The sequence below is a fragment of the Streptomyces sp. NPDC020299 genome (assembly GCF_044387825.1).
Taxonomy (GTDB): domain Bacteria; phylum Actinomycetota; class Actinomycetes; order Streptomycetales; family Streptomycetaceae; genus Streptomyces.
Genome location: NZ_JBIRWL010000019.1, coordinates 113,284 through 195,478 on the forward strand (window position 1 = coordinate 113,284; position 82,195 = coordinate 195,478).

Here is an 82,195-nt window from a genome sequence, read left to right on the forward strand (position 1 = left end):
CGGGCCGAGGGCATCGCCGACCAGGTGGTGTTCGTCGGCGCCCGGCGCGGCGACGGGCGGGAGGCGCTGCGCAACGCCGCCCGCCGCGGCCTGCCCGAGCTGGCCCGGCGCAGCGACTGGGCCCCGGACGCGGCCGTGCCGTCCTCCCGGGCGCTGCTGGTGTCGCTGCCGCCGCTCAGTCCCGACGACACCCTGCACATCGTCGGCGCGGTCTGCGACGAGCTCCCGGTGCCGCCCCAACTACCGCACGCCACCCACCGGTTGACCGGCGGCAACCCGCTGGGCATCGCCCTGCTCGCCGAGTCGGCCGCGCAGCACCTGCCCGGGGCCACGTCCCTCGGGGAGCTGCTCACCGCCGAGGTACGGCTGCACGAGGACCACGACGCAGCGCCCGCCTACCGCGAGCTCCTCGACCGGCTGGTGCCCGACGACCGCCTGGACGAACTGACCGTGCTGGCCGCCGCCCACGACCACGACTCGGCCTGCGCGCTGGCCGCCGCGCTGCTCCCGGACGACTTCGGCCCGGCGGACGTACGGGCCCTGCAGACCCGGCTCGCCCAGGAGGGACTGCCGGGCACCCCCGGGCACTTCGTCGGCGACCCCTTCGTACGGACCCTGCTGCTGCTCCGGCTGCATCTGCGGGACGCCGACCACAGCGGCTGGCGCACGGCCCACGAGACCCTGGTCGCGCACTACGCGCCGGACGGCGCGGCGGAGCCCGGCCGCGCCCGCTACCGGCTGCACCACGAACTCGCCCTGGGCGCGGCGGACTCGGCGGTCGCCCATCTGCGCGACACCTTCCCCACCGCCGGCACCCGCGCCTGGCTGCGCACCCTCCGTTTCGTCGCCGCCGCGCCCTACTTCCACGCGCACGACGCCGAGGGCCGCGACTTCACCGGCCGGGGCGACCGGCGGGCCGCCGTGGCGCTGGGCCGCACGGACACCGACCTGGCGGTGCCGGAGGGCGTGGACGGCGTACTGCACCTGCGGGTACGGCGGTTGCTGCACGCGGTGTGGCAGCTGGCCGATCCGCTGGTGCTGCCCGACCCCAGGGTCTGCGACCGGCTGCGGTTCGAGCTGGAGCAGCTGTCGAATCTGCGGCCGGCGGGCAACGCGCTGCTGTGGCGGGCCTCCCGGGACTGGCCGGCGGCCGCGCTCGCCGGGCGCCCGCCGGACACCTGGGACGACGAGGAAGACGGCGACGGCACAGGCGACCCGGACGACCCGAGCGGGGAGGCGTGATGGCGCGCACAGGCGTGGGCACGTGGGTGCGCGAGGGTGTCTGGGAGATCCCGCTGCGCCGCTATCTGGCGCTGCTGGTGACGGCGGCCCTGCTGACCGGCCTGGTCTTCGCGGTGCGGACGCTCGCGCACGACGACCGGTCCTGCGCGCCCGGGGTGGTGCGGCCGGAGGGCAGCGACGAGTGCGTGGGCGTGGCGACGGGTGCGTACGACTTCGGGCGGCCCCAGCTCCGGGACGCGGTGCGGGCCATCGACCGGGAGAACCGGCGGCTGAAGAGCGGCACGTACGTGACGGTGGCCCTGATGCTGCCGTACACCTCGACCGCTCCGGCGAACCTGGCCGACATCCAGCACCAGTTGCAGGGCGCCTATCTGGCTCAGTACCAGGCCAACCACAACTCCAACGGCGGGACCCCGGCGATCCGGCTGCTGCTCGCCAACTCCGGTGCGACCGGGGGCCACTGGCAGCACACGGTGGACCAGCTGGGCCGGATGACGAAGACCGCCGACCGGCTGCGGGCGGTCGCGGGGATCGGGCAGAGCACCGACAACAACAAGAAGGCCGTCGCGGAGCTGACCCGGCGCGGGATCCCGGTGGTCGGCTCGTCCATCACCGCCGACGACCTGGCCAACGGGCAGGGCGGCAAGAACCCCTTCCCCGGGCTGGCCCGCGTCTCGCCGACCAACACCGACGAGGCCCGGGCGCTGACCTCGTTCGCGAAGGTCGGCGCGGGCAAGGCGCTGCTGGTGTACGACAATCCCGGGGACCCGTACACACGGACGCTGCAGAGCGCGTTCACGACGCTGCTGAAGGGTTCGCGGTACGAGCCGCGGCCGTTCTACCCGCCCGCCGACCGCAGCAAGGAGGGCACCACCGCCAACACGTTCTGGGAGATCACGCAGATCCTGTGCTCCACGCCCAGGACGACGGACACGATCCTGTTCGCGGGCCGGCACACCCAGCTACGGCAGTTCATCAACGCGCTCGGCCAACGCGGCTGCGAGGACCGCAAGTTCACCCTGCTCACCGGGGACGAGGGCTCGTACCTGACCGGCGACAAGAAGCTGGACCACGGCGCCCTGGAGCACAACCTCTCCGTGCGGTACACCTCCCTCGCCCATCCGGACGCCTGGGCCGGGGTTCCGGCGACGGCCACCGGCGGGTCGGCCAAGGACGCGCGGGACCTGGCGGAGCTGGTGGTCGACGGCAAGCGGGGGCCGGTCGGGCCGATCGGCTCGGTGGCCCTGGACGACGGCCAGCTGATCATCGGCTACGACGCCGTACGGCTGGCCGTGCGCGGCGTCCGCATGGCCACGCACGGCGGTACGGCGACCCCGACGCTGGCTGCGGTGGGCCACGAGTGGACCCAGGTGCAGGGGGCGCTGCGGCTGGGCGGGGCGAGCGGCTGGATCTGTCTGGACGCGCACGGCAATCCGTACGACAAGGCGGTGCCGATCGTGGAGCTCGTGCCCGAGGGCGGTTCCCGTTTCGTGAAGACGGCCTGGCCGGAGGGGAAGCCGCCGGGGAAGGAGTGTCTGCCGCCGTCCTAGGAGGCCTCGGCGGTCTCCCCCATATGTTCGATCAAAAGTTCGAATCGAGCCCGCCAGTCCGGTCCCGTCTCCCCGTCGTCCTGGAACTCGTGGGTGAACCGCAGCGCGGTCCCGCCCTCCTCGTCCCGCTCCAGATGGAAGCGGACGCGTCCGCCGCCCTCCACGGTGTACTCGGCGACCCGGTCCACGTCCCACGCGGTGACCTCCCCGGCCCCCAGCCCGCGCAGCGCGACGGTCCCGCCGAGCCGCGGTTCCAGCACGTCGACGTCCCCGAACCAGCCGGCCAGCCCCTCCGGCGTGGCGAGCGCCGGCCAGACCTTCTCGACGGGCCGGGGAAGCCGTATCAGGAAGTGCACGATGTGCGTGTTCCCATGGGTCTGGCTGGTGCCCTGTTCGATGGAACCGGTCATGACACCAGCCTGACCCGTGGCCGAGGGTTGCGCACCCGGTTACGGGCGTCGCCGTCAGCGACTCACGCGCGAGTTAAGTCATGGACATGATCCGCGACGGATCAGTATCGTGCTCCCCGACCAGTCTGTCGGTCATCCACGACCGACGGCGCGCGGCCGGCCTGACCAGCCGGCCCGAACAGAGGGGGATCTTGTGTTCAACAGGAAGACGCTCGGCAAGAGGAAGCTCACCTCGGTCCTCTCGACGCCGCTGCTGCTCGGCGGCATCGCCGTGGCCGCGCCCATCGCCGTGGCCACCCCGGCCAGCGCCGCGGTGCACGGCTGCGGGTTCCACCAGATCAACACCTACTCGATCAGTCAGACCTGCCACTACGGCCCGGGAGAGCAGCGGCTCAAGATCCTCTGCACCGACGGCATCAACGGCGACACGTACACCGTCTGGGGTCCGTGGAAGCAGTGGTACCAGAAATCCGTGGCCGCGTGCGGCGCGCCCCAGCGGACCACCGCGAAGTTCCTCGACACGCAGGTCAGGGACTGACCCACAGGCCGGACAGGCTCTAGTCATATTGATCACGAGCGTTGTTGACACCGGCCGGACTTGATCACGGCGAAGACCTCCGTGTGGTGGAGCTGTCCAGGACTCCACCACACGGAGGTCTTCGTGTCCCGGCATCGCATCCTGGTCCGGGTGCTCAGACGCCCGCGTAGGAGTGCTTGCCGGTGACGAAGATGTTGACGCCGTAGTAGTTGAACAGCCAGCAGCCGAACGCGATCATCGCCAGGTAGGCGGCCTTGCGGCCCTTCCAGCCGGCCGTGGCGCGGGCGTGCAGGTAGCAGGCGTAGGCGACCCAGGTGATGAAGGACCAGGTCTCCTTGGGGTCCCAGTTCCAGTAGCGGCCCCAGGCGTCGCCCGCCCAGATCGCGCCCGCGATGATCGTGAACGTCCACAGCGGGAAGACGGCCGCGTTGACGCGGTAGGCGAACTTGTCGAGCGAGGCGGAGGCGGGCAGGCGCTCCAGCACCGAGGTCGCGAAGCTGCCGGGCTTGCCGCCGGTCTGGAGCTTGTTCTCGTACGAGTCCTTGAAGAGGTACAGGATCGTGGCGACCGCGCCGACGTAGAACACCGCGCCGCAGAAGATCGCGGTGGAGACGTGGATGTACAGCCAGTACGAGTGCAGGGCCGGGACCAGCTGGTCGCTCGCCGTGTAGAGGACGGTGACCGCGAGGCCCAGGTCGAGCAGGACCGTGGTGACGAGGAACAGGCCCATCCAGCGGACGTTCTTCTTCAGCGCCAGCAGCCCGAGGTACACGGCGACGGCGACCGTCGAGAACGTGATGTTGAACTCGTACATGTTGCCCCACGGCGCCCGCCCCACGGAGGCCGCGCGGGCGGCGACACCGGCCAGCTCCACGAGGAAGGCGAGCACGGTGAGGGAGACGGCGATCCGGCCGTACAGGTCGCCCTGCTCGTCACCGCCGTGGGCGCCGGGCCCGTCCGGCACGTCCCGGGCACCGGCCGCGGACCGGACGACGACCTTGGGCCGCTCCAGCACGGCGGTCCCGCCGGCCTGCTGCACGGTGACGGCGGGCCCCTTCGCGGCCTTGGTGTCCGCCGTGAGCGCGGCGGCCGTACGGGCCACCTTGCTGCGGCTGCCGAACAGCCACTCGGCGATGTAGGCGAAGAAGGCCAGGGTGTAGACGGCCATCGACGAGTAGATCAGCGTGTTGCTGACGCTCGCGAGATGTTCGTTGGTTGCGGCGGCGAGCGCGGTTGCGGCGGCGGAAGTCACGGCTTTTCAGCCCCTTCGGCAGGTACGACTTGGGGGTCGGGGGTCGGTGAAGGGTCGTCGTCGGGGTCGGGTGCCCCCGGCGCCTGGTCGTAGAGGATGCCGGCGAGGTCGCCCAGCTCCTCGGGAACCTTGGCGGACTCGCTGCGGCCGAGGCCGGCCATCTCGACGACCGTGACGCCGTCGGCGCCGCGGACGGCCCGCACCCAGACGCGGCGGCGCTGGATGAACAGGGACGCGGCGAGGCCGAAGATCGCGGCGAACGCGCCGCCGAGCGCCCAGCCGCTGCCCGGCTCCTGGACGATCTCGAAGCCGGCCCACTCCTTCACGTCCTTCTCGAACGTGATCGAGCCGGCGCCGTTGGGCAGCTGCATGGTCTGCCCCGGCTTGAGGTTGTCCCTCAGCTGCGCGCCCTTGGCGTCCTTGTAGGCCTTCATGTGGGTCTTGTCGAGCTGGTACACGCTCTGCGGCAGGCCCGCGTCCACGCCGAGGTCTCCGTGGTACGGCTCCAGGTTCAGCACCGGGTTCAGCAGCGCCGGGAACTGGGAGAGCACCGAGGTGCCACCGCCGTAGGTGGGCAGGAAGAAGGCCTTCACGCCCAGCTGCTCGCTGACGCCCTTGGCGTTCTTGTAGCCGTCCATCACCTTGATGACGCCCTGCGAGCTGACGTTCCCGTCGAGCGGCAGCAGCGGCACGGCGTCCTTGTAGACGACGGTGCCCTTGCCGTCACGGACGGTGATGACGGGCGCGTAGCCGTGGCTGACGAGGTAGACCTTGGCGTCGTCGATCTTCAGCGGCTGGTTGACCTTGATGGTCGTCGGCTGTGGCTTGCCGTACGCGCCCTTGCTGTAGTCGATCTTCGCCTGGAAGGTGCGCGGGGTGCCCTTGTTCGGGCCGCTCATCTCGTAGGTGCCCTGGAAATCCTTCAGGTCGAAGCTGAAGGGCACCAGGTCGTCGCTCTTGAAGAGGCTGCCGGACTTGAAGTCGTCGTACAGGATGATCGAGTTGGAGAACCCGGCGCCCTCGACGACCAGCTTGGTGCCGTCCGACTTGAACAGCTGGCCCGAGGCGAAGGCGACCAGCAGCACGATCAGCGCGATGTGGAAGACCAGGTTGCCCAGCTCACGCACGTAGCCCTTCTCGGCGGCGACGGCGTCACCGGAGGCGTGGGCGCGGAAGCGGCGCTTCTTCAGCAGGGCGAGCGCGGCCTCACGGACCTGCTCGGGGTCGGCCTCGGTGCGCCAGGTGGTGTAGGCGGGCAGCCGGTTCAGCCGCTTGGGCGCGGCGGGCGGCCGGCCGCGCAGCTGGCCGACGAACTGCCAGGTGCGCGGGACGATGCAGCCGATGAGGGAGACGAACAGCAGGATGTAGATCGCGGAGAACCACACCGAGCTGTAGACGTGGAAGAGGCCGAGCTTGTCGTAGATCGGCGCGAGCGTGCTGTGCGTCTTGCGGAAGTCGGCGACCTTGTTGATGTCGGCGCCGGTCTGCGGGATCAGCGAGCCGGGGATCGCGCCGAGCGACAGCAGCAGGAGCAGCAGCAGCGCGACCCGCATGGAGGTCAGCTGGCGCCAGAACCAGCGGACCCAGCCGATGACGCCGAGGGAGGGAAAGCTCACCAGCTCTTCCTGCGGGGCGGTGGACAGCTGGGAGCCGGCCGCCCCGAGGTCCTGGTCCTCGGCGCTGTTCGGGGAGTTGTCGGTGGTGGCCTTGCTCATCGGTCAGATCCCCACATTGAAGCCGTCGGACCAGGTCTGCATCTCCTGCACCAGACGGTCCCACGCGCCGGTCAGCAGCAGCACACCGGTCACGATCATCATCGTGCCGCCGATGCGCATCACCCAGACATAGTGGCGCTTGACCCAGCCGAACGCACCGAGGGCCTTGCGGAAGGCGACGGCGGTGAGGACGAAGGGGACGCCGAGGCCGAGGCAGTAGGCGACGGTGAGTATGGCGCCGCGGCCGGCGCTCGACTCGTGCCATGAGAGGGCGGTCACCGACGCGAGGGTGGGGCCGATGCAGGGTGTCCAGCCGATGCCGAACAGCGCGCCGAGTACGGGCGCGCCCGCCAGGCCGGTCGCCGGCCGCTTGTGGAAGCGGAACTCGCGCTGGGTGAGCCAGGGCATCAGCCCCATGAAGAAGACGCCCAGCAGGATCATGAGCACGCCGAGCACCTTGGTCAGGGTGCCCTTGTACTCCTGGAGCGTGGCCCCGAAGTAGCCGAACAGCGCCCCGCCGGAGACGAACACGGCGGTGAAGCCGAGTACGAACAGGGAGGCACCCGCCACCATCCGGCCCCGTCGGGCGTCCTCCAGGTCGGCGCCGGTGATGCCGGTCACATAGGAGAGGTAGCCGGGGACGAGCGGCAGTACGCACGGGGAGAAGAAGGAGACGAGGCCGGCCAGCAGGGCGACCGGCAGGGCGACCAGCAGGGCGCCGTTGAGGACGGTCTGGTTCGGGTCCGCCCCCGCGGCGAGGGTGAGAAGCGCGCTCACGTCACTTCTCCGCGAGGACCGGCTTGAGCATCTTCAGCAGGCTGGTGTCGCTGAGCGCCTCCAGCGCCCGCGCGGCGATCTTCCCGTCCCGGTCGAGGATCAGCGTGGTGGGGACCAGCTGCGGGTTGAGCGTGCCCTTCTTGAAGCGGAGCATCAGCCTGCCGGTCGGGTCGTAGAGGCTGGGGTACGTGATCCCCTGCTGCTTCTCGAAGGCGACCGCCGGGGTGGTGCTGCTGTCCCGGGTGTTGATGCCGACGAACTGGACGCCCTTGCCCTCGTACTCCTTGGAGACCTTGGCGAAGTACTTGCCCTCCGCGCGGCACGGCCCGCACCAGGAGCCCCAGATGTTGACGACGACGACCTTGCCCTTGTAGTCGGCGACGTCGATGGTCTTGCCGTCGATGGTCTTGCCGGACAGGTCCGGCGCCGGGTCCCGGTGGCCCTTGGCGACCGTGTCGATGCCGTTCTTGCCGGTGACGAAGTTGGTGTCGCCGCCCCCGCCCGAGATGCCGCCCGAGCTGCACGCGGACAGGGTCAGGGCCGCTGCGGCGGCCGTGGCGGCGAGCAGGAGGCGGCTGCGGGTAGTCATGTGAAAAGTTTCGCATGCCCGTTCTGGGGATGTTGCGCACCCCCCTTGCGGGCGGAAACCCGCATTTCAGGCGGCGTTTCGGGCAGCGGTCTCAGGCGGCGTTCGAGGAGGCCGACTTCGTGTCCGACAGGAAGCCCTTCCAGCCGCCCGCCGGCCGCTGTCCGACGTCCAGGGTACGCAGCTTGGCGAGCACCTCGGGCTTCTGTACGTCCAGCCAGTCCACGAACTGCTTGAAGGAGACCAGCCGCACGTCCGCGCCCTTCTCCTTCTCCCGGGCGATGTGCTTGAAGGCCTCCTCGACGGCGTCCATGTAGAGGCCGCCGTTCCAGTGCTCGAAGTGGTTGCCTATGAAGAAAGGTGCCCGGTTTGACTCGTATGCCCGCTGGAATCCGGATATGTACGCCTGGGCGGACTGTCGGCGCCAGCCCGGGTAGTTGTAGGCCGGGGCCTTGGTGGAGTTGACGGACTGGTTGGCGAGCATGTTGTAGTCCATGGAGAGCACTTCGAAGGAGTGCCCGGGGAAAGGTATCTGCTGCAACGGCAGGTCCCAGATCCCCAGCTTCTTCTGCGGCCACGTCTGACGGCCGCCCGGCGAGGACGCGTCGTAGCGCCAGCCGAGCTCGCGGGCGGTGGGCAGCAGGTTGTTCTGGCCGAGCAGACAGGGCGTACGGCCGCCGACGAGCTCCTTCTCGTAGTCGAACGGCAGGGACGGCATGTCCTTCCAGCCGGTGTTGGTGCGCCACTGCTTCACGAAGGACTTCGCCTGCGCGATCTCGCTCTTCCACTGCTGCGGGGTCCAGTTGCCGACCGTGCCGGTGCCGGAGCAGAAGTGCCCGTTGAAGTGGGTGCCGATCTCGTGGCCCTCGAGCCAGGCGCGGCGGACGTTGGTGAGCGTCGCCTTGATGTGCTCGTCGGTGAGGTAGCCGATGTCGGAGGCGCCGCGCGGGTTGTTCGGCGGGTCGTACAGCCGCTTCTTCGACTCGGGCAGCAGGTACAGCCCCGAGAGGAAGAAGGTCATGCTCGCCCCGTGCTCCTTGGCGAGGTCCAGGAAGCGCGGGAAGAGACCGTTGCCGACCTCGCCCGCCCCGTCCCAGGAGAAGATGACGAACTGCGGCGGCTCCTGACCGGGGTGCAGCGGCTCGGGCTTCGCGGGCTGGTGGGGCTGCTTGCCGGTGAAGGACGTGGAACCGTCGCCGAGGGGGCGGGCGGGGTGCGCGCTGCTGCCGCCCTTGGAACCTCCCTTGCCGGAACCCGAACCGTGGCCGGAACCGTCTGACCCGTTGAGCGTTCCGCAGCCGGCGAGTGAGGCGGCGGTGGCCGCGCCGACGCTGACGCCGAGCATTCCCCGGCGGGAGAAGGTGCGCATGAGAACCCCGATTCGTCACGTCCTGCTGGTGGTCACCCACTCAGAGGGCGTGACGAACCGGTAGGTTCCTCAGTTATTCAGTTAATCCGCAACAAACGTAACAAGCCTGTCCGTACGGAACCCTCAGGCCCCAAAGGCCTTCCCCTGTTGCCCCTTCGCCGGCTTCGCACCGGCCAGCAGATGAGCCGGGACGAGGTCGCGGGCGGGCTCGGAGTAGCCGACGGAAACGATTTTGTCGCCCTGGTAGGTGAAAGTCGTCAGGGAGGCGAGGGTGCACTGCCGCTTGCGCGGGTCGTGCCACAGCCGCCGACGCTCGACGTACGAGCGCACGATCCAGATCGGCAGCTGATGGCTCACCAGCACCGCCTCGTGCCCGCGCGCCCGGTCCTTCGCCGCGTCCAGCGCGCCCATCATCCGCACGACCTGGTCGACGTACGGCTCCCCCCAGGACGGCTTGAACGGGTTGACCAGGTGCTTCCAGTTCTCCGGCCGGCGCAGCGCCCCGTCCCCGACGCCGAAGGTCTTGCCCTGGAAGACGTTGTCGGCCTCGATGAGCCGCTCGTCGGTGTCCAGGTCCAGGCCGTGCGCCTTGGCGATCGGGGTCGCGGTCTCCTGCGCCCGCTCCAGCGGGGAGGCGACGACGTACGTCACATCGCGCGGGGCGAGGTGCTCGGCGACCCGCTCGGCCATCTGCCGGCCCAGCTCGGAGAGGCGGTAGCCCGGCAGCCGCCCGTAGAGGACGCCGGTCGGGTTCTCCACCTCGCCGTGCCGCATGAGGTGGACGACGGTGATGTCCTTGCTGTCACTCATGCTGCCGTGGCCTCCGCCGCAGCTCGGGCCGCCGCCGGAAGGGCGTCGGCGATCTTCTGGATGGCCCGCTCGTCGTGGGCCGTGGACACGAACCAGGACTCGAAGGACGACGGCGGCAGGTAGACGCCGTTCGCCAGCAGCGAGTGGAAGAACGCGGTGAAGCGGAAGGAGTCCTGCGCCTTGGCGTCCTCGTAGTTCCGCACGGACCGGTCCGTGAAGAAGACGGAGAACATGTTGGAGGCGCTCTGCAGCCGGTGCGCCACGCCCTCCTTGGTGAGCGCCTCGGTGACCAGGCCCCGGATCTGCTCCGACACGGCGTCGACCTTGTCGTACGCGGCGTCGTCGAGCAGCCGCAGCTGGGCGAGGCCCGCGGCGGTGGCGACCGGGTTCCCGGAGAGGGTGCCGGCCTGGTAGACGGGCCCGGCGGGCGCGAGGTGGGCCATGACGTCGGCCCTGCCACCGAAGGCCGCGGCCGGGAAGCCGCCGCCCATGACCTTGCCGAAGGTCATCAGGTCGGGCCTGACCCCGTCGACGCCGTACCACCCGGCACGGCTGGTACGGAAGCCCGTCATCACCTCGTCGGAGATGTACAGCGCCCCGTTCTGCGCGCAGGCGTCCTTCAGCCCCTGGTTGAAGCCTGGGAGCGGCGGTACGACGCCCATGTTGCCGGGCGAGGCCTCCGTGATCACGCAGGCGATCTCGCCGGGGTGGGCGTGGAAGGCGGCGTGCACGGCCTCGAGGTCGTTGTACGGCAGCACGATCGTGTCGGCGGCCTGGGCCCCGGTGACACCGGGGGTGTCGGGCAGCGCGAACGTGGCGACGCCGGAGCCGGCGGCGGCGAGCAGCGAGTCGACGTGCCCGTGGTAGCACCCGGCGAACTTGATCACCTTGGTCCGCCGGGTGAATCCGCGGGCGAGCCGGATGGCCGACATGGTGGCCTCGGTCCCGCTGGACACCAGCCGCACCTGCTCGACGGGCTCGACCCGGGCGACGATCTCCTCCGCGAGGGCGACCTCGCCCTCACCGGGCGTACCGAAGGACGTACCGCGCGCGACGGCCCGCTGCACGGCGGCGATCACCTCGGGGTGGGAGTGCCCGAGGATCATCGGCCCCCAGGAGCACACCAGATCGACGTACTCCCGGCCGTCGGCGTCGGTCAGATACGGACCGTCGCCGGACACCATGAACCGGGGCGTACCGCCCACGGCGCGGAAGGCGCGCACCGGGGAGTTCACGCCCCCCGGCGTGACGGCGGCCGCACGGTCGAACAGGGCCTGTGAGACGGGGGCCTCGTAGGGGTAGGGCGCTGCCGGCAGCGCTCCCGAGGAGTTGGCTTCACTCATGACCTGCGGCTTCTCCCACCTTCTCTGACAGGGTGACCTCATCAGGGTAGGCCGACGAGGGGACGGGTCCGGCAAAGCGGGGGCGGCTACGACAATCACGTGGTCGAACTTCTGCGATCTGCGAGACTGGAAAGACCTCCTGGGAAGGCCTGGGAAGAGCTGGGAAGAGCTGGGGCGTGATCCTGCGGACTGTTGTACCCCCGCACGTTTCGGCGGGCGGCCGTGGGGGAGGTCACTGACACGATGATCGGGTTGCGCGGCGGGGGCCACGCGTCCTAGAAAAGCAGTCGGGTGGAGATATGCATCGCGGTGGCGGACTGGGCGAGGGGACTGATGACCTGGGTCCTCGACGTGCCCGGCGGGGAAGGCACCGGCGCGAGGCGGAGGAAGCCGAAGCACGTCAGGCACAGGGCGTACCGAATGAGCCGGAAGGGCTCGACCGACGTATTGATCGTCGAGTGGACCGGTTGAGGGCGGAGAGCAGGAATGGTGGTCGGGTGGGGGTGACGTACAAATACTTCGGCGCGCCCGACGGCGCGACCGCGGCCCGCGTGCCGATCTCCATGCGCCCCGAAGAACTCGGCGGCGACGAGCTCGGCATGAACGGCATGTTCACCAAGATCAAGCCGGAGACGATGGCCGCGATGGTCCTCACCGGCATCGAGGGTGTCCCCCTGCACAAGGTGCCGCCCCTGGAACTGGTCGTCCTGCACCCCGACTACGCGGTCGTCAAACTCCCGATGACCGTCGTCGACCCCCTGCGCGGCATCGGCGAGGAGGCGGTCGGCGCGGCGGCCTTCATCTGGTCCACGGTCCCGGACCGGGGCGGGCCGCGGGACGCGTTCAACGTGTACCAGTTGCTGCACGAGTGGCAGGACTTCAGCCACCGGCTGCATGAGGCGGGGCATCAGCCGTACTGCCTGGTGTGGCCCTGATCGGCTCTGAGCTGGGGTTTCTTGCGGTTGGGCGGGGTCTTCGGGCCTCGCCCTTTTTGGTGCGGGGGAGGGGCCGTTGGATGGCCAGGGCACATTGCGGGCACATGGGCTCAGGCGGGGGCACTGATGCGCCCCCGCCGTGGGGTGTACGTCGCTGCCGGGTTCAGCCGCGCAGCGGCTCCGTCAGTCGTCCGAGGAGTCCGGCGACGAGTGCGGTCTGGGCGGGGACGGTGTCGGGGTAGCCCGCCGCGCGGAAGACGAGCGCCCCGATCAGGATGAGCGTGACGTACGCGGCGTCGCCGGCGACGTGGGCGACCATCGCCGTCATCGACAGCGCGAAGGTGAGGTACTTGCCCGGCACCCGCGCGACCATGCGGCGCAGCAGCGTCGTGAACAGACCGCTCGCCTGAGCGACGGCGATGCCGAAGCCCACGATGAGGATGGTGGCCAGCGGCGGGAAGGTCGCGAAGCGCAACCCCCGCGAGGATCCAGAACAGCCAGAACGGGTCGGGGAGTTTGTTGCCGACCTTCTCGATCGCGCTCGCGCCGCCGATCCCCTTCCCCCGCAGACGAGCCGACTCGTGCCCTTCCAGCGTCCGGTCGCGGATGTACTCGCGCTCCATGCCCGACATCGCGGCGAGCACGGTGAAGACGACGCCGCGCGGGTCATGGCTGCCCTGGAGGTCGCCGGTGAGGAACTGCAGGCCGATGCCGCCCGCGCGCGGGGGCTGGGGGATGCGTCAGCCGGCGAGGTTCTCCTTGACCCACTGGCGGAGGTCGGTCACGGGGATCGCGTGGCGTGCGTTGTAGGTGTCGTCCTTCGCCCACGCGACGCCGCGGCCCTGCGCGAAGACCGCCCGGTACTTCCGCGTCATGTTGTCCGGGTCGGCGGCCAGCTCGTCGAGCAGCGACGGAACCGTCCACACCGCACGGCGGAACGGACGCTCCAGCACGGTCTCGAGCGTCTCGGCCAGCTCGCCGTAGGTGATGGTGTCACCGGCGAGGTAGACGATCTCGTCGCGGATGCGAGGTTCGGCGAAGAGGATGTCCGCGGTCAGGACGCCGATGTCTTCGGGCGTCGTCACGGTGACCGCCGTCTCGAGACTTCCCAGCGCGTTGACGGTGTCGTTGGGCAGGTCCACCATGCCCGAGCCGGGCTCGAAGAGGTAGTTCATGAACATGCCGGTGGAGATGATGACCCACTCGGTCTGGTCCTGGGACCGGAGCAGGTCACGGACGTCCAGCTGGGAGTCGAAGATGTCCTGCGGGCTTCCTCGGCCGATGACGTCGAAGTCGACGCCGAACTGCCACGGGAAGTACCGCGGGACCCTTGCCTGGAGGGCGGCCTGGGCGACCTTCATGGGGGTCTCGAGGCCGGCGGTGATGCCCGTGCACCCGATGACCGTGTCGTAGTCGGCGAAGATGGAGGCGAGCTCGTCGACGGTGTTCTTCACGAGGTCCCCTTCGACGATCTTCACACCCAGGTTCTTGATCTCAGCGACGTCCCGCTGCTTGTCGGGTCCCGTGGACGCGATGGCGCTGGCCCGCAGGAGCACGCTGACGGACGAGCCCTCCACGTCCTTCGCTCGTCGGACGACGTTGCGGATGACGGGCATGCCGAGCTCCCCGGCTCCGATGATGAGGATGTCCCGGGAGGTGGGGATCGAGCTGTCGTTGCTCATCTGAAGGTCCCTCTCGTGTTCGTCTTTCCCCAGTGTGTTCTGGTCGCTGGGGTCTCGAGAGTCACCGTAAACTTTGACATCAGTGTCAAGGTCAAGTCGTCGGCTGACGAGGAGGAGCGAGTGATGAAGATCAGTGAGGCCGCCAAAAAGGTAGGAGCCCCGGCCCGGATGCTCCGCTACTACGAGCAGCAGGGGCTCATCGAGTCGTCGCGGTCGACCAACGGTTACCGCGACTACTCCGAGGACCAGGTCGAGCATGCACGTCACGTCCGGGCGCTCGTCGAGGCTGGTCTGTCGACGAGGATGATCAAGATCGTGCTGGACATCGAGGCCCCCTCGACCCAGGACGCAGCAGGCGCGTGCACCCAGATCCTGGCAGAGGAGCTCGCTCACGAGCTGCGCTTCGTCGAGAACAGGATCGTGTGCCTGGAGAAGAGCCGAGACGCGGTGATCGACTACCTCCGGCGAACGGGCCACGCAGACCTGCTGACCCCAGCGTGACTCGCAACCCCCGGCATGGCGGGTGCGGGCGGTGGTCGCAAGGCGGGCCGCGGCGGAGAACAGTCGCAGGCGCATCTTCCTGGGCTCCCAGCGGCGGGCTTCGCCGTCGAGGGCGAGCATCGGCAGCCATGCGAGGTCCAGGGCGAGGGAGACGATCTCCAGCCAGACCTGGTTCTGGGCGGTGCCGTGCAGGGGGAGGTTGCGCAGTCCGGTGGTGCGGGCGGCGCGGATGCGGTCCTCGGCGCCCGCCCTGCGGCAGTGGCGAAGTTCGAGGTCGGCGAGCTGGCCACCGGTGGTGTTCTTGGCCAGCGTGGACAGCCGGGGAAACAGGTTCGGTTGGTGGATCGCGCACAGCCCGTCCGACGCATCGGCGCGGGGCGGCTCAGGTGCTGATGAGGCGGCTGTCGAAGCCGGCGCCCAGGAGGCGCTCGTAAGCGTCATACACATCCCCCGGTACGTCCTGCTCGACGGCAAAGCCGAGCTTCGGGTACTCGATCACCCGTTGCAGGTCACCGACGAGCATGTCGACGACGAGCTTCTCGTCGCCGATGGACTTGATGTAGTCGTCCAACTCCAGCGGCTCGGAGGCGCACACGACCTCAGCCTCGGGCCACAACTTGCGGCAGGTCGCATACGAGCGGCGCTCCATGTACGGCTTGGAGATCAGCAGCAGCGACTGCACTTCCACCCCGGCCTCGGCCAGCAGCTCGCGGGAGAAGGTGATGTTCTGGCCGGTGTTTGCGGCCTTCGACTCCACGATGATCGCCTCGTCCGGCACCCCCAGGCTCGGCGCGTGCTCGCGGTAGTGGACGGCCTCGCCGCGCGGGAAGCGAGCGCGGGTGGTGGGGCTGTTGCCCCCGCTGAAGACCACGACCGGGAAAAGGCCGGCGCGATAAAGGTCGACCGCAGTAGTCGCGACCCCGAGGTCGTGGCTGCCCAGGCCGATCGCCGCCGAGCAGGGCCGCAGCTCGTGGCCCATCTGGTGGTAATTCCAGATCAGCGTCGCGTCGTGGAACTGCTCGTCGGTGATCTGGCGCTGCTGGTGCTCCGGCACTGGCACTCCCTGGCTCATCCTTGCTGGCCCTTTCGGATGCCCTCAATACTGCGCAGCTGGTGGCTCAGCCCGTACTGCCGGGCCACCTGTGCCGCCTGATCGAGGACGGACATCATTCCGGGTCGCATCGGGGAGTCGACCGTGCCGGTGGTGCGCGCGATGTCGATGTAGTGCAGTGCCTGCTTCAGGTCGCCGGCACCGCGATGGGCCAGGGCCAGCTTCTGGTGGGCGACCGACCAGTCCTCCGGCTCGCCCAGGTCCTCGAAGGCACGAGTGGCGGCCGTCATCGCGTTGGTGGCGTACTCGTTGTCGCCCTCCTTGCTCAGCGCCGTACCCACCCACAGCCGCGCCCTGGCACGGTCACGCGGGCTCAGGCGCTGGTCCCCGGCGAGGAGTTCGTAGTGGCGAGCGGAGGATTCCAACTCGCCCGACATCTCCTGAACGACGGCCAGGGACAGCTCGATCTGAGCCACCCGGCGTGGGATGTCGAGCTCGGTGAACATGCCGCGGGCGGTCAGGTAAGAATGGCGGGCGGAGAGTGGGCCGAGGATCGCACCCTGATCGCGCTGGAGGTCGCCCAGGAGCACGAGGGAACGGCCGTACAAATAGAGACCCTTGTCGTCCAGCTGCTGGGGTGCACGGCTGCCCAACCAGCGGTTCAACAGGGTTGAGGCGAACGGGAAGTCCTGACGGCTGATGCAGACAACAGCGCGCTCGATGTCCTCGGTCCAGGTCTCGTAGTCCGCTGGCCTCGCGCTCTTCCGCTCAGGGAACAGCATTGCCTCGAAGCGGGATTGGGCGGCGGAATCCGCCCGTGCGAGTGCGGTGTCGAGGATGGCCTGGGTGTCCGGTCGGGGCTGTGTCTCCGCGCCGAGGCTCTCCCACTTCGCAACCGTGCGCAGCGCGACACCGAGGTGCTCGGCGAAAGCGCGCAGGCTCATACGCAACGCGGCGCGCAGGGCGCTCGCCTCCCGACCTGTCCATTGCTGCACGCTGACCACGGATGACCTCCCTCCGTCACGTATGGAAGCACTGTCGGTGACGACGTGGGGTGGGAAGTGCAACGGAAGTACAACAGCAGGTCATTTCGAGGCCGTTCACGACGGCCGACGCTATGGGCATGGACGACGACCTCATCACCGAACGCCGCCCCGTCGCCTTCCCCCAGGTCTTCGGCTACCTACGCCACGTCACCGGCGGGCTGCCTCGCCACGCGGCGCTCGTCAACTGCCTCACCGAGTACTGCGAACGGCACGAACTGGCCCTGTGCGGTGTCTTCACCGAACGCGACTCCACGGTGATCATCCGCTCCCCCGCCTTCGTCGGTCTGCTCGACGCGCTCGAACTCCCCGATGCCTACGGTGCCGTGGTTCCCGCTCTCAGCCACCTCGGCCCGAAGGGCCTCGGCACCGAGCGCCAGCGGCAGATAACAAAAGCAGGCGCTCGTCTGATCGTGGTCCGCCACTTCACGCCGACCGCGGAATGCACTCGCGGCGTTCAGCTTGGCCACGGCGGCACTGTGGCGGGAGATCGCTGAAGTGGAGCAGACACCATGGAAGTTGAGGATGGCGAAGCGGGCGGCCGAGCTCGCGCGCGTCCGGGAGTGGACCCTGTAGACGCTAGGTACGGGTACCGGAGGGGGACGCGTTCGGACGGACTTGCCCGGCTCCCAGCGGTGCTCGCGCCGCCGCACAGCGGGAGTGCGCCCCACCCGCTGTGAGGGCTCCTACGCGGGCGGCGGATGTACGAGGCGGCCGTGGTAGATGAGTGAGGCGGCCTGTTTCAGGCGGCGGACGCGGATGCTGACCTCGTAGGCGTCGATGCCGTCGATGGCAGCGACCTGGGTGGTGAGGTAGCGGTAGAAGTCCTCGGCGTCGCGGCAGATGACGCTGACCATCAGGTTGTGCCGGCCGCTGATGGCGCCGGCGAAGGCGACCTGGGCGTGCCGGGCGAGTTCCTCGCCGGCCTGTTTGAGGCGGGCGGGGGCGACGCGCAGCCAGAGGGTGGCGTTGAGGGTGTGGCCCAGGCGCTCGGGCAATAGTTCCACGTCGTAGAAGAGCGTGCCGGACGTCTCCAGGGCTTCCAGGCGACGGGCGACGCGCGCGTTGGACCAGCCGGTGAGCTCGGCGAGGCGGGTGTGGGTGGTGCGGCCGTCCTCGGCGAGGGCGTCCAGCAGCGGGGTGTCCTCGTCCGTAGGGGGCCGCGGCGGCCCCGCGGGGGTGGGTGGCCGGTCACCGGTGAGCTGCCGTACCTGGTCGGGGGTGAGGCCGGCGCCGTAACCGGTCCATTCACTGGTGCCGGTCTCGCCGAAGGGGTGCAGGAGCAGGTCGATGCTGACGTCGAGGACGGAGGCCGCGCGGGGCAGCTGGCGCAGCAGGACGTCGTCGCGGTGGGCCTCGACGGGGGAGCGGATCATGCAGATGATCTCCGAGCCGCCGGAGGCGAGGTTGGCGTAGGCGATGTCCGGCCGCTTGGCCAGGGAGTCCGCCAGGGGGCCGACCCGGTCGGGGCGGGAACGGATGCGGGCCACCCAATGGGCCTGCCCGTACACCGCAGGGTTGACCTGGCCGATCACCCGCATCACCCCGCTGCGGCGCAGGGCGTGGTAGCGGCGGGCGGCGGTCTGCTCCGACACGCCCGTCACCTCGCCGATGCGCCGGAAGGGGGCGCGGGGCGCGCATTGGAGTGCGTGGAGGATTTTCATGTCCACATCGTCGTTCATGGGGAGAGTCTGGCATCCAGTGGGATCGTAGTGGAGGTTTTAGTTCGTCTCGGGCTGCAAAGTTCATGGTCGGAGGCGGCGAGGCGGATGCTGGGGCGTGTCCTAAGGAAAGGACGTGACTCCCATGAGCACGCGGTGGGTGCCGGCGGTGGTCTGCCTCGGCTCGTTCGTCCTGCTGATGCACCTGACCACGGCGGGTGTGGGGCGACCCCACCAGGTGGCGTCGCTTACCGGTGCCTCCCGCATCCAGCGGGTTGTCGGTGACGTGGCCCCGGTGCCGGCGGCGGTGCTTGTGGGCGTCTGCGGGTCGGCTGTCCGACGGGGTGTCGCTGCCGCTCCCTGACCGGCCCGGAGCGTCCTTTTCTCATCCCCCCGGGCGCTCCGGGCCATGAAGCGGCACGGTGCCGACGAGCCGCCCGCACCACGGCCCACGAGCAGCGCCTGATCCACCACGAGCACCGCCGATCCCCAGAGAGGCATCCGTCCCCGTGCACTTCACCGTCGACGCCTTCCGCTCGACACCCCCGTTCGACATCCTCGCCAAACTCTTCGGCCAGCCGGAGCACACCGACTGGCTCGACGAGAGCCTGTCGTGGAAGCAGACCTGCTACATCGGTGACTGGTCGTTCCTGCCGCAGACCCGCTTCCGCGGTCCCGGCGTGCTCGAGCTGTTCTCGGGGATCTCGGTCAACTCCTTCCGGAGGTTCCCGGTGGGCGGCTCCAAGCACATCGTGCAGACCAACACGCACGGCCATGTCATGAGCGAGGGCATCCTGACCCGGCTGGACGAGGAGGACTACGTCTTCCACGGGCCGGGCGGCGACTGGGCCCGGTACAACCTGGAGCACGGCGGCTTCAAGGCCACCGTCGAGGACGAGGACTGGTTCGTGTACCAGGTCTCCGGCCCCGCCTCGATCCCGCTGCTGCTGGATCTGACCGGCGACGATCGGCTGCTGGACACCCCGTACATGCACGCGGTGCCCACCACCCTCGCCGGGCACCGCGTCTGGGCGCTGCGCCAGGGCATGGCCGGCGAGGTCGGCTTCGAACTGCAGGGCCCGCGCGAGATCGGCGGCACCGTGTACGACGCGGTCGTTCAGGCCGGGCAGAAGTACGGCATCCGCCGCCTGGGCAACCGGGCTGCGCCCCTCAACCACCTGGAAAACGCGGTTCCCACCCGGAACCTGGACTACCTGCCCGCCCTGTACGAGCCCGAGCAGGCCGACTTCCTTACCCACCTGCTCAGCTCGCCCTGGCACATCCCGCGGGCGTTCATCGCCGGCAGCTTCCAGGGCGAGTCGCTGCGCGACTACTACCGCGACCCGGTCGAGCTCGGCTGGACCAGGCAGATCAGCTTCGACCACACCTTCCTCGGCGATGCCGTTCTCAAGGAGCGTCTCGCCAAGCCCGCGCGGGTGCTGCGCACCCTGGTGTGGAACAGCGACGACGTCCTTGACGTGCACCGCTCGCTGTACGGCGACGGCCCGCACCCCACCTTCATGGACATGCCCCGCGACCTGCGCGGCCACCTGTGGGTGGACCGCGTGGAGCGAGACGGCGTCCCGGTTGGCGCGGCCACCTCGCGCGGCTACAGCTACTACTTCCGCAAGATGCTCTCCCTGGCGGTACTGAACGTCGCCGACGCCGAGATCGGCATGCGGGTCCAGGTCGCCTGGGGTGATCCCGGCGACCCGGTCAAGCGCATCCGGGCCACCGTCGCCAAGGCCCCCTTCAAACGCGTCCGTTCGCGCGCCGAGCTCCACGCCCACCTGGCCGCGTACCGGGCCGAGTCCGGACCCGCCGCGTAAGCCGCCAGAGAACCCCACCCACCGACGCCTGCGGGACGCCACCGGCAACATCCCGCAGGTCAGGGCTGCCCGCCCGCGGCACGGCAGCCCCCGAGCACCAACCCCTGCCCCACCCAACCGACCGCGGCACACCACGCCGCACGGGAGAAAGCGGAATCTCCGTGAACGCCACCACAACGGCGATCAGGCCGACCGACCGGCGGGCGGCCACCATCGTCATGGCCTGCCTCGGCGTGTTCGTCGCCTACCTGCCGATCACCACGGTCGCCGTCAGTCTGCCCGCGATCCAGCGGGCACTGCACACCTCGACCGCCCAACTCTCCTGGGTCCAGGACGCGTTCGTCCTGCCCATGGCCGCGTTCATCATGACCGCCGGCGTCTTCGGTGACGTCCACGGCCGCAAGAAGGTCTTCCAGGCGGGCCTGTTCTGCTGTGCCGCCGGGTCGGCGGTCGCTCTGTGTGCACACAACATCCAGACCCTGTGGGCCGGGCAGGCCCTGGCCGGTCTGGGCTCGGCCGCGCTGCTGCCCACCACACTGGCGCTGATCAGCCACGCGGTGCCCGACTTCCGGGAGCGCGGCAAGTTCATCGGCATGTGGGCCGTGGCGCTGCTCGCGGCCCTGGCCGTCGGCCCGGTCATCGCCGGCGTGATCCTCGACCACTACTCATGGCGCTGGATCTACCTGCTGTCCATCCCCCTCTCGCTGGTCGCGATGGCCGTCGCCGCCCCGCTGCTGACCGACTCGCGCGCCCCGCACGGACGCAAGCTCGACTGGCCCGGCCAGATCACCGCGGCCGTCGGCGTCACCACCCTGGTCTACGGCGTGATCGAGGGCGGCGCCGGCTCCTTCACCACGCCGCGGGTGGTCGCCGCCCTCGTACTGGGCGTCGTCGCGCTGGTCGCGTTCGTCGTGGCGGAGAAGCGCAGCGCCGGCCCCATGCTGGACCTGGCGGTCTTCCGCAGCGCGGCCTTCACCGCCACCGCCCTGGTCGCCCTGATCACCTTCCTCGGGCTGATCGGCTTCTTCTTCGTCCTCAGCCTGTACTTCGGCATGGTCCAGCAGCTCGGCACCCTGGAGGCCGGCGCCCGCCTGCTGCTGGTCCCGGTCGCCGCGATCGTGGCCGGAGCCCCGGCCGGACGCCTCATGCACCGCGTCCAGGCCCGCTGGATGATCACCGTCGGTCTGCTCCTGATCGCCGGACCGCTGCTGGCCATGACCAACCTCGACGCCCACACCTCCTACGGCTCCATCGCCTGGCGGCTGATCGTGCTGGGCATCGGCCTCGGCCTCGTCACCACGCCCATGACGGCCACCGCCGTCGCCGCCGTGCCGCATCACCTGGCGGGCATGGCCTCGGCCGCCAGCAACGCCTTCCGCCAGGTCGGCGGCGCGCTCGGCCCGGCCGTCCTCGGCGCCCTGCTGTCCACCCGCGCCGTGGACAGCCTGCCCGGCCATCTCGCCGACGCCGGCGTGACCGGAACCCAGGCCCACGCCATCGTCGCGACGGCGAAGGAGGGCGGCCTGGGCGCGGTCGCCGGGATGAACCTCGGCTCCACGGCCAACCAGGTCTACGGCGCCCTGGGCGACTCCCTCCTCGACGGCATGCGCCTGTGCCTCGTCGTGGCAGCCATCCTGGCCCTGATAGCCGCGGCTTGCGCGGTCGTCCTGCTGCGCCGCCCCAAGCAGCAGACCAGCACCGCGGCGCGGACCGCCGACGTGGCACAGCACGGCAACCCGGACGCCACCGCCGAGAACGCCCAGGCGGCCAGTACCGCCCTGCCCTTCGGACACCGCCGCAGCTGACCGGGCGGCAAGGGGAGGGGCATCGCCCGCGCCGGTCACACGAGTCGCGGACGGTGCCCCTCCCCTGCGGTGGGTCCGGCAGCCACGTGCCGACAGAGCCCGAGGGCAGGACGATGCCCATCACCATGCGTGGTCCCGCCCGCGATCCCGAGGTCGGCCGTGCCGTGCTGCGCCGCGCTGTGGCGCTCGGAGTCGTGCTCCACGCCTGCGAGGAGGCCGGTATCGCCTTCGTGCCCTTCTTCCCGCCCGGCGGCGGCCGGGGCCTCGACGACAAGCTTCTGGTCAAGGTGGCGGCCCGGCACCACGCCACCGTCTCCCAGATCAGCCTGGCCTGGCTGCTGGCCTCCTCGCCGGTGACCCTTGCCATTCCCGGCACGGGGTCCCTCTCCCACTTGGAGCAGAACATGACCGCCGCCGCGATCACCCTCACCGAGGAAGATTTCGCCGACCTCGCGTGACACCGACCCGACCCCGCAGATGAAAGGCACCCATGCCATGAAACTGTTGATCCTCGGAGCTACCGGCCCCACCGGCCGCCACCTCGTCGACGCGGCCCTGCGCGCAGGCGACCAGGTCACCACCCTGGTCCGCAACCCCGCTGGGCTGGGGGACCTGGCGGATCAGGTCACGGTGGTCACCGGAGACGCGACCTCCCACCGCGACGTCTCCGCCGCCCTCGCCGGGCAGGATGCCGTCGTCTCCGCCCTCGGCCGGGGCGCTTCGGTGGTCGCCGACGACCTCTTCACGCGCGCCTCAGCGGCTTTGATCACGGCTTCGGAGGAGACCGGCGTGTCCCGTGTGGTGTGGCTGTCGTCCTTCGGGGTCGGCCACACCTTCTCGTGGGCGAGCGTGCCGCAGAAGGCCATCTACCGGACCTTGCTGCGCGTGATCTACGCCAACAAGGAGATCGCCGACGACGCCATCCGAACCAGCGGGCTGGACTGGACCGTGGTCTACCCGACCAGGCTGACCAACGGCCAGGCCAAGGGAACGTACCGCGCGGACGACCGGCTGCCGATGAAGGGCAACCCGACGATCAGCCGGGCGGACGTCGCCGCCTTCATGCAGCAGGCGGTGCACGAGAGCGAGTGGATCGGCCGCACGGCTGTCATCTCCGACTGAGCGTCCACGACACTTCGCCTGACCGGCCCGGCCCCGAAGTGGGAGACTCTGCCCGTGAGCGTCTCGGACGGCAGCACCCGCACCGCCCCGCTCCGCCGGGGCTTCGCCCTGGAGTACGTCACGCTCGGCTGGAACGTGGTCGGCATCGTCGTGCTTGCCGTCGCCGCGCTGCGCGCACGGTCGGTCGCGCTGGCCGGGTTCGGGCTGGACTCCCTCATCGAGATCGGCGCGTCGACCGTCGTCGTGTGGGAACTGTCGGGCACCGGTGAGGAGCGGCGGCGCCGGGCACTGCGGCTGATCGGCTTCGCCTTCGCGGGCCTGGCCGCGTATCTGTTCGTGCAGTCCACCGTGGTCCTGGCCACCGGACATCATCCCGGGCACTCGCCCCTGGGCATCGTCTGGACCGCGGTCACCGCCGCCGTGATGTTCGCTCTCGCCGCGGGCAAGTCCCGCACCGGAGCGGCGCTCGGCAACCCGGTGCTGCGCACCGAGGGCCGGGTGACGCTGATCGACGGACTGCTGGCCGCCGCCGTCCTCGTCGGTCTCGTACTGAACGCCGCCCTCGGCTGGTGGTGGGCCGACCCCGTCGCCGGCTACGTCCTCGTGTTCTACGCGGCCCGGGAAGTCCGCGAGATCTTCTGACGAACCGCCGCTGTGCGCCTGGCCGGTTCGCTCCCCCATGGAACCGTGGCGGCCGTATCCTCCCCGGCATCCGATGCGAAGAACGCCTATCCGAGGACGCCTGCCATGTCTGAAGAGCGCTTAGCCGATTTCGCCCCCAGCACCGCTCACCCCGCCCGCACCTGGAACTACTGGCTCGGCGGCAAGGACAACTACGAGGCCGATCGCGAGGCGGGAGACGCGATCCTCGCGATATACCCCGAGATCGCGGACATGGCCCGCTATCAGAGAGCCTTCCTCCAGCGGATCATCCGGTACTTCACCGTCGACTGCGGCATCCGCCAGTTCCTCGACATCGGTACCGGCCTGCCCACCGCCGACAACACGCACGAAGTGGCGCAGCGCCTCGCGCCGGAAGCCCGGGTCGTCTACGTCGACAACGACCCCATCGTGCTGCGCCACGCCGAAGCGCTGCTCCGCGGCACCCACGAAGGCAGGACCGACTACATCGAGGCCGACCTGCGCGATCCCGGCCGGATCCTCGAAGAAGCCGCCCGCACGCTCGACTTCACGCAGCCGGTCGCCATCACCCTTCTCGGTGTCCTGCTGTTCATCCCCGGCGACGACGAAGTGGACGCCATCATGGGGCGCCTGCGCGACGCGATGGCTCCTGGCAGCCACCTCGCGCTCACGCACACCACCACCTCCGTAGGGGGCGGTCGTACCGACGACGCCGCCAAGGAGTGGAACGAGAACAGTCCCAACCCGATGGTCATGCGCACCCCCGAGCACATCCGCGGCTACGTGCGGGACCTGGAACTGCTCGAACCCGGCATCGTCCCCCTCACACGCTGGCGTCCCGACCCCGCGGACGCGGGCCGTACCCGCGACATCGACGAGTTCTGCGCGGTGGCCCGCAAGCCGTGACCTCGTGACCTCGTGAGCTCTGACCTCGCGGATCAGTCGCGCGTGGTGGCCGGTGGGCCGGCGACGGCGGTGAGGCGGAGCTTGGTCTCGTCCTCGCTGCCGGGTGCGGCGGTCATGATGACGATCTTGAGCTCGGAGTCGCCGTCGGTCAGGACGTCGCAGTCCACCGCGACCGGGCCCACCGAGGGGTGGTCGATCGTCTTGTGGTCCTCGCGGTGCGCGGCCACCCTTCCGGTCGCCCACAGCTCGGCGAACCTCCTGTTGCCCGCGGTCAGTTCGCGGATCAGGGTGGCCAGGCGGCTGTCCTGGGGGAAGCGGCCGGTGGCGCGGCGCAGGTCGGAGACGACGGCGGCGTCGACGGCGTCGCGGTCCGCCTCGGTCACCGGCCACAGCGCGAGGCGGGCGGGGCCGGTGTCCACCGGGAACCTGTCGCGGGCGAAGTTGCGCAGCCGCGGCGGCGCGGCGGAGGGGTCGCCCAGCAGCGCGGCCCAGCCGCGGTTCCACCACACCAGTCGCCAGTCCGCCGCGAACACGGCGGCCGGCACGTCCCCGAGGCGGGCGAGCACCCGCTGCATGCCGGGCGGGAGGTGGTCGGAGATCGTGCCGTCCGCCGGCGGTGCCAGCCGGGCCAGCCGGTACAGGTGGTCCCGCTCGGCGGTGGACAGGTGCAGGGCACGCGCCAGTGACGCCACCACCGACGCCGAGGGTGTCGTGGCCCGCCCCTGCTCCAGGCGCACGATGTAGTCGACCGACACCCCGGCCAGGTCGGCCAGTTCCTCACGCCGCAGCCCGGCCGCCCGGCGCCCCCGCGGCACCGGCACCCCGGCGGCCGACGGGGGCAGCCGGTCCCGCCATGTGCGGATCATCGCGCCCAGTCCGGTTCCGGGTGTCGTCGGCATGAGTCCCCGTCTTCCTGCGGTATGAGCCCCATTCTCCCGCGGTCCCGGTCGTGCGGTTGGGCGCGAAGGTGGTACTGGGCTTCCTACCGTCGGAGCGTGCCTGGTCCGCCTCCCTCGACGGGAGCACCATCGAACGTATGACGATCACCTTCATCACCGGAGCCAACAAGGGGCTCGGCCGCGAGACCGCCCGCCGCCTGATCGAGTGCGGCCACACCGTGCTCGTCGGAGCCCGCGACCGCGAGCAGGGCGAGGAGGCCGCCGCCGCGCTCGGCGCACGCCACGTCCCCATCGACGTGACCGACGACGCGTCCGTGGCCGCCGCGGCCGCGAACGTCGCCGGACACGAGGGCAGGATCGACGTCCTGATCAACAACGCCGGCGTCCACGGCCCGGCCGGAGATCCCGGCGGCCTCACCGCCGCCGACGCCCACGCCGTCTTCGACGTCAACGTCATCGGCGTCGTCCGGACCACCACCGCGTTCCTGCCGCTGCTGCGCCGCTCGGACGACCCCGTCATCATCAACGTCAGCAGCGGCATGGGCTCCCTCGCCCTCACCCACGACCCCGGTCGGCCCGAGTCGCGGGTCATCGTGCCGCTGTACACCTCCTCGAAGGCGGCGCTGACGATGTTGACCACGCAGTACGCCAAGGGGCTCAAGGGCATCCGCGTCAACGCCGCCGACCCCGGCTACACCGCGACCGACCTCAACGGTCACAGCGGCCCCCAGACCGTCACCGAGGGCACGGACGCGATCGTCACTCTCGCCACCGAGGAGCCCGGCGCCGGCTCCGGACGCTTCGTCTCCCGCCATGGCGAGATCGCCTGGTCCTGAGGCGGACGCCGGCTCCCGTGGTCCGGCGGGATCGCATCGGCTCAGGCCACCGCCACCGCCACCGCCGCTGGTGCGGCGGGCTGGTCCGCCTCTTCCAGCAGGGCCATCAGCATCGTCCGGGCGCGGGCCACGCGGGAGCGGACCGTGCCGACCGGGCAGTCGCTGACCTCGGCCGCCTCCGCGTAGGGCAGGCCGAGCAGTTGGGTGAGGACGAAGGCCTCGCGGCGCTCGTCGGGCAGGGCGGCCAGCAGGTCCAGCAGGGCGATGCCGTCGTCGAAGCCGGGCAGATCCAGCGGCTGGGCCAGCTCGACGGCCAGCTGCCAGTCCGGTGCGTGGGACATCCGGGGGCGGGCGGCGGCGTACCGGTAGCTGTCGATGACCGCCCGGCGGGCGATCGACAGCAGCCAGGCGCGCGCCGAGGAGCGGCCCTCGAAGCGGTGGAGGCTGCCGAGCGCGCGCAGGAAGGTGTCCTGGGCGAGGTCGTCGACGGCCTGGGGGTCGCCGCACAGGTGGGCGACGTAACGCTGGACGTCGCGGTGGAGGGCGCGTACGAAGTGCTCGACCGCGTCCGGGTCGCCGGCTCGGGCGGCGAGCGCCCAGGCGGTTATCGAGTCGTCGTGCAGGGCAGTGGTGATCACCTGGTGTCCTTCGCGGATCCGAGATCCGGGCCGGGGCGCGCGAGGGCGCGGACGGTCCGGTGAGCGGGGAGACGGCCCTACGGCGCGGAGGCGCTACGGCGTGGAAGGCGCTACGGCGCTTGCGCGGGCGTACGGCCGAGGCCCGGGGCGCGCACGGGCAGCCCCGGGAAACCAGCTGTCGTCAGAGGACAGCCGTCCCCACCGGTGGGCCCCGGGAGGTGATCGCGTGGACGAGGAGGAGAAGGCCCGGTGCCCGGTCCGAGCGGGGGCGCCGAGGCCGGGCGAGCGGGCGGCACGGCGGGACGGGCAGCGCGAGCAGCAGCCGCAGCGGCGCCGCCAGCCATCCGGCGACGGCTCGCAGGATGCGGAAGGCGGCCTTCTCCCCGTATGCCAGCCACAGGCCGGTCAGCAGCGCGGCGAGCAGGTGGGCGGCGAGCATGCCGTACGACGAACCGCCGCCACCGCCGTCCATCGCCTGCCCCATGTTCCCCATGGAGGACATGGAGGACATGGAGCTCGTGCCCATGCGCCCCATGTCCATGGAGTCCATCGGCATCGAGCCCATGTTCATGCCCATGTCCATGGAGTCGGGCCCCGCCGACGCCGGCTGCGCAAGGGAGAACGCCTCGTGCAGCACCGTCTGGACGGCCACCACGGCCGCCACGATCAGCGGCAGGCTCCGTTCCCGGCCTGCCAGACACCAGCTCGCGGCACCGGTCCCGGCCGCTCCGGCGGTCAGCGCCCACGCGGGGACGGAAGAGCCGGACATCATGACGTGGCCCAGGGCGGCGAGCAGCACGCACACGGCCGCGAACACCGCGGCGCGTACTGCGCGAGCACCCCACCCTGCTGTCATGGCGCCTCATCCTTGCATCGGGACATCGGTCGTCAGGGATGGGTACGTAAATCCACAGCGGACCACACTCAATCCACAGCGTGTGAATTTCGAGCAGGAATCGAGAAGCGCAGGCCCCCGGGCCGCCTCTAGGGTGCGTGCATGGCCACGAACACGGACACCCAGCCGCCCGCGTCACACGTCGCCGACAGCCACGATCTGATCCGGGTGCACGGCGCGCGCGAGAACAACCTCAAGGACGTCAGCATCGAGATCCCGAAGCGCCGGCTGACCGTGTTCACCGGTGTCTCCGGTTCGGGCAAGAGCTCGCTGGTGTTCGACACGATCGCCGCGGAGTCGCAGCGGCTGATCAACGAGACGTACAGCGCGTTCGTCCAGGGCTTCATGCCGAACCTGTCGCGGCCCGAGGTCGACGTCCTCGACGGTCTGACCACCGTGATCAGCGTCGACCAGCAGCGGATGGGCGCCGACCCGCGCTCCACGGTCGGCACCGCCACCGACGCCAACGCGATGCTGCGGATCCTGTTCAGCCGGCTCGGCAAGCCCTACGTCGGCCCGCCCGGAGCGTTCGCCTTCAACGTGCCCTCGGTCTCGGCGTCCGGTGCGATCAAGGTGGAGCGGGGCGCCAAGAAGGCGGAGAAGGTCACCTTCAACAAGGTCGGCGGGATGTGCCCGCGCTGCGAGGGCCGCGGCTCGGTCTCCGACCTGGACCTGACCCAGCTCTACGACGACAGCAAGTCGGTCAACGAGGGCGCCTTCACCATCCCCGGCTACACCGGCGGCGGCTGGAACACCCGGCTGTACGCGGAGTCGGGCTTCTTCGACCCGGACAAGCCGATCCGTGAGTTCACGAAGAGGGAACTGCACGACCTCCTGCACCGCGAGCCGACCCGGATGAAGATCGCCGGCATCAACATGACCTACGAGGGTCTGCTCCCGCGCATCCAGAAGTCGATGCTGTCCAAGGACAAGGAGGCGATGCAGCCGCACGTCCGGGCGTTCGTGGAGCGTGCGGTCACCTTCGCCGTCTGCCCCGACTGCGACGGCACCCGGCTCGCCGAGCACGCCCGCTCCTCGAAGATCGGGCAGATCTCCATCGCGGACGCCTGCCGGATGGAGATCAGGGACCTGGCCGACTGGGTGCGTGCCCTCGACGAGCCGTCGGTGGCGCCGCTGCTCACCGCGCTCCAGCACAGCCTCGACTCGTTCGTGGAGATCGGCCTCGGCTATCTCTCGCTGGACCGGCCCGCGGGAACGCTGTCGGGCGGTGAGGCGCAGCGCGTCAAGATGATCCGCCACCTCGGTTCCTCGCTCACCGACGTCACGTACGTCTTCGACGAGCCGACCGCGGGCCTGCACCCGCACGACATCCAGCGGATGAACGACCTGCTGCTGCGGCTGCGGGACAAGGGCAACACGGTGCTCGTCGTCGAGCACAAGCCGGAGGTCATCGAGATCGCCGACCACGTCGTCGACCTCGGTCCCGGCGCCGGTACGGCGGGCGGCACCGTCTGCTTCGAGGGCACCGTCGACAAGCTGCGCGGCAGCGACACCGTCACCGGGCGCCACCTCGGCGACCGCGCCTCGCTCAAGAAGGAGGTACGCCGGTCCACCGGTGCCCTGGAGATCCGCGGTGCCTCGGCGAACAACCTCCGGGACGTCGACGTGGACGTCCCGCTCGGCGTACTCACCGTGATCACCGGTGTCGCGGGGTCCGGCAAGAGCTCGCTCGTGCACCGGTCGGTCCCCGGGGACCTCGGGGTCGTCTCGGTCGACCAGAGCCCGATCCGGGGTTCGCGGCGCAGCAACCCGGCGACGTACACCGGTCTCCTCGAGCCGATCCGCAAGGCGTTCGCCAAGGCCAACGGGGTCAAGCCCGCCCTGTTCAGCGCCAACTCCGAGGGCGCGTGCCCCACGTGCAACGGCGCCGGCGTCATCTACACCGACCTGGCGATGATGGCCGGGGTCGCCAGCACCTGCGAGGACTGCGAGGGCAAGCGGTTCGACGCCTCGGTCCTCGAATACCGCCTCGGCGGCCGGGACATCTCCGAGGTGCTCGCGATGCCGGTGTCACAGGCCTTGGAGTTCTTCGCCGAGGGCGAGGCGCGCACCCCGGCCGCGCACAGGATCCTCGAGCGCCTCGCGGACGTGGGGCTCGGCTATCTCACCCTCGGCCAGCCGCTCACCACCCTCTCCGGCGGTGAGCGGCAGCGCCTGAAGCTGGCCACGCACATGGCGGACAAGGGCGGCGTCTACGTCCTCGACGAGCCGACCACCGGCCTCCATCTCGCCGACGTCGAGCAACTCCTCGGCCTGCTCGACCGGTTGGTCGACTCCGGCAAGTCCGTGATCGTCATCGAGCACCACCAGGCGGTCATGGCGCACGCCGACTGGATCATCGACCTCGGCCCCGGCGCCGGTCACGACGGCGGCCGAATCGTCTTCGAGGGCACCCCCACCGACCTCGTCGCCACCCGCTCCACCCTCACCGCCGAACACCTCGCGGCGTACGTCGGCGCCTGAGCCGGGGCCCGGCCGCGGGAAGCACGAGGGGGGACGGAGCGGCCGGCGGGTCAGGGGGCCGCCGACCGAGGCCCCCGCGAGGCCGGCACGGGCGGCAGCGCCGCTCCGGTTCGGCCCGCCCCGCGCGCCCCGCGCGCCCCGGCCGAGCAGGCCGACGCCCGGGGCGCCGCCGACGCCGCTCTTCCCACGACGCCCGCGGGCGGCGCTTCGGGCGGCCGTTGGTACCGCTTCAGGCCGACGGTCATCTCGGCCCTTTGGGTCAGGGGATCGCGTCCATGGTGCCCGGACTGTCCCGGCGAGGGCCGCGGGGCGTCCTGCCCCTGGTGGTGATCCGGCCTACTGCGTACGGACGACCGCGTACTGAAACCGCGGTACACACACCGTCGCGGGGACGACGCGGCGGCGGTGCGGCGAAGGTGCCGCACCGCCGCCGGGCGGGTTCTGGCCTCGGATTCCCTCCGGCGGATCACACCGCGGACGCGGGCCCGGCGCGCCTCTCCGTGCCGAGGGGCACAGCCGCTCCCGCGGCCTGATCCGCCGGACAGGCGCTACGCGGAGGGGACCGCGTCGCGCGTGCGGCCGAGGCGTTCGCGGACCAGGGCGACGGCCACCACGGCGATGGCCACCAGCGTGGACAGGACCACCTGGTCGCGGCCGCCGCCGTCGGCCGTGTCGGTGAGCATGTAGCCCAGGACGAAGACGATCAGGGCGATGGTGGCCCAGGTCAGGTAGGGGTAGAGCCACATCCTGACGACCAGCTTCTCGGGGGCCTCCTGCTCGATGATCCTGCGCATGCGCAGCTGGGAGAAGCAGATGACCAGCCAGACGAAGAGGGCGATCGCGCCGGAGGAGTTCAGCAGGAACTGGAAGACCGTGTCCGGCCACAGGTAGTTGAAGGCGACGGCGACGAAGCCGAAGACCACCGAGGCGAGGATGGCCGTACGGGGGACGCCGCGGTTCGTGGTGCGGCCGAAGGAGGCGGGGGCGTCGCTGCGGCCGCCGAGGGAGAACGCCATCCGGGATGCGGTGTAGAGGCCGGAGTTGAGGCAGGACAGCACGGAGGTCAGCACGATGGCGTTCATGATCTCGCCGGCGTGCGGGATGCCGATGGAGCTCAGGGCGGCGACGTACGAACCGTCCTTGAGGATCGCCGGGTCGTCCCAGCGCAGCAGCGACACCACGATGAGGATCGAGCCCAGGTAGAACACCGCGATCCGCCAGATCACGCTGTTGGTGGCCTTGGTGACCGCGCCGCGCGGGTCCGCGGACTCACCGGCGGCCAGCGTGACGATCTCGCTGCCCATGAAGGAGAAGACCACCATCAGGACGCCGGTCAGGATCGCGCCCGGACCGTGGGGCAGGAAGCCGCCGTGCGCGGTGAGGTTGGAGAAGCCGGACGCCGGGTGGTCCGAGCCGGGCAGCAGGCCGAAGATCGCGAGGGCGCCCAGCACGATGAACGCGGCGATGGCGACGACCTTGATGCCGGCGAACCAGAACTCGAACTCGCCGTAGGAGCTGACCGAGGCCAGGTTGCTGGCGGTGAGGACGAGCATGACGATCAGGGCCCAGCCCCACTGCGGGACCGCCGGGACCCAGCCGGCCAGGATCTTCGCACCGGCGGTCGCCTCGACGGCGAGCACCACGACCCAGAAGAACCAGTAGAGCCAGCCGATGGTGAATCCGGCCCAGCGGCCGAGGGCGCGGTCGGCGTAGGCGGAGAACGAGCCGGACGTGGGGTTGGCCGCGGCCATCTCGCCCAGCATGCGCATGACGAGGACGACGAGGGCGCCCACGAGGGCGTAGGAGACGAGGATGCCGGGGCCGGCGGCGGCGATGCCGGAGCCGGAGCCGACGAACAGGCCGGCGCCGATGACACCGCCGATCGCGATCATCGACAGGTGGCGGTTCTTCAGTCCGGCTTGCAGGCCGGAGCCCGCCGGGGTGCTCTCGGCGGTCGTACTGGGCTGGTCCGTGGTGGGAAGCGGGGGACGCGGGGTCATCTCGACATCCTGGGAGGAAGGGGGGACGAGGACATGCGTCCGGAAATTAGTTCAGTACGATCTAAAAAAACAAGAGCTGGTCGCCTTGTTTAAGTGTTCAGTGTGCTCTATTTTTCACGCATCCCCGCTCAGCAGGACGGTTAGGGTGACGCCGTGGCGAATGCAGCGGGCAAGTTCGGACCATACGGCGGCGCGGACACCCGCCTCCTGCCCGGCAGGGGGCCCACGGGGTCGGAGCTCGTCCGGTCACGGATCGCCCTGCGGGTGCGCCTGAAGGCCGTCTCCCCGGGCGACCGGCTGCCGGACGTCGGCGTCCTCGCCGAGGAACTGGGGATCAGTGAGATCACCGTGCGCCGCGCGCTGGAGGGAATGTGCCAGGACGGCCTGCTCGACCGCCGGCGGGGCCGCGCGGGCGGCACCTTCGTCGCACCGGACTGGGACACCGTCGTGGCCCTGATGCACGACCCCGACGAGGCGGCCGCGCTGGACGGCTTCCATCTGCTGCTCGAGTGCGGCCTGGTCGCCCACGCGGCCGGCGAGGTCCCGGCCGACCGGCTCGACGGGCTGCGCTCACTGGTCGACGCGATGGACATGGTGACCGACCCGGCCCGGCTGGTCGAGCTGGAGACCCGCTTCCACCTCGACCTCGCCGAAGCGCTCGGCGGCCCCGGGGTCCGCGAGTTCGCCGCCGACCTGCTCGGCCGGCAGTGCCTGCTGCGGCCCGCCCCGGAACCCGACGAGGTGCGGGCGCGCAACCGCTGCCACGCCGACCTGCTCACCGAACTCGGCCGCGGCGCCCTCGGCCCGGCCGTGCACGCCGTCAAGGCCCACCGACACGCCCGCCCGGACTGACGCCGTACCGACCGCCCCCGTCCACCCCGTCCGCACCGTCCGCACCGCCCCACCGTCCTCCGAACCGCCCCACCGCCCGCCCCCACCGCAGAAGGAGCTGCCGCCATGTCCGACCTCGGAGCCGCCGGCCCGTCGTCGACGCCGGGCCCCGCCGGCGGCACGCCCCAGCGCCTGCGCGGCGGCGTCCTCGGCATGGCGGACATCGCCGCCGCCACGATGGCCAACGTCGGCCCGGCCATGAGCTTCTTCTTCGGCTTCGCCTTCCTCGCCACCACCGCCGGGATCGCGTCACCGCTGACCATCGTGACCGCCGGCATCGCGGTCGCGCTGCTGGGCAACACCCTCGCCGAGTTCTCCCGCGCGCACCCCTCCGCGGGCAGCTTCACCACCTTCGTCGGCAAGACCTTCGGGCCGGTCAGCGCGGTGACCACGGCCCTGCTGGCCGGCCTCGGCTACATCATCGCGATGGCCTCCGTCATCGCGATCTCCGGCGGGTTCGTGCAGATCACCCTGTACCACTACACCGGCGTCGACCTGCCGTGGATCATCTGGACGCTGCTGCTGACCGGGGCGGCGGTGCTGCTGATGCTGCGCGGAGTGGTGGTCTCCACCAAGTGGGCCGGCTACTTCTTCGGCGTGGAGATGCTGGTACTGGTGGTGGTCTCCGTCGCGGCCCTCGTCGAACACCGCGGCCACCTGTCCGCCGCCCCGTTCCTGCCCGGCCACATCAGTCACGGCCTCAGGGGCCTGGCCGCGGGCTTCCCGCTGGCGGTGTACCTGTTCATCGGCTGGGAGAACTCCGCGGCACTGGCCGAGGAGACGGAGAACCCGCGGCGCAACGTCGGCCGCGCCGTGTTCTTCTCCGTCGCGATCATGACCGTGAGCTACGTCCTCTTCTCCTACGCCACGGTGACCGGCTTCGACTACGACGTGGCCAGGCTCGGCGACGCCCGCATCCCCTTCATCGACGTCGCCCACGACACCCTCGGAGGGCTCGCCTTCCTCGCCTACCTGGGCGGCCTGACCTCCACCCTCGGCGTGCTGATCGCCGGCATCAACTCCCAGGCCCGCCTGGTGTTCAACGCCGGACGCGAGGGGCTGCTGCCGTCCTTCTTCGGCTACGTGCACCCCACGCGCCGGACGCCGACCAACGCGATCGTCACCTTCACCGCCATCTCCCTGCTGATCATCGGAGGCTGGGGCCTGGGGCATCTGCTCGGGGCCGACGGCGGCCCGATGAACCCGGTGGTCTTCTTCGCCGAGTCCTCCAGCCTGGGGTCCATCCTGATCCTGCTGGTCTACCTCGCGTCGAACATCGCCCTGCCGCTGTACTACCGCCGCTACCGGCCGCAGGAGTTCCGGACGGTACGGCACCTGGTGCTCCCCGCGATCGGCACCCTGGCCATCCTGGTCCCGCTCTACTACCTCGCCAAGCCCGGCCAGCCCGCCCCGTACAGCTGGTTCCCCGTCGTGGCACTCGTCACCCTGCTGGCCGCCGTCGGCTACGCCACGCTCCTGGTCCGCCGCGACCCGGGCCTGGCCGAACGGGTCGGTTCCGTCGTCGCCGACGCGGAGTGAGTGGGGGGCCGGGCCGGGGTAGTTCTGCCCCGGTGCTCGTGGGCAGTTCTTCCCCTTGATCCACTCGCGCGAAAGCCGGACGTTGGGAGGGAAGCCGACAAGCTAGGAGAAGCCATGCGTCATCGCATCGCCATTCTCGCCGTCGCGGCGGCCCTCCCCATGACCGGCGTGACCGCGCTCGCGGCGACGGGCTCCGCGGCGGCCGACCCGCAGAGCGGAGTGGTCACGGTCTCGGGGTCGGTCGATGACTGCTCCGACGGGTCCTCCCCCGTCAAGGTGTCGATCACGGCGGGCTCGGAGACCCGGGTGGACAACGGAACGGGCCTGGCGGACACGAACAGCTACTCGGTCACCTTCAGCAGCATCACCGCGAACCAGCAGGGCGCGATGGCCACGGCGATCGTGAGCTGCGCGAAGGGTTCCTCCTACGCCGCGCGGAGCTTCCCGATCAAGCGGCCCATGGGCGCCGTGACCAGCATGAACCGCGATCTCCAGGCGCCCGGCTGAGGCCCGTCAGCAGTACGGCGGCTGATTGGTCAGCGAGGCCGCCACCCGCATCCACACGCCGAACTGGCGGTAGAGCGAGGGCAGCCGGCCGCTCGCCTCGACGGTACGGCTGTCGGTGGCGGTCACGCCGGGGATGCCCAGCAGGGTGGCGGCCACGGAGGAGGACTGCCAGCGGACGGCGAGAGTGACGTCCCCGGCGGCGGGCGGAGCGGATTCGGGGCGGGCGGCGAGGGCGCGGGCGACCGCGTCCTCGATCTCCTGGCGGGCCTCGGCGGCGGGGCGCAGCCGGGCCGCGAAGCGGTCGTGGGCGTACTTCACGGGGGCCGTGACGATGCCGCCGTCCCAGTCCGTCGCCTCCGCGCAGGCCATGTCGTCGCCGGTGAGGGCCACCACGGGCACGCCGAGGGCCGCCGCGGTGGCCTGGGCCAGGCCGATCTCGCCGACCGGGCGGCCGTCCAGCCACATGTCCTCGATCTCATGGCCCATGAAGCTGTGGCTCAGTACGCCGTGGGCGCCGGCCCGGGCGTGGTAGCCGACGCAGAGGACGGCGTCGTACTCCTCGGTGAGCCCCTCCAGCATGCCCATCTGCTTGGGCTTGCCGCGGACCAGGCGCGCCGTCGGGTGCAGGGCCTCGGGCAGGAGGTTGCGCATGGGGCCGTGGGCGTCGTTGACGAGTACGGTGCTCGCGCCGGCCGCGACGGCGCCCCGGACGGCGGCGTTCACGTCCTCGGCCATCATGGCCCGGCCCCGCTCGTAGTCCCGCCCGCCCGGCTGGACGTCGTCCGCGTCGACCAGACCGGTGACGCCCTCCATGTCCGCACTGATGTATATCCGCACGGTGCCCACCCTAGAGTGAACCGGACCCTACGTATTGTAGGTTCCCAACCGCCTCCGGGTAGAGATGGTTCCGGAGACGGACCGGCAGGCATTGATCAACGGCGGCGGTTCACACGTATCCGTGCCCAGGCATCTGTACGACGGGGGAGATCATGCAGGACACACGGGAAGCGTGCCCACCACAGCCGGGCATGCCGCCGGCCGCGCGGGCGCTGGCGCCGACAGTCGTCGTGCTCGTGGTGAGCCTGACGATCGCCGCCGCCGGGGTGTACGAGCTGTGCGGGTTCGGGCTGCACAGCCTGGACCGGCGTCCGCACCTGTTCAGCGACGGGCTGACCACGGCCGGGGTGATCGCCGCCGTGGTGGCGGCCGGGGCCGCGGTGGGCAACCTGGCCTGGCTGCTGACGACGGCCCGGCGCCACGCGGAGCACGGGACCGACTAGCCAGGGTCCGTCCGGTCCGCCGGGCGGCTTTCGGGGTCCCTGACCGGCGCACTTTCCGCCGCCCACGCCCCCGCGCGCCCCCGTCCGCGTGGCGGGATGCAGGGTGGTGGGAGACGGTGCACCTCTATCCGCAGTACCCTACAAAATGTAGGGTCTGCGGTGGCCCGGCCGCGCGACGGACCGCGCGACCGGCTGCCCACCCGTCCCCCAAACCGCCCCGTCCCAAGGTTGCCGGTCACCATGCCCCCACTGCCCGCACAGCAGTCGACCACGCACCCCCCGCGGCCCTCCGCCCAGCACACCCCACGCCGTATGTCCGGTTTCCCCGGCCCGCGGCTGCGGGCACGGGCCGCCTCGGCCACCGTCTGGTACCTGCGGGTGCTCGCCGCGCTGAACATCGTCGCCGTCCTCTCCCTCCCCTTCCGCGAGGAGGTCCACGAGCACAACGCGGGCGAGTACTTCACGCCGTACCTCGCCACCGCCGGCCTGGTCTCCGCGGCGCTGGCCTGCTTCCTCGCGCTCGTGATGCGCCGCCGCAAGCGGGCCGCCTGGGCCTTCAACCTGCTGCTCTCCGGCGCCCTCCTCGGCCTGTACGCCCTCGCGCTGACCCGCGACTCCTACCGCGAGCACCTCTTCAACTGGCTCTCCGCCCTGCTCACCGCCCTGTTCGTGGCCGCCCTGCTGATCGGCCGCCGGGAGTTCGACGCCATCGGCGACCGCTCCAACCCCAGGCTCGCCCTGGCCGTCGGTGCCGGCGGCGTCCTGGTCAGCGCCACCCTCGGCACCCTGCTCGTGGGCGCGACGAACAAGGTGCCCGGCGCCTCGCTCCAGGACCGGATCGCGTACACCCTGCTGCGCGGCATCAGCGTCGGCCCGCTCGCCGACCGCGTCGGCAGCGTGCACGCCCCCCGCTGGGTCGACGTGATCATCAACGTCCTGATCGCCGCGACCTTCCTCCTCGTCCTCTACGCCTGCTTCCGCGCCCCACGCGGCCAGGCCCTCCTCGGCGAGGACGACGAAAAGCGCCTGCGTGACCTGCTCGACCGGCACGGCGAACGCGACTCCCTCGGCTACTTCGCCCTGCGCCGCGACAAGGCCGTCATCTTCTCCCCCAGCGGCAAGGCCGCCGTCGCCTACCGTGTCGTCGGCGGCGTCAGCCTCGCCTCCGGCGACCCCATCGGCGACCCCGAGGCATGGCCCGGCGCCATCGACGCCTGGCTCGCCGAAGCCCGCAGGCACGCCTGGACGCCCGCCGTCATGGGGGCGAGCGAGGAGGCCGGCACGATCTACGCCCGCCACGGCCTGGACGCCCTCGAACTCGGCGACGAGGCGATCGTCGACCTCACCGACTTCACCCTCGAGGGCCGCGCGATGCGCGTGGTCCGCCAGGCCCACAACCGGGTCCGCCGGGCCGGCTACACCGTCCGCATGCGCCGCCACGAGGACATCCCCGAGGCGGAGATGTCCCTGCTGGTCGACCGTGCCGACCACTGGCGCGACGGCACCACCGAACGTGGCTTCTCCATGGCCCTCGGCCGCCTCGGCGACCCCGCCGACGGCCGCTGCGTGATGCTCGAATGCCGTGACGCCCAGGGCGAACCGCGCGCCCTGCTGAGCTTCGTACCGTGGGGCGAGCACGGCCTCTCCCTCGACCTGATGCGCCGCGACCGGGACTGCGAGAACGGCCTGATGGAGTACATGGTGGTGGAACTGCTGCTGCGCGCGGAGGAGCTGGGCGTACGCCGGGTGTCGCTGAACTTCGCCATGTTCCGCTCGGTGTTCGAACGCGGCTCCCGGCTCGGCGCCGGCCCGGTGCTCCGCCTGTGGCGGTCGGTCCTCACCTTCTTCTCCCGCTGGTGGCAGATCGAGTCCCTCTACCGCGCCAACGCCAAGTACCGGCCGGTGTGGGAGCCGCGGTTCCTGCTCTTCGCCAAGAGCGGCGACATCCCGCGCATCGGCCTGGCCAGCGCACGGGCGGAGGGATTCCTCACGGCACCCGCCCTGCCGGGACTGCCCGGCCTCCCGGGACGCCGCAGGTCCGCACCCTGCCCGTGACCGGGCGCGGCGGCCGGGCCCGGCACGGCCCGGGGCCTCCTCGGGCCCGGCCGCCCGCCGCGGGAGCCCCTCAGCTCCCGCCGTGCGTCCCGCCCGCGACGCCGCCGCCCACCGTGAACCCGATCACCGAACCGCCGCCCTCCCGCCGGAACGCGAACGGGGATCCGCCGTGCGCCACGGCCACCTCCCGCACGATGGACAGCCCGAGCCCGGAACCGGGCAGGGAGCGGGCGTCGGCGGCGCGGTAGAAGCGGTCGAAGATACGGATGAGGTCGCCGTCGGTGACGCCGGGGCCGCGGTCGAGGACCTCGACCCGGACCAGGCCGGGCCGCGCCGGACCAGCGAGGTTGACCTCGATGGGGGCCTTGCCGTCGCGGTCGAACTTGGCGGCGTTCTCGACCAGGTTCGACATGGCGCGCTGGAGCATGCCGGGACGGCCGTCGGTCGTCGTGTCGCCGCACGCCCGCAGGACGATGTCACGGCCGGTACGGCGCCGGGCCAGGCCCACCACGTCCTCGGCGATGTCGGCGAGGTCCACCCGCTGCGGCGGCTCGCTGTCGGACTGCCCGGCGGCGAGATCGACGAGCTCGTTGACCAGGTCGGTCAGCTCGCGGGCCTCCTGGGTGAGGTCGGCGACGAGATCCTCACGGGTGGCCGGCGGGAGCTCGTCGATACGGCGCAGCAGCGAGATGTTCGTACGCAGCGAGGTCAGCGGGGTGCGCAGCTCGTGGCCCGCGTCCTGCACCAGGCGGCGCTGGTCCTCCTCGGACTGGGCGAGCCGGCCCAGCATGCGGTCGAAGGCACGGCCGAGGCGGCCCACCTCGTCGTATCCGGCGACGGGCACCTCGATGCCCAGCTGCCGGGTGCGGGCGACGTCCTCGGCGGCCGAGGTGAGGATCACCAGGCGGCGGGTGATACGGCGGGCCAGCCACCAGCCGAACAGGCCCGCGGCGACCACGACCGCGGACATCAGCGCCAGCGTCCGCTGCTGCAGCGCCCGCAGCAGGTCCTCGGTGTCGCTGAACTCCTGCGCCACCTGCACCGCGCCCCGCCCGTCGCCGAGCGCGACCGTCGCGATGCGGAACAGGTCCTCGCCGACCCGGACGTCCTTGTGCTCCACCAGCTTTCCGGCCGCCGCCGCACCCGCGGTGCTCCGGTCGCGGGCGGTGACGGGCAGTACGGGGCTGCCGTGGTCGACGATCTCGCCCTCGGCGCCGAGCACCTGGACGTCGGTACGGGCCGGCCGGACGACGTCGTGACCGGGGCGGGAGGACGAGAAGTCGTCCGGCACCATGTCGTGCTGCCGCACCTCGTCCTGCACGTCCTGCACGACCTGCGTGAACACCGACTGCTGGTCGACGCGGACCAGGCGGGCGGCGGCACCGTAGGAGAGGATGCCGACGAGGATCGTGACGGCGGCGGTGACGGCCGCGAAGGACACGGCGAAGGTCGTGCGCAGCGACACCAGCTTGGGCCGGCGCCGGGCCAGCAGCCGCCCGAGGCGGCCCACTCAGTCCTCCCGCAGCACGTAACCGACGCCCCGGACGGTGTGGATCAGCTGCGGCGCGCCCGGCTCGTCGAGCTTGCGGCGCAGGTAGCCGACGTAGACGGCGAGGTTCTTGGAGCCGGGGCCGAAGTCGTAGCCCCAGATGCGGTCGTAGATCGTGGAGTGGTCGAGGACGATGCCCGCGTTGCGCACGAGCAGCTCCAGCAGCTCGAACTCGGTCCGGGTCAGCTCCAGCTCGCGGCTGCCCCGCCAGACCCGGCGGGCCTGGAGGTCCATGCGCAGTCCGGCGGCCTCGATCTGCCGGTCGGAGATCTGGGGGTCGGCCTTGCTGACCTCGGGGGTGCCGCCGTTGCCGCCGCCCGGGCCCGGGGCGCCCGCGGTGACCGGGCTGGTACGGCGCAGTAGGGCGCGCAGACGGGCGAAGACCTCCTCGACGTCGAAGGGCTTGACCACGTAGTCGTCGGCGCCGGCGTCCAGGCCCGCGATGCGGTCGGCGGTCTCCACCAGCGCGGTGAGCATCAGGATCGGCGTCCGGTCACCCTCGGCGCGCAGCACCCGGCAGACCTGGAGGCCGTCGATGCCCGGCATCATCACGTCCAGTACGAGGACGTCCGGCGGGGTCCGGTGCGCCTGCGCGAGCGCCTCGACGCCGTCGGCGACCGCCGTGACCTCGTAGCCCTCCAGGCTCAGGGCACGCTCCAGGGCATGACGGATGGCACGGTCGTCTTCGGCGAGCAGCACAGTCTGGGGCACGTCCCCAGTCTGCCAAGGCCTCCGGCGGTTCGGCCGGGCCGAGCGGGCCTACGATCACCCTTTTTACCTGCCTCTCACCGTCCACGAGGCAACCGCCTGGGGGCTGCCGCCCCCAGACCCCCGCTTCGGCCCTGAACGGGCCTCGTCCTCAAACGCCGGACGGGCTGAGTAATCCGAACCCCTGGTCAGCTCCTCAGCGCCGCCAGCTGCTCCTCGAACGGCACCACCGCGAGCCCGCCGTCGGCCTCGGCCTCGGCCGAACCGGCCCCCGACAGCCCCGTCATCAGCGCGGCCAGCTCCCCGCCGGCCCGCTCGACCCGCTCGGCCAGCCCCTCCGCACCCCAGTCCTCGGAGGCCGCGTACACAGCGGTCGGCACGACCACGGCATGCAGGTAGGCGAACAGCGGACGCATCGCATGCTCCAGCACGAGCGAGTGCCGCCCCGTCCCGCCCGTCGCCCCGATCAGCACCGGCTTCCCCGCCAGCGCATCCTTGTCGAGCACGTCGAAGAAGGACTTGAACAGCCCACTGTAGGAAGCGGTGAACACCGGGCTGACGACGATCAGACCGTCGGCCGCCGCCACCGCGTCGAGCGCGTCCGCGAGGGCCCGCCCAGGAAACCCGCTGGTGAAGTTGTGCGCGATCTCCACCGCGAGGTCCCGCAGCTCGATCACCCGCACCTCCGCCGAGGTCCGCTCGGCGGTGGCGTTCGCCAGCCGGTCGGCCAGCAGCCGGGTGGAGGACGGGACGCTCAGCCCCGCCGAGACGACGACGAGCTTCATGCGACGGTCACCCCTTCCGTGTCCTTCGCGGCGGCGGCGAGCAGCGACTGATGGGTCGGCGCGTCCGGCACGTCCGCCGGACGGCCCTTGGCGAACTCCTCGCGCAGCACCGGCACGACCTCCTCGCCGAGCATGTCGAGCTGCTCCAGGACGGTCTTCAGGGGAAGCCCGGCGTGGTCCATCAGGAACAGCTGGCGCTGGTAGTCACCGGCGTACTCGCGGAAGGACAGTGTCTTCTCGATCACCTGCTGCGGCGAGCCGACCGTCAGCGGCGTCTGCTCGGTGAAGTCCTCCAGCGACGGGCCGTGCCCGTACACGGGGGCGTTGTCGAAGTACGGCCGGAACTCGCGCACCGCGTCCTGCGAGTTCTTCCGCATGAACACCTGGCCGCCGAGGCCGACGATCGCCTGCTCGGGCGTGCCGTGGCCGTAGTGGGCGTACCGGGTCCGGTACAGCTCGACCATCTGCTTGGTGTGGTCGGCCGGCCAGAAGATGTTGTTGTGGAAGAAGCCGTCGCCGTAGTACGCGGCCTGCTCGGCGATCTCCGGCGAGCGGATGCTGCCGTGCCAGACGAACGGCGGGACCCCGTCCAGCGGACGCGGGGTGGAGGTGAAGCCCTGCAGCGGGCTGCGGAACTTGCCCTCCCAGTTCACCACGTCCTCGCGCCACAGCCGGTGCACCAGGGCGTAGTTCTCGATGGCGAGGTTGATGCCCTGCCGGATGTCCTGGCCGAACCAGGGGTAGACCGGGCCGGTGTTGCCGCGGCCCATCATCAGGTCCACCCGGCCGTCGGCCAGGTGCTGGAGCATCGCGAAGTCCTCGGCGATCTTCACCGGGTCGTTGGTGGTGATGAGGGTCGTGGAGGTGGAGAGGACCAGCTTCTCCGTCCGCGCGGCTATGTAGCCGAGCATCGTGGTCGGGGACGAGGGCACGAACGGCGGGTTGTGGTGCTCGCCGGTCGCGAAGACGTCCAGGCCGACCTCCTCGGCCTTCAGCGCGATGGCGACCATGGCCTTGATGCGCTCGCGCTCGGTCGGCGTACGCCCCGTGGTGGGGTCCGGCGTGACGTCGCCGACGCTGAAGATCCCGAACTGCATGGTCGCTCAACCTCCAAGTTGTTGACCGTTCAACTATAGCCCTCCAACAGGTCCCAGTGTCCGTGTATTCCGCCCCCTCCGGCGGGTCCCTCCGTGCACAGCGTCAGGGGACGAGCACCAGCCGCCCCCGCACCCCGCCCTCGGCCTGCCGGGCGTGGGCCTTCGCCGCCTCCTCCAGGGCGTACGTCTCCGCCACCCGCGGGGTCAGCACACCCTCGTCCACCAGGCGGACCAGCTCGGCAAGCCGGGCCCCGTCGGCACTCACCTCGACGGCCTCCGCACGCACCCCGCGGACCGGCGCGGGCTGGGCCTGCGGGATGACACCGACGTACACGCCCCCGTCCCGCACCCACTCCAGCGCCGGCTCACCCAGCACCGCCGCGTCGAGCACCGCGTCGAAGCCCGCCGGCACGACGCCGCCGGAGGTGAAGTCGCCGGACGTGAAGTCGGCGGCACCCAGGGAGCGTACGAACTCCTCGTCGCCCTCCCGGGCCAGTGCGGTCACCGAGAAACCCTGGCGCGCGGCGAGCTGCACGGCGTACCCGCCGACCGCGCCCGCCGCGCCCGTCACCAGCAGCGACCGGCCGGGCGCCGGCTCCAGCAGGTCCAGGGCCTGGGCGGCGGTCAGCGCGTTCAGCGGCAGGGTGGCCGCCTGCACCGCGTCCACCGTGGCGGGCGCCTTGGCCACCGCGTCCGTGGGCACGACGACGTACTCGGCGTGCGCGCCCAGCGGCTTCACCATGCCGTAGTCGAGCGCCACCACCTCGTCGCCCACGCTCCACGCTCCCCCAGAGGGGGTACCCCCAGCCACACCCACCGCGTCCACCGTCCCGGCGACGTCCCAGCCGAGCCCGATCTGCTTGCCGGCCCCGCCGAAGACCCCGGACCGCACCCCCGCGTCCACCGGGTTCAGCGCGCTCGCCGCCACCTTGATCCGCACCTGCCGCGCACCCGGCTCGGGCACCTCCGCCTCCACGACCTCCACGACCTCGGGCCCGCCGAACGTCCTCACCACAACAGCGCGCATCTCAACTCTCCCAGTCCAGTGGCCTCTTGGGCGCTTCCCGCCCCGTTTCCGGCCCGTTGCGACAACCCTAGGAAGAGTTACTATCCATCGGTAAGTAGTTACCTGAAGGTGCGTAGGAGACCCGGAGGAGAGCCATGGCGACCTTGACGGCGGCACAGCGACGCGAACAGGCCCGTGCCGAGTACGACGCCTTCATCCGCGGCTGCCCCACCAACCAGCTCCTCGGCCGGCTCAGCGACAAGTGGGTCAGCCTGGTCGTCGCCGCCCTCGCCGGCGGACCCATGCGCTACAGCGACCTCGGCCGCAAGATCGCCGGCGTCAGCCCCAAGATGCTGACCCAGACCCTGCGCACCCTGGAGCGCGACGGCATCCTGACCCGCGAGGTCACCCCGTCCGTACCGGTCCGCGTCGACTACGAACTCACCCCGCTGGGCCGCGACCTCGCCCTGCTGCTGACCGCGGTGAAGGACTGGGCGGAGACCCACTTCGACGAGGTACGGGCGGCACGGGAGCACTACGACGCGCAGACCGAGGAGGGATAAGAAGCTCCCCCCTAGACCCCCTAGACCCGCCCCTCCCGCAGCCGGGCGATCTGCTCCCCGCTCAGCTCCACCGTCCGCCTCATGTGCCGCACGATCAGCGCCAGTTCGGTGTCGTCCAGGTCGTCGAAGAGCGTCTCCCAGGTGCCGCCGAGGCGGTCCCACATCCGCCCGAACTCGGCGACCTTCTCCGGCACGGTGGCCACCAGCACCCGCCGCCGGTCCACCGCGTCCCGCTCCCGGACGACATACCCCGCCTTCTCCAGCCGGTCCACCAGCCGTGTCGCCGACCCCGTGGTCAGCCCCGTCAGCTCCGCGATACGGCCGGTCGTGACCGGGGCCTCCTCCAGCGTGAGCAGATTCAGGCACTGCAGATCGGTGGGGTGCAGGCCGAGATGGTCGGCGACGGCCTGGTTGAACAGGGCGTACGACGCCATGTACCGGCGGGAGACCGTGGACAGCTCCGCCAGCAGCCGCGACCGGCCGTCCTGAGCACCGTTCCCGGACATGACCGCCCCTTTCGTCTGCGCCGTGCAGACAGCGTACGACGCAGCGACCGTACCGGCACGGCCCGCGCCCGGCACCCCACGGCTCAGAACGCGTACGTGTCCCCCGTGGCCAGCACCAGCACCCGCTCCACGTCATGCGCCTTGCCGGGGTCGGCGGCGCCACCGTGCCACGCCGTCTCCACCTCCATCGTCACCTCCGACGGCTGCCCTTTCAGCCGCACCGAGAGCGCGATCTGCTCACCCAGCCCGTGCGCGGCCAGCGCCCCCGTGCGGCACACCACCGCCCGCTCGTCCGTGCGCGCGCACCCCGTCGGGAGCTGCTGCGCATCCGCGAGCGTCGCCGACCAGCGCAGCCGCACGCTCGCGTCCGGGACGGCGGACGGCCCGTCGTTGCGCGGGGTCAGCCACACGTCCACCTGATCGCCGACCAGCACCGCGGAACCGTGATAGGCCAGACCGGCCGAGGGATCACCGGAACCGGCCCAGGCGGCCCCACCACCCGCGACCACGGCGAGCCCGGCCAGCCCGAACATGGTGACGCTCCGCAGACCCCGCACACCTCGCATGAAACCCACTCCTCACATATGCGTATCTACGGGATGTATGCCACGCGGAGCGGACGGCAGGCGCCATCCATCAGGTGACGCGACCGTGCGAAGCTGCCCCCATGCTCGTCCTCCGCTCCGCCGCCCTCTTCGTCGTCGCCGCCGTCTTCGAGATCGGCGGCGCCTGGCTCGTCTGGCAGGGCGTGCGCGAGCACCGGGGCTGGCTCTGGGCGGCCGGCGGCGTGCTCGCCCTCGGCGCCTACGGATTCGTCGCCACCTTCCAGCCCGACGCCCACTTCGGCCGCGTCCTCGCCGCCTACGGCGGGATCTTCATCGCCGGCTCCCTGCTGTGGGGCGTGGTCGCCGACGGCTACCGCCCCGACCGCTGGGACATCACCGGCGCGCTCATCTGCCTCGCCGGAATGGCCGTCCTCATGTGGGCGCCGCGCGGCGGGGGCTGACCGTTCGGAGGGCGGACGGCCCCGCGGTGGGCCCGGGGCGGTCACCTACCCTTGGGTACGGACCGATCACCGTACGCCCGAGGAGCCGCCCCATGGCCACCGCAGCCCCGTCCGCCGCCTCCCGCATCGCCGTCGTCACCGGTGCGAGCAGCGGAATCGGCGCCGCCACGGCCCGGCAGCTCGCCGCGGCCGGCTACCGCGTCGTCCTCACCGCCCGCCGCAAGGACCGTATCGAGGCACTCGCGGAAGAACTGACGGCGGCCGGCCACTCCGCGACCGCGTACCCGCTCGACGTCACCGACCGCGCGGCCGTCGACGAGTTCGCCGGCGCCTTCAGGACCATCGGCGTCCTCGTCAACAACGCCGGCGGCGCACTCGGCGCCGACCCCGTCGCCACCGGCGACCCCGCGGACTGGCGCACGATGTACGAGACGAACGTCATCGGCACGCTCAACCTGACCCAGGCCCTCCTGCCGAAGCTCGTCGCGAGCGGCGACGGCACGGTGGTCGTCGTCTCCTCCACCGCCGGCCACGGCACCTACGAGGGCGGCGGGGGCTACGTCGCCGCCAAGCACGGCGCCCACGTCCTCGCCGAGACCCTGCGCCTGGAGATCGTCGGACAGCCGGTCCGCGTCATCGAGGTCGCGCCCGGCATGGTCCGCACCGACGAGTTCGCCCTCACCCGCTTCGGCGGCGACCAGGAGAAGGCGGCCAAGGTGTACGAGGGCGTCGCCGAACCCCTCACCGCCGACGACGTGGCCGACACCATCGCCTGGGCGGTGACCCGCCCCAGCCACGTCAACGTGGACCTCCTGGTCCTCCGCCCCCGCGCCCAGGCCTCCAACACCAAGGTCCACCGGGAGCTGTGACGTGGAGTCCACACTGAGGTGTGGACAGATCCCCGCCCTGGTGCGCCTCCACGACACGGCGGCCCTGTGGCAACTGGCCCACGGCATCGACCAGTGGAAACCCGGCGGGAAGGACGAGGCCCACTTCCGCGCACGCATGCGCGACGGCGAGGTCTGGCTGGCCCACAGCGGCGACCACCTGGCAGGCGCCTGGGAACGCTGGTAGGACGACCCGGCGGCCTGGGCCACCGGACGCCGGCTGCCTCGCCTCCAACCGTTCCTAAAGGCTGAGCGGGAGTGAGTCCTGGTGCCAGGACTCGTGCTCAGCCGCGTGCCCCGAACGGTTGTGGGCACGCTGGTCGCCCGCTTTCGCTCCGCGTCCGGCGCCGACGGATCGTGTCCGTGGTCCGGGAACGCGGGGGCGGGTTCCCTCACGCCCCAGGGCACCTGATGCGGCCTGGACGGTCCGATGCCCCACCGCATCACTCCGGTGTGGTGGGGGCGGTGCCGTCCGTCGCCGGATCGGGTGTCCCAGAGCGCGCCGTCCGATCGCCACGGCGGCAGCCTCGTGGCGCGTGGTGGTGCGGGTTGTGGTGGTCAGGGGGCGTTGCCAGTGCTGTGCGCCCCAGCGGCTGGTGTAGGCCGGGTCGACGGCGACCAGGGGGATGCCGAGTTCCGCGGCCATGGACACCAGCCTGCTGCGTAGCTTGGCGGTGGGCATCCCGGAGATGAGCTTGCGGAAGTGTTTGCGCCGTCCGTGCTTCTCCCGGGTCTTCTCCGTGTGGAAGTCCAGGTCCTCGATCGCGAGAGCCAGGCCATGGCGCTCGGCCCAGTGGAGCAGGCGGATGAGGGCGTGGCGGACCTGGGCGTCGCGGTGCGGTGCGCTGCCGGACAGGTCGTAGTCGAACCTGCGGGGCGCACCGACCGGGTTGCCGTGGGTGTTCAGGCGCCAGGCGGCCAGGTGGTCGGCGTTCATGTCCACACCGACCAGCCCCGTGGCGCGTACGGCCTGAAGCGGCACGAGCTGCACCGGCGGGTTCTGCCAGGAGGCGGTCAGATACCAGCGGCCACGGCCTACGTCGTAGTGGATGCGGTAGGCCACGGCCCGATTGGCCGTGACGCGGTCGGCCCACTCCTCGCCCCGATGCCCAAAGCCGACCCGGCACGCGAGCACGTACCGGCCGTGCGACGCGTTCGCCAAGCCCGCGAGCGGCGCGGGCAACTTGATGCTCACCTCACCGTCCGGACTCACCCGGATCGTCTCGTTGCCGTACCGCTTCCCGGACTCGCCGTCGGCCTGGAGAAACCAGCGCTCCGCCTCCCACCGGCTGCGCCATGCGGCCTCGCTCATGTGGGCGGCCTGAAGGTTGTGCCGGGCGCGCAGCAGCTTCTTCCCGCCGCGCACCACCCGTACCTGTCCGGCCTCGCACTGGGCGCGTTGCTGTTCCAGCCGGTCTTCGAGCAGGTGTAGGCGCCGGGACTTGGCGAACCACTCCCGCTTCGAGCGGTAGCCGCCCGGCCGACCCTCGGAGCCCTTCGCCCCGATCGGCAGCGACAGCCGGTGTTTGATGGTGTCCACGCCTGCCTGGAGGTTGTGGATGTGGGCGAGCTGACCGCGCCGGGCCAGTGCCCACTGGTCATGCGTGGCTTTGGTGATGCTGCCCGCCCAGCGCGAGGAGGATTCCCCGGTCAGGGCACGCTTGCGTCCCGCCCACCGGTCACTGTCGTGATCGAGCCCGTCCGCGCAGCGGGCCTTCAGGTCGCGGGAGGCCAGGGAGCCGAGCAGGTCACCGACCAGGCGCAGGACCTTCTCGTCCTGGGTGGTCAGCCCCTTGAGGCTGTCCCGGATCGCCACCCCGGACGGGCCGGGCACCACGAACGAAGCCACAATCTCACGCAACCCGCCCACTGCCCCACCCCCTGCCCGGCGCCCGGCGCCGAAGAACCCGTCACGACACTCAACGAACACCTCACGCGAAGGTCACGCATTCGACGCAGGAACTCCCGTTCCCCACACCTGGCGCACACGCACGATGTGACCAAGACGCTCACTCATGCACACCAGAACGCGCCCAACCACAGTCAGCCAGCAGCAGTTCGCGACTCCCGCCTGCGCACCTACTACGAGGCGGCGGGCTACACGGTGGCCGGCGTACAGGCCGCGAAGAACGGCGGCACGGGCAGCCCGTACGCAGTGACCCTGCTGGAGAAGCGGCTGAAGTGACTCAGCCCTTCACGCAGACGACCTGCTTCAGCTTCGCCACGACCTCGACCAGGTCCCGCTGCTGGTCGATGACCTGCTCGATCGGCTTGTAGGCGCCGGGGATCTCGTCGACGACGCCGGAGTCCTTGCGGCACTCCACACCCTGCGTCTGCTCTTCGAGGTCCCTGGTCGAGAAGCGGCGCTTCGCCGCGTTGCGGCTCATGCGCCGACCGGCGCCGTGCGAGGCCGAGTTGAAGGACTTCTCGTTGCCTAGACCCTTCACGATGTACGAACCCGTGCCCATGGAGCCGGGAATGATCCCATACTCGCCGGAGCCCGCGCGGATCGCGCCCTTGCGGGTGACGAGCAGGTCCATGCCCTCGTAGCGCTCCTCGCTCACGTAGTTGTGGTGGCAGGAGATCTCCGGCTCGAAGGTCGGCTTCGCCTTCTTGAACTCCCTGCGGACCACGTCCTTCAGGAGCGCCATCATGATCGTGCGGTTGTACTTGGCGTACTCCTGTGCCCAGAACAGGTCGTTGCGGTAGGCCACCATCTGTGGGGTGTCCGCCACGAACACGGCGAGGTCGCGGTCGACCAGGCCCTGGTTGTGCGGGAGCTTCTGGGCGACGCCGATGTGGTGCTCCGCGAGTTCCTTGCCAATGTTGCGGGAACCGGAGTGAAGCATCAGCCAGACAGAACCGATCGAATCCGTGCAAACTTCGACAAAGTGGTTGCCCGACCCGAGCGTTCCTATCTGCTTTTCCGCCCGATCGTGACGGAATTTGACCGCTTCCGCGACCCCGTCGAACCGCGCCCAGAAGTCGTCCCAGCCCCCGGTCGGGAACCCGTGCAGTCGCCCGGGGTCGACGGGGTCCTCATGCATCCCCCGCCCCACCGGAATAGCCTGCTCGATCTTCGACCGCAGCCGCGACAGATCCCCCGGCAGATCGTTCGCCGTCAGGGACGTCTTCACCGCCGACATCCCGCAGCCGATGTCCACCCCGACCGCCGCCGGGCACACCGCCCCCTGCATGGCAATGACAGACCCGACCGTCGCGCCCTTGCCGTAGTGGACGTCCGGCATGACGGCCAGGCCCTTGATCCACGGGAGGGTGGCGACGTTGCGGAGCTGCTGCAGGGCCACGTCCTCGACGGTCGCGGGGTCGGTCCACATGCGGATCGGTACCCTCGCGCCGGGCATTTCCACGTACGACATGTCTTCCTCATTCCCCCGGGGGTGCAACAAAAGTCTTAAGAAGTGCAAAACGCAAAAGCAGCGCCAAGGTCGGTGAAAAGGGACAGCGGACCGGCGTTCACAGCAGTGCGTGCGATACACATTGTCTCCAGTGGGCGCCCCGCCGCGGCAAGCGAATTACCAGCGGGGACACTGGATGACCCATCGCCCGGGACACCGTCGAGAGGAGCCTGACCGTGCAGCGGAAGGCGTATGTAACCGGCACCGCCGCCCTCCTCGCGGCGCTGCTGGCCGGCTGCACGAGCGGCTCGGGCGACAAGGGCACGACGGACGATGCGAACCCGGGCGACGCCGGTACGGCGACGGCGGTGGCGCAGCCCGGCAAGTACCGCACGCTCCCCGAGGCCTGCGGTGCGATCGATCACAGCACGCTCGACTCGCTGCTGCCCGGTGTCAAGCAGATCGCCGACCCGGAGCAGCAGGACAAGGCGTACCAGGGCGAGGCGACGCTCACGTATGACACGGATCGTAAGGTCGGTTGTCGCTGGAAGGTTGATTCCACGGACGCTACGGATCATCTCCTGGTCGATTTCGAGCGGGTGGTGTCGTACGACAACGCGGTGAGCGACGACAGTCAGGCGGAGAAGCTCTTCGGGGAGCAGCAGGTCGCGGCCGGCCTTCCCGCGCCGCAGGTCACGGAGTCGGGGCCGGGGTCGGCGTCGGGGTCGGCCTCCGGGTCTCCTTCCGTTTCGTCGTCCGCCTCGGTTGCCGGTGGGGAGTCGACTTCCACGGTGGCGCCGTCTGCGACCGCTTCCCCCAGTACCTCCAGTGCCTCGCCGTCCGACTCGGCCGATCTCCAGCCCCGTGTTCTCGACGACCTGGGTGACGAGGCGTTCATCGACGACCAGCTGACGAGTTCCGGTTCGACGGCGCAGCAGCGGACGGTGACTGTGGTGTTCCGCACGTCCAACGTGATTGTGACCATCGAGTACGCGGAGCAGCCGATGGCGATCGGGGTCGCTCCGGACAGTGAGGAAATGCAGGACAGGGCCCGTAATCTGGCCGCCGAGCTGGATGACGTGCTGGGCGGTTAGGGGTGTCGCGGGGGCCTTGGGGGGCCGTATGCAAAGCCCGTGAAGGGAAGCCGCACAGCTCGCTCAACGCGTACCGTGACCCATCGGACCCGATCCGACCGCAGGAAACACGAGCGTCATGAGTGAAGGAACCATGCAGCGAGCAGCCCAGCGAGACGACCAGCGTGCCCAGCGAGGCCAGCTCCTCCCCCGCCTTCTTGTCGGTGCGGCGGCGGTCCCCGTGATGCTGGTGGCGGCCGGCTGTTCGTCGGACTCCGGGTCCGACGGGGGTGCGAAGGCGTCGCAGCAGACCGCCGCGGCCGGTGCGGACGCGGGCAGCGCCTCCGCGAGTGCCTCTCCGTCGGTGCAGGCGGCCGCGTACGCGAAGTTGCCGGAGCCGTGTGCGGTGCTGTCGAAGAGCACTCTGGGCGAAATGGTGCCCAAGGGTGCGAAGTCGGGCAAGGAGGGTACGTCGAGTGACACTTCGTCCCGGTCCAGCTGTTCCTGGAGCAGCCTCGACAACAACGGGGTGAAGGGCTCGCAGTTCCGCTGGCTCAACGTCTCGCTGCTCCGCTTCGACTCGGACGCCAACCGCGGTTCGGGTGAGAAGCAGGCGCAGGTGTACTACGCGGACCAGGTCAAGGCCGCGCAGTCGGTGTCGGGTGCGAAGAACTCCAAGACGGAGCCGGTCTCGGGGACGGGCAACGAGGCGTCGGTGGTGCACTACGACCTGAAGAAGAAGGAAGGCGGCTTCAAGCAGCAGACGCTGGTCGTCCGGACGGAGAACGTCGTCGTCACCCTCGACTACAACGGTGCGGGTCTGGCGGGTGACAAGACTCCGGACGCGAGCGGTCTGACGAAGGCGGCCGAGAAGGCGGCCAAGGAGGCGGTGGCCGCGGTGTCGAAGGCCAACGGCCAGGGGGCGGGCGGAAGTTCGGACTCGGGCTCGGGTGCGGGCTCCGGCGGGGCGAGCTCCTCGCCGTCGAAGTCGGCCTCGAAGTCGCCGTCCAAGTCGGCGTCTCCGTCGGCGTCGTCTTCGGGTTCCAAGAAGGGGTCCGCGAGTGCGTCCCCGTCGAAGTCGGCGGCTTCGAAGGGCTGACCGGCACCACGTTTGCCGTACAGGTGTGCCACCCTATGCGCGCAACAACACGCACTGGGAGGGGAGTAACGAGTGGCCGCGCCACTGCAGCTGACTCGGATGCACCGCATTCTCATCGGTGTGGTCGTGGCCGGCGCGCTGATCATCGCCGGCATCGGCTTCGCCGGTTCGTACGCGGCCGTCCGTGAACTGGCCATCAAGAAGGGCTTCGGGAATTTCTCCTATGTGTTCCCGATCGGCATCGACGCGGGTATCTGTGTCCTGCTGGCCCTGGATCTGCTGCTGACCTGGATCCGTATCCCCTTCCCGTTGCTGCGTCAGACGGCGTGGCTGCTGACGGTGGCGACGATCGCCTTCAACGGTGCCGCGGCCTGGCCGGACCCGCTGGGTGTGGGCATGCACGCGGTGATCCCGGTGCTGTTCGTGGTCGCGGTCGAGGCGGCCCGGCATGCGATCGGCCGGATCGCCGACATCACGGCCGACAAGCACATGGAGGGCGTGCGTCTGACGCGCTGGCTGCTCTCGCCGGTGCCGACCTTCCTGCTGTGGCGTCGTATGAAGCTGTGGGAGCTGCGCTCCTACGACCAGGTGATCAAGCTGGAGCAGGAACGTCTCGTCTACCAGGCGCGGCTGCGTTCCCGGTTCGGCCGGGCGTGGCGGCGGAAGGCTCCGGTGGAGTCGCTGATGCCGCTGCGGCTCGCGCGGTACGGGGTGCCGCTGGCTCAGACCGCTCCGGAGGGGCTGGCCGCGGCCGGCATCGAGCCGCCGGTGCTGCCCGCGGCACGTGCGGTCGAGGTTTCCGCGTCCGCGCCTCCGCGGGCCGTCGAGGCCGCGCCGGCGCCCGCGCAAGCGCCCGCGTCCGCTTCCGTACCGCGGCAGGCGGCGCCTGCCGAGGAGCGGTCCCGGCCCGCCGAACCGGCGGAGGAGAACAGCCCCTGGTTCAACGTTCCCCAGCAGGTCGAGTACCACGGCGGCTACGACCCCGCGTACGACCCGGCGGAGCAGTACGCCCAGTGGTACGCGGAGCAGCAGGAGGCCGAGCAGTACCAGCAGCGGCAGTTCCAGCAGGAGCGGTTCCAGCAAGAGCGGTTCCAGCAGGAGTTCCAGCAGGAGTTCCAGCAGCAGTCGCAGTACGAGGAGCCCTCTCCGGAGGAGACCGGCAGCTTTCCCATCCCGGTGAGCCCCGGCCGTACCCGTGAGCTCGGCGAGGGCGGCGGGTCTCCGGAGCCGGACGAGGACGCGTACTACCAGGTCTTCAAGCAGTCGATCAACGGCAGCTACCCGACGCCGCGTGAGTTCGGCGAGAACGTCGAGGCCGAGTTCAGCATCGGTCTCCCGCCGGAGGACGCCAAGCGCATGGTCAACCGCTTCACGAACCGCTACAACGCGGAGCTGGAAGAGGACCACATCGCCTAGATCCGGCGAGCGGAGCAGCAGAGCATGCGAAAGGCGCCCGGTGCTGGAAAGCACCGGGCGCCTTTCGCAGGGCGTTACAGCCTTACAGCCATACGGTCTTACTCCCCGAGCAGGGCCCGCACCCGGTCCTGCCCCACCGCCAGCAGCAGCGTGGGCAGCCGCGGGCCGGTGTCGCGGCCGACGAGCAGGTGGTAGAGCAGGGCGAAGAACGTCCGCTGGGCGGTCTTGATCTCCGGCGGCAGCTCCTTGGGCGTGGCGTCGGCGGAGAACCCGGCCTGGACCTTGGGCACGCCGTAGACGAGGTGGGTCAGTCCGTCGAGCGACCAGTGGTCGGCGAGCCCGTCGAGCAGCAGCCGCAGGGACTGCTGGGAGGGCTCGTCGAGGGACTTCAGCAGCTCGGCGTCGGCTTCGTCGCGGACGATGGTGCGCTGGTCGGCCGGGACGTGGGTGTTGATCCAGGCCTCGGCCTTGTCGTACCGGGGCCGGGCCTCGTCCAGGGTGCCGAGCGGGTTGGCCGGGTCGAGCTCGGACAGGATGCGCAGGGCCTGGTCCTGGTGGCCGGCGGTGATGTCGGCGACGGAGGCAAGGGTGCGGTACGGCATGGGGCGCGGGGTCCTGGGCAGCTCGCCGGCGGCGGTGCCCACGGCCCGGGTGTACGCGGCGACGTCGCCCGGCAGGGCGGAGCCTCCCCCAGTGCCAATAGCCTGGGAGGTGCCCCCAGCGACCTTGCCCGCGAGCTTGTCCCACTCGTCGTACAGCCGCTGGATCTCCTGGTCGAAGGCGATCTTGAAGGACTGGTTGGGCCGGCGCCGGGCGTACAGCCAGCGCAGCAGCTGCGGCTCCATGATCTGGAGCGCGTCGGCCGGGGTGGGCACGCCACCGCGCGACGAGGACATCTTCGCCATGCCGCTGATGCCGACGAAGGCGTACATCGGGCCGATGGGCTGCTTGCCGCCGAAGATCCCGACGATCTGCCCGCCGACCTGGAAGGAGGACCCCGGCGAGGAGTGGTCGACGCCGGAGGGCTCGAAGATCACGCCCTCGTACGCCCAGCGCATCGGCCAGTCGACCTTCCAGACCAGCTTGCCGCGGTTGAACTCGCTGAGCCGGACGGTCTCGGCGAAGCCGCACTCGTTGCAGGTGTACGACAGCTCGGTGGTGTCGTCGTCGTACGAGGTGACCGTCGTCAGGTCCTTGCCGCAGCCGCCGCAGTACGGCTTGTACGGGAAGTACCCGGCGGAGCTGCTGCCGTCGTCCTCGGCCGCGGCGCCCGAACCCTCCTCGGCCTCCAGTTCGGCCTCGTCGACGGGCTTCTGCTGCTGCTTCTTGGCGGCGGGCTTGGCCTTGGTGCGGTACTGGGCGAGGATCGCGTCGATGTCGCCGCGGTGCTTCATGGCGTGCAGGACCTGGTCGCGGTACACGCCGGAGGTGTACTGCGCGGTCTGGCTGATCCCGTCGAACTCGACGCCCAGCTCGGCCAGCGACTGGGTCATCGCGGCCTTGAAGTGCTCGGCCCAGTTCGGGTGGGCGGAGCCCTCGGGGGCGGGGACGGAGGTCAGCGGCTTGCCGATGTGCTGCTTGTACGTGTCCTCGTCGACGCCGGGGATGCCCTTGGGCACCTTCCGGTAACGGTCGTAGTCGTCCCAGGAGATCAGGTGCCGGACCTGGTGCCCGCGGCGGCGGATCTCGTCGGCGACCAGGTGCGGGGTCATGACCTCGCGGAGGTTGCCGAGGTGGATCGGGCCCGAGGGGGAGAGCCCGGACGCGACGACGACCACCGGTTTGCCCGGGGCCCGACGCTCCGATTCCTCGATGACCTCATCCGCGAAACGGGAGACCCAGTCGGAGGTCTCGGTGCTCTGAGCCACGATCGGCACGTCCTTCTTTCTGAACGGGGTGACACCCCATTCTCACAGACCGGCTCGCGCCCGGGAAAACGGCTTTACCCTCCGTGGGATACTGGCTGGGTCTATCCATTCCCACGAGGAGAACGGCACCCATTCCTATGGCCTCGGTCACGTCCCTCAGCGACTCCGTCCAGCAGCAGCTCGCGTCCGCCCTCTCGGCCACCCTGCCGGAGGCCGCCGGCGCGGACCCGCTGCTGCGACGAAGCGACCGGGCCGACTTCCAGGCCAACGGGATCCTGGCGCTCGCCAAGAAGACCAAGGCGAACCCGCGGGAGCTGGCGACCGAGGTCGTCTCCCACCTCGTCACCGGTGACGTGATCAAGGACGTCGAGGTCTCCGGGCCCGGCTTCCTGAACATCGCGATCACCGACCGGGCGATCACGCGGAACCTGGCCGCGCGGTACGCGGACGACTCCGGCCGCCTCGGCGTGCCGCACGCCGTGAACCCGGGCACCACGGTGATCGACTACGCCCAGCCGAACGTGGCGAAGGAGATGCACGTCGGCCATCTGCGGTCGGCGGTGATCGGCGACGCGACGGTCCAGATCCTGGAGTTCACCGGCGAGAACGTGGTCCGCCGCCACCACATCGGCGACTGGGGCACCCAGTTCGGCATGCTCATCCAGTACCTGGACGAGCACCCGCACGAGCTGGACCACAAGCAGGCCCAGGTCACCGGTGACGAGGCGATGTCGAACCTCGACCGCCTCTACAAGGCGGCGCGGAAGCTGTTCGACTCGGACGAGGAGTTCAAGACGCGGGCCCGCCGCCGGGTCGTGGACCTCCAGGCCGGCGAGCCGCGCACCCTGGCCATGTGGCAGAAGTTCGTGGACGAGTCGAAGATCTACTTCTTCTCCGTCTTCGAGAAGCTGGACATGGAGGTCCGGGACCCCGACATCGTCGGCGAGTCCGGCTACAACGACATGCTCGCCGAGACCTGCCGCCTCCTGGAGGAGTCCGGCGTCGCCGTCCGCTCCGAGGGCGCCCTCTGCGTCTTCTTCGAGGACGTCAAGGGCCCGGACGGCAACCCGGTCCCGCTGATCGTGCAGAAGTCCGACGGCGGCTACGGCTACGCGGCCACGGACCTCTCCGCGATCCGCGACCGGGTCTTCAACCTGAAGGCGAGCACACTGCTGTACGTGGTGGACGCGCGGCAGTCCCTGCACTTCAAGATGGTCTTCGAGACCGCGCGCCGGGCGGGCTGGCTGGGCGAGGACGTCACGGCGCACCAGCTGGCCTTCGGCACGGTCCTCGGCAAGGACGGCAAGCCGTTCAAGACGCGTGAGGGCGAGACGGTCAAGCTCCAGGACCTCCTGGACGAGGCCGTCGACCGGGCCACGGCGGTCGTCCGGGAGAAGGCCGAGAAGGTGGGCCTGACCGAGCAGGAGATCGACGAGAACGGCCGGTACGTGGGCATCGGCGCCGTGAAGTACGCGGACCTGTCCACCTCGGCGGTGCGGGACTACAAGTTCGACCTGGACCAGATGGTCTCGCTGAACGGCGACACGTCCGTCTACCTCCAGTACGCGTACGCCCGTATCCAGTCGATCCTCCGCAAGGCGGGCGAGGCGAACCCGGCGGCCCACCCGGAGCTGGAACTGGCGCCGGCCGAGCGGGCCCTCGGTCTGCACCTGGACCGGTTCGCCGAGACGGTACTGGAGGTCGCGGCGGCGTACGAGCCGCACAAGCTGGCCGCCTACCTCTACCAGCTGGCGTCGCTGCTCACGTCGTTCTACGACCAGTGCCCGGTGCTGAAGGCCGAGACGCCGGAGCAGGTGGAGAACCGCCTGTTCCTGGTCGACCTCACCGCGCGCACCCTGCACCAGGGCATGGCGCTGCTGGGGATCAGGACGCCGGACAAGCTGTGACGGGCACGGCCCGCCCTCATCCCGGGGGCGGGCCGTACTCCGGCGGCTCGTACCGCGGCGGCGGGTCGTTGCGGTTCCGGAGCGAGTCGCCCTCAGACAGGAGTTTGCCCAGTACCGCGGCGGAGTGTTCGAGGGCGTACTGATCCGCTGCCAGGCTGAGCAGGTATTTGAGCACCTGTGCCGGGCTGTATCCCCGGACCGCCCTGGGAAACGACACTTCGGCCAGCCCGACTCCCGCCTTTTCGGGAGAGTTGACGTTCGGGCTCCTGGCCCAGGCCTCGTCCTCCACGGCTTTCAGCGCCTTCTTGCTCCAGGTGCGCGCGTGTTCGTCGGGTTGGCTCGCCATGCCGGAGGCAGTCGTCCTGATGAGTCTCTCCATCCCCCGGATCAGGCTGTGGAGTCGATACTGCTGGGAGAGCAGCCCGCGGACGTGCTGCTGCACGGCCTGCGGGTGGTAGCCGTCCTCGACCATGGCGAACTGGCTGTGCGGCATGCTGGTCGCGTCCGGCAACCGGCTCTTGTATCCGTTCCCGGAACGTTTCCGTGCCGCTGCCAGCAACTCCCGCGCATCCTTGTCCGCCTGCGCATGGATCCTCTCGGCCTTGGCGACGGCCTGCTTGCGGAGCTGCTCGGCCTCGTCGGCGGCTCGCTTGCGCAAGTGCTCGGCCTCCTCGAGCTTCGCGGCGCAATCCGCCTGCGTCAGCCTCCATACCTGCCACGCCTTGGCCACGATCCGTTCGGCGATGCTCCCGGCCTGCGCCAGCTGGGCCACGTCGAACACGTCACTGCCCGCCACGGTGACGGCTTGGTTGACGAGGATGGTGGCCAGGCTGTCGGAGATCGCGGCGGCGTCGGCCGGGCGGTCGTCGGGGCGCTTGGCGAGGAGCCGCAGGATGAGGTCGTTCAGGGCGGTGGGGAGATCGGAGACCAGGGTGTTCGGGGCCGTCGGCGTCGCCTCCGCCTGCATGCGCAGGACGCCGAGGTGGCTGGCGCTGACGAACGGCGGGCGGCCGGTCACCGCGTGGTAGAGAACGCAGCCCAGCGAGTACAGGTCACTGCGGTGGTCGATCTCGCCGGCGTCCTCGGCTTGTTCCGGAGACATGTACGGCGGCGAGCCGAGCAGCGCCCCCTTCGCGGTGTGCTCGTGGATGCTGAGCGTGTCGCCCACGAACTTGGCGACCCCGAAGTCGAGGATCTTCGCCGTGCCCTCGGGCGTCAGCAGGACGTTCGCCGGGGTGATGTCCCGGTGCACCACCCCATGGCGGTGCGCCTCGTCCAGCGCCTGCGCGATCTGCGCCGCCCAGCCCACCGCCAGCGGCCACGGCGGCTGGCCCTCCTCCAGGCGCCGGCGCAGCGAGACGCCCTGGACGAGTTCCATCACGAGGTAGAAGACCTGCCGCCCACCGACCAGCACGTCCCCCCAGTCGTAGGCGGTCACCACGTTCCGGTGGGACAGCCGTGCGGCGAGCTGCACCTCGCGGCGGAACCTGTCCTGCGTCTCCGTCCCCTGCGCTCCGAACGCGGCGTGGACCAACTTGACCGCGACGTTGCGCCGCATCCGCTCGTCCTGTGCGGCCCACACCTCACCCATGCCCCCGACGCCGAGTCGCGGCCCCATCCGGTACCGCCCCGCCAGCAGTTCGCCCTGCACCGGTCATGTCCCCCCGTTCAGTTCCCGGCCGAGCTGCCCGAGCTGCCGTACGAGCCGCCCGCCAGCCGGCGCAACCGTCGCGCCTCCTCCTCCAGACGGTGCGCCACCTCCATGCCGTCCGTGAGGCCGCTGGCGGTGAGCTGGGCGGCCAGGGAGGTGAAGTAGTGTGCGGTGCACAGGAGCTGGTCGGTCATGCCGAGCGGTGTCCCGTCCGTCGGAAGCGCGTTGACGTCGTCGAGGACGCGGTTGATCTCCCGGCCGATCTCGTCCCGGGCGTCCTGCGTGAGCGGCACGGCCCTTCCCACCTGAGCGAGGACCGAGTGGCAGGAGCGGACGAGTTCCCGCAGCAGCCGGTCGTCCCGCCGCACCGGGGTGATGCCCGCCGACGGGCGGTTGAACACGTTGCCTTGCACCAGTCGGTCCCGCACGACCACGGGCTCGTACCGGCGCAGGTCGATCGCGCGGGTGGCGCCGAGTGCCTGCCGGAAGCAGGGATGGATGTGGAACTCCGTCTCGTGCGGCTGCACCGGCAGGTGGTCGTCCCAGGCGAACACCACGTCGTGGCCGCGTCGTACGCCGAGGAAGCCGACGCCGTACAGGACGTCGACGACTCCAGAGAGGGTCAGCGCGTCGGTGTACGCGGGGAACAGCTCGTGCAGGGTCTCCTCGGCCGCCTCGAATCGGCTGTGCAGCGCCGCGCGGGACACGACGTACCCGGCGTTCTGGAACAGCGGGAAGAGGTTCTTCAGGAACGGGTGGGCGACGAGGTACTCCGAGGACAGGTCCTTGAGCTTCCACTCGGAGAACTGCCGCTCCGCGTGCCGCACGTCCGCCTCGGTGATCCGGTCCCGCCTGTGTGTCAGCCAGGCCGCCTCCTGGCAGGCGTTGAGGAACTGGATGGCGTCCCGCGGCCGGGGCAGGCAGCGGCGGAAGACATAGCCCGGCGTGTCCTCGCCGGCCACCTCCGGCGGGAAGATCTCCTGCCAGAGCTGCCCGGCGGTCAGCTCCACCCCGGCGGAGGCCCGCGCGCGGGCCAGGGCCAGGTCCCGCAGCGCCGCCTTGGACCAGGTGATCCTCAGTTCGTCCCCGTGGAACTTGTCGCCCTCGCCGAACGACAGCGAGTCGTAGATGTCGGCCCGCAGGAAGAGCAGCAACCGCACGGACCGCCCGTAGCGGCTCGCCGCGTGCTTGGCCGCGAGCAGCAGCCCGATCACCATCGAGTTGCTGTCGGGCTCCGCCGACCAGATCTGCTCCAGTTGGTCGACCATGAGCAGCAGTGGTTCGTGCGCACCGTCGCAGCCGAGATCGGCCAGCGCCTGCACCACCCCCTGCTCGACGATGCCCAACTGCCGCTGCGCACGCGCCCCTTCCGACGGCAACTGCGCAAGGTCCACCCCCGCCTTGACGCCGAACGCCTCCAGGGACAGCGAGGTCTGCAGACCCTTGACACTGGCCGCCAGCCGGTCCCCCAGCCCGTCACCCGTCAACTCGCCGTTCTGCTTGAGGAACTTGGCGAGTGCCTTGACCGAGGCGGGTCCACGGCGACCGTGCGCGTCGCCCCTGGCGTGCGCGACCAGGTGCCGCGCGGCGTGCACGGCGAACACGTACCGCCAGATCAGCGCCTTCGCCGAGTCTCCTTGTAACCCCTGTAACTCGAACCGCCGGATCTCCTCGCCGGCCGCCTCGTCCGGCGTGACCAGCATCCTCCCGGCGCGCTCGCCGCCGTCCGCCCGCAGCTGCATGCAGATGGCGCTCTTCCCCGACCCCTTGCGGCCGATGATGAGCATCTTCTTCCCGGCCACCGCGGCCCGGTACGCCGCGGTGGGCTGGAATCCGCCGCGCAGCAGCAGGCCGTCGTCGGTCACATCCCGCTCAGCGTCCTCACGCCCGAAGTGCAGGTGCGCCAGAAGCGGCCCGTCGGCCATCCCGTCCCCCTAGATGTCGCCCGGCAGCCGGGATCCGCAGTACGGATCCCGCTGGTCGACACCGTATCGACAAGGCCGGGTCCCGCTCAGCCGTCTTGCACTCCCGGAAGGCGCTCGAACTCGCACCAGACCACCTTGCCGAACTCCCGGTCCCGTACGCCCCATTTGTCGGACAGTGCGGCGACGAGCAGCAGCCCCCGCCCGCCCTCGTCGGCCCGGTCGGCGATGCGCGGGACACCGGGGCCGCTGTCGTGGACCTCCACGTGCAGTAGGCAGCGGTCATAGCGCAGGAGTACCCGGAACTGCCGCCCCGGCGGCACCCCGTGCAGCAACGCGTTCGTCGCCAGTTCACTCATGCACAGCAGCACGTCGTCGGTGCGGCAGTAGTCGGCGAGCCGCCAGCCGGCCAGGGTCTCGTACGTGAACCGCCTGGCAGCGGGCACGGACCGGCGCTCGCGACGGAAGAGCCTCGCACGGAAGACAGGGAGTTGGATCGTCTCGTTCACGATACGAGAGTTGCGGAGAGTCACTACCGTGTATCAGTGAGTGAAGTCGTACGGGGATTCCGTACGGGTCGTGTACGGGAGTCGGAACAGCATGAGCTCCAGGAAGTTGCCGCGTCAGAAGAACCTCTCGACCATGCGCATGCTGGGCGCCCAGCTCCAGACGGTCCGCAAGGCCGCGGGCTACACCCAGCGCACCCTCGGCGAGGCGGTCCTGGCCGACGAGGAGACGATCGCGTCGATCGAGCAGGGCAGACGGCCCCTGCTGATCGACCTGGCCCGAACGTTGGACGAACTCCTAGACACGAGGGGGATGTTGGCGACGGGGGTGGCGAACATGCCGGAGATCGATCAGTTCCCCCTGTTCGCCGAGCAGTACATGCTGCACGAGCGCGAGGCCATCGCCCTGTCCTGGTACGACGCGCTGGTCGTCCCCGGCCTGCTCCAGACCGAGGCGTACGCACGCGCCTTGCTGCGCGGCCGCGTTCCGCCGTACGACGAGGACGAGCTGGAGACGAAGATCGCGGCACGCATCAGCCGGCAGGAGATCCTGCACCGCAAGGTCCCGCCCACACTGAGCTTCGTCGTCTGGGAGCCGGTGCTGCTCATGCCCACCGGGGGACGTGAGACGCACCTCGCGCAGTTGCGGCATCTGCGCGCGTACTCGGAACTTCCGGGCCTGGCTCTCCAGTTCCTGCCGCTGAACCGTACGTCGCATGCCGGGGACGCGGGGCCGTTCACACTCCTGGAGACGCCTGACCACCAGCACCTCGCCTACACGGAATCACAGCGTGGCAGCCAGTGGGTCTCCGACCCTGACGAGGTGTCCATCCTCGCGCGGAAGTATGCGATGCTGCGGACGCAGGCCCTCACGGTCGAGGACTCCGGACGCCTGCTGGACCGGCTGCTAGGAGAGCAATGAGCACCGCACTTCAGTGGTTCAAGTCGACCTACAGCAGTAGCGAAGGCGGCCAGTGCCTCGAAGTCGCCGTCTCCCCCCACACCATCCACGTCCGCGACTCCAAGAACCCGGAGGACGGCCCCACCCTCTGGATCGGGCCGGAGGCCTGGAAGGCGTTCACCGTCACCAGGTGACCGGCCGCTGTCAGTGGCTGCCCCTACAGTCGGCGGCATGGCGACTCTTCCCAACCCGCTGCCCAGGCTGGCGTCCGACCCGAGCGGGCGTTCCCTGGGCCTCCAACTCCCGCCCGGGAGGCTCATCGACGCGACGATCGACGGGCCGTGGCCGGAGCCCCTGCTGTGGCACGCCGACAAGCAGGCGGGGCCCGGCACCTGGGCGGCGCTCGGTGTTCCCGCCGGCCGGGCGGGACTGCTGCCCGTGCTCATCGAGACGGCCGGCTCCCAGGGCGGGCCCGAGCGTTGGGAGCTGAGCCCTGAGTACGCCTCGTACCCCGGGGACCACGACGCCGAGGAGGTGCTCGCGGAGTACTGGGAGGACGACGAGGATTACGCGCCCGACGAGGAACTCGGCGAGCCGCGGGCGCCGTTCGGGCCCGTCTGGCCCGGCCTGGCGCCGGCGGGTTCGCTGACCGTCGACCCCGGCACCTGCGCGGCCCGGCTCGCCGACACGCTGACCGACGGCTCCCACGCCTGGTTCAGGGAACCGCGGCTCGCCCTCGTCCCGGCCCGGCGGTCCGCCGACGTTCCCGCCGCGATCGGCTGGTCCGGGCCGGTGAACCACGACAACGACGTGGCCCGTCTCTGCGCGGTCCTCCGCTCCTGGGAGGACCGCTTCGGCATACGTGTCGTCGGCCTGGGCTTCGACACCCTGGCCGTCTCCGTGGCCGCCCCGCCCGCCACCCTCGCCGACGCGGAGGCACTGGCCGCCGAGCACTTCGCGTTCTGCCCGGACAACGTCACGCACTCGCTGGGCGCCTATGCCAAGGAGCTGGTCGGCGAATCCGTCTGGCACTTCTGGTGGGACTGAACCGGACCAGGCGGCCTCACCCGAGGAGGGTCATCCCCTCCGGGGCGGTGATGCCGAACTCCTCGTCGAGCAGACGGCGTGCCTCGGCCTCGTCGGTCACCTCCTTCTCCGTGACCGTGCCGTCGGCGCGTGTCTCGGTCAGGAGGCGGCCGGCCAGGAGCAGATGGCTGTCGGCGGTGACGCGCTGCACGTAGAGGCGCTGGGTGAAGGGGGAGCGCGGGTTCGTGCTCATGTGCCAGTTGATGACCGCGAAGTCGGGCTTCTCGAAGGGCTCCAGGGTGAACGCGTACTGCCCGGCCCAGGCCCCTCCCACGTAGGCCTGGAGCACCCACATCTCCAGCGGGCCGTCGTGCGGCACGTGGACGAGGCGGTGGCGTCGCCCCGCGTCGTGGAACTCGACGTCAGCGACCAGCGGCACGGGTTCCAGCAGCGCGCCGATCGTCCCGAAGCCGACGTCCGCCAGGTACGGCTGCGGGTCGCCCGGCACCTCGACCAGCAGGGCCATGTGGGTGCGCGGGCGGCTCGCGATGTCCTCCGCGCCCACGACGACGCGTGCCGTCAGCCGGGTCACCCGGTAGCCCAGCGCCTCCAGGGCGAGGGCGAGCAGCGTGTTGTGCTCGTAGCAGTACCCGCCACGGCGGCTGCGCAGGAGCTTGGCCGCGAGGTCGCCGGGCTCCAGCGAGGGCGCCGTACGGCGTAACGCGTCCAGGTTCTCGAACGGGATGCCCCGCATGTGCGCGAGATGCACTCCGCGCAGCGTCTCCGCGTCGGCCCGCCGTTCCCCCTCCCACCCGATCCGCCGGAGGTACGCGTCGAGGTTGATTCCCGCATCGGATTTCACTGTTCCCACTGTGTCAGCCATGCCCTCACAGTAGGCCCGTGCTAGATCCGCAGTCCCTTCGCCAGCCTGCGCAGCCCCTCCGTGATCTCCTCCGGTGTCTGTGTCACGAAGCAGAGGCGGAGGGTGGAGCGGTCGGGTTCGCCGGTGTGGAAGGGGGCGCCGGGGACGTAGGCCACGTCGTGCCGTACGACGCCGGGGAGCAGGGCCGTGGTGTCGTACGGCTCCGGGAGGCGGGCCCAGAGGAACATGCCGCCCTCGGGGCGGTTCCAGGTCGAGCCGTCGGGGAGCGCGTGGGGCAGGCCCGCGAGCATGGCGTCGCGGCGGTCGCGGTACGCCCCGGCGACCCGGGCGACGTGGGCGTCCAGGTCGTTGTCGGCCAGATAGCGTGCCGCGGCGAGCTGGTTGACGGTCGGGGTGTGCAGGTCGGCCGCCTGCTTGGCGATCGCGCAGGCCCGGCGCAGCTCGGCGGGTGCCCGCAGCCAGCCGAGGCGCAGGCCGGGTGCCATCACCTTGGAGAAGCTGCCGAGCAGAACCGTACGGTCCGCCCCGCCGGGGTACGTGGCGATCCACGGCACGCGCTCGCCCTCGAAGCGGAGCTCGCCGTACGGGTCGTCCTCGATGATCCACAGTCCGCGCCGCGCGGCGATGTCCGCGACCGCCGCCCTGCGTGCGGCCGGCATGGTGCGGCCGGTGGGGTTCTGGAAGGTGGGGACGGTGTAGAGCAGCTTGGGGCGTTCGCGTGCCACCAGCTGCGCCAGGGCCTCGGGGTCGACACCGTGGGCGTCCGATGGGACGGGCAGAATCCGCGCGCCCGCGAAGCGGAAGGCCTGGAGGGCCGCGAGGTAGCAGGGGTCCTCGACGAGGACGGTGTCGCCGGGTTCGAGGAGGGCGGTGGCGAGCAGGGACAGCGCCTGCTGGGAGCCGGTGGTGACGAGGATGTCGTCGGGGTCCGTGGGCAGGCCGCGTGCGGCCGTGCGGGCGGCGAGCGTGGTGCGCAGCGCGGGCTCGCCCTCCGTGGTGGAGTACTGGAGGGCGCGGGCGGGCAGTTCGGTGAGCACCGCGCGGTACGCCTGCGCTATCCCCTCCGTGTCGAACAGCTCCGGCGCGGGCAGCCCGCCCGCGAAGTTGATGACCTCGGGACGGGCGGTGACGGCGAGGATGTCCCGTACGGGAGACCCGCCGACCGAGCGGGCGCGCGCCGCGAGCGGCGGCACGGGGGCGGAGGTGGGCACGGGCTCGGCGACCGTCATGGCACGGCTCCTTCGGCTGCGGTGACGTCTCGTGCCCGCAGCCTAGGGAAGTACGTGCCGTCTACAAGCGGGTTTCCGGGATGCGGACGCGGCGGCCCGTTCGGGCCCTGTCACCGCGGTCCGGTGTTCAGCGCAGCTTCCGCGCGGCCTCGGTCGCCCAGTAGGTGAGGATGTTCCGCGCGCCGGCCCGCTTGATGCCGGTCAGCGTCTCCAGGATCGCCCGGTCGCGGTCGAGCCAGCCCTTCTCGGCGGCGGCCTCGACCATCGAGTACTCGCCGGAGATCTGGTAGGCGGCCACGGGCACGTCCACGGCGTCCGCGACGCGGGCGAGGATGTCGAGGTAGGGGCCGGCGGGCTTGACCATCACCATGTCGGCGCCCTCCTCCAGGTCCAGCTCCAACTCCCGCAGGGACTCACGCCAGTTGGCGGGGTCCTGCTGGTAGGTCTTGCGGTCGCCCCGGAGGGAGGAGGCGACGGCCTCGCGGAAGGGCCCGTAGAAGGCGGAGGAGTACTTGGCGGTGTAGGCGAGGATCGCTACGTCCTCGCGGCCGATCTGGTCGAGGGCGTCTCGGATGACGCCGATCTGACCGTCCATCATTCCGCTCGGGCCGACCACGTGGGCGCCCGCGTCGGCCTGCACCTGGGCCATCTCGGCGTAGCGCTCCAGCGTCGCGTCGTTGTCGACACGCCCGTGCTCGTCGAGCACCCCGCAGTGGCCGTGGTCGGTCGTCTCGTCGAGGCACAGGTCGGACATGACGAGCAGGTCGTCGCCGACCTCGGCGCGCACATCACGGATCGCGACCTGGAGGATCCCGTCGGGGTCGGTGCCCGGGGTTCCGAGGGCGTCCTTCTTCGACTCCTCCGGCACCCCGAACAGCATGATCCCGGAGACCCCGGCCTCGACCGCCTCCAGCGCGGCCTTCTTCAGGCTGTCGCGGGTGTGCTGGACGACACCGGGCATGGCGGAGATCGGCACGGGCTCGCTCACGCCCTCCCGGATGAACGCCGGGAGGATGAAGTCGGCGGGGTGCAGCCGCGTCTCGGCGACCATCCGCCGCATGACGGGCGACCTCCGCAGCCGCCGGGGTCGCGTACCGGGGAAGGATCCGTACTTCGTCATGCCCTCTACGCTACGCCCGCCCCGCGACCGCCTTTGCCGACGCGTCGTCGGCGCCGGCCCGGTGCTCTTTCAGCGTTCGGGCGGCGCGGCGCTCAGACCTCCAGTTCCGCCTCCAGCCGCTTGAGGCTGTGGCGTGCCAGGGCGAGGTTGCTGCGGCTCCGGTCCAGCGCGAGGTACAGGAAGAGCGAACCGCTGACGCTCGCCAGCGGCCGGATGAGGTGGTACTGCCCGCTGAGCGTGATCAGGATGTCCTCGATCCCCTCCTGGAGGGCGAGGGACTTCAGCGTGCGCTGCTTGGCACGGACGACCTCCGTGTTCCCGGCGGCGGCGAGCTCCAGGTCCAGGTGGGGGCCGCCGCCCAGCGCGCCCAGGGCCATACCGCTCTCGTAGTCGACGACGGCCACTCCGAGAGCCCCGTCGATGCTCATGGCTTCCTTGAGCGTTGCCTCGATGTTCACGCTGGTGCCCTCGATTCCTGCCGGTTGGCCAAAAACGGACCTGCGCCCGTCCGGAAGTGGAGTCTTCCTGACACCTCTGGGTCCGAACAGGCCCCATCTTTGGCCAGTACTGCGATAGTTGGCAAATAAAGTACTGTGCGGAAAGAGCGACCGAAGGGAAACCCATGGCTTTGCTCGAAGCCGCCGTCAGCGGTGTTCTGGAGACGTCCGGCATCGCCGGTGCGGCCCTCCTGGACGGCGTGACGGGCTTCGCCTACGGCTCCGCCGGAGACGCGAGCGCGGCCGAGGACGCCCACGACCTGGCGCACATCGCCGCCACCGGCCTCAACCGGGCCGGCTTCGAGGGCGAGCTGGAGAGCCTGATCGTCACCACGTCCCGCAGCCACCACGTGGTCCTGCGGCTGGAGCGGGAGGGCGACCCGCTTCTGCTGTGCGCCCTGGCGGACCGGGACCGCACGAACATCGCGTGGGTCCTGCGGGAGCTGACGGCACGTGCGGACCGCCTGCTCGCATGACCCAGGAGACCTCCGGGCCCGCGCCCGGCGCGCGCAACATCCCCTCGCTACTGACGTCCCTGCATGAGGGGAAACGGTCCTGCACCGTGGTCCTCTCGGGTGCCCCGGGCGGTGTCGTCCACCTGCGTGACGGCCTCGTGGTGGGCATGGAGACACCCGGCGCCCCCGGCGTCGAGGTACTTCTGCTCAAGTCCGGCCGGCTCACCGAGGAGGAGTGGGCGGCCGTCCGCACCACCGGCGCCGACGACGAACACCTCGCGCGGGAACTCGTCGCCCGCGGCCTGCTCGGCGGCGCGGAACTGGAGGTCTTCGTCCTGGGCGCGCTGTTCGACGCCGCCTTCGCACTCGCGCTGACCAGGCCGGAGAGCTGGGAGGTGACGAACCCGCGCCCCGTCCTGCACACCGGCACGGGCGTGCCACCCGAACGGATCGTCGCCGAGACCTCCCGGCGCCTCGGGCACCTCGCGGACGAGCCGGGGGCCACCGCGCGGTTCGCCCGCGACCGGATCCAGCCCGCCACCGCGGCCCGCCCACCCGGGCCCACGAGCCGGCTGCCCCGACGCCACCAGAACCTCCTGGCCGCCGTCGACGGCCGCAGAACCCCGCGCGACATCGCCTTCAGCCTCGGCCGGGGCCTCTACGCCGTCATGGTCGACCTGCGTCACCTGCTCGCCCTGGGACTGGTCCAGCACCCGGCCCCGGCGGCCGGGAAGGGGCGGCCGAGCACGGCACCCCGTGCTCCCCTGCCCGGCCCGGCGGCCCCGGCCCCCGCCGCGCTCCCCCGCCGTGTGCCGGGCCGCAGCGTCCCGGAGACGACCGCCGCGCCGGACTCCCCCGGCGCCCGCCCCTGACGTCCGCCCGGATCCAGCCGGCCGCCCCGCACCCGCCGGCGCAACAGGAAGAAGCCACCATGAGCGACCCCGTGAAAGACATCCTCGTCTCGCTGCGCGACCGGGTGATGGGCGTCTGTGAGACCACCCTCGCCACGGTCGACGGCCTGGTCGTCGCCTCCGACACGGACAAGACCCACCCCGAGTCCATGGCCGCCGTCGCCGCGGCGACCCTCTCCCTCGGCCACCGCCTGGCCGACCAGGGCGGAACCGGCACCCTCCGCGAGATGACCGCCCAGTGCAGCGCCGGCCACGTGATAGTCACCGCCGTCGGCACCCGCGCACTGCTCGCCGTAGTGGCCGACGAGGGCCTGGACACCACGGCCTTCCACCGCGAGATCCCCGCCGTCGTCACCGAACTCAGCGAGATCCTGTCCACCGACACCTCCGCCTGACCACATCCCCCGTGACCGACCACGATGCATGCATAAGCAGCACTGCATGCATCGCCGGTACCGTCGGGCCATGACTGCCATCACCATCAGGGACGTCCCGGAGCACGTCCTGACCTCCGTGAAGGTGCACGCAGCCCAGGCCGGCCAGTCCCTTCAGACATACGTCCTCGACCTGCTCGCCCACGACGCCGAGAAGACCGCCCCGCTCTCCCGGCAGGAGAGTGAGATCATCTCTCCTGGCAGCGCGTGATCGAACACGCAAGGCGCCTTCCGTTCGGAACACCCGTCAGGGGCGGCCAGGTGACCGTACCTCCCCCAGCTGCGCGTAGAAAATTCCGTTGCCGGAACAACAGCATCGTCGATCAAATATCTCCATGACTCATGACGTCCCGGCGGACCATGTGGAGCAGAACCGACGCTTCTGGGACGACGAGGCGGCTGCGTGGCACGGGCCGCTCGCCCGTGACCACTGGGCGCAGGCGGAACCGTCCTGGGGATTGTGGGCCACCCCCGAGTCGCAGGTTTCCTTGCTTCCCGACGGCATCGACGGGATGCGCGCCATCGAGTTGGGCTGCGGCACTGCCTACGTTTCCGCTTGGCTGGCCAGAGCAGGAGCCCACCCGGTCGGGATCGACCTCTCGGAGAAGCAGCTCGCCACTGCTCGCGCGATGCAGGCGGAGTTCGGCCTCGACTTCCCCCTTGTCCTGGGCAATGCCGAGAAGGTGCCCTACGAGGACAACACGTTCGGCCTGGCGATCAGCGAGTTCGGCGCCTCGCTGTGGTGCGACCCCTATCGGTGGATCCCGGAGGCGGCCCGGCTTCTCGTTCCTGGAGGCCGGCTGGTGTTCTCGCGCTACTCACCGCTGTTCGCGCTGTGTGTACCGCCCGAGGGGCCGGCGTCCACCACTCTGTCCCGCGGCCAATTCGGCTTGACGCGTTTGGACTGGGGGAATCACGTGGAGTTCGTCCTGCCACACGGTGAGATGCTCCGCCTGCTGCGAGCCTGTGGCTTCGTCGTTGAGGACCTGATCGAGATTCAGGCACCCCGGTCTGCGCGGGACTACCTGGAAGTTTCCGCCGACTGGGCCCAGCAATGGCCCAGCGAGGAGATCTGGAAAGCCCGGCTGGCAGGCTGACAGCTCCCCGGGCACGGTGTATCGGCCTACTCTCCTGGAGCACATCCCGGAGATCGAGTTCAAGTACGACGGTTCGGTGGAGGGCACCGCGCACATCATCGCCGCGAACGGCTTCTCCGTGGACTGGAAGCTGTGGGAACGCGACTTCGCGAAGTGCGGCCCGTGCAGGCCGGGCGAGAACTGCCACTGATCGGTCGAGTCTGACCGGGTCCGGGTGTCCTTAGCGGGCCCCCGGGCCCGTTCATGTCTCATGGAGTGTCGCTGGTGCGCCACGGCTACGGTGCTGCGGCACCGTGCCCGCACCCTCCCAAGGACACCCATGGCCCGCACGCAACACGATCCCGTCCTGTTCTGGGACCGGTACAAGCCGGACCGCGATGGTCCGTCACCGCCTCCGGACGTGGCGGCCTTCTTCAGCTTTGTGCTGTGCGAAGCAACGCTACGCCGCCTGATCGGAGGCAGGATGGTGATGCGTGGGCAACTCGAACGACTGTTGTAGGTGACCCGATCACGCAACGTCGACCTTCAGGTCCTGCCTTTCAAACAGGAGGACAACTCCGGGATCGACGGCTCGTTCCGACTGCTCAAGCTCAAGGACGGCAGCACTGTGGGACTCAGCGAAGCACCCCTCACGAGTCGCGTGTTCTGCGAGCCCAAGGAGACCACCGTCCTGGACATGCGTTACGGGATCATTCGCACCCAAACTCTCACACCACGGGAGTCGCTGGCGCTCATCGAGAAAGTACGGGGAGAGACATGCGTCTGAAGCCCAGCTCCGAGCTGGTGTGGATAAAGAGCAGCTACAGCACGGCAGACGGGCCCGACTGCGTCGAGGTGGCCCCCACCCCCGACACCATCCTCGTCCGCGACTCCAAGAACCCCCACGGCCCCCGCCTCGCCCTCACTCCCGCCGCCTGGGTGGCCTTCCTGCCGTACGCCTCTGGACACTGACATAACGAACACATGCGGCCCGCAACCGAGTTCACGGGTGCGGGCCGCACAGGCGTCGTCACTCCGCTACCGGAGCCGCCTCACCTGCCGCGCCCCCGCCCCGGGCCTGTTGCAGCGTCTCCGCGATCGCAGCGAACTCCTCCAGGGCAGCCTGAAGATCCTCAACGATCTCGGCTGCCAGTACCTCGGGCGCGGGCAGGTTGTCCGCGTCGTCGAGGCTCGGGTCGCGGAGCCAGGTGATGTCGAGGTTGGCCTTGTCGCGGGCGATCAGCTCCTCGTACGTGAACGCCTTGAAGCGCTCCGTCTCCATGCGCTTGGAGCGGTCCTCTTCAGGGCGGTAGCACTGGACGAAGTCCTCAAGGGCGGCCCGGGAGAAGATGCCGGTGGGCAGCCGCAGCAGCGTGTGGACGTCGTACTCCTGCAGCAGGCGTCGACGGATGGTCTCGCCCGCACCGCCCTCGAAGAGCACGTTGTCGGGGACGACGACCGCCGCCCTGCCGTGGATCTCCAGCAGCGAGGCGATGTGCTGCACGAAGTTGAGCTGCTTGTTGGTCGTGGTGATCCAGAAGTCGCGCCGCTCGTAGGCGATGGCCTCGCGGGCGGCGGAACCGCCGTCGCCGTAGACGGTGATGGACGACCTCTTGCCGAAGGGCGGGTTGGCCAGGACCAGGCTCGCGCGCTTGTCAGGCGGGGCGGCGAGCGCATCCTTGGTAGGCAAGAGCTTTCTAACTGGAATACCAGCGAGTGGAAGGAATGTACCGGCCTCTGAGCCCGCCACCTGCGGTTTCAGGGTGTTCGCCTGAGACATTCCTTCCACTCGCCGCTTGGCACCCGGCACGGGAAACGCGCGATGGCGGGACATGCCCACGGCACGCCCCGCCACCCGCTCACGATCGCTGCGCTACGTCGTCGACCGTCGTCGACGCGCCCCCGGCCTCCGCTCGCTAGGCCGCGTAACCGGGTCCCCCGCCTCCAGGGCGGCCACCCGGCGCTTGGTGCCGAAGTCCGCCAGGGCCTCCGCCAGTCTGAGGGCGGACGGCTCGGGGGCCATGACGTCGACGCGCAGGCCGTGTTCCTCGGCGGTCTTGGCGGTGGCCGGGCCGATGCAGGCGATCACCGTGACGTTGTGCGGCTTGCCGGCGATGCCTACCAGGTTGCGGACCGTGGACGAGGACGTGAAGAGGACCGCGTCGAAGCCGCCGCCCTTGATCGCCTCGCGGGTCTCCGCCGGAGGCGGGGAAGCGCGGACCGTGCGGTAGGCCGTGACGTCGTCGACCTCCCAGCCGAGCTCGATCAGGCCGGCGACCAGGGTCTCCGTGGCGATGTCGGCGCGGGGCAGGAACACGCGGTCGATCGGGTCGAAGACCGGGTCGTAGGGGGGCCAGTCCTCCAGGAGGCCGGCCGCCGACTGCTCACCGCTCGGGACCAGGTCCGGCTTCACGCCGAAGGCGATCAGGGCCTTCGCCGTCTGCTCGCCCACCGCGGCCACCTTGATCCCCGCGAAAGCCCGAGCATCAAGGCCGTACTCCTCGAACTTCTCGCGGACCGCCTTGACCGCGTTCACCGAGGTGAACGCGATCCACTCGTAGCGGCCCGTCACCAGGCCCTTGACCGCTCGCTCCATCTGCTGGGGCGTGCGCGGCGGTTCCACCGCGATCGTCGGGACCTCGTGCGGGACGGCGCCGTAGGAGCGCAGCTGATCGGAGAGCGACACCGACTGCTCCTTGGTGCGCGGGACGAGGACCCGCCAGCCGAACAGCGGCTTGGACTCGAACCACGACAGCTGGTCGCGCTGGGCGGCGGCGGAACGCTCACCGACCACGGCTATCACCGGCCGGCCGCCCTCGGGAGAGGGCAGCACCTTGGCCTGCTTCAGCGTCTGCGCGATCGTGCCGAGGGTGGCGGTCCAGGTGCGCTGACGGGTCGTCGTACCGGCGACGGTGACCGTCAGCGGGGTGTCCGGCTTACGGCCGGCGGCGACCAGTTCGCCCGCGGCGGCGGCCACGGAGTCCAGCGTCGTGGACACGACGACCGTGCCGTCGGAGGCGCCGACCTCGGTCCAGCAGCGGTCGGATGCCGTACGGGCGTCCACGAACCGGACGTCCGCGCCCTGCGCGTCCCGCAGCGGCACACCGGCGTACGCGGGCACGCCGACGGCGGTCGCGATGCCGGGGACGACCTCGAAGGGCACCCCGGCGGCGGCGCAGGCAAGCATCTCCTCGGCCGCGTACGTGTCGAGTCCGGGGTCCCCGGACACGGCACGGACGACCCGCCTGCCGCCCCGCGCAGCCTCCATGACAATATGAGAGGCATCCCGCGAGGACGGGACGGCCGCGGTTGTTGACGTGCCGTCAACGACCGTCAGCTGGGGCGTGCCTGTGCCCGGATACGGGTCCGCCGAAGGATCCGTATCCGTACATAGGACGGAGACGTTTTGCCTGGCGTGTACGCGGATCACGTCGAGCACATCGTGCTCGGCGACCAGGACGTCCGCGTTCGCCAGCGCCTCGACGGCGCGCAGAGTCAGCAGTCCCGGATCCCCGGGTCCGGCACCCAGGAAGGTGACGTGCCCGTGTTCGAGGCCGGCGGAAAGGGTGGTGGGGCTCAATGTGCTCGCTCCCCCATCAGACCGGCCGCGCCCTGGGCAAGCATCTCGGCGGCGAGTTCGCGACCGAGCGCCATCGCCTGGCCGTGTGTCTCGGGCACGGGACCGGTGGTGGACAGCTGCACCATGTGCGTGCCGTCGGTCGTACCGACGACGCCGCGCAGGCGCATTTCCTTGACAATCTGCCCGTCGGCCAGCAAGTCGGCTAGCGCGCCCACAGGGGCGCTGCAGCCGGCCTCCAGGGCGGCGAGCAGTGACCGTTCGGCGGTCACGGCGGCCCGGGTGAACGGGTCGTCGAGTTCGCCGAGAGCCGCGATCAGCTCCGCGTCGTGCGCGGCGCATTCGATCGCCAGTGCCCCCTGGCCGGGGGCGGGCAGAACTGTGTCGACCGACAGGAAGTCGGTCACCTCGTCGATCCGGCCTATTCGGCTGAGGCCGGCGGCGGCGAGGACGACGGCGTCGAGTTCGCCGTCGTGCACGTACCCGATTCTTGTATCCACGTTGCCGCGGATCGGGACGGTCTCGATGTCCAGCCCGTGGGTGCGCGCGTACGCGTTCAGCTGCGCCATGCGGCGCGGCGAACCCGTGCCGATCCGGGCGCCCCGGGGCAGGTCGGTGAACTTCAGCGCGTCCCGGGCGACGATCACGTCGCGCGGGTCCTCGCGGACGGGGACGGCGGCCAGCGCCAGTTCCTCGGGCTGCGTGGTCGGCAGGTCCTTCAGCGAGTGCACCGCGAAGTCGACCTCACCCTTGAGCAGCGCGTCACGCAGCGCGGTGACGAAGACGCCGGTGCCTCCGATCTGCGCGAGGTGCTCGCGGGAGACATCGCCGTACGTGGTGATCTCGACGAGCTCGACCGGCCGTCCGGTGACCCGGCGCACGGCGTCCGCCACCTGTCCGGACTGGGCCATGGCGAGCTTGCTCCGCCGGGTCCCCAGCCTCAGTGCCCTTGTCTCCTTGTGTGGCGTACTCATGCCGGCCCTCGGTTCCTGGCCTCGTTCTCGGTGCTGTCCCCGGCCCGGGAGACGGCGGCCACCGTCTCGGGGTCGAGGTCGAACAGGGTGCGCAGCGCGTCCGCGTACCCGGCGCCGCCGGGTTCGGCCGCGAGCTGCTTGACCCTGACGGTCGGCGCGTGCAGCAGCTTGTCGACGACGCGGTGCACGGCCTGGCGGATCTCGCCGCGCTGGCGGTCGTCCAGGTCGGGCAGCCGTCCGTCGAGGCGGGCGATCTCGCCGGCGACGACATCGGCGGCCATCGTACGCAGCGCGACCACGGTCGGGGTGATGTGCGCGGCCCGCTGGGCGGCGCCGAAGGCGGCGACCTCGTCGGCGACGATCCGGCGGACCTGGTCGACGTCGGCGGCCATCGGTGCGTCGGCCGAGGCCTCGGCCAGCGACTCGATGTCGACCAGCCGCACCCCGGCCAGGCGGTGCACGGCCGCGTCGATGTCGCGGGGCATGGCCAGGTCGAGGAGGAAGAGGGCGGGGGCCGGGCGCGATATCGCGGCCACCGGCTCGGGCCTGCGGCGCTCGGGGACACGGCCGACGGTGGCGACGGTCGCGGCCAGCGCGGTGATCAGCTCGGCGTCGGCCTCGGGGGTGCGGCGGGCGGCGTCCCGGCGGTCGACGGTGCCGTTGTCCACCCAGGCGCCGTGCTGCTCGAGCGTCGCCGCGTCGATGCCGGCCACGGCGGCCTCGCCCATCACGGAGAAGCCGGTGGCGCCCTGCACGGCGGGCAGGTCGAGCGGGCAGCCGTCGTCGGTGCCGATGCTGGTGGGCGGCAGCGGAGCCGGTCGCACGTCGGCCGGGGCGGGTGTGCCGCCGTCGGCCGCTGCCGTGGGCTCGCCGGTACGGCCCTCGACCGCCCCCGCGATCGCGGCGGCCGTCAGGACCAGGCCGGTCGCGCCGGTGCAGGAGACGGCGATGTCGGCACGTGTCAGCTCCAGCGCGACGGCGTCCATCGGCACCGCGCGGGCCCGTACGTCGGTCTCGGTGAGTATCTGCGCCAGCCGCTCGGCGCGGTCCTGGGTGCGGTTGGCGACGACTATCTCGGCGACCCCGGCGCGCGCGAGCGTGGCCGCGGCCAGCGAGGACATCGAGCCGGCGCCGATGACCAGGGCCTTCTTGCGCTTGGCCCAGGCCTGTACGTCCGTGCCCGCGGCCAGCTGCTCCAGGCCGAAGGTGACCAGGGACTGGCCGGCGCGGTCGATGCCGGTCTCGGAGTGGGCGCGCTTGCCGACCCGCAGGGCCTGCTGGAACAGGTCGTTGAGCAGGCGCCCGGCGGTGTGCAGCTCCTGCGCCCTGGCCAGGGAGTCCTTGATCTGGCCGAGGATCTGGCCCTCGCCGACGACCATCGAGTCCAGTCCGCAGGCCACCGAGAACAGGTGGTGGACGGCCCGGTCCTCGTAGTGCACGTAGAGATAAGGAGTGAGCTCCTCCAGGCCGACGCCGCTGTGCTGGGCGAGCAGCGTGGACAGCTCGGCGACACCGGCGTGGAACTTGTCCACGTCGGCGTAGAGCTCGATGCGGTTGCAGGTGGCGAGCACCGCGGCCTCGGTGGCCGGTTCGGCGGCGACCGTGTCCTGCACCAGCTTGGCCTGGGCGTCCGCGGCGAGCGCGGCGCGTTCCAGGACGCTGACCGGGGCGCTGCGGTGACTCAGGCCCACGACGAGGAGACTCATGCCGGCATCACGGCGGGTACGTCCCCGTCGGGCCCCTGGTCGGCGGACTTCTCGCGGGTGGCGGCGGGCAGCGCGCCATCGCCGGCGACGGTCTCCTCGGCGGCCTTGCGCTGCTCGTGGAAGGCGAGGATCTGGAGCTCGATGGAGAGGTCGACCTTGCGCACGTCGACGCCGTCGGGGACGGACAGGACGGTCGGCGCGAAGTTCAGGATGGAGGTGACACCGGCGGCGACGAGGCGGTCGCAGACCTGCTGGGCGGCGCCCGCGGGGGTGGCGATCACTCCGATGGAGACGCCGTTGTCCTCGATGATCTTCTCGAGTTCGTCGGTGTGCTGCACGGGGATGCCCGCGACGGGCTTTCCGGCCATCGCCGGGTCGGCGTCGATGAGCGCGGCGACACGGAAGCCGCGGGAGGCGAACCCGCCGTAGTTGGCGAGGGCGGCGCCGAGGTTGCCGATGCCGACGATGACGACCGGCCAGTCCTGGGTCAGGCCGAGCTCGCGGGAGATCTGGTAGACGAGGTACTCGACGTCGTAGCCGACACCGCGCGTTCCGTAGGAGCCCAGGTAGGAGAAGTCCTTGCGCAGCTTGGCGGAGTTGACTCCCGCGGCGGCGGCCAGTTCCTCGGAGGAGACCGTGGGCACCGAGCGCTCCGACAGTGCGGTCAGGGCTCGGAGGTACAGCGGAAGCCTGGCGACGGTGGCCTCGGGAATCCCTCGGCTGCGGGTCGCCGGTCGGTGAGTTCGGCCAGTTGCCACGGTGCTCCTGCGGGTAGAGCGGGGCTGCGGGCGGTCACACGTCCCCGGACCGCCCCGTCGAATGCAGGCTATGTCTTTGTGAACGCGTGCACAAAGATGGTGTCCGATTTGCCCGCCCAACGTGACCGGGCTCACGCGCCTCGGTGGTGGGGCCACCGGTGGTGTTACCGGTGGGGCCGCTGGTGGGGGCAAAACGGACACACTCCTCAAGAATCCCGCCCCCGAGACCTGTTCGCCGTCGATCCTAAGCCAGGTTCCGCATGACTTGTACTACTCGGTCAGTTCCTTGCGCAGACGGTCCTCGTCCACGCGCCAGAAGGTGTGCTGCCTGCCATCGACGAGGACCACGGGAATCTGCTCCCAGTACTCGTCGTGGAGCTGCCGGTCCTCGGTGATGTCCTTCTGTTCCCAGGGCACGCCGAGATCGCCGCAGACTTTCTCCACGACCGCCTGGGCGTCGTCACACAGATGGCAGCCCGGCTTGCGGATGAGTGTGACGAACCGGTCACGCGGGTCGGCCTTACGCCGAAAGAGGGGACTCATGCGGGCCATTCTCGCGCTTCTTTAACGGCCAGGTCGCGGAGAGTTCACAGCCTTCAAACCTCACGACTCCGGAACCACCGAACAAACTGGCTATGCTCACGCCATGGCCGCTCTCGGATGGCTCACTCCCCGTAGGCGCTCCGCCACGGCGCGGAGCGTGTTGGCAGGCGAGGCCTCGGCGGAGGCCGCGCGCAAGTCCTCGCAGGACGCCCAGGACACACAGGACGCCTTGGACGCCCTGGCAGCCCAGGACGTCGCGGACCGGGAACCGGAGTTCCCGGTGCTCGGCGACGACAAGGCCGCCGCGTTCTTCGACCTGGACAACACGGTGATGCAGGGCGCCGCGCTCTTCCACTTCGGGCGTGGCCTGTACAAGCGGAAGTTCTTCGAGACCCGGGACCTGGCGAAGTTCGCCTGGCAGCAGGCCTGGTTCCGGCTGGCCGGCGTCGAGGACCCCGAGCACATGCAGGACGCGCGCGACTCGGCGCTGTCGATCGTCAAGGGCCACCGGGTGGCCGAGCTGGAGTCGATCGGCGAGGAGATCTACGACGAGTACATGGCCGACCGCATCTGGCCGGGCACGCGGGCGCTGGCCCAGGCCCACCTGGACGCGGGCCAGAAGGTCTGGCTGGTCACGGCGGCCCCGGTGGAGATCGCGCAGGTCATCGCGCGACGGCTGGGCCTGACGGGCGCGCTGGGCACGGTGGCGGAGTCGGTCGACGGCGTCTACACCGGCAAGCTGGTCGGCGAGCCCCTGCACGGCCCCGCCAAGGCGGAGGCGGTGCGGGCGCTGGCCGCGGCGGAGGGCCTGGACCTGACCCGCTGCGCCGCCTACAGCGACTCGCACAACGACATCCCGATGCTCTCGCTCGTCGGTCACCCGTACGCCATCAACCCCGACGCCAAGCTGCGCAAGCACGCCCGGGACAAGGACTGGCGCCTGCGGGACTACCGCACCGGCCGCAAGGCGGCGAAGGTCGGCATCCCGGCGGCGGCGGGCGTGGGCGCCGTGGCGGGCGGCACCGCAGCGGCGATCGCCCTGCACCGGCGCCGCCGGTAGTCACGTACCTCGGCGCGGCTGGAGACATCGCCGGCGACACACGCCGAGACGCGGCCGGAGGCACGATCGAAGACCCGGGTCGAGGACACGGCCGGAGACGCGCACCGCGCCATAGCCGGGGGCAGGCCGGAGACGCGGGCCGGGACACCGCTCGAGACGAAGCCGAGACCCCGCCGACCACACGCGCTGCGACATAGCCACAGGCACGGTGGTCGGAGAACCGCGCGAGACACCGCTAGAGACACCAGCCGAGACGCCGCTTGCGACGCGAGTCGAGACACAGCCGGTGACGCGCGCCGAGGCACAGCTGGAGACACGGCCGGAGAGCGGCCGAGGCGCGGCTCGAACACGGGTCGGACGCGAATACCCGACCCCCACCCCAACACGCCCGCAGTTCGCCGCAACACGCACTTTTTCGATCAACAAGCGGTCAGTCTGCGGCCCCTGAAGAGGCGTCAAACGATTACGGAAGCGACGTATTCGATGTTTTGAGCAACTGGGTGTAGCAGTGCCTGCACGAAGCGTTATTCTCCTGGGACGCAAACCGGCACCCCTCCGTCGCTACGACGGGTGAAAGGTCCGGCACTGCACGTGATGGAAGCTCTGCCTCTGGGAGTCCCGTGTACCCACACGTCGGGGTTGACGCCTCGGGCCTGGCTACGCTCCGCGCGACGGTCGCGACGGTCAAAGCGACGTTGCGCGGCTTCGTCCCCAGCGCGTACGCCGTCCCCGCCTTCGCCATGGCCGCGCCCGTAGGCCCGTGCTACGCACTGGCCGAGGGTGGCGCCGCGGTCGGCAGACGGGGGCGCTCGGCGGGCTCGGCCGGCACGCGCCGACCGGCCGCGGACAGTGACAGCGCCCGGATGATGGATCTCGTGGAGCGGGCCCAGGCCGGCGAGGCCGAGGCCTTCGGCCGGCTCTACGACCAGTACAGCGACACGGTCTACCGGTACATCTACTACCGGGTGGGCGGCCGGGCGACCGCCGAGGACCTCACCAGTGAGACCTTTCTGCGCGCCCTGCGCCGGATCGGGACCTTCACCTGGCAGGGCCGCGACTTCGGCGCGTGGCTCGTCACCATCGCCCGCAACCTCGTCGCCGACCACTTCAAGTCCAGCCGCTTCCGCCTCGAGGTCACCACCGGCGAGATGCTCGACGCCAACGAGGTCGAGCGCTCCCCGGAGGACTCCGTCCTGGAGTCCCTCTCCAACGCCGCCCTGTTGGACGCCGTACGGCGGCTCAACCCGCAGCAGCAGGAGTGCGTGACGCTCCGCTTCCTCCAGGGGCTGTCCGTCGCCGAGACCGCCCGTGTCATGGGCAAGAACGAGGGCGCCATCAAGACCCTCCAGTACCGGGCCGTGCGCACGCTCGCCCGGCTCCTGCCGGACGACGCGCGCTGACGGCGCTCTCTACTCAACTCACGTCCGGTAAAGGTGCGTTGACTTTCCGATTCGGGTGTCCGTCGTCCGTAACCCAAGTGCCGCGCCAGTCGTTGTGCGGGATACAGGCTCCCTGTGGTCACGTCCTGGTCGACCCTGATCACTCGATCAGGTGGATCGGTCGAGGGCGTGCAACCCTCAGGACCCCCTGGGGAGTCGACCGTCATGACGAGAGGAGGTGCCGCCAGTGATCGCGAACGTATCGGCGCACCGGCGGGCGAACGCCTTCGCCCAGGCCCTGGAGGAGCAGTCCGACCGGGACACGGTGGCCGAGCAGACCGAAGGCCCGGCGCTGCCGGACCCGGCCGCCGCGGAACAGACCGAGCAGGGCCGGCTGATGGCCCTGGCGGGAGGTCTCGGCGCACTGCCCAAGCCGCAGCTCGACCCCGACGTCAAGGTCGTCCAGCGGGCTCAGCTGGTGGCCGCGATGGAGGCCATGCTGCGGGAGGGCACCGCGGGCGAGGCGGCTGACCCTTCGGTCCCCGGACAGCGTGCCGAGCGGGGCCGTGGCGCCCACCGGGCGAGCCCGCTGGGGAAACTGCGACCGCGTTCACGGCTGACCAAGGGGCTCGCCGCCGGCGGGCTCAGCGTCAGTGTGGCCGCGGGGGCGTTCGGCGGAGTCGCCGCCGCGAGTTCCGACGCCCTGCCCGGCGACTCGCTGTACGGCCTCAAACGCGGCATCGAGGACTTCAAGCTGAACTACCTGGCCGACGGGGACAACGAACGCGGCCAGGGCTATCTCGACCAGGCCTCGACCCGGCTGAGCGAAGCACGGCGGCTGATGGAGCGCGGCCGCGGCGGCCACCTCGACCACGAGTCGATCGGCGAGATCCGCCGCACGCTGTCCGGCATGCAGCACGACGTCTCCGAAGGCCACCGGCTGCTGCACGCGGTGTACGAGCGCGACCCCGGCTCGCTGGGCCCCATCCAGGCCCTCTCCGCCTTCTCGCGGTCCCACCGCGAGGCCTGGGGCGCGCTCCGCGACAAGCTGCCCGTCCAGCTCGGGGACGTCAGTAAGCAGGTCTCGTCGGTGTTCGACGCCATAGACGACGAGGTCGCCCCGCTGCAGTCCCTGCTGCCGCGGCCCGCCCACCCCGGCGACGGCAAGCGGCAGAGCTCCGGCACGACGCCCAGCGGCCCCTCCGGCACACACCGGTCGACCACGCCCGGTCCCGGCGACGGCTCCGCCTCCGGCCACCAGCCGAGCAGCGGCAGCCCCAGCGGCTCCGCCTCCGGCAGCACCGGCGACGGCCTGCTCGGCGGCAGCACGGGCGGCCTTCTCGACCCCCCGAAGAGCAGCGGCAGCGCCTCCCCGTCCGCCGGCAAGTCCCCCACCCCCGCCCCGGACGTCACCCTCCCACCCCTCCTACCGGGCCTCCTCCCCGGCCTGGGGATCGACGGCGAGGACAACGGCAACTAGCGACGGGGGCACCCCTCTCAGCAGGGGTGCCCCCGCTGACGCACCCCTCAGAAGAACACCGACCGCCGCTGCACCAGCAGCTTGTAGAGCGTGTGCTGGATCTGCTCCCTGACCTGGTCGGTCAGGTTGAACATCAGCATCGGATCCTCGGCCGCCTCCGGCGGATAGCCGTCCGTGGGGATCGGCTCACCGAACTGGATGGTCCACTTCGTGGGCAGCGGGACCGCGCCCAGCGGGCCCAGCCAGGGGAAGGTGGGCGTGAGCGGGAAGTACGGGAAGCCCAGGAGACGCGCGAGCGTCCCCTCCACATTGCCGCCCTCGCGCCGCTTCGCGGGCTTCGGACGCCTGCGCCGGACTCCGTCCGACGACCCGACGCACGCCCCCCGGCGCCCTCAGAAGAACACCGACCGCCGCTGCACCAGCAGCTTGTAGAGCGTGTGCTGGATCTGCTCCCTGACCTGGTCGGTCAGGTTGAACATCAGCAT

At 70.7% G+C, this 82,195-nt stretch carries 82 protein-coding genes and 5 pseudogenes (1 of these 87 cut by a window edge); 43 read left to right on the top strand and 44 right to left on the bottom strand.

Translation table 11 applies throughout. The annotated features are described in order from the left end of the window. Both ACH45E_RS36665 and ACH45E_RS36670 read left to right on the top strand, forming a co-directional pair. Positions 1 to 1,242 carry the 3' portion of a hypothetical protein gene (locus tag ACH45E_RS36665; RefSeq protein ID WP_361449439.1) on the top strand. The gene continues 885 nt to the left of window position 1, outside the view, so only the last 1,242 of its 2,127 coding nucleotides appear in the window; its start codon lies beyond the left edge, outside the window; its stop codon occupies positions 1,240 to 1,242. Next, a complete protein-coding gene (locus tag ACH45E_RS36670; protein ID WP_361449436.1) occupies positions 1,242 to 2,792 on the top strand; it encodes a hypothetical protein in 1,551 nt (516 codons plus the stop codon). Before ACH45E_RS36665 ends, ACH45E_RS36670 begins: the two co-directional genes overlap by 1 nt. Here ACH45E_RS36670 and ACH45E_RS36675 read toward each other — a convergent pair. Next, complete coding sequence (locus ACH45E_RS36675; RefSeq protein WP_361449433.1) at positions 2,789 to 3,202, bottom strand: SRPBCC domain-containing protein; 414 nt, start codon at positions 3,200 to 3,202, stop codon at positions 2,789 to 2,791. The two genes, ACH45E_RS36670 and ACH45E_RS36675, sit on opposite strands and share 4 nt — an antisense overlap. A gap of 193 nt (positions 3,203 to 3,395) precedes the next feature. Here ACH45E_RS36675 and ACH45E_RS36680 point away from each other — a divergent pair, with 193 nt between their 5' ends. Continuing rightward, positions 3,396 to 3,740 (top strand): hypothetical protein, encoded by a 345-nt coding sequence (locus ACH45E_RS36680; protein WP_361449430.1) that lies wholly within the window; start codon positions 3,396 to 3,398, stop codon positions 3,738 to 3,740. Between the two features lie 154 nt (positions 3,741 to 3,894). Here ACH45E_RS36680 and ccsB read toward each other — a convergent pair whose 3' ends face one another. The 7 genes from ccsB to hemL all read right to left on the bottom strand — a co-directional run bounded on the left by ccsB (position 3,895) and on the right by hemL (position 11,565). Continuing rightward, positions 3,895 to 4,992, bottom strand: coding sequence for a c-type cytochrome biogenesis protein CcsB (gene ccsB / locus ACH45E_RS36685; protein WP_361449426.1), 1,098 nt, complete (start codon positions 4,990 to 4,992; stop codon positions 3,895 to 3,897). Next, positions 4,989 to 6,707 (bottom strand): cytochrome c biogenesis protein ResB, encoded by a 1,719-nt coding sequence (locus ACH45E_RS36690; RefSeq protein ID WP_361449423.1) that lies wholly within the window; start codon positions 6,705 to 6,707, stop codon positions 4,989 to 4,991. Before ACH45E_RS36690 ends, ccsB begins: the two co-directional genes overlap by 4 nt. 3 nt (positions 6,708 to 6,710) lie before the next feature. After that, on the bottom strand, positions 6,711 to 7,484 hold the full coding sequence (locus ACH45E_RS36695; RefSeq protein WP_361449420.1) for a cytochrome c biogenesis protein CcdA: 774 nt from the start codon (positions 7,482 to 7,484) through the stop codon (positions 6,711 to 6,713). A 1-nt stretch (position 7,485) separates the two neighbouring features. Then, positions 7,486 to 8,073 carry a TlpA disulfide reductase family protein gene (locus tag ACH45E_RS36700; protein WP_361449417.1) on the bottom strand — a complete coding sequence of 196 codons (588 nt, stop codon included), beginning with the start codon at positions 8,071 to 8,073 and terminating at the stop codon, positions 7,486 to 7,488. 91 nt (positions 8,074 to 8,164) lie between these two features. Then, positions 8,165 to 9,439 (bottom strand): hypothetical protein, encoded by a 1,275-nt coding sequence (locus tag ACH45E_RS36705; RefSeq protein ID WP_361449414.1) that lies wholly within the window; start codon positions 9,437 to 9,439, stop codon positions 8,165 to 8,167. 123 nt (positions 9,440 to 9,562) lie between these two features. Further along, positions 9,563 to 10,249 (bottom strand): histidine phosphatase family protein, encoded by a 687-nt coding sequence (locus tag ACH45E_RS36710; RefSeq protein WP_361449411.1) that lies wholly within the window; start codon positions 10,247 to 10,249, stop codon positions 9,563 to 9,565. Then, the gene (gene hemL / locus ACH45E_RS36715; protein WP_361449749.1) at positions 10,246 to 11,565 is read right to left on the bottom strand and encodes a glutamate-1-semialdehyde 2,1-aminomutase; all 1,320 of its coding nucleotides are present in this window, start codon (positions 11,563 to 11,565) and stop codon (positions 10,246 to 10,248) included. Before hemL ends, ACH45E_RS36710 begins: the two co-directional genes overlap by 4 nt. Positions 11,566 to 11,891: 326 nt before the next feature. Between hemL and ACH45E_RS36720 the strand changes: the two genes are divergently transcribed. Beyond that, positions 11,892 to 12,527, top strand: coding sequence for a hypothetical protein (locus ACH45E_RS36720; protein WP_361449408.1), 636 nt, complete (start codon positions 11,892 to 11,894; stop codon positions 12,525 to 12,527). Between the two features lie 241 nt (positions 12,528 to 12,768). Here ACH45E_RS36720 and ACH45E_RS36725 read toward each other — a convergent pair. Next, positions 12,769 to 13,075, bottom strand: a pseudogene (locus tag ACH45E_RS36725) (AbgT family transporter); the annotation flags it as partial. 192 nt (positions 13,076 to 13,267) lie between these two features. Next, positions 13,268 to 14,209, bottom strand: coding sequence for an aromatic alcohol reductase (locus ACH45E_RS36730; protein ID WP_361449746.1), 942 nt, complete (start codon positions 14,207 to 14,209; stop codon positions 13,268 to 13,270). A 123-nt stretch (positions 14,210 to 14,332) separates the two neighbouring features. Between ACH45E_RS36730 and ACH45E_RS36735 the strand changes: the two genes are divergently transcribed. Further along, positions 14,333 to 14,710 (top strand): MerR family transcriptional regulator, encoded by a 378-nt coding sequence (locus tag ACH45E_RS36735; RefSeq protein ID WP_361449743.1) that lies wholly within the window; start codon positions 14,333 to 14,335, stop codon positions 14,708 to 14,710. Positions 14,711 to 14,734: 24 nt separating this feature from the next. Here the strand turns inward: ACH45E_RS36735 and ACH45E_RS36740 are convergent. From ACH45E_RS36740 to ACH45E_RS36750, 3 genes and pseudogenes are all read right to left on the bottom strand, one after another. Then, positions 14,735 to 15,010, bottom strand: a pseudogene (locus ACH45E_RS36740) (transposase); the annotation flags it as partial. 82 nt (positions 15,011 to 15,092) lie between these two features. Next, the gene (locus ACH45E_RS36745) at positions 15,093 to 15,782 is read right to left on the bottom strand and encodes a YdcF family protein (protein WP_361449405.1); all 690 of its coding nucleotides are present in this window, start codon (positions 15,780 to 15,782) and stop codon (positions 15,093 to 15,095) included. Further along, positions 15,779 to 16,765: a hypothetical protein gene (locus tag ACH45E_RS36750; protein WP_361449402.1), complete on the bottom strand. Its 987-nt coding sequence runs from the start codon at positions 16,763 to 16,765 to the stop codon at positions 15,779 to 15,781. The genes ACH45E_RS36745 and ACH45E_RS36750 overlap by 4 nt, the downstream gene beginning before the upstream one ends. Before the next feature lie 119 nt (positions 16,766 to 16,884). On the opposite strand from ACH45E_RS36750, the gene ACH45E_RS36755 reads away from it, so the two are divergent. Beyond that, a complete protein-coding gene (locus tag ACH45E_RS36755) occupies positions 16,885 to 17,301 on the top strand; it encodes a hypothetical protein (RefSeq protein ID WP_361449399.1) in 417 nt (138 codons plus the stop codon). Positions 17,302 to 17,490: 189 nt separating this feature from the next. Here the strand turns inward: ACH45E_RS36755 and ACH45E_RS36760 are convergent, their stop codons facing one another. Then, positions 17,491 to 18,486 carry an Lrp/AsnC family transcriptional regulator gene (locus ACH45E_RS36760; protein WP_361449396.1) on the bottom strand — a complete coding sequence of 332 codons (996 nt, stop codon included), beginning with the start codon at positions 18,484 to 18,486 and terminating at the stop codon, positions 17,491 to 17,493. Positions 18,487 to 18,974: 488 nt separating this feature from the next. Here ACH45E_RS36760 and ACH45E_RS36765 point away from each other — a divergent pair, with 488 nt between their 5' ends. The 6 genes and pseudogenes from ACH45E_RS36765 (at position 18,975) to ACH45E_RS36790 (ending at position 24,769) form a co-directional block, all read left to right on the top strand. After that, positions 18,975 to 20,294, top strand: coding sequence for a glycine cleavage T C-terminal barrel domain-containing protein (locus tag ACH45E_RS36765; protein WP_361449393.1), 1,320 nt, complete (start codon positions 18,975 to 18,977; stop codon positions 20,292 to 20,294). A gap of 161 nt (positions 20,295 to 20,455) precedes the next feature. Further along, positions 20,456 to 22,099 carry an MFS transporter gene (locus tag ACH45E_RS36770; RefSeq protein ID WP_399042317.1) on the top strand — a complete coding sequence of 548 codons (1,644 nt, stop codon included), beginning with the start codon at positions 20,456 to 20,458 and terminating at the stop codon, positions 22,097 to 22,099. 194 nt (positions 22,100 to 22,293) lie between these two features. After that, positions 22,294 to 22,557: pseudogene (locus ACH45E_RS36775) on the top strand (aldo/keto reductase); the annotation flags it as partial. Positions 22,558 to 22,594: 37 nt separating this feature from the next. Then, entirely contained in the window at positions 22,595 to 23,221 is a 627-nt protein-coding gene (locus ACH45E_RS36780) for an NAD(P)-binding oxidoreductase (protein WP_361449390.1), read from the top strand. 54 nt (positions 23,222 to 23,275) lie between these two features. Then, a complete protein-coding gene (locus ACH45E_RS36785) occupies positions 23,276 to 23,863 on the top strand; it encodes a cation transporter (RefSeq protein ID WP_361449387.1) in 588 nt (195 codons plus the stop codon). A gap of 105 nt (positions 23,864 to 23,968) precedes the next feature. Beyond that, entirely contained in the window at positions 23,969 to 24,769 is an 801-nt protein-coding gene (locus ACH45E_RS36790; protein WP_361449384.1) for an SAM-dependent methyltransferase, read from the top strand. 32 nt (positions 24,770 to 24,801) lie between these two features. Here ACH45E_RS36790 and ACH45E_RS36795 read toward each other — a convergent pair whose 3' ends face one another. After that, positions 24,802 to 25,668 carry a helix-turn-helix transcriptional regulator gene (locus ACH45E_RS36795; protein ID WP_361449381.1) on the bottom strand — a complete coding sequence of 289 codons (867 nt, stop codon included), beginning with the start codon at positions 25,666 to 25,668 and terminating at the stop codon, positions 24,802 to 24,804. A gap of 137 nt (positions 25,669 to 25,805) precedes the next feature. On the opposite strand from ACH45E_RS36795, the gene ACH45E_RS36800 reads away from it, so the two are divergent. Continuing rightward, complete coding sequence (locus tag ACH45E_RS36800) at positions 25,806 to 26,504, top strand: SDR family NAD(P)-dependent oxidoreductase (RefSeq protein WP_361449379.1); 699 nt, start codon at positions 25,806 to 25,808, stop codon at positions 26,502 to 26,504. 41 nt (positions 26,505 to 26,545) lie between these two features. Here ACH45E_RS36800 and ACH45E_RS36805 read toward each other — a convergent pair whose 3' ends face one another. Further along, positions 26,546 to 27,142 (bottom strand): sigma-70 family RNA polymerase sigma factor, encoded by a 597-nt coding sequence (locus ACH45E_RS36805; RefSeq protein ID WP_361449376.1) that lies wholly within the window; start codon positions 27,140 to 27,142, stop codon positions 26,546 to 26,548. Positions 27,143 to 27,323: 181 nt separating this feature from the next. After that, positions 27,324 to 27,998 carry a hypothetical protein gene (locus ACH45E_RS36810; RefSeq protein ID WP_361449373.1) on the bottom strand — a complete coding sequence of 225 codons (675 nt, stop codon included), beginning with the start codon at positions 27,996 to 27,998 and terminating at the stop codon, positions 27,324 to 27,326. Between the two features lie 141 nt (positions 27,999 to 28,139). Between ACH45E_RS36810 and ACH45E_RS36815 the strand changes: the two genes are divergently transcribed. Next, positions 28,140 to 30,521 (top strand): excinuclease ABC subunit UvrA, encoded by a 2,382-nt coding sequence (locus ACH45E_RS36815; RefSeq protein WP_361449370.1) that lies wholly within the window; start codon positions 28,140 to 28,142, stop codon positions 30,519 to 30,521. A gap of 548 nt (positions 30,522 to 31,069) precedes the next feature. On the opposite strand, the gene ACH45E_RS36820 is transcribed toward ACH45E_RS36815, so the two are convergent. Further along, positions 31,070 to 32,521, bottom strand: a complete 1,452-nt coding sequence (locus tag ACH45E_RS36820) for an amino acid permease (RefSeq protein WP_361449367.1) — start codon at positions 32,519 to 32,521, stop codon at positions 31,070 to 31,072. A gap of 153 nt (positions 32,522 to 32,674) precedes the next feature. Here ACH45E_RS36820 and ACH45E_RS36825 point away from each other — a divergent pair, with 153 nt between their 5' ends. From ACH45E_RS36825 to ACH45E_RS36835, 3 genes are all read left to right on the top strand, one after another. Next, positions 32,675 to 33,373 carry an FCD domain-containing protein gene (locus ACH45E_RS36825; protein WP_361449364.1) on the top strand — a complete coding sequence of 233 codons (699 nt, stop codon included), beginning with the start codon at positions 32,675 to 32,677 and terminating at the stop codon, positions 33,371 to 33,373. Positions 33,374 to 33,478: 105 nt separating this feature from the next. Next, positions 33,479 to 34,951, top strand: coding sequence for an APC family permease (locus ACH45E_RS36830; RefSeq protein WP_361449361.1), 1,473 nt, complete (start codon positions 33,479 to 33,481; stop codon positions 34,949 to 34,951). A gap of 114 nt (positions 34,952 to 35,065) precedes the next feature. Next, positions 35,066 to 35,458 carry a hypothetical protein gene (locus ACH45E_RS36835; RefSeq protein ID WP_361449358.1) on the top strand — a complete coding sequence of 131 codons (393 nt, stop codon included), beginning with the start codon at positions 35,066 to 35,068 and terminating at the stop codon, positions 35,456 to 35,458. Positions 35,459 to 35,464: 6 nt separating this feature from the next. Here ACH45E_RS36835 and ACH45E_RS36840 read toward each other — a convergent pair whose 3' ends face one another. After that, complete coding sequence (locus ACH45E_RS36840; protein ID WP_361449355.1) at positions 35,465 to 36,295, bottom strand: M55 family metallopeptidase; 831 nt, start codon at positions 36,293 to 36,295, stop codon at positions 35,465 to 35,467. Positions 36,296 to 36,447: 152 nt separating this feature from the next. Between ACH45E_RS36840 and ACH45E_RS36845 the strand changes: the two genes are divergently transcribed. Both ACH45E_RS36845 and ACH45E_RS36850 read left to right on the top strand, forming a co-directional pair. Continuing rightward, positions 36,448 to 36,738 (top strand): hypothetical protein, encoded by a 291-nt coding sequence (locus tag ACH45E_RS36845; protein ID WP_361449352.1) that lies wholly within the window; start codon positions 36,448 to 36,450, stop codon positions 36,736 to 36,738. 312 nt (positions 36,739 to 37,050) lie between these two features. Further along, positions 37,051 to 38,793: a phosphatidylglycerol lysyltransferase domain-containing protein gene (locus tag ACH45E_RS36850; protein ID WP_361449737.1), complete on the top strand. Its 1,743-nt coding sequence runs from the start codon at positions 37,051 to 37,053 to the stop codon at positions 38,791 to 38,793. Between the two features lie 70 nt (positions 38,794 to 38,863). On the opposite strand, the gene ACH45E_RS36855 is transcribed toward ACH45E_RS36850, so the two are convergent. From ACH45E_RS36855 to ACH45E_RS36875, 5 genes are all read right to left on the bottom strand, one after another. Then, positions 38,864 to 40,303, bottom strand: coding sequence for a HAMP domain-containing sensor histidine kinase (locus tag ACH45E_RS36855; RefSeq protein WP_361449349.1), 1,440 nt, complete (start codon positions 40,301 to 40,303; stop codon positions 38,864 to 38,866). Further along, a complete protein-coding gene (locus tag ACH45E_RS36860; protein WP_361449346.1) occupies positions 40,304 to 41,053 on the bottom strand; it encodes a response regulator transcription factor in 750 nt (249 codons plus the stop codon). A gap of 185 nt (positions 41,054 to 41,238) precedes the next feature. Continuing rightward, a complete protein-coding gene (locus ACH45E_RS36865; RefSeq protein ID WP_361449343.1) occupies positions 41,239 to 41,835 on the bottom strand; it encodes a CE1759 family FMN reductase in 597 nt (198 codons plus the stop codon). Further along, the gene (locus ACH45E_RS36870; RefSeq protein ID WP_361449340.1) at positions 41,832 to 42,932 is read right to left on the bottom strand and encodes an LLM class flavin-dependent oxidoreductase; all 1,101 of its coding nucleotides are present in this window, start codon (positions 42,930 to 42,932) and stop codon (positions 41,832 to 41,834) included. Before ACH45E_RS36870 ends, ACH45E_RS36865 begins: the two co-directional genes overlap by 4 nt. Positions 42,933 to 43,035: 103 nt before the next feature. Continuing rightward, entirely contained in the window at positions 43,036 to 43,959 is a 924-nt protein-coding gene (locus ACH45E_RS36875; RefSeq protein ID WP_361449337.1) for an NADP-dependent oxidoreductase, read from the bottom strand. A gap of 134 nt (positions 43,960 to 44,093) precedes the next feature. Between ACH45E_RS36875 and ACH45E_RS36880 the strand changes: the two genes are divergently transcribed. Beyond that, positions 44,094 to 44,501: a helix-turn-helix domain-containing protein gene (locus ACH45E_RS36880; RefSeq protein WP_361449334.1), complete on the top strand. Its 408-nt coding sequence runs from the start codon at positions 44,094 to 44,096 to the stop codon at positions 44,499 to 44,501. Positions 44,502 to 44,521: 20 nt separating this feature from the next. On the opposite strand, the gene ACH45E_RS36885 is transcribed toward ACH45E_RS36880, so the two are convergent. Next, positions 44,522 to 45,007: a MarR family winged helix-turn-helix transcriptional regulator gene (locus ACH45E_RS36885; RefSeq protein ID WP_361449331.1), complete on the bottom strand. Its 486-nt coding sequence runs from the start codon at positions 45,005 to 45,007 to the stop codon at positions 44,522 to 44,524. Between the two features lie 83 nt (positions 45,008 to 45,090). Beyond that, entirely contained in the window at positions 45,091 to 45,573 is a 483-nt protein-coding gene (locus tag ACH45E_RS36890) for a hypothetical protein (protein WP_361449328.1), read from the bottom strand. 101 nt (positions 45,574 to 45,674) lie between these two features. Here ACH45E_RS36890 and ACH45E_RS36895 point away from each other — a divergent pair, with 101 nt between their 5' ends. The 3 genes from ACH45E_RS36895 to ACH45E_RS36905 all read left to right on the top strand — a co-directional run bounded on the left by ACH45E_RS36895 (position 45,675) and on the right by ACH45E_RS36905 (position 47,087). Further along, positions 45,675 to 46,013, top strand: coding sequence for a YnfA family protein (locus ACH45E_RS36895; RefSeq protein ID WP_361449325.1), 339 nt, complete (start codon positions 45,675 to 45,677; stop codon positions 46,011 to 46,013). A gap of 92 nt (positions 46,014 to 46,105) precedes the next feature. Then, positions 46,106 to 46,882 (top strand): SDR family NAD(P)-dependent oxidoreductase, encoded by a 777-nt coding sequence (locus ACH45E_RS36900; RefSeq protein ID WP_361449322.1) that lies wholly within the window; start codon positions 46,106 to 46,108, stop codon positions 46,880 to 46,882. 1 nt (position 46,883) lies between these two features. Beyond that, entirely contained in the window at positions 46,884 to 47,087 is a 204-nt protein-coding gene (locus ACH45E_RS36905) for a hypothetical protein (RefSeq protein WP_361449319.1), read from the top strand. Positions 47,088 to 47,141: 54 nt separating this feature from the next. Here ACH45E_RS36905 and ACH45E_RS36910 read toward each other — a convergent pair whose 3' ends face one another. After that, a complete protein-coding gene (locus ACH45E_RS36910; protein ID WP_361449316.1) occupies positions 47,142 to 48,770 on the bottom strand; it encodes an IS200/IS605 family accessory protein TnpB-related protein in 1,629 nt (542 codons plus the stop codon). A 126-nt stretch (positions 48,771 to 48,896) separates the two neighbouring features. Between ACH45E_RS36910 and ACH45E_RS36915 the strand changes: the two genes are divergently transcribed. Then, positions 48,897 to 49,085: a hypothetical protein gene (locus ACH45E_RS36915; protein ID WP_399042326.1), complete on the top strand. Its 189-nt coding sequence runs from the start codon at positions 48,897 to 48,899 to the stop codon at positions 49,083 to 49,085. A 1-nt stretch (position 49,086) separates the two neighbouring features. Here ACH45E_RS36915 and ACH45E_RS36920 read toward each other — a convergent pair whose 3' ends face one another. After that, on the bottom strand, positions 49,087 to 50,280 hold the full coding sequence (locus tag ACH45E_RS36920; protein WP_361449313.1) for an RtcB family protein: 1,194 nt from the start codon (positions 50,278 to 50,280) through the stop codon (positions 49,087 to 49,089). A gap of 215 nt (positions 50,281 to 50,495) precedes the next feature. Here ACH45E_RS36920 and ACH45E_RS36925 point away from each other — a divergent pair, with 215 nt between their 5' ends. The 3 genes from ACH45E_RS36925 to ACH45E_RS36935 all read left to right on the top strand — a co-directional run bounded on the left by ACH45E_RS36925 (position 50,496) and on the right by ACH45E_RS36935 (position 53,847). Then, the gene (locus tag ACH45E_RS36925; protein ID WP_361449310.1) at positions 50,496 to 51,353 is read left to right on the top strand and encodes a DUF3558 domain-containing protein; all 858 of its coding nucleotides are present in this window, start codon (positions 50,496 to 50,498) and stop codon (positions 51,351 to 51,353) included. Between the two features lie 118 nt (positions 51,354 to 51,471). Next, a complete protein-coding gene (locus ACH45E_RS36930; protein WP_361449307.1) occupies positions 51,472 to 52,431 on the top strand; it encodes a DUF3558 domain-containing protein in 960 nt (319 codons plus the stop codon). Positions 52,432 to 52,530: 99 nt separating this feature from the next. After that, on the top strand, positions 52,531 to 53,847 hold the full coding sequence (locus tag ACH45E_RS36935; RefSeq protein ID WP_361449304.1) for a DUF2637 domain-containing protein: 1,317 nt from the start codon (positions 52,531 to 52,533) through the stop codon (positions 53,845 to 53,847). A gap of 98 nt (positions 53,848 to 53,945) precedes the next feature. On the opposite strand, the gene lysS is transcribed toward ACH45E_RS36935, so the two are convergent. Then, a complete protein-coding gene (lysS, locus tag ACH45E_RS36940) occupies positions 53,946 to 55,724 on the bottom strand; it encodes a lysine--tRNA ligase (RefSeq protein WP_361449301.1) in 1,779 nt (592 codons plus the stop codon). A 128-nt stretch (positions 55,725 to 55,852) separates the two neighbouring features. Between lysS and argS the strand changes: the two genes are divergently transcribed. After that, positions 55,853 to 57,622, top strand: a complete 1,770-nt coding sequence (gene argS / locus ACH45E_RS36945) for an arginine--tRNA ligase (RefSeq protein WP_361449299.1) — start codon at positions 55,853 to 55,855, stop codon at positions 57,620 to 57,622. Positions 57,623 to 57,638: 16 nt separating this feature from the next. Here the strand turns inward: argS and ACH45E_RS36950 are convergent, their stop codons facing one another. From ACH45E_RS36950 to ACH45E_RS36960, 3 genes are all read right to left on the bottom strand, one after another. Further along, positions 57,639 to 59,273 (bottom strand): protein kinase, encoded by a 1,635-nt coding sequence (locus ACH45E_RS36950; RefSeq protein WP_361449296.1) that lies wholly within the window; start codon positions 59,271 to 59,273, stop codon positions 57,639 to 57,641. Positions 59,274 to 59,290: 17 nt separating this feature from the next. Then, positions 59,291 to 61,198: a P-loop ATPase, Sll1717 family gene (locus ACH45E_RS36955; RefSeq protein WP_361449293.1), complete on the bottom strand. Its 1,908-nt coding sequence runs from the start codon at positions 61,196 to 61,198 to the stop codon at positions 59,291 to 59,293. 86 nt (positions 61,199 to 61,284) lie between these two features. Further along, positions 61,285 to 61,704: an ATP-binding protein gene (locus ACH45E_RS36960; protein ID WP_361449290.1), complete on the bottom strand. Its 420-nt coding sequence runs from the start codon at positions 61,702 to 61,704 to the stop codon at positions 61,285 to 61,287. A gap of 91 nt (positions 61,705 to 61,795) precedes the next feature. On the opposite strand from ACH45E_RS36960, the gene ACH45E_RS36965 reads away from it, so the two are divergent. The 3 genes from ACH45E_RS36965 to ACH45E_RS36975 are packed head-to-tail and all read left to right on the top strand — an operon-like array spanning position 61,796 to position 63,649. Continuing rightward, positions 61,796 to 62,623: a helix-turn-helix transcriptional regulator gene (locus ACH45E_RS36965; RefSeq protein ID WP_361449287.1), complete on the top strand. Its 828-nt coding sequence runs from the start codon at positions 61,796 to 61,798 to the stop codon at positions 62,621 to 62,623. Next, positions 62,620 to 62,796 carry a DUF397 domain-containing protein gene (locus tag ACH45E_RS36970; protein ID WP_361449284.1) on the top strand — a complete coding sequence of 59 codons (177 nt, stop codon included), beginning with the start codon at positions 62,620 to 62,622 and terminating at the stop codon, positions 62,794 to 62,796. Before ACH45E_RS36965 ends, ACH45E_RS36970 begins: the two co-directional genes overlap by 4 nt. Before the next feature lie 37 nt (positions 62,797 to 62,833). After that, a complete protein-coding gene (locus tag ACH45E_RS36975) occupies positions 62,834 to 63,649 on the top strand; it encodes a DUF4253 domain-containing protein (protein ID WP_361449281.1) in 816 nt (271 codons plus the stop codon). A gap of 16 nt (positions 63,650 to 63,665) precedes the next feature. Here ACH45E_RS36975 and ACH45E_RS36980 read toward each other — a convergent pair whose 3' ends face one another. The 4 genes from ACH45E_RS36980 to ACH45E_RS36995 form a co-directional block, all read right to left on the bottom strand. Beyond that, positions 63,666 to 64,511 (bottom strand): arylamine N-acetyltransferase, encoded by an 846-nt coding sequence (locus ACH45E_RS36980; RefSeq protein ID WP_361449278.1) that lies wholly within the window; start codon positions 64,509 to 64,511, stop codon positions 63,666 to 63,668. Positions 64,512 to 64,531: 20 nt separating this feature from the next. Further along, positions 64,532 to 65,740, bottom strand: a complete 1,209-nt coding sequence (locus ACH45E_RS36985; RefSeq protein ID WP_361449275.1) for a PLP-dependent aminotransferase family protein — start codon at positions 65,738 to 65,740, stop codon at positions 64,532 to 64,534. 127 nt (positions 65,741 to 65,867) lie between these two features. Then, positions 65,868 to 66,860: a porphobilinogen synthase gene (hemB, locus tag ACH45E_RS36990; protein WP_361449272.1), complete on the bottom strand. Its 993-nt coding sequence runs from the start codon at positions 66,858 to 66,860 to the stop codon at positions 65,868 to 65,870. Between the two features lie 92 nt (positions 66,861 to 66,952). Continuing rightward, positions 66,953 to 67,318: a hypothetical protein gene (locus ACH45E_RS36995; protein WP_361449269.1), complete on the bottom strand. Its 366-nt coding sequence runs from the start codon at positions 67,316 to 67,318 to the stop codon at positions 66,953 to 66,955. 164 nt (positions 67,319 to 67,482) lie between these two features. Here ACH45E_RS36995 and ACH45E_RS37000 point away from each other — a divergent pair, with 164 nt between their 5' ends. The 9 genes from ACH45E_RS37000 to ACH45E_RS37040 all read left to right on the top strand — a co-directional run bounded on the left by ACH45E_RS37000 (position 67,483) and on the right by ACH45E_RS37040 (position 71,205). Then, entirely contained in the window at positions 67,483 to 67,833 is a 351-nt protein-coding gene (locus tag ACH45E_RS37000; protein WP_361449266.1) for a hypothetical protein, read from the top strand. Then, a complete protein-coding gene (locus ACH45E_RS37005) occupies positions 67,830 to 68,684 on the top strand; it encodes a hypothetical protein (protein ID WP_361449263.1) in 855 nt (284 codons plus the stop codon). Before ACH45E_RS37000 ends, ACH45E_RS37005 begins: the two co-directional genes overlap by 4 nt. A gap of 59 nt (positions 68,685 to 68,743) precedes the next feature. Then, positions 68,744 to 69,118 (top strand): roadblock/LC7 domain-containing protein, encoded by a 375-nt coding sequence (locus tag ACH45E_RS37010; protein ID WP_361449260.1) that lies wholly within the window; start codon positions 68,744 to 68,746, stop codon positions 69,116 to 69,118. A 70-nt stretch (positions 69,119 to 69,188) separates the two neighbouring features. Continuing rightward, positions 69,189 to 69,368, top strand: a complete 180-nt coding sequence (locus ACH45E_RS37015) for a FitA-like ribbon-helix-helix domain-containing protein (RefSeq protein ID WP_361449257.1) — start codon at positions 69,189 to 69,191, stop codon at positions 69,366 to 69,368. Positions 69,369 to 69,492: 124 nt separating this feature from the next. Next, the gene (locus ACH45E_RS37020; RefSeq protein WP_361449254.1) at positions 69,493 to 70,254 is read left to right on the top strand and encodes a class I SAM-dependent methyltransferase; all 762 of its coding nucleotides are present in this window, start codon (positions 69,493 to 69,495) and stop codon (positions 70,252 to 70,254) included. A 16-nt stretch (positions 70,255 to 70,270) separates the two neighbouring features. Continuing rightward, positions 70,271 to 70,444, top strand: a complete 174-nt coding sequence (locus ACH45E_RS37025) for a hypothetical protein (RefSeq protein ID WP_361449251.1) — start codon at positions 70,271 to 70,273, stop codon at positions 70,442 to 70,444. Positions 70,445 to 70,573: 129 nt separating this feature from the next. Further along, a complete protein-coding gene (locus tag ACH45E_RS37030) occupies positions 70,574 to 70,753 on the top strand; it encodes a Scr1 family TA system antitoxin-like transcriptional regulator (protein WP_361449248.1) in 180 nt (59 codons plus the stop codon). Further along, complete coding sequence (locus ACH45E_RS37035; protein ID WP_361449245.1) at positions 70,754 to 71,020, top strand: Scr1 family TA system antitoxin-like transcriptional regulator; 267 nt, start codon at positions 70,754 to 70,756, stop codon at positions 71,018 to 71,020. After that, a complete protein-coding gene (locus ACH45E_RS37040) occupies positions 71,011 to 71,205 on the top strand; it encodes a DUF397 domain-containing protein (protein WP_361449242.1) in 195 nt (64 codons plus the stop codon). Before ACH45E_RS37035 ends, ACH45E_RS37040 begins: the two co-directional genes overlap by 10 nt. Positions 71,206 to 71,263: 58 nt before the next feature. On the opposite strand, the gene ACH45E_RS37045 is transcribed toward ACH45E_RS37040, so the two are convergent. The 6 genes from ACH45E_RS37045 to ACH45E_RS37070 all read right to left on the bottom strand — a co-directional run bounded on the left by ACH45E_RS37045 (position 71,264) and on the right by ACH45E_RS37070 (position 77,800). Continuing rightward, on the bottom strand, positions 71,264 to 71,923 hold the full coding sequence (locus tag ACH45E_RS37045; protein WP_361449239.1) for an N-6 DNA methylase: 660 nt from the start codon (positions 71,921 to 71,923) through the stop codon (positions 71,264 to 71,266). A gap of 183 nt (positions 71,924 to 72,106) precedes the next feature. Further along, a complete protein-coding gene (locus ACH45E_RS37050) occupies positions 72,107 to 73,813 on the bottom strand; it encodes a uroporphyrinogen-III synthase (protein ID WP_361449236.1) in 1,707 nt (568 codons plus the stop codon). Next, the gene (gene hemC, locus ACH45E_RS37055; protein WP_361449233.1) at positions 73,810 to 74,784 is read right to left on the bottom strand and encodes a hydroxymethylbilane synthase; all 975 of its coding nucleotides are present in this window, start codon (positions 74,782 to 74,784) and stop codon (positions 73,810 to 73,812) included. Before hemC ends, ACH45E_RS37050 begins: the two co-directional genes overlap by 4 nt. Then, a complete protein-coding gene (locus ACH45E_RS37060) occupies positions 74,781 to 76,490 on the bottom strand; it encodes a glutamyl-tRNA reductase (protein WP_361449230.1) in 1,710 nt (569 codons plus the stop codon). The genes hemC and ACH45E_RS37060 overlap by 4 nt, the downstream gene beginning before the upstream one ends. Beyond that, positions 76,487 to 77,248, bottom strand: coding sequence for a redox-sensing transcriptional repressor Rex (locus ACH45E_RS37065; protein ID WP_361449227.1), 762 nt, complete (start codon positions 77,246 to 77,248; stop codon positions 76,487 to 76,489). Before ACH45E_RS37065 ends, ACH45E_RS37060 begins: the two co-directional genes overlap by 4 nt. Before the next feature lie 270 nt (positions 77,249 to 77,518). Beyond that, entirely contained in the window at positions 77,519 to 77,800 is a 282-nt protein-coding gene (locus tag ACH45E_RS37070) for a glutaredoxin family protein (RefSeq protein WP_361449224.1), read from the bottom strand. A gap of 94 nt (positions 77,801 to 77,894) precedes the next feature. On the opposite strand from ACH45E_RS37070, the gene ACH45E_RS37075 reads away from it, so the two are divergent. The 3 genes from ACH45E_RS37075 to ACH45E_RS37085 all read left to right on the top strand — a co-directional run bounded on the left by ACH45E_RS37075 (position 77,895) and on the right by ACH45E_RS37085 (position 81,710). Beyond that, positions 77,895 to 78,851 carry an HAD-IB family hydrolase gene (locus tag ACH45E_RS37075; RefSeq protein ID WP_361449221.1) on the top strand — a complete coding sequence of 319 codons (957 nt, stop codon included), beginning with the start codon at positions 77,895 to 77,897 and terminating at the stop codon, positions 78,849 to 78,851. 620 nt (positions 78,852 to 79,471) lie between these two features. Continuing rightward, positions 79,472 to 80,251, top strand: coding sequence for an ECF subfamily RNA polymerase sigma factor, BldN family (locus ACH45E_RS37080; RefSeq protein ID WP_361449218.1), 780 nt, complete (start codon positions 79,472 to 79,474; stop codon positions 80,249 to 80,251). 226 nt (positions 80,252 to 80,477) lie between these two features. Continuing rightward, a complete protein-coding gene (locus ACH45E_RS37085) occupies positions 80,478 to 81,710 on the top strand; it encodes a DUF5667 domain-containing protein (RefSeq protein ID WP_361449215.1) in 1,233 nt (410 codons plus the stop codon). Between the two features lie 47 nt (positions 81,711 to 81,757). On the opposite strand, the pseudogene ACH45E_RS37090 reads toward ACH45E_RS37085, so the two are convergent. Both ACH45E_RS37090 and ACH45E_RS37095 read right to left on the bottom strand, forming a co-directional pair. Next, positions 81,758 to 82,009: pseudogene (locus ACH45E_RS37090) on the bottom strand (glycerol acyltransferase); the annotation flags it as partial. 93 nt (positions 82,010 to 82,102) lie between these two features. Beyond that, a pseudogene (locus ACH45E_RS37095) lies at positions 82,103 to 82,195 on the bottom strand (glycerol acyltransferase); the annotation flags it as partial.

What these genes read in the sequence shown, in the direction of transcription:
- ACH45E_RS36670 (WP_361449436.1), top strand. Translation starts at nt 1,242, where the DNA reads ATGGCGCGCACAGGCGTGGGCACGTGGGTGCGCGAGGGTGTCTGGGAG.
- ACH45E_RS36675 (WP_361449433.1), bottom strand. Translation starts at nt 3,202, where the DNA reads ATGACCGGTTCCATCGAACAGGGCACCAGCCAGACCCATGGGAACACG.
- ACH45E_RS36690 (WP_361449423.1), bottom strand. Translation starts at nt 6,707, where the DNA reads ATGAGCAAGGCCACCACCGACAACTCCCCGAACAGCGCCGAGGACCAG.
- ACH45E_RS36700 (WP_361449417.1), bottom strand. Translation starts at nt 8,073, where the DNA reads ATGACTACCCGCAGCCGCCTCCTGCTCGCCGCCACGGCCGCCGCAGCG.
- ACH45E_RS36705 (WP_361449414.1), bottom strand. Translation starts at nt 9,439, where the DNA reads ATGCGCACCTTCTCCCGCCGGGGAATGCTCGGCGTCAGCGTCGGCGCG.
- ACH45E_RS36710 (WP_361449411.1), bottom strand. Translation starts at nt 10,249, where the DNA reads ATGAGTGACAGCAAGGACATCACCGTCGTCCACCTCATGCGGCACGGC.
- ACH45E_RS36720 (WP_361449408.1), top strand. Translation starts at nt 11,892, where the DNA reads ATGCATCGCGGTGGCGGACTGGGCGAGGGGACTGATGACCTGGGTCCT.
- ACH45E_RS36730 (WP_361449746.1), bottom strand. Translation starts at nt 14,209, where the DNA reads ATGAGCAACGACAGCTCGATCCCCACCTCCCGGGACATCCTCATCATC.
- ACH45E_RS36735 (WP_361449743.1), top strand. Translation starts at nt 14,333, where the DNA reads ATGAAGATCAGTGAGGCCGCCAAAAAGGTAGGAGCCCCGGCCCGGATG.
- ACH45E_RS36745 (WP_361449405.1), bottom strand. Translation starts at nt 15,782, where the DNA reads ATGAGCCAGGGAGTGCCAGTGCCGGAGCACCAGCAGCGCCAGATCACC.
- ACH45E_RS36755 (WP_361449399.1), top strand. Translation starts at nt 16,885, where the DNA reads ATGGACGACGACCTCATCACCGAACGCCGCCCCGTCGCCTTCCCCCAG.
- ACH45E_RS36760 (WP_361449396.1), bottom strand. Translation starts at nt 18,486, where the DNA reads ATGAACGACGATGTGGACATGAAAATCCTCCACGCACTCCAATGCGCG.
- ACH45E_RS36780 (WP_361449390.1), top strand. Translation starts at nt 22,595, where the DNA reads ATGAAACTGTTGATCCTCGGAGCTACCGGCCCCACCGGCCGCCACCTC.
- ACH45E_RS36790 (WP_361449384.1), top strand. Translation starts at nt 23,969, where the DNA reads ATGTCTGAAGAGCGCTTAGCCGATTTCGCCCCCAGCACCGCTCACCCC.
- ACH45E_RS36795 (WP_361449381.1), bottom strand. Translation starts at nt 25,668, where the DNA reads ATGCCGACGACACCCGGAACCGGACTGGGCGCGATGATCCGCACATGG.
- ACH45E_RS36800 (WP_361449379.1), top strand. Translation starts at nt 25,806, where the DNA reads ATGACGATCACCTTCATCACCGGAGCCAACAAGGGGCTCGGCCGCGAG.
- ACH45E_RS36810 (WP_361449373.1), bottom strand. Translation starts at nt 27,998, where the DNA reads ATGACAGCAGGGTGGGGTGCTCGCGCAGTACGCGCCGCGGTGTTCGCG.
- ACH45E_RS36815 (WP_361449370.1), top strand. Translation starts at nt 28,140, where the DNA reads ATGGCCACGAACACGGACACCCAGCCGCCCGCGTCACACGTCGCCGAC.
- ACH45E_RS36820 (WP_361449367.1), bottom strand. Translation starts at nt 32,521, where the DNA reads ATGACCCCGCGTCCCCCGCTTCCCACCACGGACCAGCCCAGTACGACC.
- ACH45E_RS36830 (WP_361449361.1), top strand. Translation starts at nt 33,479, where the DNA reads ATGTCCGACCTCGGAGCCGCCGGCCCGTCGTCGACGCCGGGCCCCGCC.
- ACH45E_RS36835 (WP_361449358.1), top strand. Translation starts at nt 35,066, where the DNA reads ATGCGTCATCGCATCGCCATTCTCGCCGTCGCGGCGGCCCTCCCCATG.
- ACH45E_RS36845 (WP_361449352.1), top strand. Translation starts at nt 36,448, where the DNA reads ATGCAGGACACACGGGAAGCGTGCCCACCACAGCCGGGCATGCCGCCG.
- ACH45E_RS36850 (WP_361449737.1), top strand. Translation starts at nt 37,051, where the DNA reads ATGTCCGGTTTCCCCGGCCCGCGGCTGCGGGCACGGGCCGCCTCGGCC.
- ACH45E_RS36865 (WP_361449343.1), bottom strand. Translation starts at nt 41,835, where the DNA reads ATGAAGCTCGTCGTCGTCTCGGCGGGGCTGAGCGTCCCGTCCTCCACC.
- ACH45E_RS36870 (WP_361449340.1), bottom strand. Translation starts at nt 42,932, where the DNA reads ATGCAGTTCGGGATCTTCAGCGTCGGCGACGTCACGCCGGACCCCACC.
- ACH45E_RS36875 (WP_361449337.1), bottom strand. Translation starts at nt 43,959, where the DNA reads ATGCGCGCTGTTGTGGTGAGGACGTTCGGCGGGCCCGAGGTCGTGGAG.
- ACH45E_RS36880 (WP_361449334.1), top strand. Translation starts at nt 44,094, where the DNA reads ATGGCGACCTTGACGGCGGCACAGCGACGCGAACAGGCCCGTGCCGAG.
- ACH45E_RS36885 (WP_361449331.1), bottom strand. Translation starts at nt 45,007, where the DNA reads ATGTCCGGGAACGGTGCTCAGGACGGCCGGTCGCGGCTGCTGGCGGAG.
- ACH45E_RS36890 (WP_361449328.1), bottom strand. Translation starts at nt 45,573, where the DNA reads ATGCGAGGTGTGCGGGGTCTGCGGAGCGTCACCATGTTCGGGCTGGCC.
- ACH45E_RS36895 (WP_361449325.1), top strand. Translation starts at nt 45,675, where the DNA reads ATGCTCGTCCTCCGCTCCGCCGCCCTCTTCGTCGTCGCCGCCGTCTTC.
- ACH45E_RS36900 (WP_361449322.1), top strand. Translation starts at nt 46,106, where the DNA reads ATGGCCACCGCAGCCCCGTCCGCCGCCTCCCGCATCGCCGTCGTCACC.
- ACH45E_RS36920 (WP_361449313.1), bottom strand. Translation starts at nt 50,280, where the DNA reads ATGTCGTACGTGGAAATGCCCGGCGCGAGGGTACCGATCCGCATGTGG.
- ACH45E_RS36930 (WP_361449307.1), top strand. Translation starts at nt 51,472, where the DNA reads ATGAGTGAAGGAACCATGCAGCGAGCAGCCCAGCGAGACGACCAGCGT.
- ACH45E_RS36935 (WP_361449304.1), top strand. Translation starts at nt 52,531, where the DNA reads ATGCACCGCATTCTCATCGGTGTGGTCGTGGCCGGCGCGCTGATCATC.
- argS (WP_361449299.1), top strand. Translation starts at nt 55,853, where the DNA reads ATGGCCTCGGTCACGTCCCTCAGCGACTCCGTCCAGCAGCAGCTCGCG.
- ACH45E_RS36955 (WP_361449293.1), bottom strand. Translation starts at nt 61,198, where the DNA reads ATGGCCGACGGGCCGCTTCTGGCGCACCTGCACTTCGGGCGTGAGGAC.
- ACH45E_RS36965 (WP_361449287.1), top strand. Translation starts at nt 61,796, where the DNA reads ATGAGCTCCAGGAAGTTGCCGCGTCAGAAGAACCTCTCGACCATGCGC.
- ACH45E_RS36970 (WP_361449284.1), top strand. Translation starts at nt 62,620, where the DNA reads ATGAGCACCGCACTTCAGTGGTTCAAGTCGACCTACAGCAGTAGCGAA.
- ACH45E_RS36975 (WP_361449281.1), top strand. Translation starts at nt 62,834, where the DNA reads ATGGCGACTCTTCCCAACCCGCTGCCCAGGCTGGCGTCCGACCCGAGC.
- ACH45E_RS36980 (WP_361449278.1), bottom strand. Translation starts at nt 64,511, where the DNA reads ATGGCTGACACAGTGGGAACAGTGAAATCCGATGCGGGAATCAACCTC.
- ACH45E_RS36985 (WP_361449275.1), bottom strand. Translation starts at nt 65,740, where the DNA reads ATGACGGTCGCCGAGCCCGTGCCCACCTCCGCCCCCGTGCCGCCGCTC.
- hemB (WP_361449272.1), bottom strand. Translation starts at nt 66,860, where the DNA reads ATGACGAAGTACGGATCCTTCCCCGGTACGCGACCCCGGCGGCTGCGG.
- ACH45E_RS37000 (WP_361449266.1), top strand. Translation starts at nt 67,483, where the DNA reads ATGGCTTTGCTCGAAGCCGCCGTCAGCGGTGTTCTGGAGACGTCCGGC.
- ACH45E_RS37005 (WP_361449263.1), top strand. Translation starts at nt 67,830, where the DNA reads ATGACCCAGGAGACCTCCGGGCCCGCGCCCGGCGCGCGCAACATCCCC.
- ACH45E_RS37010 (WP_361449260.1), top strand. Translation starts at nt 68,744, where the DNA reads ATGAGCGACCCCGTGAAAGACATCCTCGTCTCGCTGCGCGACCGGGTG.
- ACH45E_RS37015 (WP_361449257.1), top strand. Translation starts at nt 69,189, where the DNA reads ATGACTGCCATCACCATCAGGGACGTCCCGGAGCACGTCCTGACCTCC.
- ACH45E_RS37020 (WP_361449254.1), top strand. Translation starts at nt 69,493, where the DNA reads ATGACTCATGACGTCCCGGCGGACCATGTGGAGCAGAACCGACGCTTC.
- ACH45E_RS37030 (WP_361449248.1), top strand. Translation starts at nt 70,574, where the DNA reads ATGGCCCGCACGCAACACGATCCCGTCCTGTTCTGGGACCGGTACAAG.
- ACH45E_RS37040 (WP_361449242.1), top strand. Translation starts at nt 71,011, where the DNA reads ATGCGTCTGAAGCCCAGCTCCGAGCTGGTGTGGATAAAGAGCAGCTAC.
- hemC (WP_361449233.1), bottom strand. Translation starts at nt 74,784, where the DNA reads ATGAGTACGCCACACAAGGAGACAAGGGCACTGAGGCTGGGGACCCGG.
- ACH45E_RS37060 (WP_361449230.1), bottom strand. Translation starts at nt 76,490, where the DNA reads ATGAGTCTCCTCGTCGTGGGCCTGAGTCACCGCAGCGCCCCGGTCAGC.
- ACH45E_RS37070 (WP_361449224.1), bottom strand. Translation starts at nt 77,800, where the DNA reads ATGGCCCGCATGAGTCCCCTCTTTCGGCGTAAGGCCGACCCGCGTGAC.
- ACH45E_RS37075 (WP_361449221.1), top strand. Translation starts at nt 77,895, where the DNA reads ATGGCCGCTCTCGGATGGCTCACTCCCCGTAGGCGCTCCGCCACGGCG.